Consider the following 111,723-nt stretch of genomic DNA (forward strand, 5'->3'; position numbering starts at 1 on the left):
GGCCGCGGCCGACAAGGCGGCATCGTATCTCTCCCAGAACAACCTCCCGGCGGAACGTCTCGGCTATGTCGCATGAACTCCTCAACCTGATCGTTCAGGCCACCGGCGAGAGCCTGTTCATGGTGTCGATCGCCGCCTTGATCGCCACGGCGTTCGGGCTGCCGATCGGCGTCTTCCTGGCCACCAGCCGCAAGGGGGAGTTGTTCGCGGCGCCGGCGGTCAACGGCGTGCTGGGCATCATCGTCAATGCGACACGCTCGACGCCGTTCATCATCCTCGTGGTTGCCATCATCCCGTTCACGCGCCTGATCGCGGGCACCTCGATTGGCTCGGGCGCGGCGATCGTGCCGTTGACCATCGCCGCGATGCCGTTCATTGCGCGATTGGTTGAGGCGGCGATCCGCGAGGTCGATGCCGGCTTGATCGAGACCGCGTCGTCGTTTGGCGCCAGCCCTCTGCAAATCGTGCTCAAGGTCCTTATTCCGGAAGCGCTGCCCGGCCTGGTGCTTGCACTGACACTCGCGGTCGTCAGCCTGCTCGGCTATTCGGCGATGGTCGGAGCGGTCGGCGGCGGCGGGCTGGGTGACCTCGGCATCCGGTACGGCTACCAGCGTTTCATGCCCGAGATGATGCTCGCGGTCGTCGTCGTCCTGATCGCGCTGGTGCAGACGGTGCAGACGGCCGGCGACTATCTCGCCCGCCGCGTAAACCGCCGCGTGCGCCATCGCTGAGACCGGACACGATCTCTTCGGCGCCCTTTTTGCAATACTGACAATTCCTGTGGAGAGCCAAATGTCCTTTCGTTCCATTGTTGTGTTTGCCAGCGTGCTCACGCTCTGGTCGATGTCTGCCGCGGCGGAAACCATCAAGATCGGCGTGACGCCGGGGCCGCATGCGCAAATCCTCGAGGCCGTGAAGCCGATCGCGGCAAAGAACGGGCTCGACATCCAGCTGGTCGAGTTCTCCGACTATGTGGTGCCGAACGCAGCGCTCGACGCCGGCGATATCCAGGCCAATTCGTTCCAGAACCAGCCTTATCTCGACAACCAGAAGGCCGATCGCGGTTACAAGATCGAGGCGGTGGGACTGACGGTCAACTTCCCGATCGGCGTCTATTCCAAGAAGCACAGGAGCTGGGCGGTCATTCCGGACGGCGGCAAGATCTCGATCCCGAATGATCCCACTAACGGCGGCCGCGCCCTGCTGCTGCTGCGCGACAAGGGTGCGATCAAGCTGAAGGACGGCGTCGGATTCAAGCCGACAGTCCTGGATGTCACCGACAACCCGAAGAAGCTCAAATTCGTCGAGGTCGATGCGGCCCAGGCGCCGCGTGCGCTCGACGATGTCGATGCCGCCGTGATCAACACGAACTATGCGACCCAGGCCGGCCTCGATCCGGTCAAGGACCCGATCCTGCGCGAGGACCCGAAGGGGCCTTACGTCAACCTGATCGCGGTTCGCGCCGCGGACAAGGACAAGCCGCGGGTCAAGATCCTTGTGGACAGCTATCACACGGCTGAGGTCAAGGAGTTTGTCCTGACCAAATTCAAGGGCGCCGTGCTGCCGAGCTGGTAGCCGTGGCCGGCGACAACACGCGGGCCGGAGTCAGGCCGTGACCTTATTTGGCGGCGTCGGAGCGGACTGTGTTCGAGACCGACCGCCGGTAGCCGGCACCGGGATGCGTGGCATGAAGACGCGGTCCGCGCTCCGGGAACAGCTTTTCCCGCAGCGTGCCTTCGCGATAGGCTGTCTTGTACACGCCACGTGACTGCAGTTCCGGCACCACGAGGTCGACAAAGGCGTCGAGCGATTCGGGCGCGACGAGGCGGAACAGGTTGAAGCCATCGACGTCGGTGTCTTCCGCCCAGGCGATCAGCTCGTCGGCGACATCCTGGGCCGAGCCGACCACGAAGGGGGATCGAGCGCCGACGCGGCTCAGCGTCGCAAGATCGCCGACCTTGACGGGGCGCTCGCTCCGCAGGGTGAAGTTCTCCACCATCGACTGGATCGCGTTGCTCTCGACATATTGCACCGCTTGGTCCGGGCGGTAGGTCGAGAAGTCGATGCCGGTCCAGCCCGAGAGCAGAGCGAGCTGCCCGGTCTGGTCGACATGTGCGGCATAGTCGGCGAGCAGATCTTTGGCTTCCGCCCGGGTCGGCGCGACGATCACGGTCGCGCCGGCGAACAGGCGGATATCATAGGGATCGCGCCCAAATTCCTTCGCGGCGCTCCTGATGTCGCGGACCGCGCGGGCGAGAATTGGCCTGGTCTGCCCGTTGAGGAAGATGGCCTCCGCATGCCGGGCCGCGAAGGCGCGGCCGCGCTTCGAGGTGCCCGCCTGATACAGCAGCGGCGTGCGTTGCGGGGACGGCTCCGCGAGATGAATGCCGTCGACCTTGTAGTGAGGTCCTTCATGACGGACGGGATGGATCTTGGAGGGATCGGTGAAGATGCGAGCCGCACGGTCCCGGCGCACGGCGTCATCCTCCCAGCTGCCCTCCCATAATTTATAGCTTGCAGCGAGAAATTCCTCGGCCGCCTCGTAGCGTTCGTCATGGGCGCGGTTCGCCTCGAGGCCCATGCCGCGGGCGCCGCTGTCGAGATAGCCGGTCACGATGTTCCAGCCGATCCGCCCGTTGGTGAGATGATCGAGCGTCGAGAAGCGTCGCGCGAGCTGGTAAGGGTGTTCATAGGTGAGGTTGGACGTGATGCCGAAGCCGAGATGCCTGGTGACGAGCGCCATGGCGGAGACCAGCAAGGTCGGCTCTGCATTCGGCAATTGAACGGCGTGCCGCAGCGCGGTGTCCGGATTGTTGCCGTAGACGTCATAGATGCCGAACACGTCAGCCAGGAAGATGCCGTCGAGCAGTCCTCGCTCGGCGGTCTTCGCATAATTGACCCAGTAATCGAGCGAGTTGTAGTCGAGCGAGGTGTCGCGCGGATGCGACCACAGGCCGGCCCAATTGTGGCTCGGCGCCATCATGTTGAACGCGTTGAAGTGAAGCTCTCTCGATTTTGCCATCGACCTGTTCCGACAGTTATCGTGTCGGGACAACGTATCAGCTTGCTTGCGCGGCTTTGTTTTCTATTCGAACGGTCTGCGCAAAAATCCTGCTGCAGTGGAATTCTCCGATAGCAAGTTACGCTCATTGATGCGCGCAAGCGGGGTGGACGCGTTGATGCAACTCCGACCGCGGGCCATCACTCACCGTGCGATCCGCGATTTCATGCGCCGGGACCGGCGGCAGGCACAGGAAACAAATGCGTCGTGCCGGATGTTTCGTCTGAAAAATTCAAGGTGCCGTTGCGCGAGACGTCAGCACGTCCATCGCTATTTTCCTGGACATCTCGACAGCAGCAAAGTCGCTGCGCATCATTTCGCGACTTGCCGCGCTTGGTTCACCGATCCCAGGAGAGTTCGAAATGCCGGTCGACACGAAGAATCTCGAGACGCTCGCCCTGCATGGCGGGTCCTACCGGTCCGATCCCGCAACCGGTGCGGTGGCGGTTCCGATCTATCAGACCACCTCGTTCCAGTTCGAGAACACCGACCATGCCTCGCGGCTGTTCGCGCTGGAAGCGATCGGGCAGATCTACACAAGGATCAAGAACCCGACGGCGGACGCCCTCGAGGAACGGCTGGCGGCGCTGGAAGGCGGCGTTGGCGCACTCGCCGTGGCGTCGGGCCAGACCGCCTCGGCCTTTGCCATCTTCAACCTCGCCCAAGCCGGCGACAACATCGTCTCGTCGACCGATCTCTATGGCGGCACCTGGACGCTGCTGTCGCAAACCTTGAAACAGTTCGGCATCGAGGTGCGGTTCGTCGATCCGGCCGATCCGGAGAATTTCCGTCGTGCCACCGATGCGAAGACCCGGGCCTATTTTGCCGAAACTCTGCCCAATCCCAAGCTCAACGTGTTCCCGATCAGGGAAGTGGCCGATATCGGCCGCGCGGTCGGCGTGCCGCTGATCCTCGACAACACGGCGGTGCCGTTGATTGCACGTCCGTTCGAGCATGGTGCCGCGATCGTGGTCTATTCGACGACGAAGTATATCGGCGGCCACGGTACGTCGATCGGTGGCGCGATCATCGATGGCGGCAATTTCGACTGGGCGGCGAATGCCGAGCGCTTTCCGCTGCTCACGCAGCCGGACGCCGCCTATCACGGCGCGATCTGGACGGAAGCAGCCAAGCCGCTCGGTCCGATCGCCTACATCCTGCGCGCGCGTGTCAAGCTGTTGCGCGATCTCGGCGCTGCGATCGCGCCGCAAAATGCCTTCCAGTTCATCCAAGGGCTCGAGACGCTGCCGCTGCGGCTTCGCCAGCATAATGAGAATGCCATCAAGGTGGCGGAATTCCTGGCCAGGCACCCCAGCGTTTCCCACGTGATCTTCCCGGGATTGCAGGACGGGGAGAATCGCCGCCGCGCCGACACCTACTTGAAGGGCGGCTATGGCGCGCTGGTCGGCTTCGAGCTGAAGGGTGGTGTCGAGGCCGGTCGCCGCTTCATCGATGCGCTGAAGCTGTTCTATCATGTCGCCAATATCGGCGATGCGAGGTCGCTCGCGATCCACCCGGCCTCGACCACCCACCAGCAGCTTACCGGCGAGGAGCAAATCGCGGCCGGCGTCACGCCCGGCTATGTGCGGCTTTCGGTCGGGATCGAGCACCCTGACGACATCATCGCCGACCTCGTTCAGGCATTGGCTCAAGTCGAGGCAGGCAGCAGCGCCCGCAAGGCGGCGTGATCACACTCGGCAAAATCAAAACAGGATTGAGATGATGAAGACATTGTTGCGCCTGGCGCAGGCGGCAGGCGTTCTCCTTGCCCTGACGGCGAGCGCCGTCGCCGACGAACCCCTCAAGATCGCGACCAGCGCCGGTCCGGTCGGCCAGCTCGCAGCGTTCGCCGCTAAACAGGCCAAGGAAAAGGGGCAGGACGTCAAGGTCATCGAGCTGTCCGATTGGGTCGCCTTGAACGAGGTGGTCAACAGCGGCGACGTCGACGCCAACCTGTTCCAGCATGGCACCTACCTTGCGATCCAGAACAAGCAGCGCGGCTTCAATCTGGTCCAGGTCGACAAGGTCGGCGTGATCGCACCGGTTGGGCTGTTCTCGAAGAAGATCAAGTCACTCGACGAGATCAAGCCCGGCGACAGCGTCGCGATCCCGAATGAGCCGCTCAACGGCGCACGTGGATTGATTCTGCTCGAGCGGGCCGGCCTGATCAAGCTGACACCGGGCAAGGGCTTCGCGGTGAGCCGGTTCGACATCATCGAGAATTCCAGGAATCTGAAGGTCGTCGAGCTGGATCCGGCGCAGACCTATCGCTCGCTCGACGACGTCACGCTCGCACTCGTCAACATCACCTATTTGATCCCCGCGGGCGGCGATCCGAAATCGGCGCTGCTGATCGATCGCACGGTGGATGACGGGCTGGTGCTGCGCTTCACGGCGCGGCCCGACAGGAAGGACGATCCGCGCCTCAAGGCCTTCATCCAGGTCTTCAACTCACCCGAGGTGAAGAAATTCATCGAGGACAAGCTGCCGGCGTTCATTCCGGCCGGCTTCAGCAGCTAAACGCGTGTCAGTTCACGGCGGAGCGGGTGCTGCCCTGTTTCTTCAGTGCGGGAGAGCAGGGCAGCGAGTTCGGCACACTGATTGCGGATGTCGGGAATCGCGATGATCTCCCAGAACGCCGCGCGGGTCAGCGGGCCCACCGCGAACAGTCGGCGCGAAGGGACGCCTTCACGATCGACGATGGCGCAATCGGGATCGGTCTCGATGCCGATGCAGAGCCGGTCGACGCAGGCGAGGCCCCGTTGAAACAGGCTGCGCACGGCCGGATTGGGCGTCGCACGGGGATCCTTCACGATGCCGGTGCAGTCGACGACGGTGCCGACTTGCAGCTGCCTGGTTTCGGCGTTCCCGCGCAGACGATATGCGACCGCAGCGCCGGCGTCGTTCGGTTCGATTCGAACCACCTTTGCCGCCGTCAGGCTGAGCTGTCCGTCATGGAGTGCCCCGGTGATGCGGGCCTCGACTTCCGGCGCCATCCGGTGCCGATGCACATCCCACCAGGCTCGCGCATGCTCGAGAAAGCGGCGCTTCGAGGTCAACGGGAGCTCACGCCATAGCCGTTGCGTGTAGGGCCGAAGCCCGTCGATCACACCGCGCCAGTCGCCGCCCTCGGCGGCATGCCGCTCGACACGAGCGCGGAGCCAACGCGTCAATTGACCGACGCTGGCACCGAACGGAACGTCGGTCTCGGCGATGCGAACGGGATCGACCCGGCGATGTGGCTTGGCGAGCAGGCCGCGGCGCGACATCGCAATGATCGGCCCGCGATGTCCATCACGCAGCAACGAGAGGACGTAGTCGACCATCGTGAGTCCGGTGCCGAGGATCAGGACAGTCGCGTCGGCATCGATGGGAGCGGCCGACGGCGGCGACCAGGGATCCGCGTGCCCCGGGTTGCTTGCGCGCATGTCGTGCCCGGTGGCAAGCACGATGGCATCCCCCGCAAGGCAGCGGCCGTCGTCCAGCGTCGCGATAGCCTCGTCCGAGCGCTCGCTGACGTCGACGCAGGTGCCGCGCACGATCGTGAGACGCTGCCCGTCTGCGCGATCGGACGCACCTTGCTCAAGCAGGCTGGCGATGTAATCGCCGTAGACCCGCCGGGGAACAAAGCAATAGGGATCAGGACAGAGCGGCACCTCGTGCTGGCGTGACACCAGCCAACGCCAGAAATGATCCGGCTGGTCCGGTAGCGCGCTCATATTCGCGGCGCGCACGTTGAGCAGATGATCGGGATTTCCGGTGTGGTAAGCGATGCCGCGGCCGATATCCGGACGCTGCTCGATCAACGTGACGCGGAGATCGCAAGACTGATGCAGCAATTGATACGCCAGCAAGACACCGCTGGCACCTCCGCCGACGATGATGACATGCCGTCCAGCGGTATTAGTCATGCTGCCCTCCACCAACCACTCGATTGCATGAAACGTGCAGAGCCAAGAGTCAAATGTTCGGAAACGTCGACAGGCGGCCGCGGCGAGAACGTCGGCCGCATGTGTCTTCGGCAAGTGTCTTCGACAAGTGTCTCGGGCAAGTGTCTCGGGTCAGCCGAAACCGCAGCGCGCCCTGTGCGCGGCCTGCTCAACTAGCCGTGCGGCCCGAACAGGAAGATCTCGTGCAAATCGCGCTGTCCGTCGGGATTTGCGGCGCGGGCGAGCTTCCTGCGCCACCGCTGGAGTTGTCGGGTCATGCGACCGAGGGTGTGAAGCCAAGAGGATGCGAGACGCATAAAACCTCCGTCGAATAGTCGTCGCCGCAAAATAGCACGTCTTTGCCAAGCTCGAACGCGGAGCATGATCAACGCGTCCAATTTGCAATCAATGAATCGAACCATGCCGGTTCTATGGAACGGTCGCTTCGCCCGTCGAACTGACAAAGGAAATTCATTCTCGGAGCGATCGACGATAGGCGAGAGCATTTCGAGATCAGAGCGGCGCTTGCGGAGCGAGAGCCGCTTGAGCGCGCGCCATACCGAACGACGAAAGCTGATGTGCAGCTAAGAAGCCGCATGCCCCGTCGCTGCGTGTCGGCGCTTGCGGGTGGGCTCTCGTGCCGCGCATTTCGTTCGTCACCGTCCAGCACCGCTCTGCAGTTCGTGACGACGGATTGGCAGTCACTGCTCTGACAAACCGGCCCCGAGCGGCTTGAGCGATGCGTGAGGTGCGACCCGAGCGCGGGGCGCCCTGCGGCGAGGACGGTTGACAGGGGGGAGCGCCCACTTTAATCACCTGACTAATTAATCAATTAATTAAGGTCTGAAACCCTAGGGAAAGAATCCGCCTGATGCTGGCCGGCCGTCGCTATCCGAAGCTGCTTACCCCGCGCGGTCGCGGCTTCACCGGTCTGGACGGCCAGGCGCCCACCGGCGCCATGCAGACAGGCCTCGAACAGGCCGGGAATGGCCTTTGTCCGGCATGCCGAATTCGTGGCCGCGCGGGCATGGCACAGCGCCGGCTCGATCCCCACGGGCGGCGACGCGGCGTGCGCCGATCGCTGCCTTCAGATCCCACATGCAGGTCCGTTAGCGCGTGCGTTCGCATCGCGTCGCGCGCTCGGCAGCGAGCCACGGACCGGCGCGTCCTGCCCGAACCAGGGTGGGTTTCATTCACCCGTATGACAATGAGGAGTGAGGCGTAAACGATGGGACGTCGATCTGAGGTACTGATGGCGCAAGACACCGCCGGCACGGACAATCGGCGCGTGATACAGGTGGTATCGCGCGCATTCGACATCGTGCGTTGCTTCGAAGGTCGAAGCATACGCCTGGGCAATCGCGACATCGCCGATCGCTGCGGTCTTCCCCGATCGACGGTCTCCCGTCTCACCTTGACCCTCACCCAGATCGGCCAGTTGATCTACCTGCCGCAAGAGCAGAAGTATGCTCTCGGCCCGCACGCCGCCGCGCCGAGCGTCCCGTTGTTTGCGGAGGGTTGCGACAAGCCCGTCTGCGCCGACGAGCGGGAGCGCGAAACGGCGCAACCGTCGATGCTGATCAACTCGCGCTTCGAGTACTTCGAAGATCAGCGCAAGCCGGTTGCCGCGCTGCTTTCGGTCACGCCACACCGCTGACGCCTCGGCTTGTTCCGCGGCAGAAGACGCCGCGGAAACGACCGGGGACCAATCGGCACGAGCTCACAGTCAAGAAACATCCAAAGTAGAGGGAAACGCATGTCTGAAGCATACATCATTGACGCGGTCCGCACGCCGCGCGGCATCGGCAAGCCGGGCAAGGGTGCGCTGTCGCATCTGCATCCGCAGCAGCTGGCAGCAACGGTGCTCGGCGCGCTCAAGGAGCGCAACAAGCTCGATACGTCGACCGTCGATGACATCATCTGGTCGACCTCGACCCAGGAAGGCAAGCAGGGCGGCGATCTCGGACGCATGTCGGCGCTCGCCGCCGGCTACGACATCAACGCCAGCGGCACGACGCTGGATCGTTTCTGCGGCGGCGGTATTACGTCGGTGAATCTCGCGGCAGCTTCGGTGATGTCGGGAATGGAGGATTGCGTCATCGCCGGCGGCACCGAGATGATGAGCTATCAGCAGACCCTCGCAGCCGAACGCTCCAAGGCGGGGCAGCCGGCGCGGATGATGGGTTCGGGCAATCCGGCGCTCGACGAGATTCACCCGCAGTCGCACCAGGGCGTGTGCGGCGACGCCATTGCCACGCGTGAGGGAATCAGCCGCGAAGCCTGCGATGCGCTGGCGCTGGTCAGCCAGCAGCGCGCCAAGCGGGCGATCGACGAAGGCCGCTTCGCCAAGTCGGTGATCCCCGTGCTCAACGACGACGGCAGCGTCGCCCTCGGTCGTGAGGAATTCCCGCGCCCCGAGACCACGGCCGAAGGCCTTGCTTCGCTGAAGCCGAGCTTCGAGCAGCTTGCCGATTTCGACCTCGGCAACGGCACGACGTTCAAGAAGCAAATCCAGCGCCGCTACCCGGGCCTCGAGTGGAAGGGCGTGCATCATGCCGGCAACAGTTCGGGTGTGGTTGACGGCGCCGCCGCGGTGCTGATCACGTCGAAGCAATATGCCGAGAAGCACGGCCTCAAGCCGCGTGGCCGGATCGTGGCCTATGCCAACCAGGGTGACGACCCGACCTTGATGCTGAACGCGCCGGTCCCGGCGGCAAAGAAGGTTCTCGCCAAGGCCGGCCTGACCAAGGACGACATCGACGTCTGGGAGATCAACGAGGCCTTCGCGGTCGTCGCCGAGAAGTTCATCCGCGACCTCGACCTGAATCGTGAAAAGGTCAACATCAATGGCGGCTCGATCGCGCTCGGCCACCCGATCGGCGCCACCGGATCGATCCTGATCGGCACCGCGCTCGACGAACTCGAGCGGAGCGGCGGACGTTATGGTCTCGTCACCATGTGCGCCGCCGGCGGCATGGCGCCGGCCATCATCATCGAACGCATCTGATCGCGAAAGGATAGTGCCATGAAACTCGATTCATCGGTCGCCGCCGTCGTCACCGGCGGCGCGTCCGGCCTCGGCGCAGCCACCTCGCGGGCGCTCGCTGCGCAAGGCGTGAAGGTCGCGATCTTCGACTTCAACGAAGAGAAGGGCGAAGCCATCGCCAAGGAAATCGGCGGCGTGTTCTGCAAGGTCGATGTCACCTCCGACGAGCAGGTCGACGCGGGCTTCGCCAAGGCCCGCGCGGCACACGGCCAGGAGCGCATCCTGGTGAACTGCGCAGGCACCGGCAACGCGGTGAAGACAGCCGGCCGGGACAAGAAGACCGGCGAACCCACCCACTTCCCGATCGACGCCTTCAACCGCATCATCCAGATCAACCTCGTCGGCACCTTCCGCTGCATCGCCAAGTCGGCGCAGGGCATGCTGTCGCTGTCCCCGCTAGAGCACGGTGAGCGCGGCGCGGTGGTCAACACGGCGTCGGTCGCGGCCGAGGACGGGCAGATGGGGCAGGCGGCCTATTCGGCCTCGAAGGCCGGCGTCGTCGGCATGACCCTGCCGATCGCGCGCGACCTGATGGCCGAGGGCATCCGCGTCAACACCATCCTGCCGGGCATCTTCAACACGCCGCTGCTGCAGGGCGCCCCGGAGAACGTCAAGGCCGCGCTCAGCGCCTCGGTGCCGTTCCCGAAGCGTCTCGGCATGCCGGAGGAGTATGCGCATCTGGCGCTGACCATGATCACCAACGGCTACTTCAACGGTGAAGACGTTCGCCTCGATGGCGCCATCCGCATGGCCCCGCGCTAAGCACGGCAACAGGAGACGCAAGCGATGTCTGAAGAAACTCCGGTCCTCACTGAAGTCCGCGGACCTATTCTGATCATCACGCTGAACCGGCCGGAAGCCAAGAACGCGGCCAACCTCGCCCTTTCCAAGGGCGTGGCCGCGGCGATCGACCGGCTCGACGCCGACGATGCCCTCAGCGTCGGCATCATCACCGGCGCCGGCGGCACATTCTGCTCGGGCATGGACCTCAAGGGGTTCCTGAAGGGCGAGCGGCCCTCGATTCCGGGCCGTGGCTTCGCCGGCCTCACCGAGGCGCCGCCGAAGAAGCCGCTGATCGCGGCCGTCGACGGCTACGCGCTCGCCGGCGGGATGGAAATCGCGCTGTCGTGCGACATGATCGTCGCCAACCGCACCGCCAAGTTCGGAATCCCCGAGGTGAAGCGCGGGCTGGCTGCTGCGGCCGGCGGCCTGATCCGCATGCCGCGCCAGATGCCGTTCCGTGTGGCGATGGAGTTCGCATTGACGGGCGAGTTCTTCGGCGCCGAGCGCGCCCATCAACTCGGCATCATCAATCGCGTGACCGACGGCCCGGCGCTCGACGCTGCGCTCGAGCTCGCCGCCGCGATCGGCGCCAACGGCCCGCTCGCGGTGAAAGCATCCAAGCAGGTGATCGTGGAATCCCGGCTCTGGCCGGAGGACCAGATGTGGAAGAAGCAACAGGAGATCGTCGGTCCGGTCTTCGTGTCCGAGGATGCCCGCGAGGGTGCGGCTGCCTTCGCAGAAAAGCGCGCGCCGAACTGGAAGGGCAAGTAAGGCAGCGACTGTTTCGATCAGGGAGCGCCGGTTTTGATTGAAGCAGAACCGGCGCTCCGATTTTTTTGGTGAAGGCCGTGCCCGCCACCGGCCGGTTCCGCGCCGCTTGAGAGCGCTATTGGGTGAATGATGCGCAGCTTTACCGAAGACCAGGTCATTTTTCGCGACTCCTATCGCAAGTTCCTCGCCAGCGAGATCGCGCCCCATATGGAGGAGTGGCGGGAGGCCGGCATCGTCGACCGCAGCGCGTTCAAGAAGGCCGGCGATCTCGGCTTCCTGATGATCTGGCCCGAGGAGAAATACGGCGGCATGGGGGATGAGGACTTCCGCTATGAGCAGATCATCATCGAGGAGACTGCGCGCTCCGGCTGCAAGGGCTGGTTCAACACCCTGCACAGCCGCCTGGTCGGTTCTTACTTCAAGCGCTTCGGCACCGAGGAGCAGCGCGACCGCTTCCTGCCCAAATGCGTCAGCGGCGAGACGATCCTGGCGATTGCGATGACCGAGCCCGGCGCGGGCTCGGACCTCGCGGGCATGCGGACGACCGCGGAAGACAACGGCGATCATTTCCTGCTCAACGGATCGAAGACCTATATTTCCAACGGCATCAATTCCGACGTGGTGATCGTGGCGGCCAGGCTCGCAGGCGCCGAGAAGAAGCACGCCATGGTGCTCTTGATCGTCGAGCGCGGCATGGAGGGTTTCGAGCGCGGCCGCAATCTCAAGAAGATGGGCATGCCGGCGCAGGACACCGCCGAACTGTTCTTCCAAAACGTCAAGGTGCCCAAGGCCAACGTGCTGGGAGAACCGGGCAGGGGCTTCTATTATCTGATGGAGGGCCTTGCCGAGGAGCGGCTGATCTCCGCGGTCGGATCGATCGCCAACGGCCGCAAGGCGTTCGACATCACGCGCGCTTACGTGATGGAGCGCAAGCTGTTCGGAAAGCCGCTCGCCGAACAGCAGAACACCCAGTTCCGCATGGCGGAGATGGATGCCGAAATCGACCTCGTGCAGGTCTATGTCGATCACTGCGTGGCCGAGCACAATGCGGGACGCCTGACCAGCAACATGGGCGCCAAGGCCAAGATGATGTCGTCGGAAGTCGAGTGGAAGATGCTCGACCTCGGCGTCCAGCTGCACGGCGGCGCGGGATACATGGATGAATATCCGATCAGCCGGATGTTCACCGACGCGCGCGTCAATCGGATCCTGGCGGGAAGCTCCGAAGTGATGCGGCTGATCATCGGCCGCGATGTCTTCTCGGAGCACTACAAGAGCATTCTGGACTAGCGGTTCAGCGTGACCGGCTGCCTACGTCGCTCCGCGCGTTACCCGCGCGCCTGCCGGAGCGGCTCGCGCGCATACTCCTTCGAGCGCATCAAGGCATCGACGAAGATCGGCTCCCAGGAGCGGATATGGCTGCGCAGCAGGGTCGGCAGCGCCTCGGTCTCGCCGGCGAGCGCGAGTTCGATCAGCCGGTAGTGCTCGGGCACCGAGGCTTGCTGCCGCTCGAGGCCGGCGCGGGAGCTGATGCCGTAGAGCCGCATCTTGTCGCGCAGGCCCATCACCATGTCGGTCAGCAGTTCATTGCCGGCGGCCGCGATGAACTCGCGATGATAGTTGCGATCGGCCTCGAGATAGAGCTGGACGTCGTCGGTCTCGACGGCCTTGGCGATCTGGTCGGCCCAGCCGCGCACGGCCGGTAGATCCTTTGGAGGATTGGCGGCGACCAGCACGGCGGCGTGCAACTCCAGCACCTCGCGCATGTCGAATAAATTGCGCAGCTCGGTCAGCGACGGTTCCACCACCTTGAAGCCGCGGTTGCGCATCGGCTCGACCAGGCCGCCGCGGCTGAGCTCGAGCAGCGCTTCGCGCACCGGCGTCGAGGAGACGCCGAGGCTCGCCGCGAGAGTAGGCACCGAATACATCGTGCCGGGAAGGCTCTGCCCGGAAATGATCTCGGCGCGCACCCGCTGCAGCACCTGTTCGCGCAAATTCTGGTCCATGGGTGAATGCGCCGCCTCTCGCTCCGAAGTCCGATTCGTCCCCTGATTATTACTTAGCCTTGACGGGGGCGGTAGCGTATGACGTAAATGTGTAACGCATTACAAGAGTGCGTCACTTGGGCTGACTTGATGATGAGACGGCGGTGAAACAGCGTCTACCCGGCTATTGCACGCTTTGTCGCTCGCGCTGCGGTTCCGTCACCGTGGTGGAGGACGGGCGTCTCGTCGGCGTTGAGGTATTGGATAACCACCCGACCGGTGGCGCGCTTTGCGCCAAAGGCCGGGCCGCCCCCGAGATCGTCGCCAGCCCGCGCCGTCTGACCGTGCCGCTGAAGCGGACCCGGCCGCGCGATGCCGCCGATCCGGGCTGGGTCGAGGTGTCCTGGGACGAGGCTCTGACCGAGATCGCCGACCGACTGGGCACGATCCGCGCCGAGAGCGGCGCCGAGGCGGTGGCGTTCGGCGTCACCACGCCGAGCGGCACGCCGATGGTCGACAGCTTTGAGTGGGTCGAGCGCTTCATCCGCGGCTTCGGCAGTCCCAACCTGATCTACGCGGTCGAGATCTGCGGCTGGCACAAGGACTATGCGCACGCGCTGACCTTCGGCCGTGGCATAGGCTTTCCCGATTACGACAATGCCGATGCGATCATCCTGTGGGGCCATAATCCCGCGCGCACCTGGCTCGCCCAGGCGACGCGGATCGCTGACGCGCGGCGGCGCGGCGCCAAGGTCGTCGTCGTCGATCCCAAGCCGAACGGCTCGGGTCAGCAGGCCGATCTCTGGCTCCGCATTCGCCCCGGCGCCGATGGCGCGCTTGCTATGGGTGCGATCCGTCATCTCATCGCGACCGGTAGCTTCGATGTTGACTTCGTCGACCAATGGACCAACGGATCGCTGCTGGTCGATCGCGCGACCGGGCGCTTCCTGCGCGCCGACGCGTTGTGGCCGGATGGCGCGCCTGAGGCGTTCGTTCGTCTCGATGCGCTGGGCTCGCCGGTGCCTTGCGACACCCGTTACGCGCCGGAGCGCGGCGGCCGGCTGCGCGGCGCGCTGTCGGTCCGCGCACGCGACGGCCGGACGATCTCGGCGGCAACCGCGTTCGAATTGCTGGCCGAGCGAGCCGCGCCCTACACGCCGGCGCGCGTGGCGGAACTGACCTGGCTGCGTGTCGATGACATCGACGCATTCAATGCGCTGCTCGCCGCCCGGCCGCGGCTCGCCTATCATTCCTGGACCGGCGTCGGTCAGCACACCAACGCCACCGCGATCGAGCGCGCGATCGCGTCGCTCTACGCGCTGACCGGCGCTTGCGATCGGCCCGGCGGCAATCGCTGGCCGGTGCCGCCGCCGACGCGTCCTCTCAACGACTACAACATCCTGCCGCCGGAGCAGCAGGCGAAAGCGCTGGGCCTCGCCGAACTGCCGCTCGGCCCGCCGGCGAAGGGCTGGATCACGGCGCGCGATTTCAGCCGCGCCGTGCTTGAGGGCGAGCCTTACCGGGTGCGCGCGCTGGTCGCCTTCGGCACCAACTTCGTCGTGTCGCAGGGCCATTCGGAACGCAATCGCGCGGCGCTGAACGCGCTGGAATTCCAGGTTCATGTCGACATGTTCATGAACCCGACCGCGGAGAGCGCTGATTTCGTTCTGCCGGCCAGCACGCCGTGGGAGCGCGACGCGCTGAAGATCGGGTTCGAGATCACGCAGGAAGCCGTCGAAACCGTGCAGTTTCGCCCGCGCATGGTCGAGCCGATCGGTGAAGTGAAGGCCGATTACGAGATCGCCGCCGCACTCGCGCTCAAGCTCGGTATGGGAAACCTGTTCTTCGGCGGAGACATCGAGGCCGGTTGGAATTACCAGCTGGCGCCGCTCGGCATCGGTGTCGAGGATCTGCGCGAACATCCCGAAGGACGCCGCTTCCCGCAGGCCTTCCGCGATGAAAAATATGCCGTTACGCGCGAGGACGGAACGGCGGCGGGTTTTGCGACGCCGACTCGCCGTGTCGAGATCTATTCCGAGCTGATGCTGGGACACGGCCACGACCCGTTGCCCGATCATATCGAGCCGGTCGGCAGCCCGCTCACGACAGCGGCGGACGAGCGCTTTCCGCTCGTGCTCTCCACCGCCAAGAGCGGCTGGTTCGTTCACTCCTCCTGGCGGCATGTCGCCTCGCTGCGGCGGAAGTCGCCCGATCCGGCCGTCGAGATCAGCCCGCAACTCGCCGAGCGGCGCGGACTTGTGGAGGGCGACTGGGCCGTGGTGGAAACACGAGGCGGTGCCGTGCGCCTGAAGGTGCGCCTCAATGCGGCGCTTGACGATCGCGTCGTCGTCGCCGAATTCGGCTGGTGGGAGGATTGTCCGCCGCTCGGCCGTGATCGCTCGGCGGCGGCAGGCTCCCTCACGCACAACATCAACGCTGTGCTGCACGACGATACGCGCGATCCGGTCAGCGGCTCCGTTCCGCTGCGCGCGATCGTCTGCGATATCAAGCGGGACGAGGTGGCCAGCCGCGGAGTCTGGAGCGGCCGGCGGCGGTTCGTGGTTGGCGAGCGCACGGCCGAGACCGATAACGTCATCGCTCTCAGCCTGCTGCCGCTTGACGGTGGTCCGCTGCCCGACTTCTTACCGGGGCAGCATGTGATGACAGCGTTGCCCGGCACTGCGGAGGCGCGCGCCTATTCGCTGACCGGATCGGGCAACCTGCCGCATGCGCTGTCGATCGCGGTGAAAGGACGTTTCCTCAATGAGGTTCGAAGCGGCGACGCGCCATTCTTCATGCCGGATCGTCTGCATGGTCTTGCCGTTGGAGACGAGGTGCTGCTGGAGCCGCCGGGCGGCATCTTCACGCCGCCGTTGAAGGGGCCGCGGCCGCTGGTCTTCCTCGCTGCCGGCATCGGCATCACGCCGTTCATCAGCCATCTCGAGACGCTGCAACGCATAGCGCCACAAGATCGCGTTGCCGAAGTCCTGCTGCTGCACGGCTGCCGCAGCAGCCGCGAGCATCCGTTCGCGCAGCGACTAGCGGAACTGGAAGCCGCGACTCCGGGGCTGACGCGGGTGACGTTCTATTCGGCCCCGCTTGCGCAGGACCCGGTCGCTTCGCAGTCGTTGCGCAAGGGGCGGCTCGATTTCGAACAGGTCAAGCCGTTGTTGGCACGCCGTCCGCTCGTCTATATCTGCGGCTCGCCGGATTTCGTCGCGGCACAGATCGAGGCCGTGACCGCGCTCGGCGTGCCACGCTTCGACATCTTCGCCGAAAGCTTCGTGTCACCGCCATCGGTGCCGAGCGACCTTGCGCCGCGAACCATCCGGCTTGCGAGCAGCAAGCAGAGCTTCTCGTGGGGACCGGAGCAGGGGACGCTGCTCGACGCCGCAAGTGCGGCGGGCGTCGCACTGCCGAGCGGCTGCCGCGTCGGGCAATGCGAAAGCTGCGCGGTCGAGGTGATCGATGGGGAATTTACCCATCTCGGCCCCGTCGACGGAAGCGAGGGGCAGTGCCTCGCCTGCCAGGCCGTGCCGCTCACCGATCTCACGCTCGCACTTTGATGACCAAACACGATTGAAGGCCAACCGCATCACCGGAGGGGGATCAGATTGATGACGAATGCAACGCACGACCAAACCGTGAGCCTGCGAAAACCTGTCGCTGACAACATCATGGCGCGCTTTTCGCAGGCCCTGGTGGCGTTCGCCGAGCGCTGGTTTCCGGATGCGTATGTCTTCGTCCTGATCGCCGTGATCGCGGTTGCCGCAGGCGCGATCCTGCATGGCGGCTCGCCGCTCGCCGTTAGCCGCGCCTTCGGCGACGGGTTCTGGAATCTGATTCCCTTCACGATGCAGATGGCGCTGGTCGCGATCGGCGGCTACGTCGTGGCGATGTCGCCGCCGGTTGCAGCCGTGCTGGCGCGGCTCGCGAGCGTGCCGAAGACCGGGCGCGGCGCGGTGGTCTTTGTCGGGATGCTCAGCATCTTTCTCTCGCTGCTGAACTGGGGCCTGAGCCTGATCTTCTCCGGCCTGCTGGTGCGGGAGATCGCACGGCGCACGGACATTCGGCTCGATTATCGGGCGGCTGGCGCGGCCGGCTATCTCGGGCTCGGCTGCGGCTTCACGCTCGGCATCACGTCGTCGGCCGCACAGCTCCAGGCCAACGCCGGCAGCATTCCGGCATCGCTTCTACCGATCACCGGCGTGATCGGCTTCTCGGAGACCATCCTGACCTGGCAGAACATGGTCACCGTCGTGATGGTGAGCGTCGTGTCGGCGGCGATCTGCTATTTCACGACGCCCGCGCCCGAGCAGGCGAAGACGGCGGAAGACCTCGGCGTTGCGCTCGGCGATGATCGGATCGAGGCCAGGAAGCCGGCCCGTCCGGGCGACTGGCTGGAGTTCAGTCCGCTGCTGACGATCCTGATCGCGCTGCTTGCCGCCGGCTGGCTGTGGCAGACGTTCCAGTCGGGCAATCCGCTGATCACGCTGTCGGGGCTCAACACCTACAATTTCGTCTTCCTCATTCTCGGCATCGTGCTGCACTGGCGGCCGCGCAGCCTGATCGAGTCCTTTTCCAAGGCGATGCCGAGCGTCTCCGGCGTGCTGCTGCAGTTTCCGTTCTACGCCGGCATCGCGCAGATCCTGACCAAGGTGCCGAACAGCAGCGGCACTACGCTGTCGGACACGATCGCGCACTGGTTCGTCGGCGCCTCCAGCAATTCCACCGTGTTCTCGTTCCTGGTCGGAATCTATTCGGCGCTGCTCGGCTTCTTCGTGCCGTCGGCCGGCGGAAAGTGGATCATCGAGGCGCCCTACATCATGAAGGCGGCCAACGATATCGGCGCGCATCTGGGCTGGACGGTGATGGTCTACAACATCGCCGAGACGCTGCCGAACTTCATCAACCCGTTCTGGATGCTGCCGCTGCTCGGCATCCTCGGCCTGAAGTCGAAGGACCTGATCGGTTATACGTCGGTGCAGTTCTTCATCCACTTCCCGATCGTGATGCTGCTGGCGGCGATCCTGATGGCGACTTTCACCTATCACCCGCCGATCCTGCCTTGAGCGATCACGGCCGGGCACCAGGACACACGGTGCCCGGCCAAGGTCGGCCAATTCGGCGGACCCGTAACCGTCATCACCAAAACCATGCTGTTTTCCCGGTCGTCGCGAATGAGGCTTCGCGCCGGGCCGTGATCTTTGGTCGGTCATTTCATTGACCGCGGCGCGATTCGGCCGGATATTGATCCGCGCTAACCCGCGTTGTTCAAGGTCACTGCCATGAGACATCACCACCGCAGCTTGATGTGCGACATGCGAAGCCGCATGCAGCATCGCTGCGTCTCGGCGGCGACCGGCGTCTGTTGTTGATCGCTTAAGAAAAATCCAAGCACCCGACAATCAGACAGGAGCGCCGTCATCCGGCGATCGAGCACGCATGTCCCAGGCCCAAATCTCCCAAGCCCAAACGTCTCAAGCCCAAACGTCCCAAGCTTACGTCATCGAAGTATCGGATCGAACCGCGGGTATTGTCGTCAGCGACGCCGGAGGCTTCTGCTTCTTCTCCTCGGATCGCGCCTTTGACGGCCTCGATGGCGGCTATTTCGGCTCCGCGCGCGCCGCGGAGCGTGCGGTGAGGGCGCTGCTGCAGCAGCGCCGCCCCGCGTCATAGATTATCCCCACGGCATTAGCGGTGGGCCAAGATTGATGCGGCTGCCACCAGGCAGCCGCGTGAGGTACAATACCGTCCTGCGGAAAGTGCTGCCTGCGATCAGGGATCAGGCCGGGCAGACCATCGTCAGCAGCAGCAGCGTTGGCGGCTGATTGTCGCCATTGGCGTGCTCCCAGGTCAGCAGAATGTCGTGCCGATCGGCGTTCGGCGCATTCTTGTCTTTCTCCTTCACATCGATCTTCATGGGGATCGGCGGTTGGGAGTTGAAGCACTTGCGGACGGCGGCATCCAGCAGTGCGCATTTCGTCAGCGGCACGACGCCGGCCTCGTCCTTGGAGAGGGCCGCGGTGCTTGCTTGAGTGGCGAGGTCCAGACGCGCCTTGCCCATCTCCTTCTGCCACAGCTTGCCGCTTCCGCCCGGCCACTGGTGCCGGGGCGACAGGATCGGCTGGTATTGGCCATATTCCAGCGTCTCGATGTGGATGAGATCCGACGCCTTAAGTATAGCGACGCTCTTGACCATGTTCTGCAAAGGATAGTAGTGCGCGTTGATATGATCTTTGAATTGCTGGTTATTGAATACTCTTCCGCTCATCGTATGTTTCTCCTGGGTATGACTTAGTTTGCCTTGTTAAGGTGACGCTTCTGCAAAGCTCGGCGGGGTAGAAAATTTGAACTCACGGGACCCGAAAAAGCAGGTCCGTTTTCGCGCGGATTCGCCCTACCACTAGAGCCTGTGGTTCGTCCAGAGAAACAACCTCCCGGAGAGGACGCGCCGGGGCCGACAGGCGGTCCCGATTGATAAGCCGCTCCGGATAGGTAAACATGCCCTTGGGGAGCGCTCGCGAATGTTGAGCCGACTGGAAACGCTGGGGCATTGAGAACGAGGGGATGCACTGCTTCGCGTGCCAATCGACGATCGAAGAGGGCGATAGTTGGTGCTCCAAATGCGGAGCTGCGACGCAGCAGCGCCCCGATCCCGATAGCGAACGACGATTCGTAACAATTCTGCGCGCCGACGTGGTCGATTCCACCGGGCTCGTTGCTGAGCTCGAGCCGGAAGAAGCGGTCTCCCGCCTGGAGCCGGCTTTGGTCGCGATGCGCGGCGCGGTGCGCCGGTTCGGTGGCATCGTCAGCAAGGAGCTGGGTGACGGGATCGCCGCGGTATTCGGCGCCCCGATCGCCGACGACAACCACGCGCCCCTGGCCTGCCACGCGGCGATCGAACTCGTGCGGCGCGTCGCCGGTTTGGGCGATCCGGGGCTCCAGGTCCGGGTCGGGCTCCATTCGGGGCGCGTCGTGGCCTACATGGTCGCCAGCGAATATTCCAAGGTTTACGAAATCGGCGGCGCCGCACAGCATCTGGCGGCGCGGCTCGAAGCGGCTGCCGAACCGAACCAGGTCTACGCATCCGAAGCCTGTCAGAAGCTCGCTGAAGGCAACGTTCAATTCGAGTTTCTCGGACGCAGGCAGCTCAAGGGATTCAGTGAGGTCTTGCCGATCTACCGCGTGACCGGCGCAACCGATGTCTCGAGTTGGCGGGTACGCAGGGCACGCAGCGTTGCGCGGTTCGTCAATCGGTTGAAGGAGACGGCGCTGCTCAGGAGGCTGGCTCAGGACGCCGACCCGAACCGGAAGACGGCACTGTTGATTGGCGATCCCGGTATCGGGAAATCGCGGCTGGTGCATGAGTTCGTTGACGAGCTCACCCGGGAGGGCTGGCTTCCGTTCCACGCCGAATGCAGCCCGAATCTTCAAGGCGCGCCGTTCAGTACGCTAAAGGCCCTGATGCTCTCGATCCTGGAGGGCACGGCGGCCGACACCGACGTCCTGACGCGCCTGACAGGGGTTCAGCGTTCGGCCATCGATGCGGTGCTGGACCGTCCGATCTCGGATCCGGAATGGGGCGAGCTGGAGCCGCACGCGCGTGGCCGTGCCATCAGCGAAGCATGCTGCGCGATTCTCGAAGGCCTGGTTGTTCGCCGGCGCGCGGTGATCCTCATCGAGGATCTGCACTGGATTGACCGCGCCAGCGAGACCGTCATGGCGGCACTCGCTTCGCTGAAGATACCCGGGCTTCTAGTGCTTCTGACCAGCAGGCCCAACGGAATTCCGGATTGGGTCGCGCGCTGTAACGCCGAAGTCGCAGCGTTGCGTTCGCTCGACGAGGATGCGGGACGGGAGATGCTGGACGACATCCTGGGCTCTTCCGCGAACATGGCCGATCTGAAGAACCGCGTCGTTCTTCACACGGCCAGCGTGCCGCTCTTCATCGAAGAGGTTTGCCGCAGCCTCAAGGACAGCGGGATTCTGCGGGGGCATTGGGGCGATCTGGCGCTTGCGCGTCCGGTTGGCGATCTCGGGATTCCAAGCAGCATCCAGGGCGTCATCGCCACGCGTCTGGATCGCATCTCGAAGGAGGAGCGTTCGCTGCTGCAGATCGCGGCGGCGTTGGGACCCCAGTCGACGGAATCCATACTGCGTGAGGTGGCCGGCCTGCCGCAGGAGGTTTTTCAGCGCTGCCTGATGGCGCTCGATCACGCCGAGTTTCTGGTGAGGATCGATGTCGAACGGGATGGTTTGCTCGAATTCCCGCACGAGATGGTTCGCCAGGTGACCTACGATTCGATGGTCGAGAAGGTGCGAGAAAGCGTCCATGCGCGTATTCTGGCGACACTGGAGAGCAGCGGCCGTTGGCTTGATGAACCCAACCGGCTTTGTGATCATGCAACGCGTGCCAAGGACTGGCCGAAGGCGTTTACCTACGGACGAGCCGCCGCAAGGAGAAGTCTGACACGGTCGGCATTCGCCGGTGCGGCCAGCTACTTCGAGACCGCCATGACGGCGCTCGACAAGATGCCGTTCTCGGCGTTGCGGGAAACGGATGCCGTCGACCTGCGGATCGAGGCGCGGGTGGCGTTCATGTGGTCGGGGAAGGTGGCGGAATCATTTGATCTCGGCAGAGAGGCCGAGCGGCGTGCTGACGCGATCGGGGACATCGGACGCAAGGTCGCGGCCATGACCGTCAGGTCGGGCACGCAGAACTTCTACAGCACACCGGTCGAGGCGATCGCAACTGGCGAGGACGTCGTACGTCTGGCGGGGCAGTGGGGTAATGCGGGCTGGCTCAACCTTGCTCAGTACACCCTTGGCCAGGCCTACTTCATCGCAGGCCGGTTTCGCGAGGCCGAACAGATGCTGGGCCAGGCCTGCGTCCAGCTGTCCGGGCCGGATGCCAGCGCGCCGCCCGGCACGACCCCGAGAACGCTGCTGTTGCTGTGCTGCATGATGAAGAGCGTAACCCACACGACTCTGGGAGAGTTCGATACCAGCATCGAATTTCACCAGCGCGCAGCAGCGATCGCCGATGAGAGCAACCGGCCGTTTGATCGCGTTGGCGCGGGATATAGCGGCGGCTTCCTGATGCTCGGTCAAGGCAATCCCGAGGGCGCAGCGGCAATTTTGGAGGAGGCTTTCGCGGTCGCGCAGAAGTATGGAATTCGCCTCTTCCTGCCGGTCGTCGAGTGCCATCTGGGCATCGCTTATCTCGAGCAGGGACGCCTCGAAGAGGCCCGGATGACGCTCGCCGGGGCGCACGAGGCGGCCAAATCCGTCGGCTATACGTCGATCATGCTGCGCACTTCAATCGCCCAGGCACTCGCTCTGAGCCGGCTCGGCGATGCGCCGACCGCGCTGAACATGCTGCGAGAGGTCCGAAATACCGCGCGGCAGCAGGGCTTTTCCGGCCTGGAAGCCGAGGCGTTGTTCGGAGAGGCGACGGTATCGCCGGCGTCAAGTGCGGACGACAAGGCTTCCATACTGCACCAGTTGCGCGCAGCGATCGCGATTGCGTCGAGCAGTGGCACGAAGCCGTTGCTGCATCGGGCCGAAGCGCTCCTGAATGGAATGCTCGCCGATCCCCAGGGTGAACCTTGGCGGCATTAGAGCATGATCCGGAGAGGCGCGAAGCGACTCTCCGAACAGATCATGCTTGGACAGCCCAAGCGCGGTGACGCTTCAACCTGATCTCGTCGCGCTTCAGGACGCAGCAGCGAGCGGCGGCGAGACCACCTGCGGTGCCTCGGGGGCCTGCGGCGCGGTCGTCGCCAGCTCGAAGCGGATGCCGTGCACCGAGACGGTCAGCGGGATGGCGCGGAAGTCGTCGTGGAAGGCGCGGATCCGGCGGGCCAGCTCGCCGGCGCTGATGCCCGCGGGAAGCTCGCACATGTCACGGTACATCTGCCGGGTGCTTTTGATGCCGCACCAGGCGATTTCCAGTTCCTGCAGCGGTGAGGGATCGCATGCGAGATCGCGCGACATCCGCCAGAACAGATGGGCAAGCCGCACATAGGCGATCTGCTCGAGCCCGCGCACGCTGATCTTGTCGGGGATGATGAAGGACTCGACCCCGACGATCGGACCGGAATCGACGCGCGCCGCCATCACATGGGCCGTCGCGCCGAACGTGCGCGCACCGTCATAGAGCGCGAAATGCGCCGGCGCCCAGCCTGGATATTGCGGCGGGCCGGGGTGGAAATTATAGGCGCCATGGCCGAGCGCCGCCAGGATGCGTTCAGGCACGATGACGCTGGTGGTGAACGCCAGCAGCCGGCCCTCGCGCAACACCTCGGGCTCGATCGCCGCGAGGTCCTCGGCCGTCACCGCGCAGCGGAACGACAGCGCCGGATTGTGCGCCTTCAACAGCTCGGTGAGCGCGAATTGCTGGTTGGCGACGCCGGTGAGAAGGATGATGGTCTTCATGATGTCGATGTCCTTCTCTTGCTTGGTGATTGTGTCGTTTCAGCCGCGCTGCCCGGCCATGACGAGAACGCTGCCGGCATCGCGGGATTGACCCACGGTGCGGAACAGATCGGCCGGCAATGCTTGCCAGGGTGCAATCTCGATGATCCGGTTGTTCGCGCTGGCGGCGGCCGATTTCGCCGCGCGGATATCGTCCTGCCAGGGGCAGAGCGCGAGCTCGAGCCGGCCGAACCCGCCGCAATCGGCGGCGAATGCGCCGGTGACGGCCTCGATGCTGGCGGCCATTTCGCGTGCGTCGCTGGTCGCGATATCGCGCATGATCACGGTGATCGCGTTGCTCGAGGATGCCTGCGACTTGATCACGATCATGGCGTCGCGGCCGCCGCTGCGGCTGGCGCGCCGCGCGGCGCGCATCGTGACACCGAATTCGGCATCGGGCCCAAGGTCGCTGTGGTCGGTCGGCAGATTGTGGACGACGGTGGTGTGGCGGGGCGTGCCGGCATCTTCGGCGGGGGCATGGTAGGAGCGCGGCAGCCAGGCGGTGTCGAGCGCCATCTGCGACGACGTCAGGCTCCAGGCCTGATCGAGCAGGTAGCCCTCCCAGACCGCGGGATAGGCGGTCGCGATGTGATGCCAGTTGCGCAGCAGCGCTTCGGCGGCCGGGGTGCGGCCGAGATACAAAGTGCGCGCCGACATCTCCCACCGGTTCCACTTGTGGAGCGCGAAGTCGCAGTCGAGGGAGGACGGCAGCACTGGCGGTTCGCAGAGCGTTGCATCGGCCTCGATAAACAGCAGTGGCTCGCGGTGCTCCTGCCACATTCGCAGCAAGAAGGCGGATTTCTCGGACGCCTGCATGTGCGCGCCGTCGGCGGTGTCGATCGGCGCGATGTCGCAGGCGATCTCGAATTCGGCCAGCTTCTCCCGGAGCGCGCGGGCATGATCGTCGCCACAGGCGCGGGGATAGCAGGAGACCACGCGCAGCGCTGCGTCGGATCGGGCGCCTTCTTCCGGAGCGATCGGACGCCAGTTGAGGCCGCCCCACCACATCTCGTGCGGGCCATCGAAGCTCGGCCCGATCGTCCCGAAGTCGGTCAGCTTGGACTTCAGGAAATCGAAGGCTGGATTTTCGCCGAAGGGGATAACGACCGCACAATCGGCGCGAAGCGACCGATAGAGGATCTCGGCGGCGGGGCCGCTCGGCGGCTCGACGAGGATGATGACGCCATGGTCCCGTCCCGGCACGGAACCGGCCTGATGAACGGTTGCGCGTCCGAGCCGTTCGGACAGCCATGCGAGCCGCCGGCGCTGTGCCGCGCTCATCCGGATGTTGTTGGTCGCCAGTAATTGGTCGAAATTCGTCTGCAAGCCGTCCGCTTGCACCGTGTCAGCCGAAATCATGCCCGCACTACCCCTGGTTAACCTTCTACGAGCGGGGCGGCCAGATCAGGCGGACAATCAGTCGCCCTTGGTTGCCTGCGCACCGTTGGCGCTGCGCCAGGTCAGCGTGGCCGAGGGGGCTCCGTTACCGTCGCGGTCCTCGACTGCAAGGATGCGGTCATGGTCGAGGGCGGTCAGCGCGACGGTATAGATTGCAACATCGTCCTCGAAGCCATCGACCGGGATCAGCAGCATGCCGTCCTCAGTGGTGGCGCGGAACTGACGGCCGCTCCGCTCGAGGCCGGCATCGATCAGCCGTCCCTCGGCGATCGTCTTCACGTTCGAATTCTCCGCAGCCTTAGCCGCGCTCTCGCCGTACTGGACCGTGATGCCGTGGAGCATCCCGGCGCGGCTGAGCTTTGCCAGCGGCAGCGCGATGGTCGCAACCGCCATGCGGCGCGACAATGGAATCCGCAGGCGGAGGTCACCGAGCCCGGTGTGATAGACGCTGACGGCTTCCAGCGACGCCTGGCCGTCCGGCCCGAACAGGCCGACCTGCAGCGTCCCGCATTGCGCCTCGCCGAACACGTTCGCCGGCAGGCGATTGGCGCCGAACAATGTGTAGAGATAGGCGTGCGACGGCGACAACGCGGCAAAGCTGCCGGCCAACCACATCGGCGGCGCCGGCGCCGTGCAGGCGGTCAAGAGGCCGCGCGCGACAATGCAATTATTGATGAAGCCGGCGTCGAGCAGCGGCGCGAGCGCCTGCGTGCCAAGGTTGACGTCATGCTTGATGCCACCGAGTAGCACGAGCTCATCATCGTCGGGCAGCAGCAGGAGGCGTCCGAGCACGGCGGCGGCCCAGCGTGCCGCGACAACGGGATCCGCGTCGGGCTGCAAGGCATAGCGTGGGGCCAGCTCTCGGGCGCGCGATGTATAGGCCAGCGTCCCGGATTGCACCTCGTTCGCGAGCGCGAGCTGAGCGGCCGGGCGCTGATCGCCCTCGCGCAACACCTCACCGCCGCGATAGTCGCGTGCCGATCCCTCATCGGAACAGCAAAGCTGCTCAAGCAATGCGACGTTGCGGATCAGCATGCGCTTGACGTGCGGCGTTACGACGCGATCCGAGATCAGGCCTTCCGCGGTGTCGTCGTCGGCGATGTCGTCGAAGGCATCGTCAAGCGTCAGCAGATAGGCGCCATGCAGGCGGATGCGAATGCCTTCGCGATCGAAGATCCGCCGCAGCGACTTCTGCACGCTGGCGGAATAGCCGAGGTCGACCAGGATGAGGTCGGTACAGCCGTCGAAATCCGCGATCTTCGCCTGAAGATAAGCGAGCAAGCGCGCGCGGACACCGGCAGCGATGTCGGTGATCTCGCGCGGATCCATCAGATCGGGCAGGGCGTCGGCGAGTTCGCGGCCGCTCGCAATGCCGTCAGGATACTGCGCGAAGAACTTCATCACCGCCGGCGGCTGCACCTTGACGATGTCGACAAAGGTCGCCGCGTCGATCTTGACTACGCGGCTCAGCAGCTCACTGAGAGGTTCAAGCGTATCGGCGGACCCGACCAGGCTGACGCGACGATTGATCTCCACATAGGCGCCGGTCTCGCCATGGCTTGCCTGCCAGACGCGATACGGCAGCAGACCGTCGCGGCCGAGGAATCCGATCGCGACGCGCGCGCCGTCGCGCGCCAGCGCAGCGCGCCGCGCTTCGATGAAGGCCTCGAACGCCGCCATCACCGGGCCGAGCACGGTCACGCCGAGGTTGAAAGCGGGAGAATGCTCCGCACTGCGTGCCGTCACCGCGCGCCGCAGCGTGCGGGCGCCGCAATCGAGCCGCGACGGCTGATCGGGACACAGCAATTCGAAGATCGACGATTCGCGCTGAAACTTCGATGCCAATGCCGCGCTGGCCTGCGGATAGTAGCGCGGTCGGATGCCGTGACGGCGGGCACCCTTGATATCGGCGTTGTGATTGTCTCCGACATGAAACGAGCTTGCCGCATCGATGCCTTGCTCGGCGAGATAGGCCTCGAACAGTGCTTCGCTCTTGCCGGAGCCGTGATCGCAGGATGCGTAAAGGAAGTCCCAGGTCAGTCCCGGACTGGAGGAGCGCAGCAGTTGCGCGAGCTGGTCGCTGCTCCAATAGGTGTCGGAAATGAAGCCGACGCGAAAGCCGCCGCGCTTCATGTCCAGATATTGCTCGAGCATTTCCGGATTGGCGCGGCACAGCTCGAGCTCGGCTTCGAATTCGATCTGCGCGAGATCGCCCAACGCATCGCGGCTCAGGCCGAACAGTCTGAACGGAAAGTACTTGTAGATGTCGGCGATGCGCACTTCAGTGGAGCCGCTACGCTCCAGCGCCAGCTTGCGCGCACGCGCCTCAGCCTGGATTCGATGCTGAACGAAACTGACGGACATATTTGGAAATTTTTCAGCAATGCGGGAAAGCTGAAAAACCCTTTCAAATACGCCATCCGGCGTCGTGCAGGCGCGCAACAGAAATGTATCGAAAACATCGAATGAACATGCAGAAACATTCTGCGCTCGACGCGTTGCGTCGACCGTCATGATCGTCATGCGCAAAATTCCCGCCAGTCCTCATGCGTTGAACGCTTGCGTGAGACAAATCAGGCGCGACGATTCAAAAAAGTTGATGCGGGATTCGAAAACGCGCGCTTCGCGACTGACAGATTCAAAAAATCCGATAACGTCGAAATGGTGATTCGGAAAAAATTGCCTAGTCGCAATCGTCGAATGCAAGATGGCGACCAACGGCGATGGGTCACTCGCATGCTCCGCGCATGCATGTGTTCGCGTGGCGTTAGTTGATGTGACAACAGCGTTTTCCGGCGCGACGAATTCTTCCGCGGGCTTGCAAGGCGATGCTGAACGACTGCTCCAGACTCCGTAGAATTGCTGCCTGCGCCTCCGCGCGGCGGCAGCTTTTGCCGGGCAGTCGGCAAAAAAATCCAGCTAAGCATTTGAAAAATAACGAAAAAAATTCGCCTGGTTTGTTTGGCCCCTCCGTTCAACGCTCAGAAGCCGCATGCGATGTGAGCTTGCGGCGTTGGTTGGAGAGCGGCGGATGAGTTACGCGCTTGATGTGATGGCAGCGGTCGAGGTGGAAGCCACGGCGGCCACGGCTGCGCCGGTCGAAGCGACTGCTGCCTGGAGCAACGTCCCCACGGTTGCCGATGCAGGCCCGCTCGACACCGTCGAGATCCAGGACGAGGACAAGGAGCTGCTCGACCGCCTTGCCGCCGGCGACGAGGCGGCGTTTCGTGCTCTCGTCGAACGCCATGTCGATCGCGCCTACGCGATCGCGTTGCGCATCGTCGGTAACGCCGCAGATGCTGAAGACGTGGTGCAGGACACCATGCTGAAGGTGTGGACGCATCGCGGCCGCTGGCAGCATGGCCGCGCCAAGTTCTCGACCTGGCTCTATCGCGTCGTCAGCAACCGTTGCATCGATCTGCGCCGCAAGCCGCGCACCGAGAATGTCGATGTCGTGCCCGAGGTCGCCGACACCCAGCTCGACGCCTCGACCGTCATCGAGCGCAACGAGATCGGCAATCTCCTGGAGCTCGCGATGCAGCGGCTGCCCGAGCAGCAGCGCGTCGCGGTGATCCTCTCCTACCACGAGAACATGAGCAACGGCGAGATCGCCGAGGTGATGGATACGACCGTGGCTGCGGTCGAGTCGCTGCTGAAGCGCGGGCGGCAACAGCTGCGCGAAATGCTCAAGCGGCACGAGCGCGACCTGCGCGGCGCGTTTACCGACTGCTAACCATAAATTCCGGCTTCTGAAGATTTCGCGCCTGACCGCCGGCGGCCGACCCGTTTGATCGGTCGGACGGGGGCTGGATCCGCGTCACCTCTCTTTCTCACGATGCGGCATGCCATGCCCCATCACCACAGGAGCTACTCATGCCCGCAATTTCCACCAATACAGCCGCCAACTCCGCGGTCCGTTACCTCAACATCAACTCGATGCAGGAAACCAGCGCGCTGTCGAAGCTGTCGAGCGGCTCGCGCATCACTTCCGCTTCCGACGACGCGGCCGGCCTCGCGATCTCGACCCGCATCTCCTCCGACATCACGACGCTGCAGCAGGCTGCCACCAACGCGGCGCAGGCGACCTCGATCCTGCAGACCGCAGACGGCGGCGCGTCCAACATCTCGGACATCCTGGCCCGCATGAAGTCGCTGGCCTCCGAGTCCGCCTCCGGCACCGTGGCCGACTCCAGCCGCGCTTACATCAACTCGGAATTCACGCAGCTGAAGGGCGAAATCGACTCCATCGCCTCCGGCACCCGCTACAGCAGCCAGAGCCTGCTCGATGGTTCGAGCGTGTTCTCCTCGGGCGTCTCGGTGCTGGTCGGCTCGACCTCGGCCGACACCATTACGATCACCCTGACCAGCCTGACGGCATCCTCGCTCGGCGTGACCTCGCTTGACGTCTCCAGCCTGTCGAGCGCCACCAGCGCGATGTCGGCCCTCGACAGCGCGATCGACACCGTGTCGTCCGCCCGCGCCGAGATCGGTGCCCAGGAATCGCGCTTCAACTTCAGCGCCGACTCGATCTCGACCCAGACCCAGAACCTGCAGTCCGCCAATTCGGCGATCAAGGACGTCGATATCGCTTCCGAGCAGGCGACGCTGTCGTCGGCCGAAGTGAAGACCCAGGCCGCGGTGTCGGCGGAAACCGCCGCGAACCAGATGCCGCAGTACCTGCTCAAGCTGCTCGGCTAATTCGAACGATAGATCGGGCCGGCGTCGTGCCGGCCCGATCCTCACGACGGCGGAGGTGTCGACATGACGGTTAGCAGCGCCACCTCGAGCACATCCGGCGCGACGTCGTCGAGTTCCGCCAGCTCTGCCAGCACGGTGACCACGACCGGCACGACCAATTCGGCCAGTATCGACTGGACTGCCCTGATCAATGCCGAAGTCAACGCCAAGCTCACGGCCGCGACCACGATCACCACCAAGATTACCGCGAACCAGGCCAAGGTCACCGCCTACCAATCCTTGCAGACCGAGCTGTCGACACTGGCAACCGGGTTGTCGTCGCTCAGCACATCGATCATCAACTCGATCGCCACCAATGCGTTCGCCACGCGTTCGGCGACGATTTCGTCCACCGGCGACGTCAGTGCCTCCTCGGCGCTGTCGATGAGTGTCAACAGCGGCTCGGCGACCGGCAATCACACGCTCCAGATCACCCAGCTCGCAACCGCGCAGAAGGTGATCGGCACTTCGCAGTCGAGTAGCTCGACCGCACTCGGTTACTCCGGAACGTTCTCGCTGGGGCTCGCCGGCGGCAGCAGCACGGCGATCTCGATCACCAGCGGCATGTCGATGCAGGATATCGTCGACACCATCAACGCCCAGACCTCGAGCACCAATGTCCAGGCCTCCATCGTCCAGGTGTCGAGCGGGTCCTATGAGATGGTGCTGACGGGGACCCAGGACGCCGCAAACATCACCTATTCGTCGACATCCGGCGACGACATCCTGAACAAGCTCGGCGTCGCCGACACCTCGGGGGCTTTCACCGACGTGTTGCAGAAGGCGCAATCGGCGGAATTCACCCTCGACGGCATCGCGCTCACCCGCAACACCAACGATATTTCCGACGTGCTCTCGGGCGTCACGTTCGACCTGCTGCAGCCGACGCCGAGCGGCACCAGCCTGAACATCAGTATCTCGACGGACACCAGCCAGATCACCTCGGCGCTGCAGACCTTCGTGACCAACTACAACGCGTTTCGCGACCAGGTGATCGCGCAGTCCGCGCAGAACTCCGACGGCACGGCCGCCTCGAGCGCGGTGTTGTTCGGCGACAGCACGATGCGCGATATCATGACCCAGCTTCAGCAGGTGCTCAGCGGCTCCGTCGGCGGCATGACGATGGCCGACCTCGGCCTGTCGTTCAACCAGAACAACGAGCTGCAGCTCGATACCGGTACGCTGTCGACCGTGCTGACGCAAAACCTGACCGGCGTCACCAAGCTGCTGTCCGCGCAGACGACGGCCTCGTCCAGCCAGCTCAACGTCGTTAACACCGGCACGTCGCCGCAATCGTTCACGCTCGATGTCACGGTGGATTCGACCGGCACGCTGACCGGCGCCTCGGTCGGCGGCGACAGTTCCGGCTTTTCGGTGGTCGGCGACTCCATCATCGGCAATTCGGGCACGATCTACGCCGGCATGGCATTCACCTACACCGGCTCGACCTCGCAATCGATCACCGTGACGTCATCGTCCGGGCTTGCGGCGCAACTTTATCAGCTCGCGCAGACCAATTCCGGGACCAGCGGTCAGCTACAGACCATGATCACCAACCTGCAGTCGCGCGATACAGATCTGCAGTCCCAAGTCAGTGACATCCAGAGCAATGCGGCGACGTTCAAGGCGCAGCTGCAGCTTCAATACGCCAATTATCAGGCCGCCATCGAAAGCGCGAACAACACGCTGGGCTACCTGAGTGCCCTCCTGAACGCATCATCGAGTAAATAATGACCCAGAATGCTACGGCCTACCTTGCCAACAATGCCTATCGATCCGCCGCGGTGGCGGTCCCGCCGTTGAAGGCGGTGGTGATGCTGTGCGACGGCGCCATCACGTTGCTGCAGAAGGCGCTGGATGCGCACGAGGCGAAGCGCTTCGAGGAAGGGCACACCTATCTGACGCGGGCGACCGCGATCCTGCGGGGACTGAGCCACCATCTCGACGTCACCCGCGGTGGCGCGATGGCCGATCGCCTGTTCCGGACCTACAACGCCCTGATCATGGCGTGCCTGCGCTCCTACGGCCGGCCGCACGCCAGGGAGAATTTCCGGCGCATCATTGCCAGCCTGACGGAACTCCGCGACGCCTGGAAATTCGTCGAGGCGACCGCCGGCAAGGCCGCCAAGGCCAGGACGCTCGACAAGACGCTCGAATCAGCTGCCGGCCGCTGAGCGGGCGAATCAGCCGGCGAACCTCGTTTCGTCGGCAGGGGCAGGGTGCCCGGGCGGGCGTCCTGTTGGGAAAAAGGGCCGCTCGGTGCGCACCATGCTGGACCTGGCGCTACGGCGGCGGAAATTGATTTCCGCCGTCCCGCGAATGCTTTATGACAGCCTTGGCGACGAGGCTGGATCTGCGCGCGGGATGGACGTTGCGACATTCGAAGACCTGATCGACCGGCTGGGGGAGGATCTGTCCCGCTGGCCCGATGATCAACGTCTAGCGGCCGTCCAGCTACTCGCATCCTCGGTCGAGGCGCGGACGCTCTATGAGCAGGCAAGCGCGGTACGCCGGGCGCTTACGGCGCCGCCGGTTCGCGCACCCAAGGGCCTTGTCGACCGTATCGTGACCGCGGCGGCGAAACTGCCCCAGAAGGAACTGCCAGAAGTTGCGGCCCCGGAGCCAGCCCCGCCCGAGGAGCAGCCGAACGATGCGCAAGCTCCAGGCGATTCCGCCCAGCAAGGCAAGGTGCTGCCTGCGCTGCTGCTGGCCCTCTGCCTGTTGCCGGCATTGGGGCCGCCGGCATTGATGCTCGGCGAGCCGGATCTGCCGGTCAGTCTCTCGCTGTAAGCTCTCCGTATTCCCTTTGCAGCGCTCCGCGGCCTTCCGCGGCGGGTTAGCCCGCATGCACATTTGCGCGCCGCGGGGCCACGGCCGACCGGCAAATTCTGCCGATTAATCAAATGATTCCGCGCGGATGAATCCGCGCCTGAAATCACCGCGTCATCCGTTTTATCTGCGAACGACTTCACGATCCCAATGTTTCACCGCGTTCCGTCGCCTAGCCCGCGACGAAGAGAGCCTTGTCATGACCGTTTCCTCGGCAACCTCTGCTGCAGCCTCGGCCGCCTCGAACTCCTCGTCGAGTTCGTCAACCAGCGCGTCGATGGGGATGAGCTCGACCGATTTCCTCAACCTGCTCGTCAGCGAACTGCAAAACCAGGATCCGCTGAACGCCACCAGCACGACCGACTTCATCAATCAACTCACCTCCTACGCCAACTTCACCGAGCAGCAGTCGACCAACGCCAGCATGACGTCGCTCGCGAGCTCGTTCTCGAGCCTCGTGACGCTCAACTCGGTCAACTATATCGGCCACACCGTCGAGGCGAAGACCAACACGGCGGAGCTGACCAACGGCTCGGCGACCTTCGGCTACTCGCTCACTTCGGCCGCTTCCAACGTCGCGATCGCGATCCAGGACTCCTCGGGCAACACGGTGTGGAGCGGCAAGGGGACCGGCAACGCGGGCTCGAACACCTTCACCTGGAATGGCCAGACCACGAACGGCACCCAGCTCAGCAATGGCGGCCAGTACACGATCAAGGTGACCGCGACCGACTCCGCCGGAAACTCGCTGCTCAGCTACACCACGATGACGGGAACGGTGACCGGGATCGATGCCTCCGGCTCGACACCTTCGCTGCTCGTGAACGGTGTTCCCGTCAGCGCCGCCAACATCATCGGCGTCACGTCCTGATTGCTTCCGGAGTAATATCATGAGTCTTACTGGTGCACTTTCCTCGGCGATCTCGGCGCTCAATTCGCAGAGCCAGTCGCTGGCAATGATTTCCGACAACATCTCGAACGCCGATACCACGGGCTACAAGACCACGTCGGCGATGTTCGAAGATCTGGTGACGGCGTCGAACAGCGCCACCTCGTACACGTCCGGCGGCGTCAACGTGTCCGGCCGTGCCAACATCAGCCAGCAGGGATTGCTGGCCGCGACCACCAACGCCACCGACGTTGCCATCCAGGGCAGCGGGTTCTTCGTCACGACCAACGCAGCGACCGGAGGCACCACCTCCTATACGCGCAACGGTGCATTCACCACCGACAATGCGGGCTACCTCGTCAACAACGGCAATTATCTCGAGGGCTGGCGCACCGACGCACAAGGCAACATCCTCGGCAATGCATCGGCCGCGAGTCTCGGGCCGATCAATACGCAGGTGGCCTCCACCAGCGGCAGTGCCACCACCAAAACCACCGTCGCGGCGAACCTGCCGGCCGATGCCGCCATCGGCGCGACGTTCAACAGCTCGATGACGGTCTATGATTCGCTTGGTACGGCAAGCACGATCCAGATCGATTGGAAAAAGACCGCCGACAATGCCTGGCAGGCCAGCTTCGAGCAGCCGAAGCTTGCGTCGGACTCCAGCACGGCTAGCGCCAACGCGATCACCGATACGGTGGCGATTACCTTCAATCCCGACGGTTCGCTCGCCTCGACGGTGCCGAGCCCGCCGACCATCTCGATAACCGGCTGGAAGGACGGCGCTGCCGACAGCTCTACCGCCAACGGTACGGCCATCACGCTCAATCTCGGCACGGCCGGCAAGACCGACGGCCTCACGCAATATTCGTCGGGCCAGACCACGCCTTCCGTCGACCTCACGAGCATCACGTCGGACGGCCTGCCTTACGGCAAGCTGAGCAGCATCGCGATCGGCAAGGGCGGCGTGGTCGACGCGACCTACTCCAACGGGCAGACCATCGCGATCTACAAGATTGCGGTCGCGACCTTCAGCGACCCCAACGGATTGAGCGCGGCCAGCGACGGCCTGTACTCCGCGACGGCAGCCTCCGGCAACGCCACGTTGCAGACCTCGGGGGCAAACGGCGCCGGCACGATCTACGGCAGCGAGCTGGAATCGAGCACCACTGATACCAGCGGTCAGTTCTCCAACATGATCTCGGCGCAACAGGCCTATTCGGCGGCATCGCAGGTCATCACCACCGTCAACAAGATGTTCGACACGCTGATTTCGGCGGTGTCGCGATGACGACTGAAAAGAAGAATGACCGCCTGCTGGTCAGGCTTCAGCGGCTGAAGGCGAGGGCCGCCTCGGTTCAGCCGAACGATCGGGCGCAACTCACTGCGTTGCTCGACGACGTCGAGACATTGCGAGACTTGCTGATGCGCGAGTGCGCACGGCTCGACCAGGAACTCAACCGGGCCTCGGTCCGGGTAACGGCAATCACCGCGTATGGGCGCAGCGCACAATCGGTTCGCGCCCTGCGGCGCGGACACTAGCTTGAACGGGAGCGATGACATGACACCGGAACGCAACATCAAGATCAATCCCGCGGGCAATGACGAGCGCGCCAGGTCGTTGATCGCGCTGATCGACAATCTGATCGAGATCGTGAATGAGGAGAACGTCGAGCTCGCGAAGGGCCTGCCGGCCTCTCGGCTGAAACAGGTCGACGAGAAGAACCGCCTCGCCACGCTGTTCGAGCAGCGCGTGGCGGAGGCCGTCGGCAAGGCCGCCAACCTCAACGTCCAGGATCGCGTGCTGCGCGAGCAGCTGATGGATCGGATCCTGAAGCTGCGGGTCGCGATGGACGAGAACGTGATGCGGCTGCGCGCGGCGATCGACGCCAGCAACCGCAGGATCGAGGCGATCATGCAGGCGATCCGCGAGCAGATCGCCAACGTATCGCCCTATGGGGCCGGCGGCCGTCGCGTCACATCCGCGATGTCCTATGGCACCAACGTGCGGGCCTGATCGCGCCGGCGCCGGAGGGAGTGGGTCGTGTCGTCGCTCGATATTGCACGAAGCATCGCATTCAGCGGGCTGTCTGCCACGCAGGTGCAGATCAGCGTCGCCTCGGCCAATATCTCCAATGCCGACACCAAGGGCTATACCGAGAAGACGGCCAACCAGAGCAGCAGCGTCACCAGCGGGGTCGGCACCGGCGTCACGATCTCGGGGATCACCAGCGCGGTCGACAAGCTGCTCCTGAAGTCGCTGGTCGGAGCCAATTCCGATCTCGGCGCGGCCGACATCAACAACAACTATCTGACCGAGCTCCAACAGCTCTATGGCAGCACGTCGAGCAGCGGCAGTTCCACGACGGGCACCTCGCTGGCCAACACGATCGCGGCATTCGAGTCGGCGCTGTCCTCGCTGGCCAGCACGCCGAGCAGCGCGTCGCTGCAATCGAACGCCGTCAGCTCGCTCGCGGCGGTCACCAATCAGCTGCAGCAGACCTCGAGCGGCATTCAGAAACTGCGCTCCAACGCCGACCAGGACATCGCGTCGTCGGTCACCGACATCAATTCCGATCTGCAGCAGATCTCCGACCTCAACAAGCAGATCAAGCAGGAAGCCGCCGCCGGCCAGTCGACCGCCGATCTCGAGGACCAGCGCAACAGCGCGTTGCAGGACCTCGCATCGCAGATGAATGTGAGTTATTTCACCACGTCGAGCGGTGATCTTCAGGTCTATACCGGGTCGGGGCAGGCGCTGGTCGACAGCACGGCGCACCCGCTGAGCTACACGGCGGCGCCCAGTGTCACGGCGTCGACGACGTATAGCGCGGGATCGGCGACGAGCGGCTTCAGCGGAATCACCGTCAACGGGGTCGACATCACTTCGCAGATCTCCTCCGGCAAGGTCAGCGCCCTGATTACCCTGCGCGACCAGACTCTGACGGCCGCGCAGTCGCAGCTCGACGAGCTTGCCCAGCAGCTGACCTCGAGCGTGAATGCGGTCTCGAACCAGGGCACATCGGTGCCGCCGCCGGCCAGCCTGACCGGTACGGCGACTGTCAGCAATTCGACATCGTTCGCGGGCACCGGCACGGTGCGTATCGCAGTCGCCGACAAGAGCGGCAATCTCGTATCGTATCAGGATATCGATCTATCGTCGTATTCCACGGTGGGGGCTCTTGCCGCCAAGATCAACACTATCCCTGGCGTATCGGCATCGGTCGATGCCAACGGACATTTGTCGATCTCGGCGACCGGGTCGGGCAATGGCATTGCCATCAACCAGATGACGAGTTCGGTCGGCGGTGAGGGATTTTCCCAGTATTTCGGGCTCAATGACCTGATCACGGGGACCAGCGCCTCCAACATCGCGGTGCGCAGCGACATCCTGAGCGGCACGGCGACGCTGCCGACGGCGACGCTCGATGCGTCGTCCACCCTGACGGTCGGAAACTCGGTGCTGTCGTCGGGCTCGGCGACGGTGGTGAATGCGCTCTCGAGCGCGCTGACGGGGTCGACCAATTTCGCGATGGCGGGTGGGCTGGGCGCCACCACCGGCTCTTTCACCGATTATGCAGCATCGATCGTTGCCAACGTCGCCGGCAAGGCGAGCCAGGCGTCGGCAACCTACACATCCAAGCAGACCGCGCAGTCGACCTATGCGAGTTCGCTGTCGTCGCAGTCCGGCGTCAACATTGACCAGGAAAGCGCGAATCTGAGTGCGTTGCAGAACAAATACGCTGCCGCATCCCAGATCATTACGACGATCAATTCCATGTTCTCGGCGCTGATGACCGCGATGGGCGCAGCCTGAGTGTGAGGGCGTTGTCATGATGATGCGTGTTGCCACCTTCGCGCAATCGGAGCAGATGATATCGAGCGCGCTGCGCGTGCAGTCGGTGATGGTCAATGAGCAGGTGCAGGAGTCCTCCGGGCTGCAGTCAGAGGATTTCGGCGGCTACGGCTCGGGCGCCGGGCGCGTGATCAATTTGCAGGTCTCGGTGACGCGCGCCCAGTCCTATATCGATGCCAGCAATCTTGCCGACAACAAGGTGCAGGCGATGTATTCGGCGGTCGGCTCGGTGACCGATATCATCACGCAGCTTCGGACCCAGCTCAGCGCCGCCACGACCGGCAGCAGCACGGCGACGGCATCGGTGATCAACTATGCTCAGCAGGCGATCTCGCAGATGCAGGGGCTGCTCAACACCCAGTATGACGGCGAATACGTCTTCAGCGGCGCCCGCACCGACGCTGCGCCTGTGGATCTGTCGAGCTATGACACCGGCACGGGCTCGCTGACGACATCAGACACCAGCTACTACAAGGGTGACAGCGAGATCGCGTCGGTGCGCGTTTCGGACAGCCAGTCGGTTTCCTATGGCGTCACCGCCGACAATCCCGCCTTCGAGCAGGTCATGCGGCTGTTGAAATACGTCGGCAACAGCACGACGTTGTCGTCGAGCGATATCTCGCAGGCGCTCGACCTCGCCAGCAATGCATTGGATGCAACGTCCACGGTGCAGGCAAAGCTTTCGACCGCGGCGTCGCAGATCGAGACCGCCAGCACCAACCAGAGCGACTACCAGAATTTCGCGAAGACCCTGTCGACCAACCTCACCAGCGTCGACGTCGCTGCGGTAACGGCGCAGCTGTCGACCTATCAGGCGCAGCTGACGGCATCCTATTCGGCGATCGCCAAGATCCAGAGCATGAACCTGGCCAATTATCTGAAATAGCAGGGCCGCGGCGCGGCTCAGCGGTTCAGGATCTTCAGCCAGACATCGCCGAGGATGATCGGCTCGCGCGGCGCGAGCCAGGTGAGGCCCGCTGCCTTGCCAAGCTCGGCGATGGTGCCTTTGGCCTGCAACTCGGACAGCATCTGGTTGACGGCCTCCAGCAGCGCCTTGTCGGTTTCGAGCGCGACATAGCCGCGGTTGGCGCCGATCGGATAGTAGTAGCCGGAGGCGATGATTTTGGTGTCGGGATGACCAGCGCGGTAGGCGTCGAACCGGCGCAGGTCGAGCAGCGTGGCGTCGAATTCACCGCGCTCGAGCTCTCCCAGGAGATCGCTACGCCCGGGAACGAGGTGGGTGATGTCTTCGATCAGCTTTCCCTTGTCGAAGGTCATCAGAATGGCATCGCCCAGCGTGCCGCTTTCGATCGTCAAGCGGAGGCCGGCGAGATCGCCGATGTCGGTGATCTTGCGGTCCTTGATCTTGTCCTTGGCCTTGGGACCGAGCACGACGGTCATCGGCGAATAGAGGTAGGGTTGGCTCGGCGCCAACACCCCGATCGGAATTCGCCGGCGGCGATCGTCGCGGGTGGCGCCATCGAAGTCCGGCAGCTTGGCTGTCGCGACGCCGGGGGCCTTCAGCGAGTCCGTCGTGAGGGCGTAGCCGCCGACCAGCGAGCAGCGTCCGTCCGACAGCAACGCATTGGCCTCCAGCGCGGGGCTCGAATCCTCGTCGAGCTTGCTCTCGAACCACTGGATCTTGAGCGGCCGTCCGAGCCGCTCGGCGATGGCCTGCGCGAGCGCGACGTCGAAACCGGTATCCGGTTTGCCGCGATGATGCGCCGACAACGGCGGGAGATCCTCGTCGAGGCATACTTTGAGCGGCTCGCCGGCCGCATGCGCTGCCGCCGTCATGGCGAGCAGCAAAGCTGTCGCGGCGCCCGCCAGGAGGGCTTTCATTGGGTCCTCCGGCTCGACAGGAACGCCCAGACGTCGGCGATCTCCTGCTCGCTCAGGATGTCGGCCCAGGGCGGCATCTTGCCGTTCTTGCCTTGCTTCACGGTGGTCACGAAGCGCGTCTTGTCGTCCGGAAACGCGCGCAGGTCCGGCGTGATGGTGCCGGAGTTGACCATGTTGGGTCCGTGGCAATGCGAGCAGTTCTTGGCGTAGGTGACCTTGCCCTGGTCGGCCTGACCCTGAAGGTCGATTGCACTGGTTTGCTGTGCGGCTGCCGGGATCAACGTGATCAAGGCCGCCGCGACGGCGGCGAAGATCGCCGCCGTCAACAGGGTTACTCTTTCAGTCACGTGTGCTCCGCGCTCAGTTCTTGACCGCGAAAACCCACAGCGAGCCGCCGGGCGGGACCTTGGCAAGCCGCTCGTCGCCCGAGAACAGCGAATAGACTCCGCCATAGCCCGAGGTGACGGCGACATACTGCACGCCGTCCTGCTGCCAGGTCACGGGTTGTCCTTCGATGCCCGAGCCGGTCTGGAACTGCCAGAGCTTCTTGCCGGTGTCGGCGTCGAACGCCTCGAATTCGCCGGTCAGTTGACCGGAGAACACCACGCCGCCCGCCGTCGAGAGCACGCCGGAGAAGCGCGGAATGTCGCTCGGCGCTTCCCACTTCGCCTTGCCCGTCATCGGATCGATCGCCTTGAGATGGCCGCGCGGTCCGGTGCCCCATTCCCAGGGATCGGTGAGGTCCATGCCGAGATACCACTCGCCCTGCTTGAACGTCACCGGCTCGGACTTGTAGCGGCCGCCGAAGGCGAGCGTGTTGGCGTAGGCGAGGCCGGTTTGCGGATTGAACGACATCGGCTCCCAGTTCTTGCCGCCGAGGATCGACGGGTAGACCGTGACCTTCTTGCCATCACGTGCATCCTTGACGACGTCGGTCTCGATCGGCCGTCCGGTCTTCAAATCTACCCCGGTGGCCCAGTTGACGTTCACATAGGGATTAGCCGCGAGCAGCTTGCCGTTGGTGCGGTCAAGCACGTAGAAGAAGCCGTTGCGGTTGGCATCCATCAGCACCTTGGTCGGCTTGCCCTCGACATTCATGTCGGCGAGCACCATCTCGGCCACCGAGTCATAGTCGAACGGATTGTTCGGCGAGAACTGGTAGTGCCACTTGATCTTGCCGGTCTTCGGATCGAGCGCGAGCACCGAGCAGGTGTAGAGGTTGTCGCCGGGACGCACGGCCGAGTTGAACGGTCCGGGATTGCCGATGCCCCAATACACGGTGTTCAATTCGGCATCATAGGAGCCGGTGATCCAGGTCGATCCGCCGCCCAGCTTCCAGGTGTCGCCCTTCCAGGTATCGCCGCCGGGCTCGTCCGGAGTCGGGATCGAGTAGGTACGCCAGAGCTTCTTGCCGGTCGCCGGATCCCAGCCGTCGATGAAGCCGCGGGTGCCGAATTCGGCGCCGGAGATGCCGGTGATCACGACGCCGTCGGCGACCAGCGGGGCCACCGTCATCGAGTAGCCTTCCTTGATGTCCGCAGCCTTCTCACGCCACAGCTCCTTGCCGGTCTTGGCATCAAGCGCGATCACATTGGCGTCGAGGGTGGTTCGGAACAGCTTGCCGTCATACAGGGCCGCGCCGCGATTGATGATGCCGCAGCAAACGATGCGCGGCGTCTCGGCGGGATACTCGACCTTGGTCTTCCAGATCTGCTTGCCGGTCTTGGCGTCGATCGCGATCGTGGCATTGTGGGTGGTGACGTAAAGGACGCCCTGGTAGACGAGCGGCTGCGATTCCTCGCTGCGGTCGTCGTTCAAGCTGTAATTCCAGACCGGGACCAGATTCTTGACGGTGTCCTTGTTGATCTGGTTCAGCGTCGAGAAGCGCTGAAGGTTGTAGCCCATTCCATAATTGAGAACGTTCGATGTATCAGTCGCACCCTTGACCAACTGCTCGTTGGTCTGAGCGCTTGCACCATAAGATGCAAGAATCACGAGGCTTGCGGCCAGCGCAATGCGTCTCATCATATCCTCCCAATGAACCTTTTTCTGCACGCCTATTCCTGACGTTGCGGACGGAACCATCGGCCTGAAACCAAAAAGGGTCAATACGAAAACGTGAACGAACCCCAGCCAGCCTCCGGAGGGCGGTCGAAGGCTTCAGGTTTTCGCTGATGCTTCCGTAGCTTACCGCCGCGTGGAATACGCAACGCCGCGTGCGTCCTGCCGCAATGCCGCAGCGCGAACGGTTCGGTCAGCTCGACGGCGCATGCGAACAGGCACTCGGGCGTGGCTTGGTGCCCCGCTTGTCCGGCGGCACATTGCAATTGTCGATGCGCTGCTCGTCGGTCCACTTGCGTCCGAGCCGCTCCTTGCCGGTGAGCGTGCGCTGCTGGACATGCTCTGCCGATGGGGCAGGAGCCCTGTTCTGCGCGGACGCGGGCGCGGTCAGACCGAGCGCAACGAGGCAGCCTAACGTGGTTCTGCAAATATCGCGCATGGGTCACCTCGCTTGTTCCAGTACGATGGCATCCGCCGAGCGCCACAGATGATCCGCGAGGCAATACCTTTCCACCCGAAACCCGACAGGTCCCGCTGATTGCACTAGCTGTAGGAAGCCTCGTCGAAGCTGCTATGGTGGCTTCGATCGCAGGACGCGCTCGGTATCCTTGCCGGAGCGGCACTCAAGGGAGACGAATGATGATTTCGCGCCGATCGCTTGCGTTGACTTTGGCTTTTGCCGTGCTGTCAGGTCCCGCTCTGGCCGCATCGGGCGGTCGCAGCGCGCTCAAGATGCTCGATCCCGACAATGACGGCACGGTCGACCTTGCCGAAGCCAAGAAGGCTGCCGCCGATCTGTTCGCGAAGCTCGACCCCGATCACGACGGCACGCTCGACGTCCGCGAATTGCGCGGACGGCTGACCGCGAAAGAGCTCAAGATGGCGGATCCCGATCACGACGGCACCCTGACGCTCGACGAGTATCTCGCGGTCGTCGAGCAGCGCTTCAAGGCCGCCGATCCCGACAATGACGGAACGCTGGATGCGAAGGAGTTGAAGTCGCGCGCCGGCAGGGCACTGCTGCGCCTGCTCAAATAGGTCCGCGCCCGCGCATCTTGGTGGGCGGATTCCGGTTATTGATCCAGAATTCCGCGCATAACAAAAAAATTGCGATTTCGCTCTTGGGCAAGACTCGGCCGGCGCAATCGGGTTTGCTTATGCGCGCGTCGCCGGCCGGCAGCCGGAAAATGCCTGACAGATCAGCGTCGGGATTTCCCAACTGTTTCAAAGCCGGGCGGACGTCGGCGAGCCGTCGTCCGCTTCGGCATGTCCAGCAGCGAAGTCGGGTCCTTACCCGGCCGGCTTGCGCCCTGGAACAGCCAACCCTAGCTTGCCGCGCGGCGCGACGCTTGTGCCAACTTATACTTGGGAGAAGGAAATGGCCTGGAAAACACCGAAGATCGTCGAAGTGCCGGTCGGCATGGAAATCAACATGTACGCCTGCGCAGCCCGCAAGTAATCCGAGACACGTAACGCGAGACAGCTTGCCCGGCTCGGAGCAGCTCGCTGCACCGAGCCGCGGCAGGCGTCTTTCGCGGTCGCGATGCCGCCGCTGCAATTTCCCCTAGATCCTTCCCACAACACGTTGAAATCGAGACCACCTGCGATTGGCGGGCCGTCCTGCTTTGCCCTACAGTGCGGCGTGAGGCGGTGGTCCGGGGACGATGAGTTTCGAAATCAGGCGAGGGCGTTGGGTGGGCGTGCTGTGCGCGGCGATTGCCGGCGTCGCAGCGGTGCTGCCGCTCGGTGCCTATGCCGAGGGTTTTGATACCGAGCACATCTTCGGCTTCATGATCGGCTCCGACGTGGGCGAGGCCGGCGAACGGGAATTCCAGAGCCAGACCACCGGGCGCTTCGCCAAGGACGGCGGCCAATATCGTACGCTCAACCAGCAACTGGAGCTCGAACTCGTCCCCGCGCCGAACTTTCGTGTCGAACTCGGAACGTCGTTCATGGCGTACGATATCAATCGGGTTCCGGGCTTTGACGATCACCGGCAATTGTCGTGGCAGGGCGTCTCGGTCGATTTGCGCTATCGCTTTCTCGATCGCGAGGCGGCGCCGTTCGGCATGACGCTTGCGCTGGAGACACATGCCGACCGCGTCGACGAGACGACCGCCGCTGCGGTCCGCAGCTACGGCACCGAACTCACGGTGGCGTTCGACCGCGAAGTGATCCCGAATTTTGCTGTCGCGGCCCTGAACGTCAGCTATGAGCCGGAATGGACGCGGATGCCGCGCACCGGCACCGCAGAGCAGGATGCCACCATCGGCGTCGCGTTTGGCCTGATGGCCAAGGTGCGGCCGGATATCCTGATCGGCGGCGAAGCGCGCTATTTCAGGAAGTATGAGGGGATCGGCCTGGATGAACTGTCCGGGCAGGCGCTGTTCATCGGTCCCACCGTCTATTTCCAGCTCTCGGAGCGTTCGCGCCTGACTGCGACCTGGAGCGTCCAGGCCTGGGGGCAGCGGGCCGGCAGCAATGCTGCCCTCGACCTGGTCAATTTCGAGCGCCACCAGGCCCGGCTGGTGTACGGTCTGAACTTCTAGGGCCGGGTTCCCAGGCCTGTCACGGGCCTGTGAAACCCTGACTTGGCTGACTACGTATTCCGTCGTGTAATCTATTTCGTGAGCACGCTTAGGGATCGCGCATGAACCCGATTGATCTGATCGTCACTGTTTGTGCTGTGCTGTCGCCCGCCACCTGCGAGGAGCAGCATCTGGTGTTCAACTGGAACGGTTCGCTGCAGCAATGCGCCATGGCCGCGCCGCCTTACATCGCGCAATGGGTCGGCGAACATCCGAAATGGACCGCGGTGCGATGGCGTTGCGAATATCCACACAGCAACGATCGCGCCGGCACGGACGGCAAGCCGCCGGCGGGCTAGCTCCTACTTGTTGCAGTCCTTCAGGTCCTTGTCGGACACCGAAAACACCGCATCGGCCTTGATCTCGATGTCACGAACGAAGCACTGCCTGGCGCCGCTGTAGCCGACCTTGGCATCGTAGCGGCCGGGCTCGACGCCGGTGATCCGCAAGCGCTCGTCGTGGTCGACTTCCTTGTCCTTGTCGTTGAGCGTCTGGTTCGGACCCCACTCGTTCTTGCCCGCCGGCGACAGCTCAAAGCTCGAAATCGTGGTGCTGGTCAGATTCCACAGCCGGATGCCTTTGCCCTTGCTTTGGGCAAGCGCTGTCGCCGGCAGGACAAGCAACGCAACACCAACAGCAATCAACGCACGCGCCATCCAATCTCTCCCTTACGCTTTCGTCCAAGGATGACGGCGTCTCACATATTTGCAAGGTCCAACTGTGAGAGCTGCCGCTTGATTTCGTCGATCTCCGGTTCGCTGCGCGCCGCGCGCGGCGCAGCGATGGTTTCGACGTGAAGGATTCGGGCCGGTCGCGGCGACAGGAAGAACAGGCGGTCGCCGAGTCGGACTGCGTCGTCGAGATCGTGGGTGACCAGCAGCGTCATCATCTTGCGGCTGGCAACCAGCGTGGCGACCTGGTCGCGCAACCGTCCCGCAAGTGCATTGTCGAGCGAGGCCAGTGGCTCGTCGAGGATGAGGAAATCCGGTTCGATGGCGAAGGCGCGGGCGAGCGCGACGCGGCGGGCGAGGCCGAGCGACAGCTCACCGGGAAAGTGGTTGCGGTGCACGCTCAATTCGAGCACCTCGAACAGCGCCGAGAGCGTGCCGTCGTCGACATGCGGAGCGGCGATCCGCACATTCTCCTCCACGGTGCGCCAGGGCAACAGCCGCGGCTCCTGAAACACCATGCCGAGGCGCATGCCGGGGGAACGCGCGACATGGCCCTGGTAGTTGGCGTCGAGCCCGGCGAGAATCCGGAGCAGGGTGCTCTTGCCGCAGCCTGATGGGCCGAACAGCACGCCAACCTCGCCGGCGTTCAACGAGAAGGTGACGTTGTCGAGCACGTCGTGCCGCTTCCCGGCCGCGCTCGCAAAGCTCTTGCCTGTGATATTGACCTCAAGCTGCACGGAGCCGCCACCGCGTTAGCCTGGTTTCAAACGGCTGCACCAGCAGGGTCTCGATGACGAGCACGACACCGGCAAAGCTCAGCGAGTAGGCGAGCAGCAACGGGATGTCGAACAGCTGGAAGGCGACCCCGATCTCGAAGCCGACCCCGTTGGGGCGACCGAGATACTCGGCGACCAACACGATCTTCCAGACCAGCGACAGCCCGGAGCGCGCAGCGGCTGCAATATAGGGCGCAAGCTGCGGCAGGATCACATGCCGGAAGGCGCGGCCGCGCGGCAAGGCAAACGCCGTTGCCATCTCGTCGAGCGCCGGGTCGAGCGCGCGGGCGCCCTCGCGCAGGGTGACGACGGCGGTCGGCAGCTTGTTAATGGCGATGGCCGTGATCGCGGCGACCTCGGTCAGCCCGGCCCAGATATAGGCCAGCACGATGACGACCAGCGCCGGTAAGTTGAGCAGCAGGATCAGCCATGGGTCGCCAAGGCGATTGGCAAGCGACACGCGGCCCATCAGATAGCCGATCGCCGAGCCGAGCGCCATGGCGAGAGTGAAGGCCAGCGCGACGCGCGCCAGCGTTGCGCCGAGATTGACGAACAGCGCGCCGGATCGCGCTTCGGCTATGAGGACCGACAGCACTGCCGGCGGCGCCGGCAGCTTCGCATCGCCGATCAACAGCGAGGCAATCCACCAGGTCGCGATGAACAGCGCGAATGACAGGAGGCGCAGCACCGCTAGTCTCCCGGGATCGCTTGATAGAACGTGCCGGAATCGAGCTCGGTCGCGGTGCCGACGAGATCGCGGCCGCCGAGCTGTGCCAGCACCCGGTACAGTACGCGTGCATCCGCCTCTTCGTCGGCGATCGGACGGCGCGGGATGCCCTCACGGTAGCGGTCGCGATAAGCGTGCAGCGTCGCCGCATCCTGCGCACCGGTCAGCGGCGCAATCGTGTCCCATTCGGCATCCGAGGTTGCGAGGATGTCCTTGGCGGCGCGCGTCACGGCGATGAAGCGGGCCACCAGATCCTTGTTGGCATTGGCCCAGGCCTCGTCGAACACGTAGCCGATCATCGCGATGCGGCCCTTGCTGCCGAGCTTTTGCAGGATCTCTTCCATGCCGGCGAGCCGGCGAAAGCCCTTGGCTTCGAGCGCCGCGCAGAAATTCCAGTAGTTGAGCGTCGCGTCCATCTCGCCGCCGAGGGCCTTGGCGGCGAGCAGCGGCGGCGCGCCATAGACGACGGTCGCCTGCGACTTCAGGTCGACGCCGTCCTGCTTCGATGCGGCCTGCAGCAGCAGCCAGTTCTTGTCGATCGCACCGCCGGCAACGGCGAGCTTGCGCCCCTTAAGGTCGGCCAGCGTCTTGAGCGGCGAGGCGGCCGGGACCATCACGGCGCCCAGCGCGCTCGAATAGGGATAAAACTGCAGCCTGGCGCCGAGCGAGCGCTCGCGCGACACCCAGGGCCAGTCGGACACCATCACGTCGGCCGAGCCGGAGCGCAGCGCGATCTTGCCGGCCTCGGGGCTGGCGAGCTCGACGACATCGATCGACAGATTGGCCTTCTTGTCGAGACCATGGGAGCGAATGACGGCCAGTTCCCAGGCCAGCGTTCCGGTCTTCTGCGCTGCAACGCGGATGGTCTCCGCGGTGCACGAGGTGCCGAACTGCATAACCGCCACGACTGCCGCAGCCAACACCGTGCGTACAGAGATGATCATCGTTTGTTGAGCCACTTCCCCGAATGTTTTCTTTTCTGATCAACATCCATAGCATAGCTTGCCGGAAGAGAAGAGGAAGCAGGACCATGGCAGGAGCTGGCATGCTACGACCGATTGTCGCCGTCCTGGCCGTGGTCGCCGGGACGACCATCAGCGTGCGGGCCCAGGAGGTCAATGACTATCCGACCTCGGCGCGGGCCGAATATGTGTTCGGCTGCATGAAGTCCAATGGCGAATCGCGGCAGTCGATCGAACAATGTTCCTGCTCGATCGACGTGGTCGCCTCGATCATTCCCTATGATCGCTACGTTACCGCCGAGACCGTGCTGAGCATGGCGCAGGTACGCGGCAACCTGGGCGGCCAGTTCCGCTCGTCCGAGCAGGCCGCCAACGCGCTCAACGACCTCAGGCGTGCGCAGGCAGAAGCCGAAGTAAGGTGCTTCTAGCGTTGAGATGTTGAGCTCGCCGGTGCATCAGGTCCCGGGATTCTCGACCTTCCATTCGTGGTCGAAGACGTGCCCGTCGGTGTCCTTGGCTTCGGCACGGAAGTGCTTGGCACCATTCGAGACGTAGGTGAAGCGAATGTTGGGGTCCTCGGAAATCGAGATCCCGCCCTCCATCGTGAGCACCGGACTGTCGTCCTGCCAGATGTGCAGCTCATTGACGAAGAAGGCCGGGATGTAGAGCTGCGTGACCTGGTCCATCTGCAGGCCTGAGTTGTTCGGATGCCCGATCATGATCTGGGCTTCGCGTGTGCCCGTCGCCGGCCCCTGTTCGGACTTCGTGAATTGCCGGTAGCGCATCTGGCCGAGCCGGTTCTTCGCTTCCTCGACGTTCTTGCCGGCCGGTGCCGAGCAACCGCCGGACGCTTTCACATACACCTTGCTGACATAGAGCTTGCCGTCGCTGAGCTCCGCGACGGCGTGCACATTGGTGTAGTTGTTGACGCGGACGCGGGTCGATATTTCGGTGACGTTGGCGTCCGGGCCGAGCGTGAACTTCGCGGCCATCGGCGCCGGGTTCTCGTCGATCACAAGCGTGATCGCGACGACGCGGCGGTTATCGCCAGGCTGCAGCTTGGTGCGCAGCGTCACCGGAACGATTGCCGCGTCTTCCGCGCGCACCGGCATCTCGATGCCGATGATATCGTTGCCGTCATTCATCGGACGATTGCTGAAGATGTCCTGGACGAGGCCCGGCCAGGGATCATAGGTCTCGGCCGCGGGCGCAGCCGGTGTACCCAGCGCGATCGTCGCCAGAAGGCTGGCGATGCAAAGCAGGCGGGCGCGGTGTCCAGTCATGTTCGCGAGATCCTATGCAGCCGCGTCATTATAGAACGAACAGCTACTCCCACTCAATTTCCGAGAATGCTGCAGTTGCGTTGCGGGCGTTGTAATCGTCGAACAGTTGCCAGCGCGGCCGCTCGGCCGCCGCGGCGTGCTCCGCCGCTGCCATGATCGGCTTGCCGCTTGCGACCAGCGCACGAACGTCCGCGGCCAGCGTCTCGAGATAACGCCGCTCGTCGCCAAGCGCTGCAGGCCACGCACTCACGGGTCCGTGACCGGGGACCACGCGCTCGGCGGGAATGGCCTGGAGGTCGTCGAGCGCATGCAGCCAGCCCTTGAGGCTGCCGTCGACCACGGGAATATGCTCGAGGAACACCAGATCGCCGGCGAACAGGGTGCCGGTGCGTTCGTCGAAGACGGTGAGGTCGCTGTCGCTGTGGGCGGGTGGCCATGCCTTCAAGGTGAGGGTCCGTCCGCCGAGGTCGAGCTTCAGCGTGTCCGCGACGAGCATGGTCGGCGGAATGATCCGGACCTCGTCGATCAACGCGTCGCCCATGGTCCGGCGAAAGCCGTCGAGATAGAATTGCCCGCGCGCCGCGAGCGCTTGGGGCAGGGCCTTGTGGCCGACAAAGCTGGTCCCGTCAGCCACGAACGCCGCGTTGCCGAAGCTATGATCCGGATGCGCGTGGGTGTTGATCACGTAGCGGATCGGCTTGTCGCTATGGCTGCGCACCGCGGCGAGCAATTGCCGCCCTTCGCGGACGCTGCCGCCGGTGTCGATGACGGCAACGGCGGTGTCGCCGATCACGAAGCACACATTGGCGATGGCGCCTTCGTTCTCACGCGTCATCAATGCAGTGACCCCGGTGTGAACGAATATTCCGGGGGCGACTTCGCTCACAGGCAATTCCGCCTCTTGAGCCCGCGCTATGGTCGGCGCCCAAAGCATCAGGAGCAGCGCAAGCACCGAACCGCCATGAGCCATGTTTCCGCCTCAGTTTTTCCGGGACGCGATCGATGTCGTCGCGCTCCAGTTTGCGCTGCAACAAGCAACGCGGCACCGTCGCGATCATTATCCCTGTTGCACGTCATGGTGCGCCGGGCAATCGGTGGATGGCGGCAATCTGCCCGATCAAGAGGAGACCGCGTAATGAGAGTTATCGGATGCCGTCCTGTTCTGCTCGCGCTTGCCGGCTTCATCGTCTGTTTCGCCGGCCGCGACGTCGCGCGCGCGCAGGTTAATGAGCAGGGCGAACTCTCCATCGAGCTGGTCGATCCCAAGGTGCTTCGCATCTGCGCCGATCCGCGCAACCTGCCGTTCTCGAATGACAAGGGCGAGGGCTTTGAGAACAAGATCGGCGAGCTGTTCGCCGAGAAGCTGCAAAAGAAGCTGGATTACATGTATTTCCCGCAGGCGACCGGCTTCGTGCGGGTCACGCTCGGTTCGCATCGCTGCGACGTGATCATGGGCTTTCCGCAAGGCGACGACCTCGCGCAGGGCACCAATCCGTATTACCGCACGGCCTACGCGATCGTCGCCAAGCCGGGCAGTGGACTGGATGAGGTCACGACGCTCGAGGATGAGCGGCTGAAGGGCAAACATATCGGCATCGTAGCCGGAACACCGCCCGCGACCAACATGGCGATCAACGGCCTTATGACCAATGCGAAGCCTTATCCGCTGATGATCGATACGCGCTATGATTCCTCGGCCGAGGCGATGATGAACGACCTTGAAAAGGGCGAGATCGACGCCGGCATCCTGTGGGGGCCGATGGCCGGCTTTTATGCCAAGAAGGCCAATCCGCCGCTGCATGTCACGCCGCTGCTCAAAGAGACCACAGGACCGAAGCTGGTCTATCGCATCGGCATGGGCGTGCGGGCGTCCGACCAGAACTGGAAGCGGCAGCTCAATCGCCTGATCCAGGAGAACCAGCCGGCAATCAACAAGATCCTGCTCGACTTCGGCGTTCCGCTGCTTGACGAGAACGACCGTCCGATCGGGCCGGAGACCGCGACCAAATCGCCATGATCAGGCTCGCGGCCATGCTTGCGGTGATATTGCTCGCCGCTTCGCCTGTCCGCGCGCAGGACCTGCCTGCAGAGCCCGACGGCTACCGAACCGAGGATTATCGCGCGCCGGTGCCGATCACGCTTGCAGGCGCACGGGTGCTGACGACCGCGGAAGCAGAAGTGATCTGGCGCGGCAAGTCCGGCGCCTTCGTCGACGTGCTGCCGCGGGCGCCGAAGCCAAATCTGCCGGCCGGCACGGTGTGGCGCGAGCGGCCGCATCGCGATATTCCCGGCAGCATCTGGCTGCCCGACACCGGCTACGGCAAGCTCGCCGCGTCGACCGAGGACTATCTGCGTCGCGGCCTCGCCCGCGCCTCGGGCGACGACAAGGCCCGATTGCTGGTGATCTACTGCCAGGAAAATTGCTGGATGTCGTGGAACGCCGCCAAACGCGTGCTCTCTTACGGCTACCGCAATGTGGCGTGGTACCCGGACGGAACCGACGGCTGGGGGCGTGCCAATTTGCCGCTGGCGGATGCGGAGCCGGAGCCGCGTGAGGGCGAGTAGTGAGCCCGTCCTCACACGGCTGCGAAGCGCTTCAGCGAACTACTTCTGCTTGTCGAGCTTGTTGATGGTCTTGCCGCCGTCGGCGTCCGTGGCGGTGAACGTCACCTTGTCACCAGCGTGAAGCTCCTCCAGCGACTGTCCTTTGGCCACCTTGTACTCTTGAATCGCGCCGCCGGCCGCGCCAACGGTGCCGCTCTGCGTCTGCTGGATCGAGATGGTTCCACTCAGTCGGTCAATCTTGGTGACCATTCCCGACATGGATTGCTGGGCCAAAGCCGCTGTGGTGATCAGGCTCGCGGCGGCGAGGCTGGTCATGACGATCTTGGCTGCTCTCATCGAGGTCTCCCAACTTCAGATATAGTTGGAGACAACGAGCGGGCAGCGCAGTTTGTTCCGGCGGTGCATCAATGATCCCCGGGGGATCGGTTGCAGGCCTCAATCCAGTTCCTGCTGGATGGTGCGGCCCAGCGCGAACAGCCGCTGGTCGATGATGGTCGGCACCTCGCAGACGAATTTCACCACGCGTCCACGGTCCTCGAATATCCGGGTCTCCCAGACCAGCTGGTTGCCGAGCTCGTCGACCTTGGCCTGGTCCGGAGGGGTGGCGTCCTGCAGCGCCTGCAGCTTGATCGTATCGTCGCGAATCTTTTCTGCCGCTTCGCGCTGCTTGCGCATCACGCGCTCCAGCCCGTTCATGACCGAGGCCCGCTGGCCGTTGAGCGTATCGAACAGGCCCGCGAACAGCAGCTTTCCCGCATTGGCCTTGTCGGCCGCTGCGGCCGACAGGAACTCGGTGATCTCCTTCTGCGCATCCTCGAGCGGAATGCGGCGCGCCGCGAGCTTGGTCGCAAGCTGGCTGATCTTCGGATCATCCCGCCATTTGGTCTCGGCATCGCCGAGCGGCGGCCCGGCCCAGACCGCGGCGAGCGAGATCTCGGGCACCTTGGCCTGTTGGCAAGGCCAGTCGGGGTAACGCGGGTCGGCACCGAACGCGACCTGATTCGACAGAACCATCGCGAACAGCGCACCGAGTGCTGGCCGCCAGCCTGTCATGCCTCGCCTCCGCCGGGTCCGCGGCGCACCAGGCCGCGCGATGGATCGTAAGCCACGATCGCCCCGATCATGAACACCACCGTGCAGCCGCCGACCACCGCTAGCGAAACCCAGTTCATCTTGCCGTACAGCGCAAACCGGATCAGCTCCACCGCATGCGTGAACGGATTGCATTGGCAGACATAATACAGCATCGGGCTGCCTTCCTGCACGCGCCAGAGCGGGTACAGGGCCGACGATGCAAAGAACATCGGGAAGATGACAAAGTTCATCACGCCCGCAAAATTCTCCAGCTGCTTGATGCTGGCCGAGATCAGCATGCCCAGTGCGCCGAGCATCAGGCCCGACAGCACCAGCGCCGGAAGCACCGTGAGGTAGCCGATGGTCGGCGGCGTGATGTCCCAGAACCACGCGATCAGCAGGAAGGCGTAGACCTGAAGCAGCGACACCGCCGTGCCGGCGAGCAGCTTGCAGAACAACAGATAGCCGCGCGGCAGCGGACTGACCAGCAGGGTGCGCATGTTGCCCATCTCGCGGTCATAGACCATCGACAGCGACGATTGCATGCCGTTGAACAGCTGGATCATCGCCATCAGGCCGGGCGCGATATAGACCTCGTAGAGGATGTAGGTCTCATAGGGCGGGATGATCGAGATGCCGAGAACCTGACGGAAGCCGGCCGCGAAGATGAACAGCCAGACCAGCGGCCGGACCAGCGCCGAGACGAAACGCTCGCGCTGATGCAGGAAGCGCAGCGCCTCGCGCCACACGATGCCGTTCAGGCAGACGATGTATTCCGACACCGAGAAGCCGCTTCGCTCAGGCGTGACCGTCGTGCTGCTCATGTTGGCGGTTTTCCGGTGAGGGTTGCCGTTCCGGTCAGGCGCATGAAGGCGGTGTTGACGTCCTGGGCGCCTGCGTCCGCGATCACGCGCGACATCGGGCCGTGCGCCAGCATCCGGCCCTGATGCAGCACCACGAGGTCGTCGCCCGGCATGATCTCGTCGAACAGATGCGTCGCCCAGAGCACGCCGATACCCTGTTCGGTGACGAGCTGGCGGACGTGATCGAGAATGTCGGCGCGTGCCTTGACGTCGAGGCCGACGGTGGCCTCGTCGAGCAGCAAGAGCCGCGGCCGGTGCAGCAGCGCGCGGGCGATCTCGAGCCGCCGCATCTGGCCGCCCGAGAGATCGCGCACCTTGCTGGTGGCGCGGTCGGCAAGACCGATGCGGCCGAGCACCTCGGCGCTGCGCAGCCGCGCCTCGCGCCGCGAGATGCCGTGCAGCGCGGCGTGATACAGAAGATTCTGCGTCAGCGAGAGATCGAGATCGAGCGTGCGCGGCTGGAACACGACGCCCATCAGCCGCAGCGCTTCACCCGGCGTCCGGCTGATGTCATGTCCGAAGATCTTGATCTGGCCGTTCTGGATCCCGAACAGCCGCGTCACCAGCGAGAACAACGTGCTCTTGCCGGCGCCATTGAGGCCCAGCAATGCGGTGAAGCTCGCGGGCGCCACCGTGAAATTGACATCGATCAAGGCGCGCCGCGGACCGTAGCTGTGGCTGACATTGCCGATCGACAGCGCCGGCTGCACGGTCGTTACAGGGCCTGCATCCGGCGAGGGCTGGCTCGCGATATGGGCGTCGGTTGCGGTCATGGCTGCGCGATCGTGATCCCCCAGGGCAGTTCGCCGACCTGAATGGTCTTGATCACCTTCTGGGCCGCGACGTCGATCACCGAGACGTCGTTCGAGACCCCGTTGGTGACCATCAGGTATTTTTCGTCCGGCGTGAAATCCATGTGCCAGACCCGCTGGCCGACCAGGAGATATTTGAGCACCTTGTGGGTCGCGCCGTCGACGACCGCGACGCGGTTGGCGGGGCCGAGCGCAACGAACGCGGTCTTGCCGTCCTTGGTCATGCCGATGCCGACGGGCTGGATCGCCTCGTTGCGCAGGCCCGGGATGTCGAAGGTGATCTTGCCGGTCACCTCGCGCTTGACCGGATCGATGATCGACACCGTGCCGCCGATCTCGGAGGAGATCCACAATTCGGAGCCGTCGCGCTTGAACTGGGCGAAGCGCGGCCGCGAATCGACCAGCACATTGGCGACGATCTGGCGCGTCGTCGTGTCGATGAAATGCGCCATGTTGGTGGTTTCGGACGTGTTGATCAGGATCTTGCCGTCCGGGCTGATCGTCATGCCCTCGGGCTCGACGCCGACCTGGATGTCGCCGAGCCGGGCGCGCTTCTCGAGATCGATCACGGTGACCGTGTTGTCGTTCTCGTTGGCGACATACATGGTCTTGCCGGCGGCATCCTGGGTGAACAATTCCGGGTCGGGGCCGGAGGGCAGGGTGTCGACGATCTCCTGGGTCTTGGTATCGATCACCTGGATCGTGTCGTCGTCGCCGACCGCGACCATCACGAACTTGCCGTCGCGCGAGAATTCGATGCCGCGCGGCCGCTGGCCGACCTTGATGGTTTTGGTCACCGTCCAGCTGCTGGTGTCGATCACCGTGACGGTGTTGCCTTTCTCGTTAGAGACGTAGGCAACGAAGGCGGACGCCGGTGTCGCGGCAAGCCAAACGAGCATCCCGGTCAACAGACGGCGGCGCCACATGCGTTTCATCTCCCTCACTGCAGCTTGCATTTCGTTTCCGGCCGGTCAACACCGAGGGTGTCGAGTTCGGAGACCTGATGCAGGAAACCTTCCTGCGGCGAGACGGAAACGACCATACGACCATCGGCCAGCAGGATCGGCTGGCGGAGCTGCAGATTCCAGTCTCGCAGGGTCAATCGCGTGCCCTTGAAGGCGGCGATCGAGAAATCCTTGCCCTTGAGGAAGGCGATGACCTTCTTGGGATCCCCCGAATTGGTGCGGGACGTGGCTTCGCCGATCATGCGTGCAGCGGTCCAGGCCTGCATGTCGAGCGCCGTCATGCGGCGCATGTTCAGCTTGACGAAGCGATTCTGGATCTGGACCGCCCCCCATTGGTCATGCGCCGCGTCCCAGCTGGTCGGCACCAGGCCCGCCGAACCTGCAACGGGGCGCGCGTCCCAGGTCCGGTAGGGCAGATAGTTCGCGAACACCTCGCTCTCGTCGGCGGCGACTAGCACATCGTAGGCGGGCGCCTGCTGTGTGAACACCGGCATCTGACGTTGGATCAGCGTCACGCCAGAGTCGGTGCGGCGCGCGCCGCCGGTGTCCTCGAATGTCCGTTCCTGGACGATCTTGGCGCCGAAGCGGGTGGCGGCGCGGCGCAGTGCATCGGCGTAGAGCTTGTCCTGATCATGCGAGCCAGTCACCAGCAGCCAGCGCTTCCACTGCTTCCACACCAGGTATTGGCCAAGCGCGTCCGCCAGCATCGAGCGGGTCGGTGCAACATGGATCACGTTGGCGCGGCAGTCCTGTTCGCGCAGCCGATCGTCGATCGCGCCCGCATTCAGCAGCACGGTGCCGCGATCGCGCAGCGCGTCGGCGACCTTGAGCAGGGCGTCGGCGGGCAGGTCGGTGATGATATAGTCGTTGTGGCCAGCGAGATCGGTCGCGACCTTGGCGACATCGTCGCTGTCCTTGACCTTGACCTCATCGAGCACGAAGCGCTGGTTGAGGAATTTCCCGGTGGTATTGTTGTCCTCGATCGCGAGCCGTGCGCCGGCGATGCCGTCATTGTCGGCCGGTTGCTCAACCAGTGAGAGTGTCGATTTGATGCCGGCATGGCCGAGATAGCCGATATGGACCTCGACGGGATCAGCCGCCAGCGCTCTAGTCGCCACCATGCTGAGCGCGATCGTGCCGATCAGCCATCGGAACATAATTCCTCCCGCAGTCATTCTTCACTCGGCACGGCATTGTCGGGCCATGCGTTGACGTGCAAGATGCCGGAATTGGCCTGGCTTGCAACCCCGCATTTTGTCGTTGCGAGGTACCAATCTTCGATTGGTTCACAATCATGAGAACAACGTTCGCGTTCGTCGCATCTTTGCTGCTGATGTCTGCAGCGGCGGGCGCCGAACCGCCCAAGCTCGCGGTGTTCGACCTCGAGATGATCGACACCAGCTTGCAGGGGGAGGTGGACGGGCCGCGGGCCGACGAGCAGGCGCGGCTGCTCCACACCGGCGAACAGGTGCGCAAGGAGCTTGCGGATTCCGGCAGGTTCCAGGTGCTCGACATCGCGCCCGTCAATGCTGCGGCGCACGGCAGCAATCTTCAGGCCTGCGGCGGATGTGATGTGAAGCTGGCCGGCGAGCTGGGCGCCGATCTTGCGATGACCGGCGTGGTTCAGAAGGTCTCCAACCTGATCCTCAACATCAATCTCTACCTGCGCGACGTGCATACCGGGCAATTGGTGGCAGCTGCAAGCGCCGACATGCGCGGCAACACCGACGAATCCTGGTCGCGCGCCACTGACTACCTCGTGCGCAACCGTCTGCTCGCGCCGAACTACGGCGCGCCGCAAGCACGGTAGCTTGCGCGCACAAATGTGCGACCGTCATCCTGAGGTGCGAGCGGAGCGAGCCTCGAAGGATGAATCGGCCCGGCTACAGCCACGCGGTGAAAGTCGGGCCGTCGACCCTTCGAGACGGCCACTTCGCGGCCTCCTCAGGGTGACGGAGATGAACTACCTCGTCTCCCGCGAGGTAGCGTTCAAGCCTTCAACCGCGCCGCGTGCCAGCGCAGGTGATCGGCCATGAAGGTCGAGATGAAGTAATAGCTGTGGTCGTAGCCGGGTTGACGCCGCAAGGTGAGGGGAATCTTGGCCTTCTCACAGGCGGCCTCCAGGAGCTCGGGCCGCAGCTGTTCGGTGAGAAATCCGTCGGCATCGCCATAATCGACCAGCAGATCGGAGAAGCGGGCGCCGTCCTCGATCAATGCGACCGCATCGTGCTTTCGCCATGCCTGCCTGTTGCTGCCGAGATAGCCGCCCAGCGCCTTGTTGCCCCACGGCACCTGCGATGGCGCCACGATCGGCGCAAACGCGCTCGCCGCGCGATAGCGATCGGGATAGCGCAGCGCCACCGTCAGCGCGCCATGCCCGCCCATGGAGTGACCGAGAATCGATTGCCGCGCCGTGTCGACCGGGAATTGCTCGGCGATCAGTCTTGGCAATTCCTCGGTGACATAGCTCCACATCCGGTAATTGGTCGCGAACGGCTGCTCCGTTGCATCGACATAGAAGCCGGCGCCGAGGCCAAAATCGTAGGCATTGGCGGGATCGCCGGGAACGCCTTCGCCGCGCGGACTGGTGTCGGGCGCGACGAAGATCAGGCCGAGCTCGGCACAGGCCTGCCGGAATTCACCCTTCTCCGTGACATTGGCGTGCGTGCAGGTCAGGCCCGACAGGTAGGTGACGACGGGCAATTTGGCGCCGGCCGCATGATCAGGGACGAACACCGAGAAGGTCATATCGGTCTTGGTCTCGCGGCTCGGATGCCGGTAAACGCCTTGCGTGCCGCCATGCGACTTGTTCTGGGAAATCGTCTGCATCGTCATAGTCATATTCCTCTGTGTTGGCGCGCGGTGTCAGCCGACGCCGCTCTCGATCGCGAGGCGCACGAGTTCTGCCGAAGTGCGCACGCCAAGCTTCTGGCGCATGATCGATGACGTGTTCGCGACCGTCTTGTATGACGAATGCACCAGCCAGGCGATCTCCGACAGGCTCTTGCCGGAACTGAGCAGGCGCAGGATCTCCATCTCGCGCGAGGTCAGCTTGGAAAGCGGATTCTGCGCAAAGCCCGGTCGCGCAAAGGCGACGTTGCGAGCGATCGCCGGCGGCAGGTAGACGCCGCCATTGCCGACCTCGCGCACCGCCTCCACCAGATCGTTGGGATCACCGGTCTTCGAGACGTAGCCCTTGGCGCCGATGTCGATGGCACGGGCGGCGAACACCGGGTCGTCATTCATGCTGAACATGATGAGGCGCGCGGATGCATCACGGGTCAGGATACGGCGGGCCAACTCGAAGCCGGAGACCGTCGGCAGGTTGATGTCGATCACGCAGAGATCGGGCTTCTCCGCGACGAACGCCCGTTCGCCGCTCTCGGCATCCGCAGCTTCCAGCAGGATGATCTCGGGATCATCGGCGAACACGGTGCGACAACCGGAGGCAACGATGGGGTGATCATCAACGATCAGAATGCGCATGGCATTGTTCCGGCGACCTGCTTCGACTAGCTCATCGTCACATCGATTTGCACGAAGAACACCTCGGTTCCGACCGGTTGTGCACCTCGCACGAGATTGCGATAGGGTGCGATTAGATAGCCGGGCAAATTTGGCTGTCAACGATCCTCTCGGAGGAGGGATCGCGGTCGGGGGCAACGTCATGTGGCAAAAGCTATCCTTGCGCGCACGGATCAACCTGCTGTTGGCGCTGATACTGGCGCTTGGACTGGGCATCAATATTGCGCGGCTCGTGCTGGAAGCGGGCCCGCGCGTACAGGCCGAGGATCAGAGCGTGATCCGGTTGGCGCGCGAGTTTGTTGCGACGATCGTGGCCGGTCTCCACGAGGCGCCGGATCCGGATGCGCGGCTCGACCAGATCGTCCAGGATCTGAGCCGGCTGCGTCATGTCAGCATCACGCGGCAAGATGACGCGACCGCAAAGTCTCCCGCGCGCCTGGAGGAGGCAGGCGATCCGCGCGCCCCGCCGGAGTGGTTCGTCGCGCTGGTTCATCCCGAGCAGACCTCGGTGCGGGTGCCGATCTCGGTTCACGGCAAGCCGCAATCGCTCGTCATCACGTCGCATCCCGATGACGAAATGGCCGAGATCTGGGACGGCATCGTCACCCAGCTCGAGGTCGGCTCCGCGATCGCGGTGGCGCTGCTGCTGGTGACCATGCTGGTGGTCGGCCGCGCGCTTGCGCCGCTGGAGGCGCTGTCGCAGGCCATGACCGGTATCGAGGCCGGGGATTACGATGCGCGCGTCGAGCCCGGCGGATCGCCTGAATTGGCCGCAATCTGTGCCAGATTGAACCATTTGGCGGCGACCCTGGGCGAAGCCGTGGACAGCAAGCGGCAGCTGGCCGAGCGCGCGGTCTCGCTGCAGGATTCCGAACGCAAGGAGATCGCGCGCGAATTACACGATGAGTTCGGGCCCTATCTGTTCGCCCTGCGCGCGCATGCCGGCGCGCTGACGCGGCTCTCGGAGGTTGAAAAGCCGGATCCCTCTGCGCTACGCAAGCACGGCAACGCCATCCTCGAGCAGGTCAACGCGCTTCAGCAGTTCACTCGCCGCATCCTGGAGCGATTGCGTCCGGTAGGATTGGCGGAGCTTGGGCTTGCGGAAGCGCTCGGTGCGCTGGTGCGGCTGTGGAGCGAGACCCACCCGGAGGTGGAGATCGAGAGCAGCATATCGCCTGATCTCGGCAAGACCGGCGAGATGGCCGATCTGACGATCTATCGCATCGTCCAGGAAGCGCTCACCAATGTGTTCCGCCATGCCGACGCAACGGCAGTCAATATCTCGATCGAGCCTGCGGAGCGGCCGACCGGCCTGCGCGGCAGCCGTGGCTGCGCGCTGGTGCGCGTCCGCGACAACGGCCGCGGCCTGCTCAGGGATCACCGGCTTGGCCGCGGTTTGACCGGCATGCAGGAGCGAATTCTCGCGCTCGGAGGCACGCTCAACATCAATTCCACCGATGACGGCGTGACGGTCGAGGCGCTGGTGCCAAAGGCCGCGCAGGCTTAGAGCGCGCTTCGCGGCCAGTATGCGTATGCGGCCCATGCCAGCGCGAGAGCGCCGGCGATCCAGAGCCCGATGATCGCGATCATCCCGGCCCGGCTGGTCGGGCGCTGCAAGACGGCACTGGCATTGGCGCGGCACTCTGCCATCACCTCGTCTGGAACAAGCGAGATCGCAAGCCAGATGCCGAGTGGCAGCAGGATGAGATCGTCGAGATAGCCGATGACCGGGATGAAATCCGGGATCAGGTCGATGGGTGAGAGCGCATAGGCCGCGATGGCGACCGCGAGGGCCTTTGCGTACCAAGGTATGCGCGGATCACGCGACGCGAGATACAGGGCGACGCTGTCTCGTTTGAGGTTGCGCGCCCAAGCCTTGATTGAGGAAATTTTGATTGAGGATAGCTTGATGGACGGCATGGCGTGGCGCCTGCACGCCAGGCGAAACGCTATTCCAGTACCACATCGACCGGCATGCCACCGTGCAGACCCTTGTGCACGGAGGAGGGCGCGATGCCAAAATACTTCCGGAATACGCGGCTGAAATGCGATGAGCTCGAGAAGCCCCAGGAGAAGGCGACGTCCGTGATGGTCTTGCCGTTCTGGGATTCCAGCTCCTGCCGGCAATTCTGCAGCCGGGCCTTCCAGATGTAGTCGCTGACCGTCATGCCGCGATCGCTGAACAGCATGTGCAGATAGCGCTTCGAGCAGCCGAGCGCCGTGGAAATGCGGTCGATGCAGAGATCCGGATCGCGCAGATGCTCGCGGATGAAGCCCTGGGCCCGCACATAGGTCGCCTCGGCGCTGCCACGGTCGAACATCGCGCCGGTCTCGCGCAGCGGCAGCAGCAGCAGGTCGATCAGCGCATCCGCCACGCCGACGGCGTTGACCGGGGTCAGCGTCGGCGCCTCGCCGAACGCGGCATGGACGAAATCATAGGCGATGCGGCCGGTGCCGTTGCGCGCCGACAGCTTGCACGGCGCCATCTTGGAGAGCTGGAAGCCGCGCTCCTTGAGCAGGTCCTTCGGAACGATGACGACCTCGTGACGCGTCAGGGACGGGCTGATGATCGTATGCGGACACGACACGTCGTAGGCGAAGCAGTCGCCCGGCATGATGTCGAAGTGCAGACCGTCCTGCTCGAAATGCGAGACGCCGTGGGTCTGGAAGACGATCTTGATGTAGGGATGCTCGCTCAGCCTGATACGCGAGACGGTATGGGCGATGCGGTGCTGGCTTGCCTCGATCTGGCACAGCTTCAGTCGCGATACCGTCGTGAAATTGATCCGGCCCTCGAGCGAGGATCCTTCCAGCGCATCGACGTCGAACTGACCGCACAGGTCAGTGAGCGCATCCGACCAGCGCTGGATCTGCCGCTTGGGCGTCAATCCGTTCGTGCTGAGTGAATGGACTGTATCGGTCATCTTTCCAGCCACCGATTCGATCCCCAACGTGACTGCTCACCGAGCTGAAATCTGGCCCGGGATGATGCGCCTTCTCCCTGATTCTGAACAGCTTAGGGAGGCGGCGGGATTTCTTCCCGGACAATGCCGGGTGATCCTCCGACTTAGTTCTGGGCGCGTCAAGCGCAACCTTGGGCCGGTTCTATCCGACGCTGGAACAGCACTGAAGACGTTTGATGCCCTGCAACATGAAGCAGTCTTTCCTGCCAATTCGCGGACCGACCGCAAAAATCTGACGATGCTTCGCTTCTGAGCAAACGGCGCTTCGCTGCTGGGCAAGTCAGCGCGGTTCGATGGGACTACCAGTGAGCTACCAAAATGGAAGAAGTGGGGCCGTTTCGGCGGAAACCCTTGAGCTCATGAACCTGGGAGGAAATCCACGATGCGCAAGCTGCTTTACGCGACCAGCCTTGGGGCAATGGCGGTGTTCGCCGCCGGAGCTGCCAACGCCAATGACGAACTCCACAAGATGGCGCAGAACCCGAAAGATTGGGTGATGCCGACCGGCGACTACACCAATCAGCGCTATTCGAAGCTTAATCAGATCAACGCCCAGAACGTCGGAAAGTTGCAGGTAGCGTGGACGTTTTCGACCGGCGTGCTGCGCGGTCACGAAGGCGGCCCGCTGATCATCGGCAACATGATGTACGTGCATACGCCGTTCCCGAACAAGGTCTACGCTATTGACCTTTCCAAGGACAATCAGATCGTCTGGAAGTACGAGCCGAAGCAGGATCCGAACGTCATTCCGGTGATGTGCTGCGACACAGTTAATCGCGGCGTCGCCTATGGTGACGGCAAGATCATCCTGCATCAGGCCGACACCACGCTGGTTGCGCTCGATGCGAAGACCGGCAAGGTGGAGTGGAGCGTCAAGAACGGCGATCCGAGCAAGGGATCGACCGGTACATCGGCGCCGATGGTCGTCAAGGACAAGGTCCTGGTCGGCATCTCCGGCGGCGAGTTCGGCGTTCAGGCTCACATGACGGCTTACGACCTCAAGACCGGTAAGCTGGTCTGGCGCGGATTCTCGGAAGGTCCGGATGACCAGATCCTGGTCGACGATAAGACCACCGAGCTTGGCAAGCCGATCGGCAAGGACTCGAGCCTGAAGACGTGGCAAGGCGATCAGTGGAAGATCGGCGGCGGCGCGACCTGGGGCTGGATCTCCTACGATCCCGAGCTCAACCTCGTGTATTACGGATCGGGTAACCCCTCGACCTGGAATCCAAAGCAGCGTCCCGGCGACAACAAGTGGTCGATGACGATCTGGGCACGCAATCCGGACACCGGCGTTGCCAAGTGGGTCTATCAGATGACGCCCCATGATGAATGGGACTATGACGGCGTCAACGAGATGATCCTCTCGGATCAGAACATCGACGGCAAGGCGCGCAAGCTGCTGACGCATTTCGATCGTAACGGCCTCGGCTACACGCTCGATCGCGTCACCGGCGAATTGCTGGTCGCCGAGAAGTATGATCCGAAGGTGAACTGGACCTCCGGTGTCGACATGAACAAGAGCTCGCCGACCTATGGTCGTCCGAAGGTTCTTGACGCAGCGTCGACCGACAAGGCCGGCGAGGACCACAACGTCAAGGGCATCTGCCCTGCGGCGCTGGGTTCGAAGGACGAGCAGCCGGCAGCCTACTCGCCGGACACCCAGCTGTTCTACGTGCCGACCAACCACGTCTGCATGGACTATGAGCCGTTCAAGGTGAGCTACACCGCAGGTCAGCCCTATGTCGGCGCGACGCTGTCGATGTATCCGCCTCCCGGTGAGACCAACATGGGCAACTTCATCGCCTGGGACGGCAAGACCGGCAAGATCGTGTGGTCGAACAAGGAGCAGTTCTCGGTCTGGTCGGGTGCACTCGCGACCGCCGGCGGCGTGGTGTTCTACGGCACGCTCGAAGGTTACCTGAAGGCAGTCGACGCCAAGACGGGCAAGGAGCTCTACAAGTTCAAGACCCCGTCCGGCATCATCGGCAACGTCACCACCTATGAGAACGGCGGCAAGCAGTACATTGCCGTGCTGTCGGGTGTTGGCGGTTGGGCAGGCATCGGCCTCGCGGCCGGTCTGACTGATCCGACTGCCGGTCTCGGTGCAGTCGGCGGCTATGCCGCGCTGAGCAACTACACCGCGCTCGGCGGAACGCTCACCGTGTTCTCGCTGCCGCAGTGAGCTGAGCAACCCTCGTTCCGGCGCATGGAGCGATCTCCATGCGCCGGTCCGTCTTCAATCCGCACGCGAGGATATGCTTTTGCGTAAGATTTGGTTTGTGACTGCCGCGATCTTCGTCGTGGCAATAGGGGGAGTTGCCTCCGCCGAGGACGTGGGTGATCCAACCGCCGTCAAGTCCGAGGACGGCAAGTATCTCGACAAGGATGGAAACCCGACGTTCAAGGTCGCGTCCGACGGTACGGTGGACTGGTACACCTACTCCGGCTACCGCCGTTATCATTCGGAGTGCCACGTCTGCCACGGACCCGACGGCATGGGCTCGACATATGCGCCGGCGTTGAAGGATTCGCTGAAGACCATGAGCTATGCCGACTTCATGGGCGTGGTCGCGAGCGGGCGCAAGAACGTATCGACGTCGCAGGAAAACGTCATGCCGGCATTCGGCGATAACCCGAACGTTGCCTGCTACATGGACGACCTCTATGTGTACCTGCGCGCCCGCGCCAATGATGCGGTTGGGCGTGTTCGACCGGCCAAGCACGAAGACAAGTCGGATGCCTATGGAAAGGCGGAAGACGCCTGCATGGGCACCAAGAACTGAGCCTGACCGGCGCGAATGACAAACCTGTTTGATGTTTAGTGGAGACCAAGATGAAGACCCGCGCCGCAGTCGCTTTTGAAGCCAAGAAGCCGCTTGAGATCGTCGAGCTCGACCTGGAAGGCCCCAAGGCCGGCGAGGTCCTTGTCGAGATCAAGGCGACGGGCATCTGCCACACCGATGCCTACACGCTCGACGGCTTCGACAGCGAAGGCATCTTCCCCTCGGTCCTCGGCCACGAAGGCGCCGGCATCGTTCGCGAGGTCGGCGCCGGCGTGACGTCGGTGAAGCCTGGCGATCACGTGATCCCGCTCTACACGCCGGAATGCCGCCAGTGCAAAAGCTGCCTGAGCCAGAAGACCAATCTCTGCACCGCGATCCGCGCCACCCAGGGCAAGGGCGTGATGCCCGACGGCACCTCGCGCTTCAGCTACAAGGGCAAGACCGTCTTCCACTACATGGGCTGCTCGACCTTCTCGAATTTCACCGTGCTGCCTGAGATCGCGGTGGCGAAGATCCGCGAGGACGCGCCGTTCGACAAGAGCTGCTACATCGGCTGCGGCGTCACCACCGGCGTCGGTGCCGTCGTCAACACCGCCAAGGTGACGCCGGGCTCCAACGTCGTCGTGTTCGGCCTCGGCGGCATCGGCCTCAACGTGATCCAGGGCGCCAAGATGGTCGGGGCCGACAAGATCATCGGCGTCGATATCAACGACTCCAAGGACAATTGGGGCCGCCAGTTCGGCATGACGCATTTCGTCAACCCGACCAAGGTGAGCGGCGACATTGTCCAGCACCTGGTTGGCCTGACCGACGGCGGCGCCGACTACACTTTCGACTGCACCGGCAACACCAACGTGATGCGCCAGGCGCTGGAAGCCTGCCACCGCGGCTGGGGCGTCTCGGTCGTGATCGGCGTCGCGGAATCCGGCAAGGAGATCGCAACCCGGCCGTTCCAGCTCGTCACCGGACGCGTCTGGAAGGGCACCGCGTTCGGTGGCGCGCGCGGCCGCACCGACGTGCCGAAGATCGTCGACTGGTACATGGACGGAAAGATCCAGATCGATCCGATGATCACCCACGTGCTGAAGCTCGACGAGATCAACAAGGGCTTCGACCTGATGCACGAGGGCAAGTCGATCCGTTCGGTCGTCGTGTTCTGAAATCAAAACACCAAGCAATAGGAGGATAGGTCAATGACTGTTCATATCCACCCGTCAGTCGACAACGGCGTCAAGCAAGGCTCCGGCAGTTTTGCCGGCGGCACACTGGTCTGCAAATGCGCGGACAAGAAGGTCAAGGTCGGGGTCAAGGGCGACGTCGCCCACAACCACGCCTGCGGCTGCACCAAATGCTGGAAGCCTTCGGGCGCCACCTTCTCGGTGGTCGCGGTGGTGCCGCGCGAGAACGTCACCGTGCTGGAGAACGGCGACAAGCTGAAGATCGTGGATAGCGCCGCGGTGATCCAGCGGCATGCCTGCACCGGATGCGGCACGCATATGTACGGCCGGATCGAGAACAAGGGCCATCCGTTCTATGGCCTCGACTTCATCCATCCGGAGCTGTTCCAGGAGTCCGGCTCTGCAGCGCCCGGGTTCGCCGCCTTCGTCTCGTCTGTGATCGAGTCCGGCGTCAAGCCGGCCGACATGGCCGGGATCAGGTCGCGGCTGAAGGAGCTTGGGCTCGAGCCCTATGACTGCCTGTCGCCGGCGCTGATGGACGCCATTGCCACCCACGTGGCGAAATCCAAGGCGGCCTGACCGCGGCAGCCTGACAAGGGCGGTCTGACCGGCCGGCCCTGACGAGATCCGGTGTCGGCAGAGGCCTGCCGGCGACGGATATGCTGGTAGTACCCGTGACCTTGAACCTTGCATGCCCTGCGGGCGACCACAGGGCATGCATTTTATTTTCCGCCTTGCCTTCGTCCTATCCCCGATCCTGGTCCTTTCGCCGGCCCGCGCCGCGTCGCCTGAGGACCGCTACATCGCCGCGCGTGACGCTGCGATCGCCAAGTTCGCCAAGCTGTCGAACGACAACAAGATCAATGAGGCCGTCGACAAGGCCGAGGCGGCCGCGCGCGACGAGCTGAAGGGGCAGTTGATCGCGATCCTGTCCCAGCCCGTCCGGCCGGGCTTCGCGCCAGCGCAGCTCAATCTCGACACTCTATATAAGGGCGACACGGGGTTCGGCATGCTGGACGGCCTGCGCTTCGATGCGGACAAGGGCAGGGACGGCGGGAAGATCGGCGAAAAACGCGCTGACGGCAGCTTCGTCGAGCCGAAAGCCCATATCATCGTCACCTCCGAAGCCTTGTTCACGCGCTGGTTGCACGAGCACAAGACATGGTGGGACAAGGGCAGCAAGAACGTGCCGCAGCAGATCGAACCGGCTCTGAAGTTCGAGGGCCTGTACACGCAGGCGATTTCGACCGATGCCGCGGTGATCAACTTCAACGAGCTGCCGGTCGTCAAGCCCGCGTCGGCCACGCTCACTTACGGTTTCCTCGCCGGCCGCACTCAGGACACAACCCCGGAGGCGGCCGACGAGGTGTTCGTCGCGGCGCTCGCCAACGGCAAATTCTACATCGCCTATGGCGAGATCGAGCCCATCGTGCAGGTGCCGGCCTGTACGACGATCCGCACCGACTACAACAAGAAGGCAAGCGAAGCGGCCGAGAAGGTCGAGCGCAAGCAGATCACCCGGAAGGCCTATGACAAACTCGGCGACCTGCGCCAGCAGGGCGAAGATGCGTTCAAGCATTGCTTCGTTCAGCACGCCCCTGAGCAGCCGGCATTCGCCGAAGCCACCAAGCAGGCCCAGGCGCTGCTGGAGACGGCGATCGGCAAATAGCGTCACCTGACGGTTTGATCGGCTGACGGTCCGACCCTATGTTCCCCGGGCAGGTTTCGAGCCCGGGGAGACGCCATGACTACCGCCATCAGCCCGTTTCGCATCGCCGTCAGCGACGATGTCCTCGAGGATCTCCGCACCCGGCTGCGCCGGACCCGCTGGCCGGAGGCCGAACTGGTCGACGATTGGAGTCAGGGCGCGCCGCTGAAATGGATCAAGGAGGTCTGCCACTATTGGGCCGAGACCTATGATTGGCGGCAGCGCGAGGCGCAGCTCAATCGCTTCAGCCAGTTCACGACCGAAATCGACGGGCTCGACATCCACTTCATCCATGTCCGCTCCAGGCATCCTGAGGCGCGGCCATTGCTCATCACCCATGGCTGGCCGGGATCGGTGGTCGAATTCCACAAGGTGATCGAACCGCTGACCGATCCGACGGCGCATGGCGGCAGCGCGGCGGATGCCTTCCATGTGGTGTGCCCGTCATTGCCGGGCTTCGGCTTCTCGGCCAAGCCGACTGCGACAGGCTGGGGCATCGATCGCATCGCCAACGCCTGGGCCGTCCTGATGGAACGGCTGGGCTACGCCAGGTATTTCGCGCAGGGCGGCGATTGGGGCTCCGCGGTCACGACCGCGATCGGCGGGCAGGACGCGGCGCACTGCGCCGGCATTCACATCACGCTGGCGATGTCGACCCGGCCCAATGTCGAGGGCCAGCCGACGCCGGAGGAAACCCGTGCGCTCAACGGCATCAAATACTATGCCGACTGGGATTCCGGCTATTCCAAGCAGCAGGCCACCCGGCCGCAGACGCTTGGTTACGCCCTGACGGATTCGCCGAGCGGGCAGGCGGCCTGGATCCTGGAAAAGTTCTGGGCCTGGACCGACTGCGACGGCCATCCGGAAAACATCCTCAGCCGCGACGAACTGCTCGACAATGTCATGCTGTACTGGGTGACCGAGACGGCCGCATCGTCGGCGCGACTTTATTGGGAAAGTTTTGGGCCGGGCAAGCGAACCCCGCACAAGGTGGGCGTGCCGACCGGCGTTGCCGTGTTCCCCAAGGAGATCGTCACGCCGGTCCGCAAATGGATGGAGACGAATTTCACCAACATCCAGCACTGGCGCGAGATGCCGAAGGGCGGACATTTCTCGGCGTTCGAGCAGCCCGAGCTGTTTGTCGGCGAGGTGCGGGAGTTTTTCGGGAAGCTGCGCCAGCTGCGGATGGGGCGAGCGGAGCGATACCCGTCAACTTAGATTCGAGGCGCGAATGATGGTATCGCTACGCTCCACCCATCTACGGACTGGCTCCGCTACGACGCCACCAAGAGATGTTGTGCCCTAGCCGACCCTATTCGTCAGCAGCACGCGTCGTGACCGCTGAATCGATCAGCTTTTGGTCGCCTCAGCCTCCCGATCAAGGCCCCAGCGAAACCTCCAGGCAAGCATTGATGTCAACGACGCAACCCGCCACCAGGGTCGATCGCGCGTATGTTGGTCTGGGGCGGTTTGTGACAGAATGCGCTGTGCAACGGAGGGACGTCGGCATGCTGCTTGATCCCCGCCACGGCGACTTTGAGGACAATGCCGCCAGCCCCGAGCAGCGGTCGTTGTTCGCGATCGTGGGCAGCCTTCTCGTCGAGATCAGCCCGGCGAAACTGCTATTTGCCTGGACGATTTCGATCCTGCTTCCGGGCGTGCTGCTCGGCCTTGCGCCGCTGGTCGCGTCCGTCTGGATTTCGAGCCTTTCGCAACACGTTCTTGCACTGTCTGAAGTGGGCGCCGTGCTGGCGCTGGTTGCGATCGCGGCGTTAGGATGGCTCGGCGGCCGACCGCTAATTCAAATCGCGGAAACCAGCTTTTGGTCACTCAACGCGCTCGCGATCCAACCGAGCTACGCGTTCGCGCGCGAGGCGCTGGGCCATCTGGCGGAGCTGCTTTGGCGCACTGGCGCAACTCCTGCCTCGCGCATGAGGCTGCGCCGCGGCTGCTCTGTCGGCGCTGGCATACTGCTCGCTGCTGGTGCGGCCTTGGTCGCGGTCCTGGCTTGGCCTGCTTCGCAATGGACCGCGACCATCAATGACCTGGTCCTGATCCATCGTCTTGTGATGCCGATGTTCGCGAACGCTGTGGTGCTCGTGTCCTGCTATCTTGCGGTCGCATCGTTGGCCTGGAGCGTAGCCGACGCCAGTATGGACCAACCGGCTGATCTTGCCGCGTTCGACGCAACGCCGTCCGGAGGCCGTCTCTGGCGCCTTGCACATCTGTCCGATCTCCACGTGGTCGGCGAGCGATACGGTTTCCGCATCGAAAGCGGGACGGCTGGTCCGCAGGGAAACGAACGCTTCAATCGCGTGCTGGCGAGGCTTGCCGAGATTCACGCCGTTGATCCGCTCGACCACGTGTTGATCAGCGGCGACATGACGGATGCCGGCCGGCCCGGCGAATGGGCCGAATTTCTTGATACATTGGCAAGTCATCCCGAACTCGCCGCGCGCGTCGTCATGCTTCCGGGAAATCATGACGTTAACGTTGTAGACCGCGCCAATCCCGCGCGCCTCGACCTTCCGTTCAGCCCAGGCAAGCGGTTGCGGCAGATGCGTACCCTATCAGCGATCGCGGCTGTCCAGGGCGATCGCGTGCGCGTTATCGACGGTTCCGGCAAACCATCGGTGACGCTGAATCAGGCGCTGGCGCCCTATCATGATCGGATAACGAAATTTGCGCAGCACGGCGGCGTTCGCCGCGCAGCTGCGCTGCGCGGATTGTTCGATGATCAGTTTCCAATGATCTTGCCGCCGGACCAGGACGGCGGCCTAGGGATCGCCATTCTCAACTCCAATGCCGAAACTCATTTCTCCTTCACCAACGCGCTCGGATTGGTTTCGGAAGCGCAAACGCGGCGATTGGAAGCTGCGATTCGTCATTTTCCGACGGCGTATTGGACCATCGCGCTACATCATCACTTGATGGAATATCCCATGCCAGTGAAGACCTTTGCCGAGCGCATCGGGACGGCCTTGATCAACGGCAGCTGGTTTGTGCGCAGGTTGCAAAAGTTCTCCGATCGCTCGGTCGTGATGCACGGTCACCGTCATATCGATTGGATCGGTAGATGTGGTGCGTCGAGGATCGTCTCGGCCCCGTCGCCGGTGATGGGCGCCGATGATGCAGTCACCTATTTTTACATCCACAGAATGACAGTCGGGCCGGATTGGAAGCTCTGCCTCGCGAAGCCCGAGCGAGTGGAAATCGCCAAAAACTAGGACGTTTCCGGCTCATCTTCGTGCGATCCGCCGAAGAGATCAGCGATCCAGGCGGCTGAGGGGCTCTCAGCACAGAAGGTCAGAATAGCGAGCGTGATCGGCACACCGATGAAAGTCCCGAACAGGCCCCAAAGTGAACTCCAGAAGAAGATCGCAAACAGCACCAGGAACGGCGAGATCGACAACGTCGAGCCGGCGACCCGCGGTTCGACATAGCTGCCGACCACGAACTGGATGACGTTGAGGCAGGCGAAGACACCAAACACCGCGGGCCAACTCTCGAACTGCGTCATGGCCAACAAGGTGGGGAACAGGGTCGCGATGAAAGGGCCGATGAAAGGAATGTAGTTGAGGACAAATGCGATCACGCCCCATTCGAATGCGAAAGGCAGCCCGGTCACGGCAGCGAACAGGCCGACCAGCAGGCCCGTGACCGCGCTCATCTGCGTCCGTACCAACATATATTTCCGGAACTTGGCGGCCGTCGCTTTGCTGCCCTTGAGCAGCACGCGCGCAGCCGTGCGATTCTCCAGCCGCTGGATTCGTCGACCCGCATCGTCGACCTCGAGAAGTCCGAGCACAACATAGACCAGCGCGATGAGCCAGAAACTCAACGTGGTGTTGATGCGGCCCGTGACGTATTGCGTGGTGCGCAGCAGCCAGCCGACATTGAAATGCTCCGCCCAAAGGCCGGCGAACGAGACGCCATGGCCATCCAGCCAGATCACCGCGGCGTCGTAGAAGGCCTGATACCGCGCCGCATCCGCAATCAGGTACCGCCCGACGCGGCCGAAACCCCACGCCGCCAGTGAGGTAAACGCGGCGCAGGTTGCGGTCGTAACAACGACCGTGATGGCGAGCGCGAGGAGTTTCGGTAGCCACGACTGGAGCCGTTCCTGAATGGGCCAGACGATCGCAATGATGAACAGGGCGGCCGCGAGCGGAGCGAGCACACTGCGTGCCTGAGCCACCGCCGCAGTGACCAGCACCGCGGCGATGATGCCGGTCGTGATCTTCAACCCGCCGCCCATCTTTGGGTTATCCGACCTTCTTGAACAAAACGACTGTCAGTCTGTCTCGCTGCGCGACAAGACCGTGGCCACCGTCAAGCTGAAGGAGACCTCACGAAAGGTGCGACCGATCGCAAGTGTGCCATGTTCCGACGTGCACTGCTAGGTGCGCAAGACCGCTGCGACCGCCAGGCGCGCCCATCCATTTCTACGAGCTGGCGCGATACTGCGGCGCGGCTACAGAAGTCCCCGATAAATCCCGGGCGCGGAGCCTTCGATGGCCACCGCGCCGACGGCCTTCGAATAGAATTCGGCCGGTCCGACGCCGCCGATGATGGCGTAACCGAAGCCTTGGTGTTTCATGTCCTCGAGACAGGCGAACAGCAGCGCCTTGCCGATGCCGCCCTGCTGCGCCTTCGGTGCGACGCCGGTCGGACCGAAGAAGTTGCGACAGGCCGCGTCGTGGCAGGCGAATCCCAGGATCTTCTTTTGCTGGATCGCGATGAAGCAGGAGACCGGCTCGCGGCTGAACGCGACCTCGGTTTCGCTGGCCCATGCCTCGCTGAAGGTTTCCCGCACCCAGGCCACGACCTTGTGCTTTTCGGGCGCGAGCGCCCGGCGCATGACAATTCCGGCCTTGAGCAATCGATCGTAGGCAGGCCGGGAATCGGGCAGGGCATAGAGCTTGACGAGCATATCCATCCCGCGACCTTAGTTGAAAACGTGTCCCGCGGGCAAATCACGGGAGGAAGGTGGGGCGGGCTAGCTGCGCAGGGCGGGTGATCCATCGATGACACGGGTCTAAATCGATCGGGCCGCTGGCTTTGTGGATGGATTCCGGGTTCTCGCTTCGCGAGCCCCGGAATGACGGATCTGTCGTCATAGATTGCCGGGACCGTCGGTCACCGCGGCCATTTCCGCTGTTGCTTGTCCAAGGCCTTGTTCGCAATCTTGGCTTCACGCGCTACAGCCCAGAAATACCCGCCGCAGAATGCAACAATCGCAACAATCACGGCGGCTGCGATAGTCTCTTGCATGTCGGCGGCTCTCCAAGTACACGTACCTCTCATACGTGGGAATTATACCCACGTAAAGTGAATCTTGGTTTCGAGATGTGACGAGGCGGAGCGAAGGCATGGTGAGAGTCAGCGCAATAGACAGGCGTCTTCGGGCGATCGCAGCTCTCGTCGTCATCGAGCTGCTTGCCAGGGACGGAAAGGCCGATGGCAACATCTTGATGCCGTTCGGGCTGAAGTTCGACGCCGGGGTCGTCCTCAAGCTTGACGGCGAGGATCTGGAGCAGACCCGATTCCCCACCTGCACCGCGCACGGCTGTTTGCTACCGGTATCCTTTCCGACGGTTGTGACCGACACCATCGGCAAGGCCAAAACGCTCACCGTTGCCGCGCAGAACATCAGTGACGGGCAGCCCGTCGTGTTCAATGTCCCCCTCAACGGCTTCGCCGCTGCGCTGGAGCGCACCATTCAGCTTGGAGGTTGATCGGCAATCTCGTCAGCTCGCCAGCACCGGACCGCATGCCCGTCCGGACGCGTTTCAAGCGACGGCCCGGGCTCGCGCTGGCACACCGCTTCGGCGTAGCGACAGCGTGGGCTGAATGCACATCCATCCGGCGGATTGAGGGGATTGGGAAGCTCGCCCCTTGTCGTCGCAAGCGGTGCGCGGCGTAGCGGATCGGGAATGGCGGCGATCAGGGTCTGCGTATACGGGTGTGCCGGCCGTTCGAAGATCTCGCGCCAGCCGCCTGTCTCCACAATGCGGCCGAGATACATCACCGCCACCCTGTCGCTCATGTGCTCGACCACGCCGAGGTCGTGACTGATCATGATGTAGGAGAGGCCTAGGCTCTCCTTCAATTCCAGCAGCAGATTGATGATCTGGGCACGGATCGAGACATCGAGCGCCGAGACCGGTTCGTCGCAGATGACGATCTTGGGATTGAGGATCAGCGCGCGGGCGATGCCGATGCGCTGGCGCTGGCCACCCGAGAATTCATGCGGGTAGCGGCCGGCCTGTTCGGGCCGCAGGCCGACATGTTTGAGCATCGCCGCAATGCGTCCGTCGATCTCGCTCTTGGTCGTCACGCCATGCAGGCGTAGCGGGTCTTCAAGCGTGCGGCGAACGGTCTGACGCGGATTGAGCGAGGCGTAGGGATCCTGAAACACCATCTGGGCGGTGCGAGCCAGCAGCTTTCGATCGATCGATCGCTGGCCCGTCACGACGTGGCCATCGAGCACGATCCTGCCGCGCGTCGGCGTCAGCAGCCCAAGCAGCGAAAGGGCGACGGTCGACTTGCCGCAGCCGGATTCGCCGACGAGGCCGAGGCATTCGCCGCGCTTCAGTTCGAGATCGATGCCGTCGACCGCGCGCAGCAGCCGCTGGCTGCCGCCCAGCAAGCCCCCGCCGAGCGGAAAATGGACCGCGAGATCCTCGACGCTGAGGATGATATCGTCGCCGGGCCGCGCCGCCGGTTCATGCATGGTGGTGGCACCTGACAAGCCCGCCTGCACCGAGCCATGTCGTCTCCGGTGCGGTGGTCCGGCAGATCTCGGTCGCCTGCGCGCAACGCGGATTGAAGCGACAGCCGCTCGGAAAGTCCGCGATCGCCGGGACGACGCCGGCGATTTCCCTGAGCCGCGACCGGCCGAGTGCTGCGCGGCTGCCCAGCCGCGGCAGCGAATCGACCAGGCCTTGCGTGTAGGGATGTGCGCAGGCGCGGAAGATGTCGTCCGAGCTGCGTTCCTCGACAATGCGACCGGCATACATGACGCCAACGCGGCGGCAGACGTTGGCGACGAGGCCGAGATCGTGGCTGATCATCAGGATCGCTGTGCCTCGCTCGGCGCACAGATTGCGCATCAGTTCGATGATCTCCGCCTGTATCGTGACGTCGAGCGCGGTGGTCGGCTCGTCGGCGATCAGAAGATCCGGATCGCATGCCAGCGCGATGGCGATCATCACGCGCTGGCGCATGCCGCCGGAAAGCTGGTGTGGGTAATCCTTCACCCGCCGCTCCGGTGCGGGGACACGCACGTTCGCCAGCGCTTCGACAGCCAGCTGGTTTGCCTCGCGCCAGCTCTTGCCCTTGTGCAGCACGAACATCTCCGCGATCTGCCGGCCCACCGGCGAGACCGGATTGAGCGCCGTCATCGGCTCCTGGAAAATCATGGCGATGCGGTTGCCGCGCAGCGCCCGCTGCTCGGCCGCGGAAAGTCCCTGAATCTCACGGCCCTCGAAACGTATCGCGCCGGCGGCGACCGAGAGCGGCCGGCGCAGCAGGCCGATCAAGGCGAGAGCAGTAATGCTCTTGCCGCAGCCGGATTCGCCGACAAGGCCGAATGTCTCGCCGCGATCGATACGGAATGAAACGCCCTCGACCGCTGCAACGTGGTTGGCGCCGTCGGAGAGATCGATGCGCAAGTCCTCGACGTCGATCAGCGGAGTGGCGGTCATGCACGTCGGCTCCGCGACTGGGGATCCAGCACGTCGCGCAAGCCATCGCCCAGCAGGTTGAGGCCGAGCACCGTCAGGAAGATGGCGAGGCCGGGGAAGACCGACAGCCACGGCGCCGTGGTGATCTGGTCGCGCGCCTCCGACAGCATGCTGCCCCAGCTCGGATAGGGTGGACGGATGCCGAGGCCGAGGAACGAAAGAGAAGCTTCTGCCAGCACCGCGCCGCCCATGCCGAGCGTGCCGATGACAATGATGGGGCCGACCATGTTCGGCAGCAACTGCGTGATCATGATGCGCAAGTCCCCATAGCCGAGCACTGTTGCGGCCTGCACATAGCCCTGGCTCTTGAGCGACAGCGTTGAGGCGCGTGCGATCCGGCAGGTGAAGGACCAGTTGGTCAATCCGAGCGCGATCAGGAGGCTCGTCAGGCCGGGCCCAAGCACCGCCATGATGGCGAGTGCGAAGATCAGCGAGGGGATGGCGAGCATCAGATTGGTCAGCCCGTTGACGACATCGTCCCACCAGCCGCCCCAATAGCCCGCGGTCAGGCCCAGCGTCACGCCGATGACGCTGTTGACGAGCTGCGAGACGATGCCGACCGTCAGCGAGATGCGCGCGCCGTGCACGACGCGGGAATAGATATCGCGGCCCTGCGCATCGGTGCCGAACCACCAGACCCAGCTCGGCGGCTCTTCCGCATTCATGAGGTTGGCGCCCATCACCGGATCGGTGTGTGCCAGCCAGGGCGCGAACAGGCCGACGAAGATCGCAAGCGCGAACAGCATCCCGCCGATGATCGCGCTGGTCCCAAGCTTCATCGCGGCCGCTCCGCCCTAACAGGGGGCACGGTCGAACGTGCGCGGGCGTGATGAGACTGGCTGCCGCTCATGCGTATCTGATCCTCGGATCGATCACGCCGTAGAGCAGGTCAACCAATGTATTGACGGCGAGGAAGAACAGCACCACCACGAGAATGGTGCCTTGCACGGCGGGAATGTCGCGCTGCAGGACGCTGTCGACCAGCAGCGAGCCGATGCCCGGCCAGGAAAACAATTTCTCGACGACGACGGCTTGGCCCATCACGACGCCGAATTGCAGGCCGATCGCCGTGAGAATGATGACGAGGGCATTGCGCATCACGTGCCACGTCACGACCCGGGTCTCGCTCATGCCCTTCGAGCGTGCCGTCCGGACAAAATCCGCGGTCATGATCTCGAGCACGGCTGCCCGCGTCGTCCGCGCCAGCAGCGCCATCGGCGAGACGCCGAGGGTCACGGCAGGCAGGAGCAGATATTTCAGGCTGCCATCGCCATAGCCGAAGCTCGGCAGCCAGCCGAGCTTCAATGCAAACAGATACATCAGCAAAAGCCCGAGCCAGAATTTGGCCATCGAGAGGCCCGACACCGCCAGCACCATCGAGAGCGTGTCGACGATGCTGCCCGGCTTCAGCGCGGCGATGAAACCGAGCGGAACGCCGACCGCAATGGCAAACGCGAGCGCTGCGAAGATCAGCTGCAGCGTTGGCCACATTCGCTTGGCGACCATGGTCGTGACCGGTTCGCGGGTCCGGAACGAGGTCCCGAAATCACCTGTCGTGAGCTTGGCGACATAGGAGCTGAAACGCACGTAAACGGGGTCGTCGAGGCCGAGCTGCTTTTTCATGCGTTCGACGACCTGCGGGTCCGTCGGACCCCGGCCGTCATCACCCATGCTCGACACGATGCTGCCCGGAACGATGCTGAACAGCACGAAGATCACCAGCACGACAGCCAGCACGGTCGGAATGGTTTGCAGGACTCGACGGATCGCGAAGGAGAGCATTGGACGTTTTCCTCATTCTCTCCATCATTTCACACGATGGAGGGAGAGCGATGGCACCTGTCACTTCGCGGGCGAGGTGTCGTCGACCCAGAGGTCTTCGACGTTTTGATGGGTCAGTTCCGTCGCGTCCAGTTGGATTCCCTTGAGCCAGGGCTGCACCGCCATGACAGCCTTGTTGTAGTTGAAGAACCAGATCGGCGCTTCCTCCTGGAGCAGCGCATTGGCCTTTTGCAGCAGCTGGACGCGCTTTGCGGCGTCGTCGGCCTGGCCGGCTGCATCGATCATCTTGTCGAAGTCCGCGTTCTTGAAGGTCGTGTAGTTGCAGGCCGATTGCGGCGTCGCCGAGTGGAAGCATTTGAGCGCCGCCTGCGGATCCGGGCCGGTCGCCTGGGAATAGATGAAGGCCTGGAAGTCGCCCTTGCGAATGACCTCCGCTAGCACCGCGGTTTCGACCTGCTTGACCTTCACCTTGATGCCCACCTTGTCCAGCATCGGGATCGCGGCTTCGACGATCGGCAAGCCCCAGCTTTCGTTCTGACTGGTGGTCCATTCGAATTCAAAGCCGTTGGGATAACCCGCGTCCGCAAGCAATTGCTTCGCCTTCGCAGGATCGTAAGGGTAGGGCTTCATGGCCTTGTCGTAGGCGGGCGAGGTCAGGGGCAGCCAGCTCGTGGCGCGATAGGCTTTGCCCTTGACCAGCTTGTTGATGATCAGATCGGCATCGATCGCGTAGTTGACGGCCTGCCGAACCCGCTTGTCGGAGAAGGGCTTGAATGCGGGATTCATCCCCATATAGCGGGTGAAAACCTCGGCGACCTCGACGATGGTGCCCTTGAGGTTAGGGTCGGCCTGATAGGCGACATACTGCGCGGGCCCAAGCACCGAGGTGTCGATCTCCTTGTTGCGGAAGGCGACGTCGCGTGCCGCGGCTTCGCCCATCAGCGATATGACGAGCTTGTCGGCATACGGCTTGCCGGCCTTGTAGAACCGGTCCCAGCGTTCAAGCACGATGCGCGATCCCGGCACGTGCTCGACGAATTTGAACGGACCAAGACCGATCGGCTTCTGGAGGAAGCTCTCCTTGCCACCCTCGTCGGCGGGATAGATCGAGGTCAACGCCGTGAAGAAATAGAAGGCGGGATCGACTTTCTCGGTCAGCTTCATTTCGAGGGTGAAGTCGTCGATCTTCTTCAGGCCGGAGATTTCCTTGGCCTGGCCCTTCTCGACCTCGGCGGCGCCCTCGATCAGGCGGACAAAGCGCGCGCCGGGATAGGCCTTGGTGCCGTCCATAATGCGATTGTAGGACCAGATGATGTCGTCGGCCGTCATCTTGCGGCCGTTGTGGAAATACGCGTCGTCGCGCAGCTTGAAGGTATGAACGAGGCCTCCGCCCGAGACGGTGACCTCCTTGGCAAGTTCCAGCACCGGCTTGCCCTCGGTTGAATCCCAGATGTAGAGCGAGCGGTGCAGACCCTTGGCGTATATTTCGTCCTGGGCGCGCGGTGTCGTGTGGATGTCCATGCTGGTGAAGCTGGAGCCATAGGGTGCCGTCATGCGAATGGTCCCACCCTTGCGCGGGGTCTGGGCCTCCGCCGTGGCGGCGAGTGCGAGCCCGAGACCAACCGCGATCGCAATCATCTTGAACTTCATGCTTCCCCCAACGATGCAGGAACATTCCGATCAGCGAGTTGACCATCGGCAGCACGTCAAGCGCAAGGTCCTCATGTCGCGTCGATGGCGACCGGCACCAAATAATTTGTGTCGCCGCGATGCGCGGGGCAGGATTATGGAAACGCTGCGGGTGCTTGTGGACATGATTTGACCGCGCCAATACCTTGGCTGCAACTTGCGCGAGTATGCAAGCGATAGCGATTGAACGGATTTCGGCTTCCGTCGTGAAATTGCGAAGCCAGGGTTCCGGACCGCATGACCTGGTAACGATCCGCCTGTGGCATGATAACCCGACGGGCAAATCGGCGCTTCCGTCGCCGGGCAAATCAGTGATCCAATTCCGTCCGTCTCACCCGATTGAGGGGCGCGTCGCGATCGTCACGAGTGTTGCGGTGAGATGCGGTTGACCCGGATCATGCCAGCGACGAAGGCATGAGAAGCGGACGATGAAGTCGTGTGGTCCTGACGCCCTGTGGCTGCTGTCTCCCCGCGAAACGCGCAAGCGCTTCTTCGCAGGGACGACGAATGTTGGCGAGCCAACAATCACAAATACCAGGCCAGCACCGCCTTGAGCCGGGTGTTCTCGATCACCGGCAGCGCGACCATCTGGTTCATGCCGGAGCCACGCGCCAGCGCAGCCGCGATCGATTCATCCTGCTTCAGATGTTCGGTGAGCGCGGGCATGCCGGTGGCCCATGCGCCGCCGATAGAGCCTTCACCGCGGCCGATCGTCTTGGCCGCATAGAGCGTGGCGAGGTCGGACTGCTCGCTGCAATCGCCGGAGTGGAACACCAGCGCCGACCGCTCCTCGTTCGGCACCCAGATCTCGAACCGGCGTGCGATCGGCGTCGCCTGGCCCGACAGGAATGTCACCACCCAGGTCTGGTCGCCGATGATGTAAGGGATGCCGACCCCGCAATTGATGCCGATCGCGGATGCGTCCTCCCTGCGCAGGAATCCCTTGGAACTGTGCAGATCCTTGATGATCAGCGGCATGCCGGCCTTCCAGGTCCGGCCGGGCAGACCGAAGCCGCGCGGGAATTTGGTATGGCGCGAGTTGAATTCGAACATGTCGGCGGTGCCGTAGTAGCCGTCGACCAGCGCCATCTCGTGGGATTTGTCGGGATCGTTGTGCCAGAGCTCGATTGCCCCGACATGCTTCCTGTCGTCACCGCAGAGCAGCACCATCACGGCCATCAGGAATTCGCCGGCGAACACCGGAAGCGCGACGCCGCAGGTCAGGCCGGCTTCGCGCGCCTCGTCGGTTCGCTTGAAACAGGAGTTGGTGAATTCGGTCAGGATGAGCGGATGGCCGCTCGCCCAGGCCCTGCCGGAGAGGCCCTCGTTATAGGCGAACAGCGCGTTCTCACTGACCGCGTTGAACTCGGCGAACTCGGTGCTGTGGAGGCTGCGGCCGAATTCCAGCCGCGTCCGCGTTGGATCGGGCACCCACAGTTCAACCACGCGAATGAAGGTTTTCATCGCACGCACCTGCCGTCTCGCCGACGGCTAGCATCGGCGATCTCACGGCAAAGCGTGCGCTCAAATAGCGGGCAAGCGACGCCCAAAGTTGATGCGAAAGCGAGCTTTCACCTCAGTCCCGATATGACGGATCGGCCCGATCGAGCTTGCGCAGCAGCGCCGGCCAGGCGAGTTCGCCGTTGCGGGCGGCGCGGCCGGGCTTGGGCAGCATACGCTCATAAGTGTCTTCGAGAATGTTCTGCGGCGGATAGATCAGCTTGGTGTTGCAGGACAGCGCCATCACCTGGGTCTGGCAGGCGCGCTCGAGGCGGAACAGCACGTTGAAGGCGCCGGGCACGGTGCGGCCGACGACGAGCAGGCCATGGTTGCGCAGGATCATCGCCTCGTTGTCGCCGAGGTCGCGGACCAGCCGTTCGCGCTCGTCGACATTGTCGGCGATGCCTTCGAAGTCGTGATAGGCGATGTGCAGGAACCGCATCGAGGTCTGCGCCAGCGGCAGCAGGCCGCATTCCATCGCGGACACCGCCATGCCGGCGGGCGTGTGGGTATGCGCGACGCAGTCCATGTCGTGCTTGGCCATGTGGATGGCGCTGTGAATGACGAAGCCCGCGACGTTGACGTCGTAGTCGGTGGCGTTGAGCAGCGTGTTGCCCTCGACGTCGACCTTGATCAGGCTGGAGGCGTCGATCTCCTCATACAGCATGCCGTAGGCATTGATCAGGAACTGGTCGGTGGTGCCGGGCACGCGGCAGGAGATGTGGTTCGCGATCATCTCGGTCATGCCGTACATCGCCGTGAGCCGATAGCAGGCGGCGAGATCGACACGGGCCTGCCACTCCTCGGCGCTCACCTGCTCGCGAACGGATTTCACGACCTTGATCGCGGGCGAGCTGACGGGGGGATTCATGGCGTTCTCTCCTTGAGATGTCTGCGAGGGCGGGGTCTGATTGTTGGCGCGGACCATAGCAGAATCGGCACGGCGGCAAGCGGTGCCGCGTCTGCTTATTTGCAGGTCTGGCGGGCAAAAACCGAATGCGGATTGGCGTGCGGTAGGTTCGATGCCACTATGCGGAAAAACAGCCGAGGCGCACGAAAATGAGCGATCGCAAGAACACGTTCTCGGAGGCGTCGTCATGACGGAAGGCCGCTACCGCCTGATCGGTTCGACCGCGTCGCCTTATGCGATCAAGCTGCGGGCGCTGATGCGCTATCGGCGCATCCCGCACGATTGGGTGATCATGACCAAGGCGCTGCGCGCAGCGACCGCGCATCTGAAGCCGATGTTGATCCCGGTGTTGCAATATCCCGACGGCAGCTATCGCGGCGAGACCACGACGCTGGCCTACGATCTGGAAGCGCGTCACCAGGGGCGGTCGGTGATCCCGGAGGATAAGGCCACAGCCTTCATCTGCGATCTGCTCGAGGACCTCGCCGACGAATGGGCGGTGAAGCCGCTGTTTCTGTATCGCTGGTGGGATCCGGAAGACCAGGCCTATGTCTCGCGCTGGGCCGGCGAGGAGTGGTCGACGTCGGAGGCCGAGGCCGGCAGCCGCGCGGAGATCGAGGAATTCCGTCAGCGGCAGATTTCGCGGATGGTCATTCTCGGCGCGACCGAGGAGAACCGCCCGCTGCTGGAGGAGAGCTATCGGCGGACGCTTGCGGCGTTTGAGTCGCATGTCGGCATGACGAGTTACCTGTTCGGCAGCCGGCCATCGCTGGCGGACTTCGCTTGGTTTGGCCAGCTCAGCGAGATGGCAACCGACCCGACCCCGATGCGGATCATGCGCGAGCGCGCGCCGTTCACCGATCACTGGGTGCGGCGGCTCGATGATGCGTCCGGTGTCGAAGGCATCTGGTATCCGCGCGAGCAGGCGCTCGGCGGGTTCGCCGAGGCGCTGCTGCGGATCGCGGGCGAGCTCTATCTGCCGTTCTTGGCTGCTAACGCCGATGCATTCGCGAAAGGCCTCGAACGGCTGGAGATCAACGTCTGGGGGCTGCCTTACGCGCTGGCGCCATTCAAATATCAGGTCAAGTGCCTGCAGCAGTTGTGCGAGAAGTTTGCCGCGCTCGATGCCGGCGATCGCGGGGCGCTGAAGCCCGTGCTGGAACGCACGGGATGCTGGGCGATCCTGAGTGGAGGCTGATCGATCGGGGACGCCAATCAGCTTCAAATCGGCGTGAGCCTAGGTCCTATGCCTGCTCCCGAGTGCGGCGGCGATTGTCTCCGGCTTCTTGATCCGCTCGATCAGCATGTCGATGCGGTCGCCGCCCCAGAACAGCTCGCCGTTGAACACCATGCTGGGCACGCCGAATACGCCGAGCGATTCGGCCTCGTCGATGATGCGGTCGTGTTCCGCGCGGGCAGGGCCGCGAACATAGGCCTCGAAGGCATCTGCGGAACCGCCGATCGCGGAGATCACGCCGGCGATCTCAGACAGCTCGTCGATCTCCAGCTCGTGGTTCCAGAACTTGTGGAACACGGTGTCATGATAGGGCCGGAACAGCCCATGGCGCTGCGCGAATAACATCCCGGCGCTCGAGTAGAAGGCGTCATAGATCCGGCGCGGGCCCTTCATGACGAGCCCCTGCGCATTCGCGAACCGCCGCGCATCCATGTAGGAGTAGCGCACCTTGCGCCAGAAGTGCGGCGTGCGCGCCTCGACCGTGCCCATGAACTCGGGAATGCGAAGCGTGTAGGGAAGCCACTCCAGCTCGACGCCGAGGGCATCCTCGAGCTCGAACAGCCGCTTGTTGGCGACATAGGCATAGGGAGACTTGTAGTCGGTGTAGATGCGTACGCGCGGCTTTTCGATCATCGTTCCTCACCCGGTCGGGACAATTGTTCCCGATCCTGCGCGGTGATGCAATGCGGGGCGACAAGAGAGAGATGGCGTGCAAACGAACGGGCCCCGGTGCATTCAAGCATCGCGGGGCCCTGCAACTTCGTTTTAGCGAAGGATCTCTGGTGTAGACCAGTGGTGTTTCGGGACCTAAAAGCGCTTGGCCGTTGCGCTCTCGTCCTGCGGATATGTTCAGATTGTCGGCGGCACACGCGGCTAGCAGCTGCTGTTCGCCTCAACGTGCACCGAGACCTTGCCGAGCAAGGTCGCTGGCTTTCGCCGGTGGCGTCATGCTCCTCTCCAAGGGTGGGCCGACGGACCTCTGTCCGCTTCTCTGCCTGGCGGCCGATTCCAAAATCGTCCGTCAATTCCTGCGACGCGGGGAGCAGGCGCTCCCGCACCCCAACAGGTGCAGTCGGCGAAATGCTGCGGCAGATATGGCCTGCTGTCAAGTTAACGAGCGGGGTATTTCAGGTCAGCTTTCCTGTCGCGCCTTGGTCTTTCGATACTGCGTGAAGTCCGGATCGTGCGTCATTTTCCAGTAGTCAACAAACCGCCACGGCATTGCCGAGAACACACGGCCGCTTCTGTTGCGGTAGTAGGTCGTCATGCCCGGATGCGTCCAGATCAGTTGCTCATGCTCGGCATCAACGTTGCGGATGTATTCGTCGTGCGCGTTGGGATGCACGTCGATTGCAGCGATATCGTTCTCGATCATCTCGACGAGGCAGGCAGAGATGTAGCGGCTCTGGCATTCCGACTGGAAGATCACGCTGCCGCCATGCGCGGGTCCCGAGTTGGGGCCGAGCATCAGAAACAAATTGGGGAAGTCAGGCACGGTGAGGCCGAGATAGGCGGTCGGATTGTCGTCGCGCCACGCCTGCTTGAGGTTCTTGCCGTCGCGCCCGGTGATGTTGAGGCGCGCCGCCATCTCCGAGACCTTGAAGCCGGTCGAGATCACGACGACGTCGTGCTGCCGCGATGTGCCGTCGGCCGTGACGATGCCACCAGCCGCGAAATGGTCGATCTTGTCGGTGACCAGCTCGACATTCGGACGGGTCAGCGTCTTGAACCAGTTGTTGTCGAGCAGGATGCGCTTGCCGTAAGGCGGATAGGTCGGCATGCACTTCTCGATCAAATCAGGGCGGTCCTTCAGCTCGGAGAGGATGAAGTCGGCGAGCTCCTGGCGATGCCGGTCATTGCCCTTGTTGACGGCGCGCTCCGGATGCGGCCAGGCCGGATCCTTGCGCAGGAACGGCAGCAGGCCGTCGCCGTAGCGCCAGAACATGTTGAAGCGATACCACTGGACATAGAACGGCAGATGGGCGAGCAGCCACTGCGCGCCTTCGGTGATCGGATCGGAATAGCCCTTCACCGGCCGCGCCCACTGCGCGGTGCGCTGGTAGACCGTGACCGAGGCGACTTGGTCGGCGATCGACGGCACCAGCTGCATCGCGGTCGCCCCGGTGCCGATCACGGCGACATGCTTGCCATCGAGCTCGATGTCGTCGGACCACAGCGCCGAATGAACCGTCAGGCCGGTGAAATCCGCGTCTCCCTTGAAAGTGGCAGGCGAGGGATCATTGAGTTGCCCGATCGCGCTGACCAGCGCGGTGGACTCGAAGGTCTCTTCGCCGTTCGCGGTCTTCAGCGTCGAGACCCAGCGGCGCTTGGCTTCGTCCCAGCGCGAGGCGACGAGCTCGGTGCTAAGACGGACGTGCTCGCGGATGCCGTATTCGTGTACGACCTTGAGCAGATAGTCGAGCAGTTCCTGGCGCTGTGCGAAATAGCGCGTCCACGGATTGCGGGCGCCGAACGAGAAGGAATAGGAGTGGTTCGGCGTGTCGACGCCGCAGCCGGGATAGCGGTTGACGTACCAGGTGCCGCCGATCTCGTCCTGCTTCTCGACGATCGTGTAGGGAATGCCGAGCCGCCCGAGCGCAACGCCGAGCGCGATCGCGCAGACCCCGGCGCCGACGATCAGCACATGCTGCTGCGCAAGCCTCTCATCAGACGGGCGTTCGCGCCAGCGCGCGTCGCGGGGAACGAACCCCATCTCTTCCCGCATCAGCGGGGCATATTCCGGCGCGACGTTCTCGCCGAGCGTCGCGCGCATCATCCGCAGCATCAGCTCATCGCCGGGATCAGTGATGACGGGCTTCGGCGTACCGTTGGCGAACAGGTTCAGCACGGCCGCGCGGATATCGTCCTGGATCTCCTTCGGCACGCCGGCGTCCGGATCGGGGATCAGGCGGACGTCGCGCTTCGGCTTGTACGGCGGCTCGAGCCACTTCTCGTCGCCGGTCATGTGCACCAGCACCATCAGCAGCACGCGGATGTCACCCTCGGCGATGGCGGAGGAAAGATCGAGGTGTTTGCGCGAAAGCTCGATATTCATGCGTTGCCCTCAGCTCGCCGGTGCGTCCGGCAGACCGCCATAGGCGGCCCAGGTGGTGCCCGCGATGTAGCCGGCATCGACCGGCAGGTTGATGCCGGTCACGCCGCTGCTCTGCGGCGAGAGCAGCCAGGCGATCGCCTGCGCGACTTCCATCGGCTCGACCAAGCGATTCATCGCAGTCGGACGTGCCAGCAGATCCTTGTTCAGCGCGCCCGACGCGATGCCGGCCTCGAGCGCCGCCGTGCGCGTGAACCCGGGCGACACCGCGTTGACGCGCACGCCGGAACGGCCCCATTCGGCGGCGAGCGTCTGCGTGATCTGGATGACACCGGCCTTCGCCGCGGTATAGGCGTGGATCGGACCCGACGTCATGCCGGCGACCGAGGCGACATTGACGATCGCGCCGTGCCGCCGCTTTGCCATTCCGATGCCGACGCTGCGCGCGACCAGAAACGTGCCACGCAGGTCGATGTTGACCTCGCGGTCCCATTGCTCCATCCGCACCCGCTCGATCCTGTGCATTTTGCCGAACACGCCGGCCGCGTTGACGAGGCCGGTGATCGGGCCGTGCGCCTTCTCGATATCGGCGACGCCGGTGACGACGGCACCTTCGCGCGCGACGTCGAATGGCGCCGGCCAGAGGATGGCGGCCGTTCCGACCAGCGGCTCGGGCGCGATATCGACGATGACGACGCGATGGCCCTGATCGGCGAGCAGCGTTGCGGTCGCAGCGCCAATGCCGCGGCTGCCGCCGGTGACGAGAATGATGCCGTCGGCGCTCATGATTTTCTTCCCTTGTCGCTCGTGGTGAACAGACCGCGCGTGACCAGCTTCTGGTAGGCCGTGATGACGTAATCGGGCACGGCGGTGACGCCATGCTCGGAGTAGGAATAGCGGCGGCTGAGATAACCGCGCGCACCCATCAGGACCTGGACGATGGCCTCGAATTCCTCGTCGCTGAAGGTGTTGGTGGCGCCCGCCGCCCGCGCGCGCTGCAGGATCCGGACATAGGCGCTCGAGATGTTGTCGAAATGCTTCTGGTAGCCGATCGGCGCAAAGAACTCGGCTTCGTTGAGAATGCGGAGAAACTCGGGGACCTCGCGGATGAAATCGAAGAAGGCGCTGAAGCGCTCGACCTCCTGCCGTGCTTCGTTGGCAGTGCCGGTGCGCGCATGGATGAAGCGGACCATGTCGAGGCCGATCTTCGGCAGCAGCTGGTCGAGCAGTTCCTGGCGGTTCTCGAAGTGATTGTAGAAGGTGCCCTGCGCGACGCCGGCAGCTTCCGTGATCCGCGCAACCGAGGCTTCGGCGTAGCCGTATTTGCCGACGACCTTGGTCGCGGCGTCGAAGATCTTCTGCTTGGTCCAGGCGTTGCGCTCGACCCGGTTGAGTTTTGTCACTTTGGCGGATGTCGCTTGCGTCATGCGGTGGCCTCGAGTTCTGCGCGGAGCACGCGTTTGAGCACCTTGCCGGATGGATTGCGCGGCAGGCTGTCGCGGATGATCAACTGCCGCGGCACCTTGAAGCCTGCGAGCCGCGCACGGCAGAATTCGGTGAGACCGGGCAGGTCGAGCCTTGCGTCGTCCGCCAGCACCACGATGGCGACCGGCTTCTCGCCCCAGCGTTCGTCGCGCAGGCCGATCACCGCGACCTCGCGCACCTCAGGCATTTCATAGATGACTCGCTCGACCTCGGAGGAAGCGATGTTCTCGCCGCCGGAGATGATCATGTCCTTCTTGCGGTCGGTCAGATAGAGGAAGCCGTCGTCGTCGAGATAGCCGACATCGCCGGTGCGGAACCAGTCGCCGAAGAAGGCGGATGCCGTCTTCTCCGGATCCTTCCAGTAGCCTTGCGTGACCTTCGGGCCGCGCAGGCAGATCTCGCCGTTCTGTCCGGCGGGCAGGCGCTTGCCGGCGTCGTCGCGGATCTCGATCTCGACATGGGCGATGGCGCGGCCGGTCGAGCCGATCTTCTCGATCTCGCGGCCCGCGTCCATGAAGGTATCGCCGCCGCAGCTTTCGGTCAGGCCGTAAGCATCGATGTAGCGCGCATTCCTGAAATAGTCAGAGAAGGCGCGGATGCGGAGCTCCGGCGTCTTCTCGCCGCCGCCGATCGCCCATTGCAGGCTGGAGACATCGTAACGCTCGCGGTTCGGACAGGTGAGGAGGGCGGTGGTCATGACCGGCGCAAACCACGCCGCGTTCAGCTTCTCGCGCTCGATCGCGGCCAGCGCCGGCTCTGCCTCGAAGGTGCGGTGAATGCACAGCATGCCGCCGTGCCAGAGCACGGCGATGCCGGGCAGGTCGAGCGCGCCGACATGATAGAGCGGGCCGACGACGAGCAGCCGGGTGTCGGCGTTCAGCCCAAGCACCAGAGTCTGGTCGGCGGATTTCCAGTAGATGTTCTCGTAAGTGAGCATCACCCCCTTGGGGCGATCCGTCGTGCCCGAGGTATACATCAGCCGCATCAGGTCGCGCGGCTGGCGCACATGGATCGGCGCCGGCGCAAGGTCGGGCGCAAAATTGGTGACGCTGGACTGTGTGGCTTCATCGAGCAGCACGACCGGCGCATCGCCGGCTGCGATCGCTGCAAATTCCTCGTCGGCGACGAGCAGGCGTGCGCCGGAATTGCCGACGATGTAGCCGACCTCATCGGCCGACAGGCGATAATTGATCGGCAGGAACACCGCACCGATATGGCTGGTCGCAAACACCAGTTCGAGAAAGGCCGTGCTGTTCTTCATCAGGACGGCGACGACGTCGCCGGGCGCAATTCCCTGCGTCGTAAGCCAGCTGCCGACCTGCCGAATCCGCAGATCAAAATCTGCATACGAGACGTCCTCGCCGCGATATTTCAGCGCACAGCGGTCCGGAGTCCGCCTGGAGTGAAATGCGATGAAGCTGGAAAGATTGATCATTTGCCGCTCGTCGGGCCAATTCCGGCGCCGTTTTCTCCCTAGATGAATTATGAGTCGTAATTCATCTTTGGCTTGACGTCACCCCCCTTGCTCTGAAAACATTGCGGCCATGGAGACGAAACGATCTCCGACAGGGATTTTGGGAACGAGAACCCGACAGGGAGGGGAATATGACGAGGACCCGGAAACCGGGCATCAGCCGGCGTGCGACACTTGCGCTGATGAGCGCCGGTGCGGCGACCTTCGCTGCGCCATGGGTGGCGCGCGCCCAGGCCAAGACCATCAAGATCGGCATGCCGACCATTCTGTCGGGTCGCGTCGCGCAGCTCGGCACGTCCTCGCGCAATGCGGTGATGCTGGAAGTCGAGAAGGTCAATGCCGCAGGCGGCCTTGCCGGGCGGCAGATCGAGATGGTGATCCGCGATTCCAAAGGACAGCCGCAGGAAGCCGCGCGCATCGCGCGTGAGCTCGTCAACACCGATGGCTGCGAGATGCTGCTCGACGGCGAGGCATCGTCGGGATCGTTCGCGGTTCACGAGGTGGCGCGCGATCTCGGAGTGCTCTGCATCCATACCTGCTCGGAAGCATCGTCGCTGACGGCCGATCCCAAGCAGCACATCCCGAACGCCTTCCGCTGCGTGCGGCAGGGCATTCATGACTCGATCGTCGGCGCCGGCTACGCGGCGGGAATCGCCAAGGCCAAGGGGCTGAAGAAATGGGCGACCTGTTCGCCCGATTATGCCTATGGCCGCGACACCACCGGCGAGTTCGTGCTGTACCTGAAGAAGTTCGCGCCCGATGTCGAGGTCATCAGCGAGTCCTGGCCGAAGCTGTTCCAGCCCGATTACACCGAGGTGGTGACCAAGATCCTGCAGGCCAAGCCGCAGGCGCTCTATTCCTGCCTGTGGGGCGGCGATCTCACCTCTTACATCGACCAGGCCAACATCTATGCGATGTTCACCCAGATGGAGGTGTTTGCGGTCAACATGGCCGACTACACCGCGCTCACGGTGGTGAAGAACCTGCCGAAGGGTATTCACTCGGGCGATCGCTACATCAAGACGTTCCCGCCGACGCCGGAGAATGCAGCCTGGGGCGATGCCTACAAGGCGAAGTACAACGAGTACCCGACCAACTGGTCCTGGCAGAACGCGACCGCGGTCATGTTCCTCAACGAGGCCGTCAAAAAGGCGAACTCGACTGACGGCAAGAAGGTCGCGGAGGCCCTCACCGGGCTGACCATCAAGTGCCCGTTCGGTGCCGACGGCACCGTCACGATGCGCGCCGACGACCACACGCTGGTCGGCTACGCGATCGGCTGGGGCACCACGATCCCGCAGGAGCCTTATGTGCCCGACGTGAAGGCCGGGGACTGGAAGACCATCTTCGAGCTCGAAGCCGAGTGGAAGAAGAGCAAGGGCTACACCTGATCCGCATGCGGAGCGGAGGCCGCGACCCGCTGCCTCCGCCTTTCGTCTGATGTTTGTCGCGCGCCGGCGTTGCGGCCCGCCGTAATGGATAATCTTTGTGGACCTCGACGCGCTCGCCAGTTGCCTCACCAGTCCTGCATGCCTGGTGACGCAGACCACCAGCGGCCTGATCATCGGCATGCTGCTGTTTCTCGTCGCCGTCGGGCTGACGCTGATCTTCGGCGTGCTCAAGGTGGTCAATTTCAGCCACGGCGCCTTCTACATGTTCGGCGCCTATTTCGCGATGACGGCCTATCAGCTCACCGACAGCTTTGCGCTGGCGATCCTGAGCGGCGCTGTCGGCACCGCGCTCCTCGGCCTGATCTTCGAACGCGCGTTCATGAGCCGCGTCTACGGCCGCGACGTGCTGATGCAGCTTCTGGTGTGCTACGCCTTCGTGCTGATCTTCGACGACATCGTTCGCATGATCTGGGGACCTGAATTCAAGTCGATGGGCATGCCGGCCGCATTCCAGGTGCCGCCGTTGTTCATCGCCGGCGGCGTGGTGCCGCCATACTATCTGCTGCTGATCGGGGTGGCGCTCGCGGCTGCGGTGGTTCTTGGGCTGGGGCTGGCGCGTTCCCGGATCGGCAAGGTGATCCGTGCGGCCGCGCATAATCCCGGGATGGTGTCGGCGCTCGGCATCAACACCGGGCTGATCTATGGCGGCGTGTTCGCGCTGGGCGGCATGCTGGCGGGGCTGGCTGGGGCGCTTGCCGCGCCGGTGCGCTCGCTGACGCCGGGCATGGGTTTCTCGGTGCTGATCGAGTCCTTCATCGTCACGGTCATCGGCGGCATGGGCTCGATCCTTGGCGCGCTGATCGGCGCGCTCCTGATCGGCCTGATCCGCTCGTTCGGATCGCTCGGCTTCCCGCTGTTCACTGAAGGGCTGATGTATCTCTTCATGGTGATCGTGCTGGTGTCGCGTCCGACCGGCCTGTTCGGCAAGGAGGTCGCATGACCGAGTTGCAGGCAGGCCAAGGTGCGCAGCCCCTCGAAGTGCCCCGGATCGACGCCAGGCCGCAGCGCTATCGCGATGTGCTGATCGCGATTGTCGCCTTTGTCCTGCTCGCGCTGCTGCCGGTGCTGTTCGGCAGCAAGCAGCTGCTCGACTTCGTGATCCGCTGCGCGGCCTACGGCCTGTTCGCGACCTCGCTCAACCTTCTGGTCGGCTACACCGGGTTGATCTCGTTCGGGCACGGCATGTTCTTCGGCCTCGGCGCCTATGGTTTCGGGCTCATGATGCAGAAAACCGGCGTGCCGATCCCTGTGGCTTTTGTCGCCACGCTGGCGATGACCCTCGTCGTCGCCGTCGTCATCGGCGCGATCTGCGTGCGGCTGAAGGAGATCTATTTTGCCTTCGTCACGCTGGCGTTCCAGATGCTGATCCATTCGACCATCCTGTCGTGGCAATCGCTGACCGGCGGCGACCAGGGCCTGCGCGGCGGCATTCCGCGGCCGCCGTTCCTCGGTATCGACCTGTCGAACCATCTGCATCTCTACATCACGAGCTGCGCGCTGCTGGTGATCGGGCTGCTCCTGATGCGCCAGATTGCGCAGTCGCCGTTCGGTTACACGCTGCGCATGATCCGCGACAATGCCACGCGGGCGAGCTTCATCGGCATCGACGTCTGGCGCGCGAAGCTTGTGATCTTCGTGCTGGCGGCGCTGTTCGCGGCGACCGGCGGCATCATCATGGCGCTGTTCGTCTCCGGCGCCTATCCCGAATTCGCCTACTGGACGATCTCGGGCGAGGGCATCTTCATCAACATGCTGGGCGGCGTGACCACCTTCCTTGGGCCGATGGTCGGAACGGTGCTGTTGCTGATCCTCAACGACACCGTGACCCGCCTGACCGAGTATCACGGCATCGTACTCGGCATCGTAATCCTGTTCTTTGCCATCGGCCTGCGAAAGGGCCTGATGGACTTCGTCGTCGAATGGTTCGCGCAGCGTCGCGGCGAGGGGCGCGGTTAGCCATGCTGGAGATTCGCGCCCTCTCGAAATCCTTTGGCGGCGTCAAGGCGACTGACAACGTCTCGCTCGACTTTGCCGACGGTTCGCTCACCGCCGTGATCGGCCCCAACGGTGCGGGCAAGAGCACCTTCTTCAACCTGATCACGGGCGCGCTGCGGCCGGACGCCGGGCAGATCCTGCTCAACGGTGTCGACATGGCGGGCAAGGCGCCGCCGGAGATCGTGCGCCACGGCATCGGCCGTGCCTTCCAGGTCGCGAGCATCTTCCCGTCGCTGACGGTCGAGGAGACGATGCTGGCAGCAGTTTGCGCCGATCAGCGCCGCGCCGGCGTGATGCACCGCCGCTTTCCGCTGGCCGAGACGCGCGACCGCGCCGAGCACGCGATGGAGCTGCTCGGCCTTGCCGGCAAGCGCAACAGGACCGCGGCGACGCTGTCGCATGGCGACCAGAAGCTGCTCGATATCGCGCTCGCGCTTGTGCTCGATCCCAAGGTGTTGCTGCTCGATGAGCCGACCGCCGGCATGGGCACCGAGGAGCGCTGGCGCATGATCGACAAGGTGCGCGAGCTTTGGGAGACGCAGAAGATCACGGTCGTGTTCATCGAGCACGACATGGATATCGTGTTCAAGATCGCGCCTCAGATCGTCGTGCTGTGCTACGGCCGGATCCTGGCAACCGGGACGCCCGATGTGATCCGCAGGAATGAAGCCGTCATCGAGGCCTATCTCGGCAGCGACGACCATGCGGGAGCAGTGGTATGAGCGCCCCGCCGGTGGTGCAAGTCGAGGACCTCGACGTCTACTATGGCACCAGCCAGATCCTGTTCGGTGTCGGCCTGTCCGTGCGGAAGGGCGAGACCATGGCGCTGCTGGGCCGCAATGGCGCCGGCAAGTCGACCACCATGAAGGCCATTATGGGATTGGCGCCGGCGCGCCGCGGCAAGGTGACCTTGCGCGGCAATGTGGTCTCGGGAATGAGGCCGCATCACATCGCGCGGGCCGGGCTCGGCTTCGTGCCGGAGGATCGCCAGATCTTTCCCGAGCATACGGTCGAGGACAATCTCGTCATCGGCCAGAAGAAGGGGCCCGACGGCGAGGACGAGTGGTCGATCCGCCGCGTCTATGACGTGTTCCCGCTGCTGGAGCCGCTGCGGCACCGGATCGCGGGCCGGCTCTCCGGCGGGGAGCAGCAGATGCTGGCGATCGCCCGCACGCTGATGGGCAACCCGGTGCTGCTGCTGCTCGACGAGCCGAGCGAGGGGTTGGCGCCGATCATCGTGCAGCGCATCGGCGAATTGCTGCGGCAGCTCCGCGGCACCGGTGCCACAGTATTGATCGCCGAGCAGAACATGCATTTTTGCCTTGGCCTTGCGAGCCACGCGACGGTTATCGACAAGGGACAGATCGTCTACACATCCTCCATCGATGAGCTGAAGGCCAACGACAACATCCGGCAGCGCTACCTGGCGCTGTAGGGCTCTTCGAAAGTCATGGGAGGACAAATGGCGGGCGAACGCAAGCTGACCCCGACGCATGAGGCGCCGTATCGCGGGCTAAAAGTACTCGATTTCGGGCAGGGGATCGCCTCGCCCTATTGCGCGATGCTGCTCGGGGTCTATGGCGCCGACGTCGTCAAGGTCGAGCCGCCTGAGGGCGACTGGTCGCGCTATCTCGGCACCACCTACGGCAATCACACGACGCTGTCGGCCGTCTACAACCGCGGCAAGCGCAGCCTGTGCCTTGATATGAAGCACAAGGACGGGATCGCGATCGCGCAGCTTCTGGCGCGCGAGGCCGATGTACTCATTGAAGGATTTCGCCCCGGTGTCGCGGAGCGGCTCGGGCTCGGCTATGAGAGCCTGTCGCGCGACAATCCGGGCCTGGTCTATCTGTCGGTCAGCGGCTTCGGGCAGAGCGGGCCGTATGCCAAGCGGCCCGGCTCGGATTCGGTGGCGCAGGCGTTCTCGGGGCTGGTCTCGGTCAATGTCGGCACCGATGGTGTGCCGCATCGGGTCGGCACCACGATCTCCGACGTCGTCACCGGCGTCTACGCGTTCCAGGCGATTGCGACGACCCTGTTCGCGCGCGCCACGGTCGGCACCGGGCGCTGGATCGACGTCAATCTCTGCCAGTCGACATCGGCGCTGCTCGGGCACAAGGTCGCGGAGTTCGTCCTCGAGGGCGGTGCGCCGCGCGCGCTCAATGTGCCGGCCGGCACCTACCAGACGCAGGACGGTTGGATGATGGTCACGCTGGTGAACGAGCCGCAATACAAGCGGCTGTGCGCTGCGATCGGCCGCGAGGATCTCGCGAGCGATCCGCGCTTTGCCGACTTCGCCCGGCGTGCTGACGCGGCCGACACGCTGATCCCGCAGCTGCGCGAGACGTTCCTGACGCAGCCGACGGATGCCTGGCTTGCGCGGCTGCACGCGGCCGATATCATCGCGGAGCGGATATTCAATCCCGGCGAATGGCTGCGCAACCCTCACGTCGAGGCGACCAGGGCGTCGGTCCGCCAGGATACGCCGGGCGTCGGCGCGGTCTATTCGCCGCGGACGCCGGGGATCGCGAGCCTGTCCGAGGATCATCTTTGTCCGGCGCCGGATGTTGGGCAGGATAGCCGCGCCGTACTGACGGAGGCTGGTTTTGGTCCGGTCGAGATCGACGGCCTGCTGCTGTCGGGCGCGGTGCGGCAGGCCAAAGCGATGACAGGAGGCAAGACATCATGAGCACGGACCTCGTTCGTTACTCGGTCACTGAGCAGATCGCGGAGATCGTGCTGGATCGCGCGCCGGTCAATGCGCTCAGCATCCCCTTGATCGACGCGTTGCTGGCGGCGCTGGCCAAAGCGCGCGATGATGGTGCGGTGCGCGCCGTCATCGTCTGCAGCGCCCACAAGGTGTTTTGCGCCGGCCTCGACCTCGACATCGTCAGGGGCAAGCCCGCGATCGAGACCAAGGCATTTCTCGAGCGGCTGTATTTCGCACTGAACGATACGCAGTACCGGATGGGCAAGCCGACGATCGCGGTGATCGATGGCGCGGTGCGCGCCGGCGGCATGACGATCGCGATCTCCTGCGACATGATCGTCGCGGGCGACAGCTCGACCTTCGGCTATCCCGAGATCGATGTCGGCCTGATCCCGGCGATCCATTTCGTGCAGTTGCCGCGGCTGGTGGGGAAGCACCAGGCGTTCGGCCCGTTGTTCCTCGGCGAGCCCTTCGATGCCGCAACCGCCTATCGCATGGGGCTGCTCAGCGAAGTCGTGCCGAAGGGCACCGCGCTGGAGCGTGCCCGCGAGATCGCGCGCAAGCTGGCGGCGAAATCGCCTATCGTGATGAAGATCGGCCGCGACGCCTTCATGCGCGCGGTCGATGCCGATTTCCGCCGTTCGGTGGAGAACACGGCGGAAAGCTTCGTGGTGGTCGCATCGACCGAAGACTGCCAGGAAGGGCTGAATGCGTTCGTTGAAAAGCGAACACCTAACTACAAGGGACGGTAAATGGCTGGATTGTATTTCGAAGAGTTCGAGGTCGGGCAGGAATTCCATCACGAGTTCAGCCGGACCGTGACGGAGATGGACAATACGATGTTCAGCCTGCTGACCATGAACCCGCAGCCGCTGCACCTCGATGCGCATTTCTCCGAGAAGACCGAGTTCGGCCAGCGGCTGTTCAATAGCCTCTATACGCTCGGCATCATGATCGGCATGAGCGTGTACGACACGACCTTGGGAACCACGGTCGGAAACCTCGGCATGACCGACGTCAAGTTTCCAAAACCGGTGTTTCATGGCGACACGCTGAAAGCGCACACCAGGATCATCGGCAAGCGCGCCAGCAAATCGCGGCCGACCCAGGGCATCGTCGAGTTTGAGCATACCATGACCAACCAGCGTGGCGAGGTGGTGGCAAGCTGCCGCCGCACCGGCCTGATGCACTGCAAGCCGAAGGCATAGACGATGCGATCGTTCCTGTTCGTTCCTGGCGACAGCACCCGGAAATATGAGAGCGCGAAGAAGACCGCGGCCGACGCATTGATCCTCGACCTCGAGGACTCCATCGCGCCGGAGCAGAAGGTGGTTGCGCGCGGCATCACGCGCGAGATGCTCGATGCGCGCAATCCGGAGCAAAAGCTCTATATCCGCGTCAACGCGCTCGACACGGACCTGACACTCGGCGACCTCGCCGCCGTGATGCCGGGAAAGCCCGATGGCATTGTGCTGCCGAAATGCGCCGGCGCAGCCGACGTCAACAAGCTCGCGCTTTATCTCGATGCATTCGAGGCCGCCTCAGGTATCGCGCAGGGTACGACGCGGATCGTCACGGTCGCGACCGAGACGGCGCGCGCGGTGCTGAAAATCCTGGACTTCGAGAACATGAGCCCGCGGCTCTGGGGCATGATGTGGGGCGCGGAGGACCTTGCGGCCTCGCTCGGCGCAACGCGCAACCGCACCGACGGCCGCTATCATTCGCCCTTCATCCTCGCCCGCGATCTCTGCCTGATCGGCGCGGCTGCGGCCGGCGTGGTTGCGATCGATACCATCGCCACCGACATCAACGATCTCGATGCGTTGAAGGCCGAGGCGATTGCCGCGCGGCAGGACGGTTTTCTTGCCAAGGCCGTGATCCATCCCAAGCATGTCGATGTCGTCAACGCGGCTTTCATGCCAACGGACGAGGAGATCGCCTGGTCGGAGCGGGTGATCGCCGCGTTCGCCAACAACCCATCGGGTGTGGCCAAGATGGACGGCAAGATGCTGGACAAGCCGCATCTGCGCGCCGCCGAGAAGATCCTGGCGTCGCGCAGGAAATAGTCAGCGGTCGGGCTCGATCAGTGCGCCCTCCTTGAGGAGGGCGGCAATCTCCGCATCCGCAAGTCCAGCCTCGCGCAGGACCTCCCGACCATGCTCGCCGAGGTTCGGCGGATAGGTCCGGATCGATGGCGGCGTCTTGCTCCAGGTGGCGGCCGGGCCGGCGAGGCGCAGCGTGCCTTCGGTCGGATGTTCCAGCGACTGGATCAAACCGACCGCTTCCAGATGCGGATCGTCGATCAGGCTGTCGAGGTCATGCAGCGGCGCGTGCGGAATGTCGGCCTCTTCGAAGAAGCGCATCCATTCGGCGGTGCTGCGGGTCTTCATCATCTGCGAGAACCAGTCGTAGACGAAATCGTAGTTCCTCGTTCGCGCCGAGATACCATTCAGCCGCGCGTCGCGGTCGGCCTCATCGGTGAGGCCGATCTTGGCGAAGAACGCGTTCCACTGCTTGTCGGAATAGACCAGCGCACAGATGTAACCGTCGCTGGTCTGATACGGGCGGCGGTCGGGCGACAGCAGCCGGGAATAACCCGGTGACCCGATCGGCGGCGCGAAGCTGCGGCCGGCCATATGATCGCCAAGCACGAACTGCGCCATGGTCTCGAACATCGGGATTTCGATCGCTTGGCCTTCACCCGTCCGCTCGCGGTGGAACAGCGCCGCCAGGATGGCGTGGACCGCGTTGAGACCAACGATGCGGTCGGCCATGGTGGCCGGAGAGTAGCGCGGCTCGCCGGTGATCCTGCCGGTCAGCGCGGGCAGGGCGGTCAGCCCCTGGATCAGGTCGTCATAGGCGGGCCGGCCCGCATAAGGGCCGGTCTCGCCGAAGCCGTGCAGGCTGGCATAGACGAGCCGTGGGTTGGTGGCGAGCAGATCGCCGGCACCGAGCTTCAGCCGCGCCATCGCCGCGGGGCGGACGTTGTGGACGAACACGTCGGCTTCCGCGGCAAGGCGTAGCAGCGCGGCGCGGCCGCCGGCCTTCTTCAGGTCGAGCACGATCGAGCGCTTGTTGCGATTGCCCTGCAGGTACATCGCGCCCATCGCGGGATGGCGCATCGGGGCGGCATGGCGCATCACATCGCCGTCGGGGCTCTCGACCTTGATCACGTCGGCGCCGTAGTCGCCGAGGATCATGGTCGCGTAGGGCCCCATCATTACGCTGGTGAGGTCGACGATCCTGACGCCGGCGAGCGGGCCCGCAGGCGCTGGTGGTTTGTCTCTCGTCGGTGCCTTGGTCAATGAGTGGCGGCCAAGGCTTCGGTGAAAGCCTTGAAGATGTCGCTGCCCGGCTTGCCGCGCTTGTCGACGTCCTTCACCCAATCCTGGGCCACCGACTTGAAGGCCGTGTCGAACACCTTCTTGTCGTCGGCGCTGAAGTTGATGACCTTCATGCCCTGCGACTTGATCTTGTCGGCAGCGGCTTTCTCGCCGTCCTCGAACCGCTTGCAGGCCTCGCGCGTGGTCTGCTCGCCTGCCTCGATCAGCGCCTTCCGGACGTTCTCGGGCAGTGACTTGAACTTCAGCTCGCCGATCGAATAGGTGAAGATCGCGGTACCGAAGTTCAGCCCCTCGGTGCCCGACTTCAGGATCTTGCCGAAGTCGTAGGACGCAGAGCTCTGGTAGGAGAAAATCAGCCCATCGAGCGTGCCGCGGGTCAGCGATTCATAGATCTCGGGCGCGGCCATCCGCACCGGCACGCCGCCGATCGAACGCATCATCAGGTCCATTGCGCCGCCGGTGGTGCGGATCTTCAGGCCTTCGAGGTCCTTTGCCGTCTTCACGTCGCGGCTGGTGGCAAGCTGGACCTGGTAGGCCGGCAGCGCGAGCGTCACCAGCGGCCGAAGCTGGTTGGGTGCGAACTCCTTCGTCTCCAGGATGCCGCCATTGTGCGAGACCTTGTAGAAGGCAAGCGAGCCCTGGCATTCGCTGTCGAAGATGCCGGGCAGTTCCGCGACCGCCGTCAGCGGGAACTTGTCGGACGAATAGGACGGCACGATGTAGGAGACGTCGGCGACGCCAAGCGCGGTCAGCTGGGCCATGTCCTTGGCTTTGCCGAGCTGCTCCGCCGGGAAGTGCTGGAACGTGACCTGGCCGTTGGTCAGCTTGGTGACGAGCTCGGAAAACGGCTTGCCGACGAGCTCATGGATCACGTGGCCGGACGGCAGGCTGTCGGCAAGGCGGAGGGTGATCTTTTCCTGGGCAAGGCCCGGTGATGCGGAAGCCGCCAGAAAGGCGGTGGCGACAACTGCGCCAGCGAGGAAGCGGGAATACAAACTCATCATGGTCTCCCAGAAATGGCCGTCTCGACCGACGGCTTCTTCAATGTTGCATGTGGTTCGGCAGCCAGAGGATGATCTCCGGGAATGCCACGAAAATGGCGATGGCGATCAGATGCGCGATGAAATGCGGGAATGTGCCGTGGAACACCTCGCCCACGGGGCGGTGTGCGTAACGCGCCACGATGAAGCAGTTCAATCCGATCGGCGGTGTGATCATGCCGACCTCGGCAGTCACGATCTTGATGACGCCGAACCAGATCGGATCGAAGCCGAGCGACTTGATCAGCGGCAGCACGATCGGAACCGTCAGCACCAGGATCGCGATCTGATCCATGAACGAGCCTAGCACGATGTAGCCGCACAGGATCAGCGTGATGATGATCCAGCGCGAGACGTCGAGCCCGCCGACCCATCCGACGATGTTCTGCGTGACCTGGGTGAGGGTGAAGAAGTAGCCGAAAATGTGCGCGCACATGATGATCAGCACGATCATGCAGGTGCCCTGGGCGGCGTACCGTAACGTCGTGTAGAGCGACGTCAGGTTGATCTTGCGCTTCCAGCAGGCAAGACAGAAGGCGCCGAACGCACCGAAAGCCGAGGCTTCCGTCGGCGTCGCGATCCCGAGATAGATCGTGCCAGTGACGATCGAGAACAGGACCACCATCGGGCTGACCTGCCAGAGCAGGCTGAAGCGCTCCGACCACGTCACCGCCGATATCGTCGGTGCACGGCTGGGATCGAGCAGCACCAGGATATAGATCGTCGACATGATGATGATGGTGACGAAGATCGCCGGGATGATGCCGCTGATCAGCAGCTTTCCGATGTTCACCTCGGCAAGCAGGCCGAAGATGACCAGCGCCACCGAAGTCGGCAGCAGCATCGCCAGAGTGCCCGAGATCGCGACGACGCCGGCGGCCATCTTGGGCTCGTAGCCCTGGCGGATCATCGCGGGCAGGCTGGTCGAGGACAGCGTCGCGGCGGAGGCCGTGCTGGTGCCGCAGATCGAGCCGAAGCCCGCACCGGCAAGCGCGGTCGCCATGCCGAGGCCGCCGGGGATGCGTCCGACCCACGCTGCGGCGGTCTTGAACAGGTCGTCGGCGACGCCGGACAGCAGCACGAGGTCTGCCATCAACAGGAACATCGGGATCGTGATCAGCTCGTAGGAGGTGACGGCCGACAGCGGTGTCGTCTGCAGCACGCCGAGCAGGATCGGCAGGCCGCCGGTCAGATAGAGGCCGAGCCCGCCGGAGAATGCCATGGCGAACGCGACCGGCGTTCCGATCGCGAGCAGGAAGAACAGCAGCGCGAGGATGAAGGTCGGGATCATTCGAAACCTCCGGCAGCCTTGTCCGAATGGCCGGAGATGGCCGGCAGCGGCAACAGATTCTCGCCGGTCAGGAGGCTTGCGGTGTTGGCAATGAGATGAACGGCAAGGCGCAGCGCGAGAATTCCGGCACCGACCGGCACGAAGATCGAGGACGCCCAGGTCGGCCACGGGATCGCACCCGCCATGACGTCGCCCGAGACATAATTGTCGAGCGCGCGCTGATAACCGAGCCAGGCGATTGGAACGAAGATCGCGAGGCCAACGGTATTGGAGATGATGACGCAGAGGCGCTGGACGATCGCCGAGAAGCGCGGCAGCAGGATATCGACGCTGATATGCCCGTTCACCGCGTAGGTGCCGGAGAGGGAGAGAAAGAACACGCCGGCCATCACGTAGAGCGAGATCAGATCATAGGCCCAGGAGAACGGCCGGTTAAAGACGTAGCGCATCACGACATCCGAGAACACGATGATCATGATCGCAAACATCAACGCCGCGGCGATCGCCGAGGTCACCTTCTCGATGGCGGTCAGGGCCTTCAGGCTTGTCTTGATCACGTTGGGCTCCGTCCGCGTTACTGGGCCGGCACGACCGCAACGGCGGCGCTGAATTCCTTCAGGGCGTCGCTGCCGTGCTTGCCGCGCGCATCGAGCCCGTCGGCCCATGCCTTGCCCACGCCTTTCGTCAGGTCCTTGAGCTTTGCGACGACGTCTGGTTGCAGGGGGTCGAAGTGGACGCCCGCGGCTTCCATCGACTTCATGGTCTCGCTGTCCTGCTTCTGCACCTCCTTGCAGGCGGACGGCAGGATCTCCTCGGCGGTGTCGATCATCGCCTTCTGGATCTCGGGCGACAGTTTCTTCCAGGCGTTCTCGCTGATCGAATAGGCGACCACGAAGCTCGCGAAGCCAAAGCCGTCGGTGGAATGCTTCACGAGCTTGTCGGCGCCATAGGCGACGACGCTCTCGAGCGGAAACAGCAGGCCGTCCATCGTGCCGCGCGACAGCGACTCATAGGCATCGGGGGCAGCCATGCGCACCGGCACCGCGCCGATCGCGCGCAAGGTGAGGTCTTGCGCGCCGCCGGTCGATCGCAGCTTTAGTCCATTGATGTCAGCAACGTCCTTCACCGGCTGCTTCACGGTCAGGATGCGATAGGGCGGCAGGCTGACCGCGAGCAGCAGGCGGATGCCGTTTGCGGTATAATCCTGCTGTGCAATCACGCCGCTCCGCGCGGCCTTCCAATAGGCGAGCGTGCCCTGGCAGGAATGCTCGAACGCGCCGGGGAGCATCGCGACTTCGGAGACCGGCATCTTGTCGGATACATAGGCGGGCGCGACATAGCCGATATCGGCGACGCCGGTTTGTGTCAGCTTGAGCATGTCGGCGGCCTTGCCGAGCTGCTGGGCCGGATAGTGCTCGAACGTCACGGCGTTGTTGGTGCGCTTCTGCACCTCCGCCATCCAGGGCTCAAGCACGAGGCGGACGAGATAGTGTCCCTTCGGAAAGGAATCTGCCACCCGCAGCTTGATCGGCTCCGCCGCTGCCGCCAGATTGATCGATGCGATGAGGAAGCCGTAACTGGCCAGCGCCTGCCGAAGCCCGCCCATATGTCCTGCCCCTGAGTAACCTTGTTGTTTTGAGCAGCTGCGCACAAACGAATTTGCGCGTCAAGCAGGGCTCGGCTGAGCATGCCCGATCGGACAACCGGAGAGCGCGGGCCGTCATGCACCAACGCGATTGCGAAGGGTGAAAGGGATCGCGCGAGAGGATTCGATCCGTCGACGACGACGACCTACTGAAAGCTGACGCTGGGAAGCACCCGGATATTGACATCAATTTTGTCCACCGCGCGGGAAATTCCTCCGATGTGGTCAACGGCTCGGCGCCGCCGCCGGCGGCATGGCGCCGCGGTTATCATCGAGCGGGTCTGATCCCGGTCAGACCGCGGGAAACTCCAGCTCGAAAGTGACGCCCTGGCTGGACGGCAGGAGACGGATCGTACCGCCGTGGGTCACCATGACGGCTTGCGCGATGGCGAGCCCCATGCCCGTGCCGCCGCTATCGCGGCGGGTGGTGAAGAAGGCATCGAAGATCTTGTCGCTGTTGGCGTCGGAGATCGCGTCGCCATCGTTGCTCACCGTCACCCTGACGGTCGATACCTCGGCGGTCGCTGCGAGCTGCACCGACCTGGCATTGTGACGGAACGCGTTGTCGGTAAGATGCGCCAGCACGATCAGCGCCTTCTCGCCGGACATTCCGATCGAGCGGTCGAGGTGGCCGCTGGTTACGATCGTCCGCCCGGCAAAGTGGCTCTTCAGGTTCGCGATGACGCCGGAGAGCGGGGTCTGCTCGTTCTGTGGAGCGCTCTCTGCGCGGGCCAGCTCTCGCAGCCGCTGGCTCATCACGTCAAGCCGCTCGACGTCGCCAAGGATATTCGAGATGAAGCTCTGTTGCTCGGATCGGGTCAGCGTGTCCGACTTGCTCTGAAGCGACTCCTGCAGCAGCTCGGCTGCGCCCCTGATCGATGTCAGCGGCGATTTCAGTTCGTGCGTCAGGTGTGCCGAGAAGGTGGCAATGTAGTCGGAGCGGCGCGACAGCTGCTGGGCCATGTCGAGAAAGCTGTCGGAGAGCTGGGCGAGCTCGCGGGTGCCATAGTGCTGTAGCGGCTGAAACGCGTTGCGGTCGCCGCGGCCGATCCGCGCGGCGCGATCGACGAGCTCGCGCATCGGACGCGCGATGGTTCGTGAGAACATCAGCCCGATCGCAATGGTTGCCAGCAGCACGGCCAGTGTGGCAAGCAGGAACTTGCCGCGCTCCTGATAGAGATGATCGAAGATGTTGCTCGGCGTCCGCGACGTGTAGATCACGCCGGCGACGTGGTCGTTGACGATCACGGGCATCGCGGAGAAGACATGGACACCGACGCCGCGGCTGATCGAATAGATCGGTGGCGGAGGTTTGTCCGGCATGCGGATACGGAGCGCGGCGCTATACTGGCCGCCCAGCGCCGCAGCCACTTCCTCGATATGGGCAAGCGATTGCCCGACCTCCTGGCGCCCGGCGATCACCACGCCTTGCGGATCGAGAATACGGAAGCCTGCCAGCGTGACCTTTTGGGTCTCCAGGATGATGGGCATGAGCGCGGTGCCGATCTCGACATAGGCCGGATCCGCCGGCTTCGCCGCCGGCAGCGCATCGGGCCGCCGCCGCAACAGGTCGTTGCCGGCAAGATCGAGCGCGGGACGAATCGGTATCACCTGGTCGTTGGGGTCGGGCAGGGCCTCCTGAGGGACCGTAGTGCCGAGCGGGATACCATTGCCAAGCCGTGCCTGCACGTCCCGCGCATAGATCGCGGCCAGCACGCGGCTCTGCGCGATCAGCTCGGCCTGCGTCTGGTGAATCAGTTGGTTGTCGTAGAGGCGAAAGAAGAACAGCCCCATCAGCGGCAGCGCCGCGACCGAGGCGAGCACGGTGAAGATGACCAGACCAAGCGACGGTCGCCACTTCTGGCGGGCGCGGAACGATGTCATGCTTGCTGCTCGCAGCGCCCGAGCTTGAAGCCGACGCCGTGAACGGTTTCGATAACATTGTCGCAGTTCACGGCTGCGAGCTTGGCCCGGATGTTGCGGATGTGGCTGTCGATGGTGCGGTCGGAGACCTGGATGTTGAGCTGGTAGGCCGCGCTCATGATCTGCTCGCGGTTGAACACCGCCGTTGGCCGCGTGAGGAAAGCGCGCAGAATTCCGAACTCGATCGCGGTCAGGCGGAGCGGCACGCCTGCGAATGCCGCTACGTGCTGCTCGGGGTCAACCGAGAGATGTCCCCGGGAGAGCACGCCGGTCTCTGTCCTTGTCCCCGCCTTCCGCGGGGCCAGGCGCCGCAGGATGACATTCACCCGCGCGACGAGCTCGCGCGGGCTGAACGGTTTGGTCACATAGTCGTCGCCCCCGATCTCGAGACCGAGAATGCGGTCGATCTCCTCATCGCGGGCGGAGAGGAACAGGATCGGCACGTCGGACGATTTGCGGATCTCGCGGCAGACGTCGAGGCCGTCGAACTCCGGCATACCGATGTCGAGCACGATCAGGTCCGGCGGCTCGTCGGCAAACCGGGTCAGCGCCTCCTTGCCGTCGCGGGCCTCGGCCACGTTCATGCCGGCTTTCTTGAGCGCGACGCGGATGACCTCGCGAATATGCAGGTCGTCGTCGACGATGAGGATGTGGTGCGTCACGAGTCGTCTCCGAAAACCGGCGCTTCGACTATCCCGGCACGGTGCGCTGTCGCCCGTCCAGGAAACGCTGAAGCCGCCAGCCGCGAAAGCTCCAGCTGCGCCATGAGGCCATCTGCTGGCGTTGCTGTTCTACAAGGCTATTGCGGCGAGAGACAAGGACCGGGTTGGCGTAACGCAGTTGGATCGCCCGGTCGATGGCCGGAAGCGCGTTCGGGCCGAGCTGGATCAGGTAGTCCATGTCCAAACTGACGCTGCTGCCCGAGGCCTCGCGGCTGTGACTGACATTATAATCGGCGATGACGGCGGCGAAATTGACCAGGGAGCAGACATAGAGCGCGATGGTCAGCACCAACAGGTTGGCGTGGACCAGCCATTCGTTCGAGGCCCGTAGGGCAATGCGCACCAATATCAGGATCAACCCGATAGCGACGAGCAGCATCCAGACGAATGCCGCGACGCGCCAGTAGGTGAGCAAATAGGTTTGGACATAGAGATCAAGCCGGAGCATCGCGGAGATCACCAGCAGGACATTCTGCCCGACCCAGAGGTAGACGAGCGGTCGGATCACCCGCGATTGTTCGGCCGGGCCGTCCGGCCGCATCGCGACCAGAACGAAGGCCGCGGCCAGGAGAGCCGTGACCATCAGCGGATAGGCGCCACGGTGGGCGTAGGACGCGTAAGTGATGGCGGCGGGAAGCGTTGCGTTGCCCCAGAGATAGACCGCATCGAGAATTGTCTGAATCGAAAACAGCAAGTTGAACAGGATCAGAGAGCGCAGGATGGTGCCTGCGCCGAACAAGTCGATGAAATGATCGGGTTCGGCCGGACCCTGCGCGGAAGATCGCGGTCCGTTGGACGCGACGTTGGTGTAGCGCCGCCATTTGACATGGACGAACGGCCAGACCAGCGCCAACGCGAGGATCCAGAACAATGTGCGACCGAGGCTGAGGCTGGCGGCGGGATTGCCCGGGTTCAGCTGGCTGATCCATATTTCCAGCACCGGATTGGCTGCGACGAACAGAAGGACAAAAACGGTTCCGAGCAGCAACGGCACGAACCATAGGATGAACCCCCTGGTGAGGCCCGGCAGGTCGAATGCGCTGACGACGTCCCGGAACAACCTGAAAGGGCTGACCAGAAGGAGATCCACCAGCGAGGCGGCTCCCCTGGTCACACTGTCGAGACAGGGATTGGTCGTCAGCGCAAGCGCGGTGCCGAGCGCAAGAACGCCGAAGGCCAGCGAGGCTGCGTTGACCTCCTCCAGGGCAGGGAGCAGCCCAGCCACAACGATCGCGCCGGCGATCGGCAGCCTGTGGCGAGCGACGTGACCGAAGTTGGCGGCCAGTGACACGCTGGCCAGCGCGAAGGCGAAGAGGACCACCGAGAGCCCGGCATTCTGATCATAGAACAACCAATCGGCCAGCGCGGCGAGCGCAAGCGCCGCGGCGGGCTTGGCCGGCGGCAAACCATTGGCGATCGAGTGGGTCTCGGTTTCAGGTGACTCTAGGCTTGTCATCATGACCTCTGGATTGAAGGACGTGTGGACTTCGGCAGTCGCGTTGACGTGATCAACGGGTGTGCGAACGCGAACCCGGCTGCGGCAGGGCGCACCTTGGGTTGGCCGCGTGCAGACAGCGGGAAGGCGATCAGCAGGAGTTCAGGATTGTTATGCAGATTGCGTGCAGAGCGGCCTTATCCGCTCGCTGCGGCGAGTCCGGTCTGATACGGACAATGCGTCCGGTTCGTTCAGCCCTCGTCTCCATGCAAATCATCAAGCGCGTCGGCATTACCCTGGCCTGGATCGTCGGGCTCGTATTCGTCTTGGCCGGCGTCAACAACAACGATCCCTATCTGGTCCCGCTACGCGGGATCGGCAATCTGCTGCTCGTGATCACGAGCGTCGCCTTCGTCGTCCTGTTGCTCCGCCGTGCGGGTTGGCGCAGGCGGACGTGGGTAGCACGGTTGCTGGTTATCCTGTGGTGCCTGCCGCCGCTCGCAATGCTTGCCGCGCATGGTGTGTTCGAGGTGCGGAAGCACCGCGTTCTGCAGACTGAGCCGGTTCTCGCGCAGTCGCTCGGACAGCATTTCATCGTCGGCTACCGGTCGTTCGACGAGGTCGCACCGCTTGTGGAGAAGGGGTTCGTTGCGGGCATTTATGTCACCCGGCGTAACATCGCCGGCAGGACGACCGACGCCTTGAAGGCGGAAATCGCCACATTGCAGGCGAGGCGGCGGACCGCGAGGCTGCCGCCGCTGATGGTCGCGACGGATCAGGAGGGAGGCATCGTTTCGCATCTGGCACCGCCGCTCACGGGACTTCCCGCCCTGGCCTCCCTGGCTGAGCTGGCGCCGGATGAGCAAAAAGCGAAAGCCGAGGAGTTCGGTCGCATCCATGGACGCGAGCTGGCGTCGCTTGGCATCAACCTGAATTTTGCCCCGGTGCTCGATTTGCGGCCGGAGGCGAAGCGCAACCGGCTCGATTTCAATACGCTGATCAATCAACGCGCGATCTCCGATGATCCGGCCAAGGTGAGCGCGATCGCGGGTGCCTATGTTCACGGCCTCGAGTCTGCGGGCGTCAGTGCCACCGTGAAGCACTTTCCGGGACTGGGCCGCGTGCGCGCCGATACGCATCATTTCGCTGCCGATCTCGATACGCCGGTTGGCGAGCTCGAGACGGCAGATTGGCGTCCGTTCCGCGATGTGCTGTCGTCGACCGGCGCGCGCCTGATGGTGGGGCACGTGGCGGTGAATGCGCTCGACCCAGGACGGCCGGCGTCGCACTCAAAGGTCGTCATCGACGGGCTGCTCCGGAAGACCTGGAACTACCAGGGCATCGTCATGACGGATGATCTGGTGATGGGCGCGATCTATCAGAGCGATGTCTGCATCGCGGTCGTGGAGGCGTTGAATGCGGGCGTCGATCTGTTGTTGGTCGCTTATGACGGGCTGCAATTCTACCGCCTGTTCGCTTGCGCGACGGATGCAGCTGCTCGAGGGGGTCTCGACACGGCCATGCTGCGCGACAGCGAGACGCGGCTAAGGCGTGCGCTGCTGGTTGACTAGATCGATGGATTCAGGAATGCGCGCCGACGGTCGATCTGTTGTCCTGTTGCTTCGACCACGAGACGTAATAGGCGACAGCCGTCATCGCCGCGAGACCGGCGAGGCTGACCGCGACCTGCCTTGTCAGTGAGTACGGGCCGGTGATCAGAATCAGATGTGCGGCGAAGGAGAGGAACACGGCTGCGCAGAATACGGCCAGCCATTCCTCGCCGCATTTGATGATCGGCTGCAGCGCGTAAGATCGCAGATACCCCCAGTCGCGCGGCACCAACCAGGTGAACAGGAACGTCAGGGTCAGGAAATGCAGGATACGGTGAGGCGCGACATCCTCACGGTCGTTCTGCAGCAGCATGTCGCTCAGGCCGCTCGGCATCATTTGGGCGAGTGCCGGGATATCGCTGCTGGAGACGATCGTCAGCGCGAACAGCAGGTACAGCAACGCCATGGCGCGCAGCACGGCAATGGCCTGCATCGCGCGGATCGCGGGTGCGTATCGCGTGCCGATGAGCGCGAGCCAGCCGCCCATCACGAACAGCAATTGCCAGCAGAACGGATTGAGATACCAGGCTCCGTATGGATATGATGTCAGGTTCCAGTCCAGCAGCCGTGCGGTGGCGTAGAGGGCTACGGACGCGAGAAGGGTCGCGTTCGGCACGTACAGCAGTCCGAATACGACGATCGGCTGGAAGGCCATCAGGGCGATGATGAGTTGCAGCACGTCGAGATTGAGCGGCTTGGCCTGCAGGAACAGGCCGTAGATCAGCGTCCGGATCGGGTGGTCGATGAAACCGGTGATGTTGAACTCGCTGATGATCTCGGGCGCCGCGGTCCGCGCGGCGACATAGCTGATCAACTCGACATAGATCACGAACAGCACGATGTAGGCAGCATAGAGCTGCCATACGCGCTTGAAGATCCGGGTTGCAGCCACCACGAATCCGCGTTCCAGCGCCATTCGGGCGTAGATGAGCGTCACCGCATAGCCGCCGATGAATACAAAAAGGTCGGTCGCGCCGCTAAAGCCGAAATTGCGCATGCTCAGTGCGCTGACGACGTTGTGCGGAACGTGATCCAGAAACAGAAACCAGTTTGCGATGCCAAGCAGCAGCGCGATCCTGAGATCGCCATCGGCTTTCGCGATCTCGGCGTTTGTTGTCGAAGTCATCTGAAGCTGAAATCTGCCGGCCCGAGAAATCGGTTTCGCGAATCTAGTGGGAACCCACGCCCGGTCCGAATAGACTCTGCGTGAACCCTATCTAGTCCGTTTCGGGTTCCGGCCAAGTGGCCGGTTCAAGAAAGATCACGTTTTCGCAATCGCCGCGTGAGCGCCGTCAGACCCGCTCGTGTTTGAGCAGGTCGCGGGCGTGATCCAGTGTGTTGGCTTGCAGGTTTGCGCCCGTCAGGGGGACTTCCGGCAGAGCGGCCTCGGCAAGGATGTCGTCCGTGACATCCTCGACCGTGCACTCGGCAACCTCATGGATGAAGTTGATGTTGGTGTATTCTCCTGATGCGACCCGCGAGACGACCTCGCGCCGCGTCATTTCGGGATCGACGATCGCCTCGCGGCCACGGCGGCCATAGTCGATCATCACAACAAAATACTGCATTGCCTGGCGGTTCGATACGTTGACTTTCGTTGGCCATTATTTCCGATAATCGGAATTGTGTCAAGGGAAATTGACGATAACCGGAATTCCGACGCAGGGGCTCCGACCGATTCGGGCCGAAGGCATCCGAATCGGTCAGGCCGGCGGCCCTGAAGCTGCGCTGCTATTTCTCGGACGACCGTCCGCCCTGTGCCCGGGCGGATTTGCGGCCCTTCGCCGCCGTCTTGCCGCGCAGCCTTTCGATCTGGCCGCGGGGCAGGGTGACGCAGATCTCGCCGATCCATTCGAGCTTGACGCCGTTGATCGGCTTGGCATTGAAGCTCTTGAGGTTGACCGTGCCGGACGAACTGCCCCGCTCGATCGTCTTCAGATAGCGCTCACCGGTCTTCAGCCGGACCGCGGCTTCCTCCCCGTAGAAGCTCGACAGCGGATAGCGCTGCTCGCGATAAACCACGATGACATCGCCGTTCTCGTATTTCGGCAGCATCGAATCGCCCGAAACCTCGAAAGCGACGGTTTCCTCCGTCATCGGGAACGGGAGTTCGATCTCGCCGAGTCCCTCCGGCGGGACCTGCTCAGCCTCCGGCTGGATCGAGGCGCCGGCGCCGACCCGGCCCACGATCGGCACCGCGTTCAGCTCCAGGTATTCCATGATCGGGGCGATCTCCGATGCCTTGATCAAGCGGATTCCCGAAAGGATTTCGGACACCGCTCCGGCCCGAACGCCCATTGCGCGGGCAAGCCCGCCCTTGCTCTTTCCCGTCTTTTCCAGTGCCCGTTCGATAAGTGCCGCGTCCAGCATGTTGCATCCTCTCCAAAGCTGGATGCACTTTACCGTTACGATTATCAGAATTCAAGCTTGACTTTTTATTCGGAATATCGGAAGGTGTGCGAGGCGCCGGCGGAATGACAAAAATGGGAATTTGGAATGGATATGGTGAACTGGCTGCCGGAGCATTCGGCTGCCTTGCAGGACCTGCGCGCCCGCGGCTTGTCCTATTCGGAAATCGCTGAGACGATCAACGCAACCTTCAGTACGGCCTATACACGCAACGCGGCCCTCAGCCGGGCGCAGCGCATGGGGCTGGCGGGCCTCGATCGACCCGAGCCGTCGCTGCCAAGGCCCCTCGATCCACCCGAGCCGGCCTTGCCGGAGGCACCGAGGATCGGGCACCCGCGTGAAGGGCGGGCCGAGCTGAAGCTCGATCTGCTTCGCTGGCCGAAAAGCTTCACCGAAACGGTGGAGATGCCCCAACTTCGTTGCGCGGCGGTCGCGCCGCGGCACCTGTCGTTGTTCGATCTCAAGCGCGGAGACTGCCGCTATCCCTATGGCGGGGATGCCGACGGCGAAACCATGACCTTCTGTGGTCACCCGCGCCGGCCGGGCTCGAGCTATTGCACCCCGCATTTTCGTCTGAGCTGCGATCCCGAGGCATCGGCCCGGCCGGTACTGAACGACGCCTGGCTTCAAGCCATCGGGGCCATCTGAGGCCGCTCACCTTCCGACCGATCGATGTCGGTCCACACAACCGCGATCGCGCGGAAGACGCCGCGCGCTTTCATGACACATTTCGGAGGTCACCAATGCCGCGCGCAAAACGCCGCAAACCGTACGATCCCGCTGGAACACATGATCGACGCTCGCAGGATCTGCCCTTTAACGCCGAGGTCGCGACCGTCGAGATCGACGATCCCCTCGCGCTCGCGCCGGGCGAGAAGATCGTTGCCTTTCGCTCGATACGCAACGACCCGCTCGGCCGGTTGCATGCACACCGGCAGATCGACGACACACAGTACCGAAGCGGTCGGACCTTCCAGAACGATTGGGAGAAGGCCGAGCGCGGCCCTCGCGCGGTGGATACGACGCGTGAATACGTTGATGGCGGCCAGCAACGTGAGCCGATCACGGAGGGGCAGCGCCAAGCGACCTTGCGCCTGAATCGCGCCGAGCATGAGCTTGGTGCCGACGGTTCGGCGCTGGTTCACGACGTCCTGATCCTCGGCATGACCATGGAGCAGGTGGGGCAGCGGCGCGGGTTGCGTACGCAGCGCTGGCAGGACTATTTTGCGCGGCGCCTCAAGGAATGCCTGGATAGGCTGGCGCTGATGTACGGGCTTGCCACGCCGAACAAGTTCCCGTGACGGGCCGTCAATGCTGACTTGAAGTGATGTGCTCACGTGCCGGTTGCCGCGCAGGCAGCCGGCGCGACAGCGATTCATCACATTGCGGCGCTGTGCTTTGCCTCACACTGAGCTCGTCCTTATCTGCGTCGAAGACGGTCGACAGCCACGCGGACTCTCATGTAACTTCGCTCGCGTCGACGACCTGCCCGCATTGGAGCGCAGTGTGATTGCCTCTTGTGCGACGAATGGTCCGGTACGTTCACAAGGGAGTTCGCAGCGGCTACGCCCGCCTTGATCTTATCCTGCATCGCGAACATCACGAGTAACGTGGGTCGATGCCGGCGCGGAGTCCGATCAATTCACCCAAGGAGAACCGAGCGATGAATCACATTGGAAACTGTTTTTGCGGCGCCGTCGAACTCAAGGTCACTGGGGAGCCTGAGGCGATGGGTTACTGCCACTGCCGTTCATGCCGTTCCTGGTCCGGCGGCCCAGTGAATGCGTTCAGCCTCTGGAAGCCCGAGGCGGTCGAAGTCACCAAGGGCGCCGATCATCTCGGGACGTTCGAGAAGACCGCGATGAGCCAGCGCAAATACTGCACCAAGTGCGGCGGTCACCTGATGACGAACCACCCGACGCTTGGTCTGGTCGACGTGTTCACGGCAACGATCCCAACGCTGAAGTTTAGCCCCGGCGTTCACGTCAACTATTCAGAGGCGGTGCTGCCGATACGCGATGGCCTGCCGAAGCTGAAGGACTTTCCGGCCGAGTTCGGCGGCTCCGGCGAAATGATCGCCGAATAGCGCGACGGGTTCTCGAGCGGGTGGCGACGGAGCGTCGCCACCCGCCAACGTCCATTCTTCCGCTGGCCGGACG

109 protein-coding genes (1 of these 109 running past the window's edge) are annotated in these 111,723 nt (G+C 63.7%); 56 read left to right on the forward strand and 53 right to left on the reverse strand.

The features are described from left to right. The 3 genes from ACE10Z_RS15720 to ACE10Z_RS15730 all read left to right on the forward strand — a co-directional run. Window positions 1-76: the final stretch of a methionine ABC transporter ATP-binding protein gene (locus tag ACE10Z_RS15720; RefSeq protein ID WP_375788725.1), read on the forward strand. The gene continues 1,049 nt to the left of window position 1, outside the view; only the last 76 of its 1,125 coding nucleotides appear in the window; the start codon falls outside the window, past its left edge; it ends in the stop codon at window positions 74-76. Beyond that, window positions 66-731, forward strand: a complete 666-nt coding sequence (locus ACE10Z_RS15725; protein ID WP_375788726.1) for a methionine ABC transporter permease — start codon at window positions 66-68, stop codon at window positions 729-731. Before ACE10Z_RS15720 ends, ACE10Z_RS15725 begins: the two co-directional genes overlap by 11 nt. A gap of 61 nt (window positions 732-792) precedes the next feature. Next, window positions 793-1,575: a MetQ/NlpA family ABC transporter substrate-binding protein gene (locus ACE10Z_RS15730; RefSeq protein WP_375788727.1), complete on the forward strand. Its 783-nt coding sequence runs from the start codon at window positions 793-795 to the stop codon at window positions 1,573-1,575. Window positions 1,576-1,618: 43 nt separating this feature from the next. On the opposite strand, the gene ACE10Z_RS15735 is transcribed toward ACE10Z_RS15730, so the two are convergent. Continuing rightward, complete coding sequence (locus ACE10Z_RS15735; protein WP_375788728.1) at window positions 1,619-3,022, reverse strand: LLM class flavin-dependent oxidoreductase; 1,404 nt, start codon at window positions 3,020-3,022, stop codon at window positions 1,619-1,621. A gap of 401 nt (window positions 3,023-3,423) precedes the next feature. Here ACE10Z_RS15735 and ACE10Z_RS15740 point away from each other — a divergent pair, with 401 nt between their 5' ends. Together ACE10Z_RS15740 and ACE10Z_RS15745 are read left to right on the forward strand one after the other, a co-directional pair. Next, a complete protein-coding gene (locus ACE10Z_RS15740; protein WP_375788729.1) occupies window positions 3,424-4,749 on the forward strand; it encodes an O-acetylhomoserine aminocarboxypropyltransferase/cysteine synthase family protein in 1,326 nt (441 codons plus the stop codon). Between the two features lie 34 nt (window positions 4,750-4,783). Continuing rightward, a complete protein-coding gene (locus ACE10Z_RS15745; protein ID WP_375788730.1) occupies window positions 4,784-5,581 on the forward strand; it encodes a MetQ/NlpA family ABC transporter substrate-binding protein in 798 nt (265 codons plus the stop codon). Here ACE10Z_RS15745 and ACE10Z_RS15750 read toward each other — a convergent pair. Then, window positions 5,578-6,972, reverse strand: coding sequence for an FAD/NAD(P)-binding protein (locus ACE10Z_RS15750; protein ID WP_375788731.1), 1,395 nt, complete (start codon window positions 6,970-6,972; stop codon window positions 5,578-5,580). The two genes, ACE10Z_RS15745 and ACE10Z_RS15750, sit on opposite strands and share 4 nt — an antisense overlap. Window positions 6,973-8,242: 1,270 nt before the next feature. Between ACE10Z_RS15750 and ACE10Z_RS15755 the strand changes: the two genes are divergently transcribed. The 5 genes from ACE10Z_RS15755 (at window position 8,243) to ACE10Z_RS15775 (ending at window position 12,880) form a co-directional block, all read left to right on the forward strand. Continuing rightward, the gene (locus tag ACE10Z_RS15755) at window positions 8,243-8,647 is read left to right on the forward strand and encodes a helix-turn-helix domain-containing protein (protein ID WP_375788732.1); all 405 of its coding nucleotides are present in this window, start codon (window positions 8,243-8,245) and stop codon (window positions 8,645-8,647) included. Window positions 8,648-8,746: 99 nt separating this feature from the next. After that, on the forward strand, window positions 8,747-9,997 hold the full coding sequence (locus tag ACE10Z_RS15760; RefSeq protein WP_097675475.1) for an acetyl-CoA C-acetyltransferase: 1,251 nt from the start codon (window positions 8,747-8,749) through the stop codon (window positions 9,995-9,997). 18 nt (window positions 9,998-10,015) lie between these two features. After that, the gene (locus ACE10Z_RS15765) at window positions 10,016-10,798 is read left to right on the forward strand and encodes an SDR family NAD(P)-dependent oxidoreductase (protein ID WP_092083031.1); all 783 of its coding nucleotides are present in this window, start codon (window positions 10,016-10,018) and stop codon (window positions 10,796-10,798) included. A 24-nt stretch (window positions 10,799-10,822) separates the two neighbouring features. Continuing rightward, a complete protein-coding gene (locus tag ACE10Z_RS15770) occupies window positions 10,823-11,590 on the forward strand; it encodes a crotonase/enoyl-CoA hydratase family protein (RefSeq protein WP_375788733.1) in 768 nt (255 codons plus the stop codon). Between the two features lie 129 nt (window positions 11,591-11,719). Then, window positions 11,720-12,880, forward strand: coding sequence for an acyl-CoA dehydrogenase family protein (locus tag ACE10Z_RS15775; protein WP_375788734.1), 1,161 nt, complete (start codon window positions 11,720-11,722; stop codon window positions 12,878-12,880). Between the two features lie 38 nt (window positions 12,881-12,918). On the opposite strand, the gene ACE10Z_RS15780 is transcribed toward ACE10Z_RS15775, so the two are convergent. After that, window positions 12,919-13,596, reverse strand: coding sequence for a GntR family transcriptional regulator (locus ACE10Z_RS15780; protein WP_375788735.1), 678 nt, complete (start codon window positions 13,594-13,596; stop codon window positions 12,919-12,921). 143 nt (window positions 13,597-13,739) lie between these two features. Between ACE10Z_RS15780 and ACE10Z_RS15785 the strand changes: the two genes are divergently transcribed. Beyond that, window positions 13,740-17,141, forward strand: a complete 3,402-nt coding sequence (locus ACE10Z_RS15785; RefSeq protein ID WP_375788736.1) for a molybdopterin-dependent oxidoreductase — start codon at window positions 13,740-13,742, stop codon at window positions 17,139-17,141. A 51-nt stretch (window positions 17,142-17,192) separates the two neighbouring features. Beyond that, a complete protein-coding gene (locus ACE10Z_RS15790) occupies window positions 17,193-18,647 on the forward strand; it encodes a short-chain fatty acid transporter (RefSeq protein ID WP_375788737.1) in 1,455 nt (484 codons plus the stop codon). Between the two features lie 713 nt (window positions 18,648-19,360). Here ACE10Z_RS15790 and ACE10Z_RS15795 read toward each other — a convergent pair. After that, a complete protein-coding gene (locus ACE10Z_RS15795) occupies window positions 19,361-19,849 on the reverse strand; it encodes a hypothetical protein (protein ID WP_375788738.1) in 489 nt (162 codons plus the stop codon). A 296-nt stretch (window positions 19,850-20,145) separates the two neighbouring features. On the opposite strand from ACE10Z_RS15795, the gene ACE10Z_RS15800 reads away from it, so the two are divergent. Then, complete coding sequence (locus ACE10Z_RS15800) at window positions 20,146-23,199, forward strand: AAA family ATPase (RefSeq protein ID WP_375788739.1); 3,054 nt, start codon at window positions 20,146-20,148, stop codon at window positions 23,197-23,199. 93 nt (window positions 23,200-23,292) lie between these two features. Here ACE10Z_RS15800 and ACE10Z_RS15805 read toward each other — a convergent pair whose 3' ends face one another. The 3 genes from ACE10Z_RS15805 to ACE10Z_RS15815 are packed head-to-tail and all read right to left on the reverse strand — an operon-like array spanning window position 23,293 to window position 27,816. Further along, complete coding sequence (locus ACE10Z_RS15805; RefSeq protein WP_375789842.1) at window positions 23,293-24,018, reverse strand: formyltransferase family protein; 726 nt, start codon at window positions 24,016-24,018, stop codon at window positions 23,293-23,295. A 36-nt stretch (window positions 24,019-24,054) separates the two neighbouring features. Continuing rightward, on the reverse strand, window positions 24,055-25,413 hold the full coding sequence (locus ACE10Z_RS15810; RefSeq protein WP_375788740.1) for a hypothetical protein: 1,359 nt from the start codon (window positions 25,411-25,413) through the stop codon (window positions 24,055-24,057). A gap of 57 nt (window positions 25,414-25,470) precedes the next feature. Next, window positions 25,471-27,816: a hypothetical protein gene (locus ACE10Z_RS15815; RefSeq protein ID WP_375788741.1), complete on the reverse strand. Its 2,346-nt coding sequence runs from the start codon at window positions 27,814-27,816 to the stop codon at window positions 25,471-25,473. A gap of 667 nt (window positions 27,817-28,483) precedes the next feature. On the opposite strand from ACE10Z_RS15815, the gene ACE10Z_RS15820 reads away from it, so the two are divergent. The 11 genes from ACE10Z_RS15820 to ACE10Z_RS15870 all read left to right on the forward strand — a co-directional run bounded on the left by ACE10Z_RS15820 (window position 28,484) and on the right by ACE10Z_RS15870 (window position 38,649). Next, the gene (locus ACE10Z_RS15820; RefSeq protein WP_375788742.1) at window positions 28,484-29,185 is read left to right on the forward strand and encodes an RNA polymerase sigma factor; all 702 of its coding nucleotides are present in this window, start codon (window positions 28,484-28,486) and stop codon (window positions 29,183-29,185) included. 140 nt (window positions 29,186-29,325) lie between these two features. Further along, on the forward strand, window positions 29,326-30,150 hold the full coding sequence (locus ACE10Z_RS15825) for a flagellin (protein ID WP_050405219.1): 825 nt from the start codon (window positions 29,326-29,328) through the stop codon (window positions 30,148-30,150). Window positions 30,151-30,213: 63 nt separating this feature from the next. After that, the gene (gene fliD / locus ACE10Z_RS15830; RefSeq protein WP_375788743.1) at window positions 30,214-31,920 is read left to right on the forward strand and encodes a flagellar filament capping protein FliD; all 1,707 of its coding nucleotides are present in this window, start codon (window positions 30,214-30,216) and stop codon (window positions 31,918-31,920) included. Then, window positions 31,920-32,363, forward strand: a complete 444-nt coding sequence (gene fliS, locus ACE10Z_RS15835) for a flagellar export chaperone FliS (protein ID WP_176529962.1) — start codon at window positions 31,920-31,922, stop codon at window positions 32,361-32,363. Before fliD ends, fliS begins: the two co-directional genes overlap by 1 nt. Before the next feature lie 94 nt (window positions 32,364-32,457). Further along, the gene (locus tag ACE10Z_RS15840; RefSeq protein ID WP_375788744.1) at window positions 32,458-32,979 is read left to right on the forward strand and encodes a hypothetical protein; all 522 of its coding nucleotides are present in this window, start codon (window positions 32,458-32,460) and stop codon (window positions 32,977-32,979) included. A gap of 238 nt (window positions 32,980-33,217) precedes the next feature. After that, window positions 33,218-33,889 carry a flagellar hook assembly protein FlgD gene (locus ACE10Z_RS15845; protein WP_375788745.1) on the forward strand — a complete coding sequence of 224 codons (672 nt, stop codon included), beginning with the start codon at window positions 33,218-33,220 and terminating at the stop codon, window positions 33,887-33,889. A 19-nt stretch (window positions 33,890-33,908) separates the two neighbouring features. Next, window positions 33,909-35,198, forward strand: a complete 1,290-nt coding sequence (flgE, locus tag ACE10Z_RS15850) for a flagellar hook protein FlgE (RefSeq protein WP_375788746.1) — start codon at window positions 33,909-33,911, stop codon at window positions 35,196-35,198. Continuing rightward, window positions 35,195-35,449 (forward strand): hypothetical protein, encoded by a 255-nt coding sequence (locus ACE10Z_RS15855; RefSeq protein ID WP_375788747.1) that lies wholly within the window; start codon window positions 35,195-35,197, stop codon window positions 35,447-35,449. Before flgE ends, ACE10Z_RS15855 begins: the two co-directional genes overlap by 4 nt. A 19-nt stretch (window positions 35,450-35,468) precedes the next feature. After that, window positions 35,469-35,924, forward strand: coding sequence for a flagellar protein FlgN (locus ACE10Z_RS15860; RefSeq protein ID WP_375788748.1), 456 nt, complete (start codon window positions 35,469-35,471; stop codon window positions 35,922-35,924). 27 nt (window positions 35,925-35,951) lie between these two features. Next, window positions 35,952-37,724 carry a flagellar hook-associated protein FlgK gene (gene flgK, locus ACE10Z_RS15865; RefSeq protein ID WP_375788749.1) on the forward strand — a complete coding sequence of 591 codons (1,773 nt, stop codon included), beginning with the start codon at window positions 35,952-35,954 and terminating at the stop codon, window positions 37,722-37,724. A gap of 16 nt (window positions 37,725-37,740) precedes the next feature. Beyond that, window positions 37,741-38,649, forward strand: a complete 909-nt coding sequence (locus ACE10Z_RS15870; protein ID WP_375788750.1) for a flagellin — start codon at window positions 37,741-37,743, stop codon at window positions 38,647-38,649. A gap of 17 nt (window positions 38,650-38,666) precedes the next feature. On the opposite strand, the gene ACE10Z_RS15875 is transcribed toward ACE10Z_RS15870, so the two are convergent. From ACE10Z_RS15875 to ACE10Z_RS15890, 4 genes are all read right to left on the reverse strand, one after another. Continuing rightward, the gene (locus ACE10Z_RS15875) at window positions 38,667-39,605 is read right to left on the reverse strand and encodes a substrate-binding periplasmic protein (protein WP_375788751.1); all 939 of its coding nucleotides are present in this window, start codon (window positions 39,603-39,605) and stop codon (window positions 38,667-38,669) included. Next, window positions 39,602-39,952, reverse strand: coding sequence for a c-type cytochrome (locus ACE10Z_RS15880; protein ID WP_375788752.1), 351 nt, complete (start codon window positions 39,950-39,952; stop codon window positions 39,602-39,604). The genes ACE10Z_RS15875 and ACE10Z_RS15880 overlap by 4 nt, the downstream gene beginning before the upstream one ends. 13 nt (window positions 39,953-39,965) lie before the next feature. After that, the gene (locus ACE10Z_RS15885; protein WP_375788753.1) at window positions 39,966-41,630 is read right to left on the reverse strand and encodes a methanol/ethanol family PQQ-dependent dehydrogenase; all 1,665 of its coding nucleotides are present in this window, start codon (window positions 41,628-41,630) and stop codon (window positions 39,966-39,968) included. 229 nt (window positions 41,631-41,859) lie between these two features. Next, the gene (locus ACE10Z_RS15890; protein ID WP_375788754.1) at window positions 41,860-42,105 is read right to left on the reverse strand and encodes a hypothetical protein; all 246 of its coding nucleotides are present in this window, start codon (window positions 42,103-42,105) and stop codon (window positions 41,860-41,862) included. Window positions 42,106-42,305: 200 nt separating this feature from the next. On the opposite strand from ACE10Z_RS15890, the gene ACE10Z_RS15895 reads away from it, so the two are divergent. The 4 genes from ACE10Z_RS15895 to ACE10Z_RS15910 all read left to right on the forward strand — a co-directional run bounded on the left by ACE10Z_RS15895 (window position 42,306) and on the right by ACE10Z_RS15910 (window position 44,553). After that, window positions 42,306-42,704: an EF-hand domain-containing protein gene (locus ACE10Z_RS15895; RefSeq protein ID WP_375788755.1), complete on the forward strand. Its 399-nt coding sequence runs from the start codon at window positions 42,306-42,308 to the stop codon at window positions 42,702-42,704. Window positions 42,705-43,044: 340 nt separating this feature from the next. Beyond that, on the forward strand, window positions 43,045-43,125 hold the full coding sequence (pqqA, locus tag ACE10Z_RS15900; RefSeq protein ID WP_009031067.1) for a pyrroloquinoline quinone precursor peptide PqqA: 81 nt from the start codon (window positions 43,045-43,047) through the stop codon (window positions 43,123-43,125). Window positions 43,126-43,330: 205 nt separating this feature from the next. Beyond that, window positions 43,331-44,215: a hypothetical protein gene (locus ACE10Z_RS15905; RefSeq protein WP_375788756.1), complete on the forward strand. Its 885-nt coding sequence runs from the start codon at window positions 43,331-43,333 to the stop codon at window positions 44,213-44,215. Window positions 44,216-44,316: 101 nt separating this feature from the next. Beyond that, window positions 44,317-44,553 (forward strand): hypothetical protein, encoded by a 237-nt coding sequence (locus ACE10Z_RS15910; RefSeq protein ID WP_375788757.1) that lies wholly within the window; start codon window positions 44,317-44,319, stop codon window positions 44,551-44,553. Window positions 44,554-44,556: 3 nt separating this feature from the next. Here the strand turns inward: ACE10Z_RS15910 and ACE10Z_RS15915 are convergent, their stop codons facing one another. From ACE10Z_RS15915 to ACE10Z_RS15930, 4 genes are read right to left on the reverse strand one after another with little or no spacing between them, the layout of a single operon-like run. Further along, window positions 44,557-44,910 carry a hypothetical protein gene (locus ACE10Z_RS15915; RefSeq protein WP_375788758.1) on the reverse strand — a complete coding sequence of 118 codons (354 nt, stop codon included), beginning with the start codon at window positions 44,908-44,910 and terminating at the stop codon, window positions 44,557-44,559. Window positions 44,911-44,951: 41 nt separating this feature from the next. Continuing rightward, window positions 44,952-45,662 (reverse strand): ABC transporter ATP-binding protein, encoded by a 711-nt coding sequence (locus tag ACE10Z_RS15920; RefSeq protein WP_375788759.1) that lies wholly within the window; start codon window positions 45,660-45,662, stop codon window positions 44,952-44,954. Further along, window positions 45,652-46,389 (reverse strand): ABC transporter permease, encoded by a 738-nt coding sequence (locus ACE10Z_RS15925; protein WP_375788760.1) that lies wholly within the window; start codon window positions 46,387-46,389, stop codon window positions 45,652-45,654. The genes ACE10Z_RS15920 and ACE10Z_RS15925 overlap by 11 nt, the downstream gene beginning before the upstream one ends. A 2-nt stretch (window positions 46,390-46,391) precedes the next feature. Beyond that, window positions 46,392-47,324: an ABC transporter substrate-binding protein gene (locus tag ACE10Z_RS15930; protein WP_375789843.1), complete on the reverse strand. Its 933-nt coding sequence runs from the start codon at window positions 47,322-47,324 to the stop codon at window positions 46,392-46,394. 149 nt (window positions 47,325-47,473) lie between these two features. Between ACE10Z_RS15930 and ACE10Z_RS15935 the strand changes: the two genes are divergently transcribed. Beyond that, on the forward strand, window positions 47,474-47,818 hold the full coding sequence (locus ACE10Z_RS15935; RefSeq protein ID WP_375788761.1) for a hypothetical protein: 345 nt from the start codon (window positions 47,474-47,476) through the stop codon (window positions 47,816-47,818). Window positions 47,819-47,845: 27 nt separating this feature from the next. Here the strand turns inward: ACE10Z_RS15935 and ACE10Z_RS15940 are convergent, their stop codons facing one another. Together ACE10Z_RS15940 and ACE10Z_RS15945 are read right to left on the reverse strand one after the other, a co-directional pair. Then, a complete protein-coding gene (locus ACE10Z_RS15940; RefSeq protein ID WP_375788762.1) occupies window positions 47,846-48,673 on the reverse strand; it encodes a quinoprotein dehydrogenase-associated SoxYZ-like carrier in 828 nt (275 codons plus the stop codon). 43 nt (window positions 48,674-48,716) lie between these two features. Next, entirely contained in the window at window positions 48,717-49,607 is an 891-nt protein-coding gene (locus ACE10Z_RS15945; protein ID WP_375789844.1) for a quinoprotein relay system zinc metallohydrolase 2, read from the reverse strand. A 201-nt stretch (window positions 49,608-49,808) separates the two neighbouring features. On the opposite strand from ACE10Z_RS15945, the gene ACE10Z_RS15950 reads away from it, so the two are divergent. Next, window positions 49,809-50,690, forward strand: coding sequence for a substrate-binding domain-containing protein (locus ACE10Z_RS15950; protein WP_375788763.1), 882 nt, complete (start codon window positions 49,809-49,811; stop codon window positions 50,688-50,690). Then, complete coding sequence (locus ACE10Z_RS15955) at window positions 50,687-51,238, forward strand: PQQ-dependent catabolism-associated CXXCW motif protein (protein WP_375788764.1); 552 nt, start codon at window positions 50,687-50,689, stop codon at window positions 51,236-51,238. The genes ACE10Z_RS15950 and ACE10Z_RS15955 overlap by 4 nt, the downstream gene beginning before the upstream one ends. A gap of 39 nt (window positions 51,239-51,277) precedes the next feature. On the opposite strand, the gene ACE10Z_RS15960 is transcribed toward ACE10Z_RS15955, so the two are convergent. The 6 genes from ACE10Z_RS15960 to ACE10Z_RS15985 all read right to left on the reverse strand — a co-directional run bounded on the left by ACE10Z_RS15960 (window position 51,278) and on the right by ACE10Z_RS15985 (window position 56,109). Then, entirely contained in the window at window positions 51,278-51,574 is a 297-nt protein-coding gene (locus tag ACE10Z_RS15960; protein WP_375788765.1) for a copper-binding protein, read from the reverse strand. Window positions 51,575-51,673: 99 nt separating this feature from the next. Further along, window positions 51,674-52,291 (reverse strand): hypothetical protein, encoded by a 618-nt coding sequence (locus tag ACE10Z_RS15965; protein ID WP_375788766.1) that lies wholly within the window; start codon window positions 52,289-52,291, stop codon window positions 51,674-51,676. Continuing rightward, the gene (locus tag ACE10Z_RS15970; protein ID WP_375788767.1) at window positions 52,288-53,136 is read right to left on the reverse strand and encodes an ABC transporter permease; all 849 of its coding nucleotides are present in this window, start codon (window positions 53,134-53,136) and stop codon (window positions 52,288-52,290) included. Before ACE10Z_RS15970 ends, ACE10Z_RS15965 begins: the two co-directional genes overlap by 4 nt. Next, the gene (locus ACE10Z_RS15975; RefSeq protein WP_375788768.1) at window positions 53,133-53,948 is read right to left on the reverse strand and encodes an ABC transporter ATP-binding protein; all 816 of its coding nucleotides are present in this window, start codon (window positions 53,946-53,948) and stop codon (window positions 53,133-53,135) included. Before ACE10Z_RS15975 ends, ACE10Z_RS15970 begins: the two co-directional genes overlap by 4 nt. Continuing rightward, the gene (locus ACE10Z_RS15980) at window positions 53,945-54,922 is read right to left on the reverse strand and encodes a YVTN family beta-propeller repeat protein (protein ID WP_375788769.1); all 978 of its coding nucleotides are present in this window, start codon (window positions 54,920-54,922) and stop codon (window positions 53,945-53,947) included. Before ACE10Z_RS15980 ends, ACE10Z_RS15975 begins: the two co-directional genes overlap by 4 nt. A gap of 5 nt (window positions 54,923-54,927) precedes the next feature. Continuing rightward, the gene (locus ACE10Z_RS15985) at window positions 54,928-56,109 is read right to left on the reverse strand and encodes an ABC transporter substrate-binding protein (RefSeq protein ID WP_375788770.1); all 1,182 of its coding nucleotides are present in this window, start codon (window positions 56,107-56,109) and stop codon (window positions 54,928-54,930) included. A gap of 56 nt (window positions 56,110-56,165) precedes the next feature. On the opposite strand from ACE10Z_RS15985, the gene ACE10Z_RS15990 reads away from it, so the two are divergent. After that, window positions 56,166-56,762: a DUF3280 domain-containing protein gene (locus ACE10Z_RS15990; protein ID WP_375788771.1), complete on the forward strand. Its 597-nt coding sequence runs from the start codon at window positions 56,166-56,168 to the stop codon at window positions 56,760-56,762. Window positions 56,763-56,941: 179 nt separating this feature from the next. Here the strand turns inward: ACE10Z_RS15990 and fghA are convergent, their stop codons facing one another. Then, window positions 56,942-57,787: an S-formylglutathione hydrolase gene (gene fghA, locus ACE10Z_RS15995; protein WP_375788772.1), complete on the reverse strand. Its 846-nt coding sequence runs from the start codon at window positions 57,785-57,787 to the stop codon at window positions 56,942-56,944. Between the two features lie 30 nt (window positions 57,788-57,817). Continuing rightward, window positions 57,818-58,438, reverse strand: coding sequence for a response regulator (locus ACE10Z_RS16000; RefSeq protein ID WP_375788773.1), 621 nt, complete (start codon window positions 58,436-58,438; stop codon window positions 57,818-57,820). Window positions 58,439-58,619: 181 nt separating this feature from the next. Here ACE10Z_RS16000 and ACE10Z_RS16005 point away from each other — a divergent pair, with 181 nt between their 5' ends. Then, complete coding sequence (locus ACE10Z_RS16005) at window positions 58,620-59,984, forward strand: histidine kinase (protein WP_375788774.1); 1,365 nt, start codon at window positions 58,620-58,622, stop codon at window positions 59,982-59,984. On the opposite strand, the gene ACE10Z_RS16010 is transcribed toward ACE10Z_RS16005, so the two are convergent. Further along, window positions 59,981-60,397, reverse strand: coding sequence for a YkvA family protein (locus ACE10Z_RS16010; RefSeq protein ID WP_375788775.1), 417 nt, complete (start codon window positions 60,395-60,397; stop codon window positions 59,981-59,983). The two genes, ACE10Z_RS16005 and ACE10Z_RS16010, sit on opposite strands and share 4 nt — an antisense overlap. A gap of 29 nt (window positions 60,398-60,426) precedes the next feature. Beyond that, window positions 60,427-61,401 carry a helix-turn-helix domain-containing protein gene (locus tag ACE10Z_RS16015; protein ID WP_375788776.1) on the reverse strand — a complete coding sequence of 325 codons (975 nt, stop codon included), beginning with the start codon at window positions 61,399-61,401 and terminating at the stop codon, window positions 60,427-60,429. Between ACE10Z_RS16015 and ACE10Z_RS16020 the strand changes: the two genes are divergently transcribed. From ACE10Z_RS16020 to ACE10Z_RS16055, 8 genes are all read left to right on the forward strand, one after another. Beyond that, window positions 61,355-61,693 carry a hypothetical protein gene (locus ACE10Z_RS16020; protein ID WP_375790131.1) on the forward strand — a complete coding sequence of 113 codons (339 nt, stop codon included), beginning with the start codon at window positions 61,355-61,357 and terminating at the stop codon, window positions 61,691-61,693. The two genes, ACE10Z_RS16015 and ACE10Z_RS16020, sit on opposite strands and share 47 nt — an antisense overlap. A 129-nt stretch (window positions 61,694-61,822) precedes the next feature. Then, complete coding sequence (gene xoxF5, locus ACE10Z_RS16025; protein ID WP_375788777.1) at window positions 61,823-63,625, forward strand: lanthanide-dependent methanol dehydrogenase XoxF5; 1,803 nt, start codon at window positions 61,823-61,825, stop codon at window positions 63,623-63,625. A gap of 73 nt (window positions 63,626-63,698) precedes the next feature. Then, the gene (locus ACE10Z_RS16030; protein ID WP_375788778.1) at window positions 63,699-64,226 is read left to right on the forward strand and encodes a c-type cytochrome, methanol metabolism-related; all 528 of its coding nucleotides are present in this window, start codon (window positions 63,699-63,701) and stop codon (window positions 64,224-64,226) included. Between the two features lie 50 nt (window positions 64,227-64,276). Then, a complete protein-coding gene (locus tag ACE10Z_RS16035; RefSeq protein ID WP_375788779.1) occupies window positions 64,277-65,386 on the forward strand; it encodes an S-(hydroxymethyl)glutathione dehydrogenase/class III alcohol dehydrogenase in 1,110 nt (369 codons plus the stop codon). A 33-nt stretch (window positions 65,387-65,419) separates the two neighbouring features. Continuing rightward, window positions 65,420-65,983 carry an S-(hydroxymethyl)glutathione synthase gene (gene gfa, locus ACE10Z_RS16040; protein ID WP_375788780.1) on the forward strand — a complete coding sequence of 188 codons (564 nt, stop codon included), beginning with the start codon at window positions 65,420-65,422 and terminating at the stop codon, window positions 65,981-65,983. Window positions 65,984-66,119: 136 nt separating this feature from the next. Beyond that, window positions 66,120-67,073 (forward strand): hypothetical protein, encoded by a 954-nt coding sequence (locus ACE10Z_RS16045; RefSeq protein WP_375788781.1) that lies wholly within the window; start codon window positions 66,120-66,122, stop codon window positions 67,071-67,073. Between the two features lie 75 nt (window positions 67,074-67,148). Next, window positions 67,149-68,330 carry an epoxide hydrolase family protein gene (locus ACE10Z_RS16050; RefSeq protein ID WP_375788782.1) on the forward strand — a complete coding sequence of 394 codons (1,182 nt, stop codon included), beginning with the start codon at window positions 67,149-67,151 and terminating at the stop codon, window positions 68,328-68,330. Between the two features lie 290 nt (window positions 68,331-68,620). Then, window positions 68,621-70,339 carry a metallophosphoesterase family protein gene (locus ACE10Z_RS16055; protein WP_375788783.1) on the forward strand — a complete coding sequence of 573 codons (1,719 nt, stop codon included), beginning with the start codon at window positions 68,621-68,623 and terminating at the stop codon, window positions 70,337-70,339. Here ACE10Z_RS16055 and ACE10Z_RS16060 read toward each other — a convergent pair. The 3 genes from ACE10Z_RS16060 to ACE10Z_RS16070 all read right to left on the reverse strand — a co-directional run bounded on the left by ACE10Z_RS16060 (window position 70,336) and on the right by ACE10Z_RS16070 (window position 72,386). Next, window positions 70,336-71,370, reverse strand: a complete 1,035-nt coding sequence (locus ACE10Z_RS16060; protein ID WP_375788784.1) for an AI-2E family transporter — start codon at window positions 71,368-71,370, stop codon at window positions 70,336-70,338. The two genes, ACE10Z_RS16055 and ACE10Z_RS16060, sit on opposite strands and share 4 nt — an antisense overlap. Window positions 71,371-71,586: 216 nt before the next feature. Next, a complete protein-coding gene (locus tag ACE10Z_RS16065) occupies window positions 71,587-72,051 on the reverse strand; it encodes a GNAT family N-acetyltransferase (protein ID WP_375788785.1) in 465 nt (154 codons plus the stop codon). Between the two features lie 200 nt (window positions 72,052-72,251). Further along, entirely contained in the window at window positions 72,252-72,386 is a 135-nt protein-coding gene (locus ACE10Z_RS16070; RefSeq protein ID WP_375788786.1) for a hypothetical protein, read from the reverse strand. 98 nt (window positions 72,387-72,484) lie between these two features. On the opposite strand from ACE10Z_RS16070, the gene ACE10Z_RS16075 reads away from it, so the two are divergent. After that, window positions 72,485-72,850, forward strand: a complete 366-nt coding sequence (locus tag ACE10Z_RS16075; RefSeq protein WP_375788787.1) for an invasion associated locus B family protein — start codon at window positions 72,485-72,487, stop codon at window positions 72,848-72,850. Here the strand turns inward: ACE10Z_RS16075 and ACE10Z_RS16080 are convergent. The 7 genes from ACE10Z_RS16080 to ACE10Z_RS16110 all read right to left on the reverse strand — a co-directional run bounded on the left by ACE10Z_RS16080 (window position 72,835) and on the right by ACE10Z_RS16110 (window position 80,702). Next, window positions 72,835-73,848, reverse strand: a complete 1,014-nt coding sequence (locus tag ACE10Z_RS16080; RefSeq protein WP_375788788.1) for an ABC transporter ATP-binding protein — start codon at window positions 73,846-73,848, stop codon at window positions 72,835-72,837. The genes ACE10Z_RS16075 and ACE10Z_RS16080 overlap by 16 nt on opposite strands. Then, complete coding sequence (locus tag ACE10Z_RS16085; RefSeq protein ID WP_375788789.1) at window positions 73,841-74,821, reverse strand: ABC transporter ATP-binding protein; 981 nt, start codon at window positions 74,819-74,821, stop codon at window positions 73,841-73,843. Before ACE10Z_RS16085 ends, ACE10Z_RS16080 begins: the two co-directional genes overlap by 8 nt. After that, entirely contained in the window at window positions 74,818-75,639 is an 822-nt protein-coding gene (locus tag ACE10Z_RS16090; protein WP_375788790.1) for an ABC transporter permease, read from the reverse strand. The genes ACE10Z_RS16085 and ACE10Z_RS16090 overlap by 4 nt, the downstream gene beginning before the upstream one ends. 67 nt (window positions 75,640-75,706) lie before the next feature. Then, entirely contained in the window at window positions 75,707-76,642 is a 936-nt protein-coding gene (locus tag ACE10Z_RS16095; RefSeq protein ID WP_375788791.1) for an ABC transporter permease, read from the reverse strand. A gap of 60 nt (window positions 76,643-76,702) precedes the next feature. Next, the gene (locus ACE10Z_RS16100) at window positions 76,703-78,292 is read right to left on the reverse strand and encodes an ABC transporter substrate-binding protein (protein ID WP_375788792.1); all 1,590 of its coding nucleotides are present in this window, start codon (window positions 78,290-78,292) and stop codon (window positions 76,703-76,705) included. 564 nt (window positions 78,293-78,856) lie between these two features. Continuing rightward, the gene (locus tag ACE10Z_RS16105) at window positions 78,857-79,795 is read right to left on the reverse strand and encodes a GAF domain-containing protein (protein WP_375788793.1); all 939 of its coding nucleotides are present in this window, start codon (window positions 79,793-79,795) and stop codon (window positions 78,857-78,859) included. 112 nt (window positions 79,796-79,907) lie between these two features. Beyond that, a complete protein-coding gene (locus ACE10Z_RS16110; protein ID WP_375788794.1) occupies window positions 79,908-80,702 on the reverse strand; it encodes a class II aldolase/adducin family protein in 795 nt (264 codons plus the stop codon). Between the two features lie 226 nt (window positions 80,703-80,928). On the opposite strand from ACE10Z_RS16110, the gene ACE10Z_RS16115 reads away from it, so the two are divergent. Then, entirely contained in the window at window positions 80,929-81,939 is a 1,011-nt protein-coding gene (locus ACE10Z_RS16115) for a glutathione S-transferase C-terminal domain-containing protein (protein ID WP_375788795.1), read from the forward strand. Between the two features lie 39 nt (window positions 81,940-81,978). Here ACE10Z_RS16115 and ACE10Z_RS16120 read toward each other — a convergent pair whose 3' ends face one another. The 5 genes from ACE10Z_RS16120 to ACE10Z_RS16140 form a co-directional block, all read right to left on the reverse strand. Further along, on the reverse strand, window positions 81,979-82,608 hold the full coding sequence (locus ACE10Z_RS16120) for a 2-hydroxychromene-2-carboxylate isomerase (RefSeq protein ID WP_375789845.1): 630 nt from the start codon (window positions 82,606-82,608) through the stop codon (window positions 81,979-81,981). Window positions 82,609-83,110: 502 nt separating this feature from the next. Continuing rightward, complete coding sequence (locus ACE10Z_RS16125; RefSeq protein ID WP_375788796.1) at window positions 83,111-85,033, reverse strand: flavin-containing monooxygenase; 1,923 nt, start codon at window positions 85,031-85,033, stop codon at window positions 83,111-83,113. A gap of 9 nt (window positions 85,034-85,042) precedes the next feature. Further along, complete coding sequence (locus ACE10Z_RS16130) at window positions 85,043-85,816, reverse strand: SDR family NAD(P)-dependent oxidoreductase (RefSeq protein WP_375788797.1); 774 nt, start codon at window positions 85,814-85,816, stop codon at window positions 85,043-85,045. Continuing rightward, window positions 85,813-86,457 carry a TetR/AcrR family transcriptional regulator gene (locus tag ACE10Z_RS16135; RefSeq protein WP_375788798.1) on the reverse strand — a complete coding sequence of 215 codons (645 nt, stop codon included), beginning with the start codon at window positions 86,455-86,457 and terminating at the stop codon, window positions 85,813-85,815. The genes ACE10Z_RS16130 and ACE10Z_RS16135 overlap by 4 nt, the downstream gene beginning before the upstream one ends. Continuing rightward, the gene (locus ACE10Z_RS16140) at window positions 86,454-87,950 is read right to left on the reverse strand and encodes an AMP-binding protein (protein WP_375788799.1); all 1,497 of its coding nucleotides are present in this window, start codon (window positions 87,948-87,950) and stop codon (window positions 86,454-86,456) included. The genes ACE10Z_RS16135 and ACE10Z_RS16140 overlap by 4 nt, the downstream gene beginning before the upstream one ends. Before the next feature lie 170 nt (window positions 87,951-88,120). Between ACE10Z_RS16140 and ACE10Z_RS16145 the strand changes: the two genes are divergently transcribed. The 9 genes from ACE10Z_RS16145 (at window position 88,121) to ACE10Z_RS16185 (ending at window position 96,211) form a co-directional block, all read left to right on the forward strand. Continuing rightward, complete coding sequence (locus ACE10Z_RS16145) at window positions 88,121-89,380, forward strand: ABC transporter substrate-binding protein (protein WP_375788800.1); 1,260 nt, start codon at window positions 88,121-88,123, stop codon at window positions 89,378-89,380. Between the two features lie 97 nt (window positions 89,381-89,477). Continuing rightward, window positions 89,478-90,380, forward strand: a complete 903-nt coding sequence (locus ACE10Z_RS16150) for a branched-chain amino acid ABC transporter permease (RefSeq protein WP_375788801.1) — start codon at window positions 89,478-89,480, stop codon at window positions 90,378-90,380. Beyond that, complete coding sequence (locus ACE10Z_RS16155; protein ID WP_375788802.1) at window positions 90,377-91,396, forward strand: branched-chain amino acid ABC transporter permease; 1,020 nt, start codon at window positions 90,377-90,379, stop codon at window positions 91,394-91,396. The genes ACE10Z_RS16150 and ACE10Z_RS16155 overlap by 4 nt, the downstream gene beginning before the upstream one ends. Window positions 91,397-91,398: 2 nt before the next feature. Beyond that, a complete protein-coding gene (locus tag ACE10Z_RS16160) occupies window positions 91,399-92,157 on the forward strand; it encodes an ABC transporter ATP-binding protein (RefSeq protein ID WP_375788803.1) in 759 nt (252 codons plus the stop codon). Further along, a complete protein-coding gene (locus ACE10Z_RS16165; protein ID WP_375788804.1) occupies window positions 92,154-92,870 on the forward strand; it encodes an ABC transporter ATP-binding protein in 717 nt (238 codons plus the stop codon). The genes ACE10Z_RS16160 and ACE10Z_RS16165 overlap by 4 nt, the downstream gene beginning before the upstream one ends. Before the next feature lie 27 nt (window positions 92,871-92,897). Continuing rightward, complete coding sequence (locus ACE10Z_RS16170; RefSeq protein ID WP_375788805.1) at window positions 92,898-94,124, forward strand: CaiB/BaiF CoA transferase family protein; 1,227 nt, start codon at window positions 92,898-92,900, stop codon at window positions 94,122-94,124. Next, window positions 94,121-94,897: an enoyl-CoA hydratase/isomerase family protein gene (locus ACE10Z_RS16175; RefSeq protein WP_375788806.1), complete on the forward strand. Its 777-nt coding sequence runs from the start codon at window positions 94,121-94,123 to the stop codon at window positions 94,895-94,897. The genes ACE10Z_RS16170 and ACE10Z_RS16175 overlap by 4 nt, the downstream gene beginning before the upstream one ends. Further along, complete coding sequence (locus ACE10Z_RS16180) at window positions 94,898-95,353, forward strand: MaoC family dehydratase (protein WP_097674680.1); 456 nt, start codon at window positions 94,898-94,900, stop codon at window positions 95,351-95,353. 3 nt (window positions 95,354-95,356) lie between these two features. Next, complete coding sequence (locus tag ACE10Z_RS16185) at window positions 95,357-96,211, forward strand: HpcH/HpaI aldolase/citrate lyase family protein (protein WP_375788807.1); 855 nt, start codon at window positions 95,357-95,359, stop codon at window positions 96,209-96,211. Here the strand turns inward: ACE10Z_RS16185 and ACE10Z_RS16190 are convergent, their stop codons facing one another. The 8 genes from ACE10Z_RS16190 to ACE10Z_RS16225 form a co-directional block, all read right to left on the reverse strand. After that, on the reverse strand, window positions 96,212-97,366 hold the full coding sequence (locus ACE10Z_RS16190; RefSeq protein WP_375789846.1) for a CaiB/BaiF CoA transferase family protein: 1,155 nt from the start codon (window positions 97,364-97,366) through the stop codon (window positions 96,212-96,214). 80 nt (window positions 97,367-97,446) lie between these two features. After that, complete coding sequence (gene dctP, locus ACE10Z_RS16195; RefSeq protein WP_375788808.1) at window positions 97,447-98,490, reverse strand: TRAP transporter substrate-binding protein DctP; 1,044 nt, start codon at window positions 98,488-98,490, stop codon at window positions 97,447-97,449. A 40-nt stretch (window positions 98,491-98,530) separates the two neighbouring features. Next, window positions 98,531-99,820: a TRAP transporter large permease gene (locus ACE10Z_RS16200; protein WP_375788809.1), complete on the reverse strand. Its 1,290-nt coding sequence runs from the start codon at window positions 99,818-99,820 to the stop codon at window positions 98,531-98,533. Beyond that, a complete protein-coding gene (locus tag ACE10Z_RS16205; RefSeq protein ID WP_375788810.1) occupies window positions 99,817-100,377 on the reverse strand; it encodes a TRAP transporter small permease in 561 nt (186 codons plus the stop codon). Before ACE10Z_RS16205 ends, ACE10Z_RS16200 begins: the two co-directional genes overlap by 4 nt. A gap of 17 nt (window positions 100,378-100,394) precedes the next feature. Then, complete coding sequence (dctP, locus tag ACE10Z_RS16210; protein ID WP_375788811.1) at window positions 100,395-101,426, reverse strand: TRAP transporter substrate-binding protein DctP; 1,032 nt, start codon at window positions 101,424-101,426, stop codon at window positions 100,395-100,397. A 330-nt stretch (window positions 101,427-101,756) separates the two neighbouring features. Further along, window positions 101,757-103,349 (reverse strand): ATP-binding protein, encoded by a 1,593-nt coding sequence (locus ACE10Z_RS16215; protein ID WP_375788812.1) that lies wholly within the window; start codon window positions 103,347-103,349, stop codon window positions 101,757-101,759. Beyond that, entirely contained in the window at window positions 103,346-104,050 is a 705-nt protein-coding gene (locus ACE10Z_RS16220; RefSeq protein WP_375788813.1) for a response regulator, read from the reverse strand. Before ACE10Z_RS16220 ends, ACE10Z_RS16215 begins: the two co-directional genes overlap by 4 nt. Before the next feature lie 28 nt (window positions 104,051-104,078). Continuing rightward, complete coding sequence (locus tag ACE10Z_RS16225; protein ID WP_375788814.1) at window positions 104,079-105,515, reverse strand: DUF4173 domain-containing protein; 1,437 nt, start codon at window positions 105,513-105,515, stop codon at window positions 104,079-104,081. Between the two features lie 296 nt (window positions 105,516-105,811). Here ACE10Z_RS16225 and ACE10Z_RS16230 point away from each other — a divergent pair, with 296 nt between their 5' ends. Continuing rightward, window positions 105,812-107,116 (forward strand): glycoside hydrolase family 3 N-terminal domain-containing protein, encoded by a 1,305-nt coding sequence (locus ACE10Z_RS16230; RefSeq protein WP_375789847.1) that lies wholly within the window; start codon window positions 105,812-105,814, stop codon window positions 107,114-107,116. A 10-nt stretch (window positions 107,117-107,126) separates the two neighbouring features. Here the strand turns inward: ACE10Z_RS16230 and ACE10Z_RS16235 are convergent, their stop codons facing one another. The 3 genes from ACE10Z_RS16235 to ACE10Z_RS16245 all read right to left on the reverse strand — a co-directional run bounded on the left by ACE10Z_RS16235 (window position 107,127) and on the right by ACE10Z_RS16245 (window position 109,525). Continuing rightward, a complete protein-coding gene (locus ACE10Z_RS16235) occupies window positions 107,127-108,281 on the reverse strand; it encodes an OpgC domain-containing protein (RefSeq protein WP_375788815.1) in 1,155 nt (384 codons plus the stop codon). Window positions 108,282-108,447: 166 nt separating this feature from the next. Further along, window positions 108,448-108,723 carry a hypothetical protein gene (locus ACE10Z_RS16240; RefSeq protein WP_375788816.1) on the reverse strand — a complete coding sequence of 92 codons (276 nt, stop codon included), beginning with the start codon at window positions 108,721-108,723 and terminating at the stop codon, window positions 108,448-108,450. 163 nt (window positions 108,724-108,886) lie between these two features. Beyond that, the gene (locus ACE10Z_RS16245; protein WP_375788817.1) at window positions 108,887-109,525 is read right to left on the reverse strand and encodes a helix-turn-helix transcriptional regulator; all 639 of its coding nucleotides are present in this window, start codon (window positions 109,523-109,525) and stop codon (window positions 108,887-108,889) included. A 126-nt stretch (window positions 109,526-109,651) separates the two neighbouring features. Here ACE10Z_RS16245 and ACE10Z_RS16250 point away from each other — a divergent pair, with 126 nt between their 5' ends. The 3 genes from ACE10Z_RS16250 to ACE10Z_RS16260 all read left to right on the forward strand — a co-directional run bounded on the left by ACE10Z_RS16250 (window position 109,652) and on the right by ACE10Z_RS16260 (window position 111,650). After that, entirely contained in the window at window positions 109,652-110,212 is a 561-nt protein-coding gene (locus ACE10Z_RS16250) for a GcrA family cell cycle regulator (RefSeq protein WP_375788818.1), read from the forward strand. 95 nt (window positions 110,213-110,307) lie between these two features. Then, window positions 110,308-110,865, forward strand: a complete 558-nt coding sequence (locus ACE10Z_RS16255) for a DUF6456 domain-containing protein (protein WP_375788819.1) — start codon at window positions 110,308-110,310, stop codon at window positions 110,863-110,865. Window positions 110,866-111,227: 362 nt separating this feature from the next. Then, on the forward strand, window positions 111,228-111,650 hold the full coding sequence (locus ACE10Z_RS16260) for a GFA family protein (RefSeq protein ID WP_375788820.1): 423 nt from the start codon (window positions 111,228-111,230) through the stop codon (window positions 111,648-111,650). Window positions 111,651-111,723 lie beyond the last annotated feature (73 nt).

It is taken from the genome of Bradyrhizobium sp. Pha-3 (assembly GCF_042258615.1).
Taxonomy (GTDB): domain Bacteria; phylum Pseudomonadota; class Alphaproteobacteria; order Rhizobiales; family Xanthobacteraceae; genus Bradyrhizobium.

What these genes read in the sequence shown, in the direction of transcription:
- ACE10Z_RS16115 (WP_375788795.1), top strand. Translation starts at nt 80,929, where the DNA reads ATGACGGAAGGCCGCTACCGCCTGATCGGTTCGACCGCGTCGCCTTAT.
- ACE10Z_RS15730 (WP_375788727.1), top strand. Translation starts at nt 793, where the DNA reads ATGTCCTTTCGTTCCATTGTTGTGTTTGCCAGCGTGCTCACGCTCTGG.
- ACE10Z_RS16165 (WP_375788804.1), top strand. Translation starts at nt 92,154, where the DNA reads ATGAGCGCCCCGCCGGTGGTGCAAGTCGAGGACCTCGACGTCTACTAT.
- ACE10Z_RS15940 (WP_375788762.1), bottom strand. Translation starts at nt 48,673, where the DNA reads ATGACTGGACACCGCGCCCGCCTGCTTTGCATCGCCAGCCTTCTGGCG.
- ACE10Z_RS15725 (WP_375788726.1), top strand. Translation starts at nt 66, where the DNA reads ATGTCGCATGAACTCCTCAACCTGATCGTTCAGGCCACCGGCGAGAGC.
- ACE10Z_RS16010 (WP_375788775.1), bottom strand. Translation starts at nt 60,397, where the DNA reads ATGCCGTCCATCAAGCTATCCTCAATCAAAATTTCCTCAATCAAGGCT.
- ACE10Z_RS16200 (WP_375788809.1), bottom strand. Translation starts at nt 99,820, where the DNA reads ATGATCCCGACCTTCATCCTCGCGCTGCTGTTCTTCCTGCTCGCGATC.
- ACE10Z_RS16095 (WP_375788791.1), bottom strand. Translation starts at nt 76,642, where the DNA reads ATGCTCTCCTTCGCGATCCGTCGAGTCCTGCAAACCATTCCGACCGTG.
- ACE10Z_RS16035 (WP_375788779.1), top strand. Translation starts at nt 64,277, where the DNA reads ATGAAGACCCGCGCCGCAGTCGCTTTTGAAGCCAAGAAGCCGCTTGAG.
- ACE10Z_RS16100 (WP_375788792.1), bottom strand. Translation starts at nt 78,292, where the DNA reads ATGAAGTTCAAGATGATTGCGATCGCGGTTGGTCTCGGGCTCGCACTC.
- ACE10Z_RS15960 (WP_375788765.1), bottom strand. Translation starts at nt 51,574, where the DNA reads ATGAGAGCAGCCAAGATCGTCATGACCAGCCTCGCCGCCGCGAGCCTG.
- ACE10Z_RS15760 (WP_097675475.1), top strand. Translation starts at nt 8,747, where the DNA reads ATGTCTGAAGCATACATCATTGACGCGGTCCGCACGCCGCGCGGCATC.
- ACE10Z_RS15875 (WP_375788751.1), bottom strand. Translation starts at nt 39,605, where the DNA reads ATGAAAGCCCTCCTGGCGGGCGCCGCGACAGCTTTGCTGCTCGCCATG.
- ACE10Z_RS15840 (WP_375788744.1), top strand. Translation starts at nt 32,458, where the DNA reads ATGCTGGACCTGGCGCTACGGCGGCGGAAATTGATTTCCGCCGTCCCG.
- ACE10Z_RS16180 (WP_097674680.1), top strand. Translation starts at nt 94,898, where the DNA reads ATGGCTGGATTGTATTTCGAAGAGTTCGAGGTCGGGCAGGAATTCCAT.
- ACE10Z_RS15930 (WP_375789843.1), bottom strand. Translation starts at nt 47,324, where the DNA reads ATGCAGTTCGGCACCTCGTGCACCGCGGAGACCATCCGCGTTGCAGCG.
- ACE10Z_RS16060 (WP_375788784.1), bottom strand. Translation starts at nt 71,370, where the DNA reads ATGGGCGGCGGGTTGAAGATCACGACCGGCATCATCGCCGCGGTGCTG.
- ACE10Z_RS16140 (WP_375788799.1), bottom strand. Translation starts at nt 87,950, where the DNA reads ATGATCAATCTTTCCAGCTTCATCGCATTTCACTCCAGGCGGACTCCG.
- ACE10Z_RS15860 (WP_375788748.1), top strand. Translation starts at nt 35,469, where the DNA reads ATGACACCGGAACGCAACATCAAGATCAATCCCGCGGGCAATGACGAG.
- xoxF5 (WP_375788777.1), top strand. Translation starts at nt 61,823, where the DNA reads ATGCGCAAGCTGCTTTACGCGACCAGCCTTGGGGCAATGGCGGTGTTC.
- ACE10Z_RS16260 (WP_375788820.1), top strand. Translation starts at nt 111,228, where the DNA reads ATGAATCACATTGGAAACTGTTTTTGCGGCGCCGTCGAACTCAAGGTC.
- ACE10Z_RS15845 (WP_375788745.1), top strand. Translation starts at nt 33,218, where the DNA reads ATGACCGTTTCCTCGGCAACCTCTGCTGCAGCCTCGGCCGCCTCGAAC.
- ACE10Z_RS15890 (WP_375788754.1), bottom strand. Translation starts at nt 42,105, where the DNA reads ATGCGCGATATTTGCAGAACCACGTTAGGCTGCCTCGTTGCGCTCGGT.
- ACE10Z_RS16000 (WP_375788773.1), bottom strand. Translation starts at nt 58,438, where the DNA reads ATGCGCATTCTGATCGTTGATGATCACCCCATCGTTGCCTCCGGTTGT.
- ACE10Z_RS15745 (WP_375788730.1), top strand. Translation starts at nt 4,784, where the DNA reads ATGAAGACATTGTTGCGCCTGGCGCAGGCGGCAGGCGTTCTCCTTGCC.
- ACE10Z_RS15870 (WP_375788750.1), top strand. Translation starts at nt 37,741, where the DNA reads ATGATGATGCGTGTTGCCACCTTCGCGCAATCGGAGCAGATGATATCG.
- ACE10Z_RS15955 (WP_375788764.1), top strand. Translation starts at nt 50,687, where the DNA reads ATGATCAGGCTCGCGGCCATGCTTGCGGTGATATTGCTCGCCGCTTCG.
- ACE10Z_RS16230 (WP_375789847.1), top strand. Translation starts at nt 105,812, where the DNA reads ATGCAAATCATCAAGCGCGTCGGCATTACCCTGGCCTGGATCGTCGGG.
- ACE10Z_RS15895 (WP_375788755.1), top strand. Translation starts at nt 42,306, where the DNA reads ATGATTTCGCGCCGATCGCTTGCGTTGACTTTGGCTTTTGCCGTGCTG.
- ACE10Z_RS16030 (WP_375788778.1), top strand. Translation starts at nt 63,699, where the DNA reads ATGCTTTTGCGTAAGATTTGGTTTGTGACTGCCGCGATCTTCGTCGTG.
- ACE10Z_RS15775 (WP_375788734.1), top strand. Translation starts at nt 11,720, where the DNA reads ATGCGCAGCTTTACCGAAGACCAGGTCATTTTTCGCGACTCCTATCGC.
- ACE10Z_RS16070 (WP_375788786.1), bottom strand. Translation starts at nt 72,386, where the DNA reads ATGCAAGAGACTATCGCAGCCGCCGTGATTGTTGCGATTGTTGCATTC.
- ACE10Z_RS16250 (WP_375788818.1), top strand. Translation starts at nt 109,652, where the DNA reads ATGGATATGGTGAACTGGCTGCCGGAGCATTCGGCTGCCTTGCAGGAC.
- ACE10Z_RS15740 (WP_375788729.1), top strand. Translation starts at nt 3,424, where the DNA reads ATGCCGGTCGACACGAAGAATCTCGAGACGCTCGCCCTGCATGGCGGG.
- ACE10Z_RS16255 (WP_375788819.1), top strand. Translation starts at nt 110,308, where the DNA reads ATGCCGCGCGCAAAACGCCGCAAACCGTACGATCCCGCTGGAACACAT.
- ACE10Z_RS15790 (WP_375788737.1), top strand. Translation starts at nt 17,193, where the DNA reads ATGACGAATGCAACGCACGACCAAACCGTGAGCCTGCGAAAACCTGTC.
- ACE10Z_RS16110 (WP_375788794.1), bottom strand. Translation starts at nt 80,702, where the DNA reads ATGAATCCCCCCGTCAGCTCGCCCGCGATCAAGGTCGTGAAATCCGTT.
- ACE10Z_RS16090 (WP_375788790.1), bottom strand. Translation starts at nt 75,639, where the DNA reads ATGAAGCTTGGGACCAGCGCGATCATCGGCGGGATGCTGTTCGCGCTT.
- ACE10Z_RS15935 (WP_375788761.1), top strand. Translation starts at nt 47,474, where the DNA reads ATGCTACGACCGATTGTCGCCGTCCTGGCCGTGGTCGCCGGGACGACC.
- flgE (WP_375788746.1), top strand. Translation starts at nt 33,909, where the DNA reads ATGAGTCTTACTGGTGCACTTTCCTCGGCGATCTCGGCGCTCAATTCG.
- ACE10Z_RS16145 (WP_375788800.1), top strand. Translation starts at nt 88,121, where the DNA reads ATGACGAGGACCCGGAAACCGGGCATCAGCCGGCGTGCGACACTTGCG.
- ACE10Z_RS15770 (WP_375788733.1), top strand. Translation starts at nt 10,823, where the DNA reads ATGTCTGAAGAAACTCCGGTCCTCACTGAAGTCCGCGGACCTATTCTG.
- ACE10Z_RS16160 (WP_375788803.1), top strand. Translation starts at nt 91,399, where the DNA reads ATGCTGGAGATTCGCGCCCTCTCGAAATCCTTTGGCGGCGTCAAGGCG.
- ACE10Z_RS16005 (WP_375788774.1), top strand. Translation starts at nt 58,620, where the DNA reads ATGTGGCAAAAGCTATCCTTGCGCGCACGGATCAACCTGCTGTTGGCG.
- ACE10Z_RS15975 (WP_375788768.1), bottom strand. Translation starts at nt 53,948, where the DNA reads ATGACCGCAACCGACGCCCATATCGCGAGCCAGCCCTCGCCGGATGCA.
- dctP (WP_375788808.1), bottom strand. Translation starts at nt 98,490, where the DNA reads ATGAGTTTGTATTCCCGCTTCCTCGCTGGCGCAGTTGTCGCCACCGCC.
- ACE10Z_RS16240 (WP_375788816.1), bottom strand. Translation starts at nt 108,723, where the DNA reads ATGCAGTATTTTGTTGTGATGATCGACTATGGCCGCCGTGGCCGCGAG.
- ACE10Z_RS16045 (WP_375788781.1), top strand. Translation starts at nt 66,120, where the DNA reads ATGCATTTTATTTTCCGCCTTGCCTTCGTCCTATCCCCGATCCTGGTC.
- ACE10Z_RS16050 (WP_375788782.1), top strand. Translation starts at nt 67,149, where the DNA reads ATGACTACCGCCATCAGCCCGTTTCGCATCGCCGTCAGCGACGATGTC.
- ACE10Z_RS15780 (WP_375788735.1), bottom strand. Translation starts at nt 13,596, where the DNA reads ATGGACCAGAATTTGCGCGAACAGGTGCTGCAGCGGGTGCGCGCCGAG.
- ACE10Z_RS16065 (WP_375788785.1), bottom strand. Translation starts at nt 72,051, where the DNA reads ATGGATATGCTCGTCAAGCTCTATGCCCTGCCCGATTCCCGGCCTGCC.
- ACE10Z_RS15735 (WP_375788728.1), bottom strand. Translation starts at nt 3,022, where the DNA reads ATGGCAAAATCGAGAGAGCTTCACTTCAACGCGTTCAACATGATGGCG.
- ACE10Z_RS16245 (WP_375788817.1), bottom strand. Translation starts at nt 109,525, where the DNA reads ATGCTGGACGCGGCACTTATCGAACGGGCACTGGAAAAGACGGGAAAG.
- ACE10Z_RS16105 (WP_375788793.1), bottom strand. Translation starts at nt 79,795, where the DNA reads ATGAAAACCTTCATTCGCGTGGTTGAACTGTGGGTGCCCGATCCAACG.
- ACE10Z_RS15970 (WP_375788767.1), bottom strand. Translation starts at nt 53,136, where the DNA reads ATGAGCAGCACGACGGTCACGCCTGAGCGAAGCGGCTTCTCGGTGTCG.
- dctP (WP_375788811.1), bottom strand. Translation starts at nt 101,426, where the DNA reads ATGGGCGGGCTTCGGCAGGCGCTGGCCAGTTACGGCTTCCTCATCGCA.
- ACE10Z_RS16015 (WP_375788776.1), bottom strand. Translation starts at nt 61,401, where the DNA reads ATGACCGATACAGTCCATTCACTCAGCACGAACGGATTGACGCCCAAG.
- ACE10Z_RS16075 (WP_375788787.1), top strand. Translation starts at nt 72,485, where the DNA reads ATGGTGAGAGTCAGCGCAATAGACAGGCGTCTTCGGGCGATCGCAGCT.
- ACE10Z_RS16215 (WP_375788812.1), bottom strand. Translation starts at nt 103,349, where the DNA reads ATGACATCGTTCCGCGCCCGCCAGAAGTGGCGACCGTCGCTTGGTCTG.
- ACE10Z_RS16190 (WP_375789846.1), bottom strand. Translation starts at nt 97,366, where the DNA reads ATGATGGGGCCCTACGCGACCATGATCCTCGGCGACTACGGCGCCGAC.
- ACE10Z_RS15810 (WP_375788740.1), bottom strand. Translation starts at nt 25,413, where the DNA reads ATGATTTCGGCTGACACGGTGCAAGCGGACGGCTTGCAGACGAATTTC.
- ACE10Z_RS15800 (WP_375788739.1), top strand. Translation starts at nt 20,146, where the DNA reads ATGCACTGCTTCGCGTGCCAATCGACGATCGAAGAGGGCGATAGTTGG.
- ACE10Z_RS15905 (WP_375788756.1), top strand. Translation starts at nt 43,331, where the DNA reads ATGAGTTTCGAAATCAGGCGAGGGCGTTGGGTGGGCGTGCTGTGCGCG.
- ACE10Z_RS15815 (WP_375788741.1), bottom strand. Translation starts at nt 27,816, where the DNA reads ATGTCCGTCAGTTTCGTTCAGCATCGAATCCAGGCTGAGGCGCGTGCG.
- ACE10Z_RS16135 (WP_375788798.1), bottom strand. Translation starts at nt 86,457, where the DNA reads ATGACGCAAGCGACATCCGCCAAAGTGACAAAACTCAACCGGGTCGAG.
- ACE10Z_RS16235 (WP_375788815.1), bottom strand. Translation starts at nt 108,281, where the DNA reads ATGACTTCGACAACAAACGCCGAGATCGCGAAAGCCGATGGCGATCTC.
- ACE10Z_RS15750 (WP_375788731.1), bottom strand. Translation starts at nt 6,972, where the DNA reads ATGACTAATACCGCTGGACGGCATGTCATCATCGTCGGCGGAGGTGCC.
- ACE10Z_RS16125 (WP_375788796.1), bottom strand. Translation starts at nt 85,033, where the DNA reads ATGAATATCGAGCTTTCGCGCAAACACCTCGATCTTTCCTCCGCCATC.
- ACE10Z_RS15885 (WP_375788753.1), bottom strand. Translation starts at nt 41,630, where the DNA reads ATGAGACGCATTGCGCTGGCCGCAAGCCTCGTGATTCTTGCATCTTAT.
- ACE10Z_RS15985 (WP_375788770.1), bottom strand. Translation starts at nt 56,109, where the DNA reads ATGTTCCGATGGCTGATCGGCACGATCGCGCTCAGCATGGTGGCGACT.
- ACE10Z_RS15855 (WP_375788747.1), top strand. Translation starts at nt 35,195, where the DNA reads ATGACGACTGAAAAGAAGAATGACCGCCTGCTGGTCAGGCTTCAGCGG.
- ACE10Z_RS15965 (WP_375788766.1), bottom strand. Translation starts at nt 52,291, where the DNA reads ATGACAGGCTGGCGGCCAGCACTCGGTGCGCTGTTCGCGATGGTTCTG.
- ACE10Z_RS15765 (WP_092083031.1), top strand. Translation starts at nt 10,016, where the DNA reads ATGAAACTCGATTCATCGGTCGCCGCCGTCGTCACCGGCGGCGCGTCC.
- gfa (WP_375788780.1), top strand. Translation starts at nt 65,420, where the DNA reads ATGACTGTTCATATCCACCCGTCAGTCGACAACGGCGTCAAGCAAGGC.
- ACE10Z_RS16080 (WP_375788788.1), bottom strand. Translation starts at nt 73,848, where the DNA reads ATGCATGAACCGGCGGCGCGGCCCGGCGACGATATCATCCTCAGCGTC.
- pqqA (WP_009031067.1), top strand. Translation starts at nt 43,045, where the DNA reads ATGGCCTGGAAAACACCGAAGATCGTCGAAGTGCCGGTCGGCATGGAA.
- fghA (WP_375788772.1), bottom strand. Translation starts at nt 57,787, where the DNA reads ATGACGATGCAGACGATTTCCCAGAACAAGTCGCATGGCGGCACGCAA.
- ACE10Z_RS15820 (WP_375788742.1), top strand. Translation starts at nt 28,484, where the DNA reads ATGAGTTACGCGCTTGATGTGATGGCAGCGGTCGAGGTGGAAGCCACG.
- ACE10Z_RS15795 (WP_375788738.1), bottom strand. Translation starts at nt 19,849, where the DNA reads ATGAGCGGAAGAGTATTCAATAACCAGCAATTCAAAGATCATATCAAC.
- ACE10Z_RS15755 (WP_375788732.1), top strand. Translation starts at nt 8,243, where the DNA reads ATGGCGCAAGACACCGCCGGCACGGACAATCGGCGCGTGATACAGGTG.
- ACE10Z_RS15980 (WP_375788769.1), bottom strand. Translation starts at nt 54,922, where the DNA reads ATGAAACGCATGTGGCGCCGCCGTCTGTTGACCGGGATGCTCGTTTGG.
- ACE10Z_RS16175 (WP_375788806.1), top strand. Translation starts at nt 94,121, where the DNA reads ATGAGCACGGACCTCGTTCGTTACTCGGTCACTGAGCAGATCGCGGAG.
- fliS (WP_176529962.1), top strand. Translation starts at nt 31,920, where the DNA reads ATGACCCAGAATGCTACGGCCTACCTTGCCAACAATGCCTATCGATCC.
- ACE10Z_RS16130 (WP_375788797.1), bottom strand. Translation starts at nt 85,816, where the DNA reads ATGAGCGCCGACGGCATCATTCTCGTCACCGGCGGCAGCCGCGGCATT.
- ACE10Z_RS16055 (WP_375788783.1), top strand. Translation starts at nt 68,621, where the DNA reads ATGCTGCTTGATCCCCGCCACGGCGACTTTGAGGACAATGCCGCCAGC.
- ACE10Z_RS16170 (WP_375788805.1), top strand. Translation starts at nt 92,898, where the DNA reads ATGGCGGGCGAACGCAAGCTGACCCCGACGCATGAGGCGCCGTATCGC.
- ACE10Z_RS15825 (WP_050405219.1), top strand. Translation starts at nt 29,326, where the DNA reads ATGCCCGCAATTTCCACCAATACAGCCGCCAACTCCGCGGTCCGTTAC.
- ACE10Z_RS15910 (WP_375788757.1), top strand. Translation starts at nt 44,317, where the DNA reads ATGAACCCGATTGATCTGATCGTCACTGTTTGTGCTGTGCTGTCGCCC.
- ACE10Z_RS16185 (WP_375788807.1), top strand. Translation starts at nt 95,357, where the DNA reads ATGCGATCGTTCCTGTTCGTTCCTGGCGACAGCACCCGGAAATATGAG.
- ACE10Z_RS15945 (WP_375789844.1), bottom strand. Translation starts at nt 49,607, where the DNA reads ATGCTTTGGGCGCCGACCATAGCGCGGGCTCAAGAGGCGGAATTGCCT.
- fliD (WP_375788743.1), top strand. Translation starts at nt 30,214, where the DNA reads ATGACGGTTAGCAGCGCCACCTCGAGCACATCCGGCGCGACGTCGTCG.
- ACE10Z_RS15950 (WP_375788763.1), top strand. Translation starts at nt 49,809, where the DNA reads ATGAGAGTTATCGGATGCCGTCCTGTTCTGCTCGCGCTTGCCGGCTTC.
- ACE10Z_RS16155 (WP_375788802.1), top strand. Translation starts at nt 90,377, where the DNA reads ATGACCGAGTTGCAGGCAGGCCAAGGTGCGCAGCCCCTCGAAGTGCCC.
- ACE10Z_RS16085 (WP_375788789.1), bottom strand. Translation starts at nt 74,821, where the DNA reads ATGACCGCCACTCCGCTGATCGACGTCGAGGACTTGCGCATCGATCTC.
- ACE10Z_RS15915 (WP_375788758.1), bottom strand. Translation starts at nt 44,910, where the DNA reads ATGGCGCGTGCGTTGATTGCTGTTGGTGTTGCGTTGCTTGTCCTGCCG.